Annotated in this window: 112 protein-coding genes and 1 riboswitch (2 of these 113 only partly in view); of the genes, 57 read left to right on the forward strand and 55 right to left on the reverse strand. The window is 72.1% G+C overall.

Annotation, left to right across the window (positions count from 1 at the left end; translation table 11 throughout):
- The 3 genes from ACWGO8_RS14060 to ACWGO8_RS14070 form a co-directional block, all read right to left on the reverse strand.
- On the reverse strand, positions 1-342 hold the start of the coding sequence (locus ACWGO8_RS14060) for a HupE/UreJ family protein (RefSeq protein WP_452043666.1). It extends 879 nt beyond the left edge of the window; the window shows 342 of its 1221 coding nt (coding positions 1-342); its start codon is at positions 340-342; the stop codon falls past the left edge of the window.
- Between the two features lie 95 nt (positions 343-437).
- Complete coding sequence (locus tag ACWGO8_RS14065) at positions 438-1811, reverse strand: sensor histidine kinase (protein ID WP_452044569.1); 1374 nt, start codon at positions 1809-1811, stop codon at positions 438-440.
- The gene (locus ACWGO8_RS14070; RefSeq protein WP_452043667.1) at positions 1811-2485 is read right to left on the reverse strand and encodes a response regulator transcription factor; all 675 of its coding nucleotides are present in this window, start codon (positions 2483-2485) and stop codon (positions 1811-1813) included. The genes ACWGO8_RS14065 and ACWGO8_RS14070 overlap by 1 nt, the downstream gene beginning before the upstream one ends.
- A 148-nt stretch (positions 2486-2633) precedes the next feature.
- On the opposite strand from ACWGO8_RS14070, the gene ACWGO8_RS14075 reads away from it, so the two are divergent.
- Genes ACWGO8_RS14075 through ACWGO8_RS14085 form a run of 3 tightly spaced genes read left to right on the forward strand, consistent with a single transcriptional unit; the run spans position 2634 to position 5562 of the window.
- Positions 2634-4298: a glycosyltransferase family 39 protein gene (locus ACWGO8_RS14075; protein ID WP_452043668.1), complete on the forward strand. Its 1665-nt coding sequence runs from the start codon at positions 2634-2636 to the stop codon at positions 4296-4298.
- A gap of 3 nt (positions 4299-4301) precedes the next feature.
- On the forward strand, positions 4302-5102 hold the full coding sequence (locus ACWGO8_RS14080) for a polyprenol monophosphomannose synthase (RefSeq protein WP_452043669.1): 801 nt from the start codon (positions 4302-4304) through the stop codon (positions 5100-5102).
- The gene (locus ACWGO8_RS14085) at positions 5095-5562 is read left to right on the forward strand and encodes a GtrA family protein (protein ID WP_452043670.1); all 468 of its coding nucleotides are present in this window, start codon (positions 5095-5097) and stop codon (positions 5560-5562) included. Before ACWGO8_RS14080 ends, ACWGO8_RS14085 begins: the two co-directional genes overlap by 8 nt.
- A 10-nt stretch (positions 5563-5572) precedes the next feature.
- On the opposite strand, the gene ACWGO8_RS14090 is transcribed toward ACWGO8_RS14085, so the two are convergent.
- A complete protein-coding gene (locus ACWGO8_RS14090; RefSeq protein WP_452043671.1) occupies positions 5573-7918 on the reverse strand; it encodes an arylsulfatase in 2346 nt (781 codons plus the stop codon).
- Between the two features lie 56 nt (positions 7919-7974).
- On the reverse strand, positions 7975-8358 hold the full coding sequence (locus ACWGO8_RS14095) for an SHOCT domain-containing protein (protein WP_452043672.1): 384 nt from the start codon (positions 8356-8358) through the stop codon (positions 7975-7977).
- Between the two features lie 206 nt (positions 8359-8564).
- Between ACWGO8_RS14095 and ACWGO8_RS14100 the strand changes: the two genes are divergently transcribed.
- Entirely contained in the window at positions 8565-8885 is a 321-nt protein-coding gene (locus ACWGO8_RS14100; RefSeq protein WP_452043673.1) for a carboxymuconolactone decarboxylase family protein, read from the forward strand.
- Positions 8886-8923: 38 nt separating this feature from the next.
- Here the strand turns inward: ACWGO8_RS14100 and ACWGO8_RS14105 are convergent, their stop codons facing one another.
- Positions 8924-11161, reverse strand: a complete 2238-nt coding sequence (locus ACWGO8_RS14105; protein ID WP_452043674.1) for a LuxR C-terminal-related transcriptional regulator — start codon at positions 11159-11161, stop codon at positions 8924-8926.
- Between the two features lie 145 nt (positions 11162-11306).
- On the opposite strand from ACWGO8_RS14105, the gene ACWGO8_RS14110 reads away from it, so the two are divergent.
- Entirely contained in the window at positions 11307-11648 is a 342-nt protein-coding gene (locus ACWGO8_RS14110; protein ID WP_452043675.1) for a three-helix bundle dimerization domain-containing protein, read from the forward strand.
- A 4-nt stretch (positions 11649-11652) separates the two neighbouring features.
- Here the strand turns inward: ACWGO8_RS14110 and ACWGO8_RS14115 are convergent, their stop codons facing one another.
- The 7 genes from ACWGO8_RS14115 to ACWGO8_RS14145 form a co-directional block, all read right to left on the reverse strand.
- A complete protein-coding gene (locus tag ACWGO8_RS14115; protein WP_452043676.1) occupies positions 11653-11850 on the reverse strand; it encodes a hypothetical protein in 198 nt (65 codons plus the stop codon).
- Positions 11851-12215: 365 nt separating this feature from the next.
- Positions 12216-12908, reverse strand: a complete 693-nt coding sequence (locus ACWGO8_RS14120) for a DUF3618 domain-containing protein (protein ID WP_452043677.1) — start codon at positions 12906-12908, stop codon at positions 12216-12218.
- Positions 12905-13354 (reverse strand): phage holin family protein, encoded by a 450-nt coding sequence (locus tag ACWGO8_RS14125; RefSeq protein ID WP_452043678.1) that lies wholly within the window; start codon positions 13352-13354, stop codon positions 12905-12907. The genes ACWGO8_RS14120 and ACWGO8_RS14125 overlap by 4 nt, the downstream gene beginning before the upstream one ends.
- Entirely contained in the window at positions 13354-14106 is a 753-nt protein-coding gene (locus ACWGO8_RS14130) for a hypothetical protein (protein ID WP_452043679.1), read from the reverse strand. The genes ACWGO8_RS14125 and ACWGO8_RS14130 overlap by 1 nt, the downstream gene beginning before the upstream one ends.
- 464 nt (positions 14107-14570) lie before the next feature.
- Complete coding sequence (locus ACWGO8_RS14135; protein ID WP_452043680.1) at positions 14571-15656, reverse strand: glycosyltransferase; 1086 nt, start codon at positions 15654-15656, stop codon at positions 14571-14573.
- A complete protein-coding gene (locus ACWGO8_RS14140) occupies positions 15653-17791 on the reverse strand; it encodes an amylo-alpha-1,6-glucosidase (protein ID WP_452043681.1) in 2139 nt (712 codons plus the stop codon). The genes ACWGO8_RS14135 and ACWGO8_RS14140 overlap by 4 nt, the downstream gene beginning before the upstream one ends.
- Before the next feature lie 233 nt (positions 17792-18024).
- Complete coding sequence (locus tag ACWGO8_RS14145; RefSeq protein WP_452043682.1) at positions 18025-18393, reverse strand: DUF7882 family protein; 369 nt, start codon at positions 18391-18393, stop codon at positions 18025-18027.
- 144 nt (positions 18394-18537) lie between these two features.
- Here ACWGO8_RS14145 and ACWGO8_RS14150 point away from each other — a divergent pair, with 144 nt between their 5' ends.
- Complete coding sequence (locus ACWGO8_RS14150; protein ID WP_452043683.1) at positions 18538-19524, forward strand: FUSC family protein; 987 nt, start codon at positions 18538-18540, stop codon at positions 19522-19524.
- A gap of 111 nt (positions 19525-19635) precedes the next feature.
- The gene (locus ACWGO8_RS14155) at positions 19636-20058 is read left to right on the forward strand and encodes a YybH family protein (protein ID WP_452043684.1); all 423 of its coding nucleotides are present in this window, start codon (positions 19636-19638) and stop codon (positions 20056-20058) included.
- 36 nt (positions 20059-20094) lie between these two features.
- On the opposite strand, the gene ACWGO8_RS14160 is transcribed toward ACWGO8_RS14155, so the two are convergent.
- Positions 20095-21021 carry a Ppx/GppA phosphatase family protein gene (locus ACWGO8_RS14160; RefSeq protein WP_452043685.1) on the reverse strand — a complete coding sequence of 309 codons (927 nt, stop codon included), beginning with the start codon at positions 21019-21021 and terminating at the stop codon, positions 20095-20097.
- Positions 21022-21129: 108 nt separating this feature from the next.
- On the opposite strand from ACWGO8_RS14160, the gene ACWGO8_RS14165 reads away from it, so the two are divergent.
- From ACWGO8_RS14165 to ACWGO8_RS14180, 4 genes are read left to right on the forward strand one after another with little or no spacing between them, the layout of a single operon-like run.
- The gene (locus ACWGO8_RS14165) at positions 21130-21726 is read left to right on the forward strand and encodes a TetR/AcrR family transcriptional regulator (RefSeq protein WP_452043686.1); all 597 of its coding nucleotides are present in this window, start codon (positions 21130-21132) and stop codon (positions 21724-21726) included.
- Positions 21723-23003, forward strand: coding sequence for an MFS transporter (locus ACWGO8_RS14170; protein WP_452043687.1), 1281 nt, complete (start codon positions 21723-21725; stop codon positions 23001-23003). Before ACWGO8_RS14165 ends, ACWGO8_RS14170 begins: the two co-directional genes overlap by 4 nt.
- Positions 23000-24250 (forward strand): alanine racemase, encoded by a 1251-nt coding sequence (locus ACWGO8_RS14175; protein ID WP_452043688.1) that lies wholly within the window; start codon positions 23000-23002, stop codon positions 24248-24250. Before ACWGO8_RS14170 ends, ACWGO8_RS14175 begins: the two co-directional genes overlap by 4 nt.
- Positions 24247-25650: a D-arabinono-1,4-lactone oxidase gene (locus tag ACWGO8_RS14180; RefSeq protein ID WP_452043689.1), complete on the forward strand. Its 1404-nt coding sequence runs from the start codon at positions 24247-24249 to the stop codon at positions 25648-25650. The genes ACWGO8_RS14175 and ACWGO8_RS14180 overlap by 4 nt, the downstream gene beginning before the upstream one ends.
- Here the strand turns inward: ACWGO8_RS14180 and ACWGO8_RS14185 are convergent.
- From ACWGO8_RS14185 to ACWGO8_RS14195, 3 genes are read right to left on the reverse strand one after another with little or no spacing between them, the layout of a single operon-like run.
- Positions 25625-26359 (reverse strand): ABC transporter permease, encoded by a 735-nt coding sequence (locus tag ACWGO8_RS14185; RefSeq protein WP_452043690.1) that lies wholly within the window; start codon positions 26357-26359, stop codon positions 25625-25627. The genes ACWGO8_RS14180 and ACWGO8_RS14185 overlap by 26 nt on opposite strands.
- On the reverse strand, positions 26356-27192 hold the full coding sequence (locus ACWGO8_RS14190; protein WP_452043691.1) for an ABC transporter ATP-binding protein: 837 nt from the start codon (positions 27190-27192) through the stop codon (positions 26356-26358). The genes ACWGO8_RS14185 and ACWGO8_RS14190 overlap by 4 nt, the downstream gene beginning before the upstream one ends.
- A complete protein-coding gene (locus tag ACWGO8_RS14195; protein ID WP_452043692.1) occupies positions 27182-27844 on the reverse strand; it encodes a TetR/AcrR family transcriptional regulator in 663 nt (220 codons plus the stop codon). Before ACWGO8_RS14195 ends, ACWGO8_RS14190 begins: the two co-directional genes overlap by 11 nt.
- A 132-nt stretch (positions 27845-27976) precedes the next feature.
- Here ACWGO8_RS14195 and ACWGO8_RS14200 point away from each other — a divergent pair, with 132 nt between their 5' ends.
- Positions 27977-28543 (forward strand): LemA family protein, encoded by a 567-nt coding sequence (locus tag ACWGO8_RS14200; protein ID WP_376955603.1) that lies wholly within the window; start codon positions 27977-27979, stop codon positions 28541-28543.
- A gap of 9 nt (positions 28544-28552) precedes the next feature.
- The gene (locus ACWGO8_RS14205) at positions 28553-29428 is read left to right on the forward strand and encodes a M48 family metalloprotease (protein ID WP_452043693.1); all 876 of its coding nucleotides are present in this window, start codon (positions 28553-28555) and stop codon (positions 29426-29428) included.
- Positions 29429-29444: 16 nt separating this feature from the next.
- Here the strand turns inward: ACWGO8_RS14205 and ACWGO8_RS14210 are convergent, their stop codons facing one another.
- Entirely contained in the window at positions 29445-30650 is a 1206-nt protein-coding gene (locus ACWGO8_RS14210) for a winged helix-turn-helix domain-containing protein (protein WP_452043694.1), read from the reverse strand.
- A 99-nt stretch (positions 30651-30749) separates the two neighbouring features.
- Here ACWGO8_RS14210 and ACWGO8_RS14215 point away from each other — a divergent pair, with 99 nt between their 5' ends.
- On the forward strand, positions 30750-31973 hold the full coding sequence (locus tag ACWGO8_RS14215) for an AI-2E family transporter (protein ID WP_452043695.1): 1224 nt from the start codon (positions 30750-30752) through the stop codon (positions 31971-31973).
- A gap of 4 nt (positions 31974-31977) precedes the next feature.
- Complete coding sequence (gene ilvA / locus ACWGO8_RS14220; protein WP_452043696.1) at positions 31978-33216, forward strand: threonine ammonia-lyase; 1239 nt, start codon at positions 31978-31980, stop codon at positions 33214-33216.
- A gap of 112 nt (positions 33217-33328) precedes the next feature.
- Here ilvA and greA read toward each other — a convergent pair whose 3' ends face one another.
- Positions 33329-33820, reverse strand: a complete 492-nt coding sequence (gene greA / locus ACWGO8_RS14225; protein WP_452043697.1) for a transcription elongation factor GreA — start codon at positions 33818-33820, stop codon at positions 33329-33331.
- 76 nt (positions 33821-33896) lie between these two features.
- On the reverse strand, positions 33897-34307 hold the full coding sequence (locus tag ACWGO8_RS14230) for a DUF4307 domain-containing protein (protein ID WP_452043698.1): 411 nt from the start codon (positions 34305-34307) through the stop codon (positions 33897-33899).
- 131 nt (positions 34308-34438) lie between these two features.
- Between ACWGO8_RS14230 and ACWGO8_RS14235 the strand changes: the two genes are divergently transcribed.
- Positions 34439-34795, forward strand: coding sequence for a hypothetical protein (locus tag ACWGO8_RS14235; RefSeq protein WP_452043699.1), 357 nt, complete (start codon positions 34439-34441; stop codon positions 34793-34795).
- Between the two features lie 54 nt (positions 34796-34849).
- On the opposite strand, the gene trhA is transcribed toward ACWGO8_RS14235, so the two are convergent.
- On the reverse strand, positions 34850-35653 hold the full coding sequence (gene trhA / locus ACWGO8_RS14240; protein WP_452043700.1) for a PAQR family membrane homeostasis protein TrhA: 804 nt from the start codon (positions 35651-35653) through the stop codon (positions 34850-34852).
- Between the two features lie 72 nt (positions 35654-35725).
- On the opposite strand from trhA, the gene ACWGO8_RS14245 reads away from it, so the two are divergent.
- The 3 genes from ACWGO8_RS14245 to ACWGO8_RS14255 all read left to right on the forward strand — a co-directional run bounded on the left by ACWGO8_RS14245 (position 35726) and on the right by ACWGO8_RS14255 (position 39292).
- The gene (locus ACWGO8_RS14245) at positions 35726-36511 is read left to right on the forward strand and encodes an isoprenyl transferase (protein WP_376955594.1); all 786 of its coding nucleotides are present in this window, start codon (positions 35726-35728) and stop codon (positions 36509-36511) included.
- Positions 36512-36569: 58 nt separating this feature from the next.
- The gene (locus ACWGO8_RS14250; protein ID WP_452043701.1) at positions 36570-37688 is read left to right on the forward strand and encodes an aminotransferase class V-fold PLP-dependent enzyme; all 1119 of its coding nucleotides are present in this window, start codon (positions 36570-36572) and stop codon (positions 37686-37688) included.
- 317 nt (positions 37689-38005) lie between these two features.
- The gene (locus ACWGO8_RS14255; RefSeq protein WP_452043702.1) at positions 38006-39292 is read left to right on the forward strand and encodes a PhoH family protein; all 1287 of its coding nucleotides are present in this window, start codon (positions 38006-38008) and stop codon (positions 39290-39292) included.
- 133 nt (positions 39293-39425) lie between these two features.
- Here ACWGO8_RS14255 and ACWGO8_RS14260 read toward each other — a convergent pair whose 3' ends face one another.
- From ACWGO8_RS14260 to xseA, 7 genes are all read right to left on the reverse strand, one after another.
- Positions 39426-40391, reverse strand: coding sequence for a hypothetical protein (locus tag ACWGO8_RS14260; protein WP_452043703.1), 966 nt, complete (start codon positions 40389-40391; stop codon positions 39426-39428).
- A gap of 67 nt (positions 40392-40458) precedes the next feature.
- Positions 40459-41085: an MSMEG_1061 family FMN-dependent PPOX-type flavoprotein gene (locus ACWGO8_RS14265; RefSeq protein ID WP_452043704.1), complete on the reverse strand. Its 627-nt coding sequence runs from the start codon at positions 41083-41085 to the stop codon at positions 40459-40461.
- A 125-nt stretch (positions 41086-41210) separates the two neighbouring features.
- Entirely contained in the window at positions 41211-42623 is a 1413-nt protein-coding gene (locus ACWGO8_RS14270) for a class II fumarate hydratase (RefSeq protein WP_452043705.1), read from the reverse strand.
- Positions 42624-42690: 67 nt separating this feature from the next.
- Positions 42691-43350 (reverse strand): carbonic anhydrase, encoded by a 660-nt coding sequence (locus ACWGO8_RS14275; RefSeq protein ID WP_452043706.1) that lies wholly within the window; start codon positions 43348-43350, stop codon positions 42691-42693.
- Positions 43351-43388: 38 nt separating this feature from the next.
- Entirely contained in the window at positions 43389-44030 is a 642-nt protein-coding gene (locus tag ACWGO8_RS14280) for a DUF4245 domain-containing protein (RefSeq protein WP_452043707.1), read from the reverse strand.
- Positions 44030-44278, reverse strand: a complete 249-nt coding sequence (locus ACWGO8_RS14285; RefSeq protein WP_376955587.1) for an exodeoxyribonuclease VII small subunit — start codon at positions 44276-44278, stop codon at positions 44030-44032. Before ACWGO8_RS14285 ends, ACWGO8_RS14280 begins: the two co-directional genes overlap by 1 nt.
- Positions 44279-44288: 10 nt before the next feature.
- A complete protein-coding gene (gene xseA / locus ACWGO8_RS14290; RefSeq protein WP_452043708.1) occupies positions 44289-45593 on the reverse strand; it encodes an exodeoxyribonuclease VII large subunit in 1305 nt (434 codons plus the stop codon).
- An 86-nt stretch (positions 45594-45679) separates the two neighbouring features.
- Between xseA and ACWGO8_RS14295 the strand changes: the two genes are divergently transcribed.
- The 4 genes from ACWGO8_RS14295 to ACWGO8_RS14310 all read left to right on the forward strand — a co-directional run bounded on the left by ACWGO8_RS14295 (position 45680) and on the right by ACWGO8_RS14310 (position 51145).
- The gene (locus ACWGO8_RS14295) at positions 45680-46726 is read left to right on the forward strand and encodes a 4-hydroxy-3-methylbut-2-enyl diphosphate reductase (RefSeq protein WP_452044570.1); all 1047 of its coding nucleotides are present in this window, start codon (positions 45680-45682) and stop codon (positions 46724-46726) included.
- Between the two features lie 89 nt (positions 46727-46815).
- Positions 46816-47406 (forward strand): TetR/AcrR family transcriptional regulator, encoded by a 591-nt coding sequence (locus ACWGO8_RS14300; protein WP_452043709.1) that lies wholly within the window; start codon positions 46816-46818, stop codon positions 47404-47406.
- On the forward strand, positions 47400-49136 hold the full coding sequence (locus ACWGO8_RS14305; protein ID WP_452043710.1) for an ABC transporter ATP-binding protein: 1737 nt from the start codon (positions 47400-47402) through the stop codon (positions 49134-49136). The genes ACWGO8_RS14300 and ACWGO8_RS14305 overlap by 7 nt, the downstream gene beginning before the upstream one ends.
- Positions 49133-51145 carry an ABC transporter ATP-binding protein gene (locus tag ACWGO8_RS14310; protein ID WP_452043711.1) on the forward strand — a complete coding sequence of 671 codons (2013 nt, stop codon included), beginning with the start codon at positions 49133-49135 and terminating at the stop codon, positions 51143-51145. Before ACWGO8_RS14305 ends, ACWGO8_RS14310 begins: the two co-directional genes overlap by 4 nt.
- Positions 51146-51169: 24 nt before the next feature.
- Here the strand turns inward: ACWGO8_RS14310 and ACWGO8_RS14315 are convergent, their stop codons facing one another.
- Entirely contained in the window at positions 51170-51790 is a 621-nt protein-coding gene (locus ACWGO8_RS14315) for a DUF6264 family protein (protein ID WP_452043712.1), read from the reverse strand.
- Positions 51791-51798: 8 nt separating this feature from the next.
- Positions 51799-52827, reverse strand: coding sequence for a class II fructose-bisphosphate aldolase (gene fbaA, locus ACWGO8_RS14320; protein WP_376955581.1), 1029 nt, complete (start codon positions 52825-52827; stop codon positions 51799-51801).
- 93 nt (positions 52828-52920) lie between these two features.
- On the opposite strand from fbaA, the gene ACWGO8_RS14325 reads away from it, so the two are divergent.
- From ACWGO8_RS14325 to ACWGO8_RS14340, 4 genes are all read left to right on the forward strand, one after another.
- Positions 52921-53913: a fructose-bisphosphatase class II gene (locus ACWGO8_RS14325; protein WP_452043713.1), complete on the forward strand. Its 993-nt coding sequence runs from the start codon at positions 52921-52923 to the stop codon at positions 53911-53913.
- 166 nt (positions 53914-54079) lie between these two features.
- Positions 54080-55084 carry a class II fructose-bisphosphatase gene (gene glpX, locus ACWGO8_RS14330; protein WP_452044571.1) on the forward strand — a complete coding sequence of 335 codons (1005 nt, stop codon included), beginning with the start codon at positions 54080-54082 and terminating at the stop codon, positions 55082-55084.
- A gap of 46 nt (positions 55085-55130) precedes the next feature.
- The gene (locus ACWGO8_RS14335; protein ID WP_452043714.1) at positions 55131-56519 is read left to right on the forward strand and encodes an MFS transporter; all 1389 of its coding nucleotides are present in this window, start codon (positions 55131-55133) and stop codon (positions 56517-56519) included.
- Between the two features lie 107 nt (positions 56520-56626).
- Positions 56627-57019, forward strand: coding sequence for a VOC family protein (locus tag ACWGO8_RS14340; RefSeq protein ID WP_452043715.1), 393 nt, complete (start codon positions 56627-56629; stop codon positions 57017-57019).
- 84 nt (positions 57020-57103) lie between these two features.
- Here ACWGO8_RS14340 and rmuC read toward each other — a convergent pair whose 3' ends face one another.
- Positions 57104-58465, reverse strand: coding sequence for a DNA recombination protein RmuC (gene rmuC, locus ACWGO8_RS14345; RefSeq protein WP_452043716.1), 1362 nt, complete (start codon positions 58463-58465; stop codon positions 57104-57106).
- A gap of 176 nt (positions 58466-58641) precedes the next feature.
- Entirely contained in the window at positions 58642-59259 is a 618-nt protein-coding gene (locus ACWGO8_RS14350) for a 3'-5' exonuclease (RefSeq protein WP_452043717.1), read from the reverse strand.
- A gap of 176 nt (positions 59260-59435) precedes the next feature.
- Between ACWGO8_RS14350 and ACWGO8_RS14355 the strand changes: the two genes are divergently transcribed.
- Positions 59436-59762, forward strand: a complete 327-nt coding sequence (locus ACWGO8_RS14355; protein ID WP_452043718.1) for a nuclear transport factor 2 family protein — start codon at positions 59436-59438, stop codon at positions 59760-59762.
- Positions 59763-59769: 7 nt separating this feature from the next.
- A complete protein-coding gene (locus ACWGO8_RS14360; RefSeq protein ID WP_452043719.1) occupies positions 59770-60567 on the forward strand; it encodes a class I SAM-dependent methyltransferase in 798 nt (265 codons plus the stop codon).
- A 37-nt stretch (positions 60568-60604) separates the two neighbouring features.
- Here the strand turns inward: ACWGO8_RS14360 and ACWGO8_RS14365 are convergent, their stop codons facing one another.
- Together ACWGO8_RS14365 and ACWGO8_RS14370 are read right to left on the reverse strand one after the other, a co-directional pair.
- Entirely contained in the window at positions 60605-62893 is a 2289-nt protein-coding gene (locus ACWGO8_RS14365; protein ID WP_452043720.1) for a caspase family protein, read from the reverse strand.
- Positions 62890-65355 (reverse strand): CHAT domain-containing protein, encoded by a 2466-nt coding sequence (locus tag ACWGO8_RS14370; RefSeq protein ID WP_452043721.1) that lies wholly within the window; start codon positions 65353-65355, stop codon positions 62890-62892. The genes ACWGO8_RS14365 and ACWGO8_RS14370 overlap by 4 nt, the downstream gene beginning before the upstream one ends.
- Positions 65356-65674: 319 nt before the next feature.
- Here ACWGO8_RS14370 and ACWGO8_RS14375 point away from each other — a divergent pair, with 319 nt between their 5' ends.
- Positions 65675-66712: a DMT family transporter gene (locus ACWGO8_RS14375; protein WP_452043722.1), complete on the forward strand. Its 1038-nt coding sequence runs from the start codon at positions 65675-65677 to the stop codon at positions 66710-66712.
- Here ACWGO8_RS14375 and ACWGO8_RS14380 read toward each other — a convergent pair.
- Positions 66653-67459: an alpha/beta fold hydrolase gene (locus ACWGO8_RS14380; protein WP_452043723.1), complete on the reverse strand. Its 807-nt coding sequence runs from the start codon at positions 67457-67459 to the stop codon at positions 66653-66655. The genes ACWGO8_RS14375 and ACWGO8_RS14380 overlap by 60 nt on opposite strands.
- 87 nt (positions 67460-67546) lie before the next feature.
- Here ACWGO8_RS14380 and ychF point away from each other — a divergent pair, with 87 nt between their 5' ends.
- From ychF to ACWGO8_RS14405, 5 genes are all read left to right on the forward strand, one after another.
- Entirely contained in the window at positions 67547-68620 is a 1074-nt protein-coding gene (gene ychF, locus ACWGO8_RS14385; RefSeq protein WP_452043724.1) for a redox-regulated ATPase YchF, read from the forward strand.
- Between the two features lie 132 nt (positions 68621-68752).
- Positions 68753-69115: a hypothetical protein gene (locus tag ACWGO8_RS14390; protein WP_452043725.1), complete on the forward strand. Its 363-nt coding sequence runs from the start codon at positions 68753-68755 to the stop codon at positions 69113-69115.
- 544 nt (positions 69116-69659) lie between these two features.
- Positions 69660-70496, forward strand: coding sequence for a nucleotidyltransferase domain-containing protein (locus ACWGO8_RS14395; RefSeq protein WP_452043726.1), 837 nt, complete (start codon positions 69660-69662; stop codon positions 70494-70496).
- Complete coding sequence (locus tag ACWGO8_RS14400) at positions 70493-70903, forward strand: hypothetical protein (protein WP_452043727.1); 411 nt, start codon at positions 70493-70495, stop codon at positions 70901-70903. The genes ACWGO8_RS14395 and ACWGO8_RS14400 overlap by 4 nt, the downstream gene beginning before the upstream one ends.
- A gap of 113 nt (positions 70904-71016) precedes the next feature.
- The gene (locus tag ACWGO8_RS14405; protein ID WP_452043728.1) at positions 71017-72498 is read left to right on the forward strand and encodes an FAD-dependent monooxygenase; all 1482 of its coding nucleotides are present in this window, start codon (positions 71017-71019) and stop codon (positions 72496-72498) included.
- A 5-nt stretch (positions 72499-72503) separates the two neighbouring features.
- Here the strand turns inward: ACWGO8_RS14405 and ACWGO8_RS14410 are convergent, their stop codons facing one another.
- Positions 72504-73094 carry a 1-acyl-sn-glycerol-3-phosphate acyltransferase gene (locus ACWGO8_RS14410; protein WP_452043729.1) on the reverse strand — a complete coding sequence of 197 codons (591 nt, stop codon included), beginning with the start codon at positions 73092-73094 and terminating at the stop codon, positions 72504-72506.
- A 337-nt stretch (positions 73095-73431) separates the two neighbouring features.
- Here ACWGO8_RS14410 and ACWGO8_RS14415 point away from each other — a divergent pair, with 337 nt between their 5' ends.
- From ACWGO8_RS14415 to ACWGO8_RS14435, 5 genes are all read left to right on the forward strand, one after another.
- Entirely contained in the window at positions 73432-73956 is a 525-nt protein-coding gene (locus ACWGO8_RS14415) for an RNA polymerase sigma factor (protein WP_452043730.1), read from the forward strand.
- A gap of 87 nt (positions 73957-74043) precedes the next feature.
- Positions 74044-75396, forward strand: coding sequence for a hypothetical protein (locus ACWGO8_RS14420; protein ID WP_452043731.1), 1353 nt, complete (start codon positions 74044-74046; stop codon positions 75394-75396).
- Between the two features lie 61 nt (positions 75397-75457).
- A complete protein-coding gene (locus tag ACWGO8_RS14425; protein ID WP_452043732.1) occupies positions 75458-75607 on the forward strand; it encodes a hypothetical protein in 150 nt (49 codons plus the stop codon).
- Between the two features lie 63 nt (positions 75608-75670).
- Positions 75671-76429, forward strand: coding sequence for an MBL fold metallo-hydrolase (locus ACWGO8_RS14430; protein ID WP_452043733.1), 759 nt, complete (start codon positions 75671-75673; stop codon positions 76427-76429).
- Positions 76430-76525: 96 nt separating this feature from the next.
- Positions 76526-76735: a dodecin gene (locus ACWGO8_RS14435; protein ID WP_452043734.1), complete on the forward strand. Its 210-nt coding sequence runs from the start codon at positions 76526-76528 to the stop codon at positions 76733-76735.
- Here ACWGO8_RS14435 and ACWGO8_RS14440 read toward each other — a convergent pair.
- Positions 76701-77264, reverse strand: a complete 564-nt coding sequence (locus ACWGO8_RS14440) for a hypothetical protein (RefSeq protein WP_452043735.1) — start codon at positions 77262-77264, stop codon at positions 76701-76703. The two genes, ACWGO8_RS14435 and ACWGO8_RS14440, sit on opposite strands and share 35 nt — an antisense overlap.
- A gap of 118 nt (positions 77265-77382) precedes the next feature.
- Here ACWGO8_RS14440 and ACWGO8_RS14445 point away from each other — a divergent pair, with 118 nt between their 5' ends.
- Complete coding sequence (locus tag ACWGO8_RS14445) at positions 77383-78246, forward strand: DNA-formamidopyrimidine glycosylase family protein (protein ID WP_452043736.1); 864 nt, start codon at positions 77383-77385, stop codon at positions 78244-78246.
- A gap of 47 nt (positions 78247-78293) precedes the next feature.
- On the opposite strand, the gene ACWGO8_RS14450 is transcribed toward ACWGO8_RS14445, so the two are convergent.
- Entirely contained in the window at positions 78294-78599 is a 306-nt protein-coding gene (locus ACWGO8_RS14450; RefSeq protein ID WP_452043737.1) for a DUF4190 domain-containing protein, read from the reverse strand.
- 45 nt (positions 78600-78644) lie between these two features.
- Here ACWGO8_RS14450 and ACWGO8_RS14455 point away from each other — a divergent pair, with 45 nt between their 5' ends.
- The gene (locus ACWGO8_RS14455) at positions 78645-79190 is read left to right on the forward strand and encodes a histidine phosphatase family protein (protein ID WP_452043738.1); all 546 of its coding nucleotides are present in this window, start codon (positions 78645-78647) and stop codon (positions 79188-79190) included.
- Positions 79191-79229: 39 nt separating this feature from the next.
- Here the strand turns inward: ACWGO8_RS14455 and ACWGO8_RS14460 are convergent, their stop codons facing one another.
- From ACWGO8_RS14460 to ACWGO8_RS14470, 3 genes are all read right to left on the reverse strand, one after another.
- The gene (locus ACWGO8_RS14460; protein ID WP_452043739.1) at positions 79230-80021 is read right to left on the reverse strand and encodes a hypothetical protein; all 792 of its coding nucleotides are present in this window, start codon (positions 80019-80021) and stop codon (positions 79230-79232) included.
- 106 nt (positions 80022-80127) lie between these two features.
- Positions 80128-80508 (reverse strand): DUF4180 domain-containing protein, encoded by a 381-nt coding sequence (locus tag ACWGO8_RS14465; protein WP_452043740.1) that lies wholly within the window; start codon positions 80506-80508, stop codon positions 80128-80130.
- A gap of 34 nt (positions 80509-80542) precedes the next feature.
- Positions 80543-81043, reverse strand: coding sequence for a MarR family winged helix-turn-helix transcriptional regulator (locus tag ACWGO8_RS14470; RefSeq protein WP_452043741.1), 501 nt, complete (start codon positions 81041-81043; stop codon positions 80543-80545).
- Between the two features lie 40 nt (positions 81044-81083).
- On the opposite strand from ACWGO8_RS14470, the gene ACWGO8_RS14475 reads away from it, so the two are divergent.
- Positions 81084-82043, forward strand: coding sequence for an EamA family transporter (locus ACWGO8_RS14475; protein ID WP_452043742.1), 960 nt, complete (start codon positions 81084-81086; stop codon positions 82041-82043).
- Here ACWGO8_RS14475 and ACWGO8_RS14480 read toward each other — a convergent pair.
- Positions 82021-82764 carry a hypothetical protein gene (locus ACWGO8_RS14480; protein ID WP_452043743.1) on the reverse strand — a complete coding sequence of 248 codons (744 nt, stop codon included), beginning with the start codon at positions 82762-82764 and terminating at the stop codon, positions 82021-82023. The two genes, ACWGO8_RS14475 and ACWGO8_RS14480, sit on opposite strands and share 23 nt — an antisense overlap.
- Positions 82765-82822: 58 nt before the next feature.
- Here ACWGO8_RS14480 and ACWGO8_RS14485 point away from each other — a divergent pair, with 58 nt between their 5' ends.
- The 3 genes from ACWGO8_RS14485 (at position 82823) to ACWGO8_RS14495 (ending at position 84841) form a co-directional block, all read left to right on the forward strand.
- Positions 82823-83683, forward strand: coding sequence for an Fpg/Nei family DNA glycosylase (locus ACWGO8_RS14485; RefSeq protein ID WP_452043744.1), 861 nt, complete (start codon positions 82823-82825; stop codon positions 83681-83683).
- A 63-nt stretch (positions 83684-83746) separates the two neighbouring features.
- Positions 83747-84331 carry a GNAT family N-acetyltransferase gene (locus tag ACWGO8_RS14490; protein ID WP_452043745.1) on the forward strand — a complete coding sequence of 195 codons (585 nt, stop codon included), beginning with the start codon at positions 83747-83749 and terminating at the stop codon, positions 84329-84331.
- A gap of 21 nt (positions 84332-84352) precedes the next feature.
- Entirely contained in the window at positions 84353-84841 is a 489-nt protein-coding gene (locus tag ACWGO8_RS14495) for a nucleoside deaminase (protein ID WP_452043746.1), read from the forward strand.
- A gap of 55 nt (positions 84842-84896) precedes the next feature.
- Here ACWGO8_RS14495 and ACWGO8_RS14500 read toward each other — a convergent pair whose 3' ends face one another.
- Together ACWGO8_RS14500 and ACWGO8_RS14505 are read right to left on the reverse strand one after the other, a co-directional pair.
- Positions 84897-85523 carry a hypothetical protein gene (locus ACWGO8_RS14500; RefSeq protein ID WP_452043747.1) on the reverse strand — a complete coding sequence of 209 codons (627 nt, stop codon included), beginning with the start codon at positions 85521-85523 and terminating at the stop codon, positions 84897-84899.
- A gap of 92 nt (positions 85524-85615) precedes the next feature.
- On the reverse strand, positions 85616-87484 hold the full coding sequence (locus ACWGO8_RS14505; RefSeq protein WP_452043748.1) for an anthranilate synthase family protein: 1869 nt from the start codon (positions 87482-87484) through the stop codon (positions 85616-85618).
- A 203-nt stretch (positions 87485-87687) separates the two neighbouring features.
- Between ACWGO8_RS14505 and ACWGO8_RS14510 the strand changes: the two genes are divergently transcribed.
- Positions 87688-88542, forward strand: coding sequence for a putative protein N(5)-glutamine methyltransferase (locus tag ACWGO8_RS14510; RefSeq protein ID WP_452043749.1), 855 nt, complete (start codon positions 87688-87690; stop codon positions 88540-88542).
- A gap of 30 nt (positions 88543-88572) precedes the next feature.
- Here the strand turns inward: ACWGO8_RS14510 and ACWGO8_RS14515 are convergent, their stop codons facing one another.
- Positions 88573-89235: a phosphoribosyltransferase gene (locus ACWGO8_RS14515; protein WP_452043750.1), complete on the reverse strand. Its 663-nt coding sequence runs from the start codon at positions 89233-89235 to the stop codon at positions 88573-88575.
- A gap of 54 nt (positions 89236-89289) precedes the next feature.
- Positions 89290-89856: a carboxymuconolactone decarboxylase family protein gene (locus ACWGO8_RS14520; protein WP_452043751.1), complete on the reverse strand. Its 567-nt coding sequence runs from the start codon at positions 89854-89856 to the stop codon at positions 89290-89292.
- A gap of 688 nt (positions 89857-90544) precedes the next feature.
- Here ACWGO8_RS14520 and ACWGO8_RS14525 point away from each other — a divergent pair.
- Positions 90545-92194 (forward strand): VWA domain-containing protein, encoded by a 1650-nt coding sequence (locus tag ACWGO8_RS14525; protein WP_452043752.1) that lies wholly within the window; start codon positions 90545-90547, stop codon positions 92192-92194.
- 112 nt (positions 92195-92306) lie between these two features.
- On the opposite strand, the gene ACWGO8_RS14530 is transcribed toward ACWGO8_RS14525, so the two are convergent.
- The 7 genes from ACWGO8_RS14530 to ACWGO8_RS14560 form a co-directional block, all read right to left on the reverse strand.
- Positions 92307-93860: an MDR family MFS transporter gene (locus ACWGO8_RS14530; protein WP_452043753.1), complete on the reverse strand. Its 1554-nt coding sequence runs from the start codon at positions 93858-93860 to the stop codon at positions 92307-92309.
- 219 nt (positions 93861-94079) lie between these two features.
- Positions 94080-94229, reverse strand: coding sequence for a hypothetical protein (locus ACWGO8_RS14535; protein WP_376955527.1), 150 nt, complete (start codon positions 94227-94229; stop codon positions 94080-94082).
- Positions 94226-95371, reverse strand: coding sequence for a cysteine desulfurase family protein (locus ACWGO8_RS14540; protein WP_452043754.1), 1146 nt, complete (start codon positions 95369-95371; stop codon positions 94226-94228). Before ACWGO8_RS14540 ends, ACWGO8_RS14535 begins: the two co-directional genes overlap by 4 nt.
- Positions 95368-96291 (reverse strand): carboxylating nicotinate-nucleotide diphosphorylase, encoded by a 924-nt coding sequence (gene nadC, locus ACWGO8_RS14545; RefSeq protein WP_452043755.1) that lies wholly within the window; start codon positions 96289-96291, stop codon positions 95368-95370. Before nadC ends, ACWGO8_RS14540 begins: the two co-directional genes overlap by 4 nt.
- Positions 96291-97946, reverse strand: a complete 1656-nt coding sequence (gene nadB, locus ACWGO8_RS14550) for an L-aspartate oxidase (protein ID WP_452043756.1) — start codon at positions 97944-97946, stop codon at positions 96291-96293. Before nadB ends, nadC begins: the two co-directional genes overlap by 1 nt.
- Positions 97947-97948: 2 nt before the next feature.
- The gene (gene nadA / locus ACWGO8_RS14555) at positions 97949-99343 is read right to left on the reverse strand and encodes a quinolinate synthase NadA (protein WP_452043757.1); all 1395 of its coding nucleotides are present in this window, start codon (positions 99341-99343) and stop codon (positions 97949-97951) included.
- A gap of 53 nt (positions 99344-99396) precedes the next feature.
- On the reverse strand, positions 99397-100092 hold the full coding sequence (locus ACWGO8_RS14560) for an NUDIX hydrolase (protein ID WP_452043758.1): 696 nt from the start codon (positions 100090-100092) through the stop codon (positions 99397-99399).
- Positions 100093-100293: 201 nt separating this feature from the next.
- Between ACWGO8_RS14560 and ACWGO8_RS14565 the strand changes: the two genes are divergently transcribed.
- The 7 genes from ACWGO8_RS14565 (at position 100294) to ACWGO8_RS14595 (ending at position 108959) form a co-directional block, all read left to right on the forward strand.
- Entirely contained in the window at positions 100294-100767 is a 474-nt protein-coding gene (locus tag ACWGO8_RS14565; RefSeq protein ID WP_452043759.1) for a DUF6220 domain-containing protein, read from the forward strand.
- A gap of 55 nt (positions 100768-100822) precedes the next feature.
- Positions 100823-102781 carry a multicopper oxidase family protein gene (locus tag ACWGO8_RS14570; RefSeq protein WP_452043760.1) on the forward strand — a complete coding sequence of 653 codons (1959 nt, stop codon included), beginning with the start codon at positions 100823-100825 and terminating at the stop codon, positions 102779-102781.
- A 55-nt stretch (positions 102782-102836) separates the two neighbouring features.
- Positions 102837-102943, forward strand: a riboswitch (glycine riboswitch).
- A gap of 142 nt (positions 102944-103085) precedes the next feature.
- Positions 103086-104261, forward strand: coding sequence for a glycine cleavage system aminomethyltransferase GcvT (gene gcvT, locus ACWGO8_RS14575; protein WP_452043761.1), 1176 nt, complete (start codon positions 103086-103088; stop codon positions 104259-104261).
- 48 nt (positions 104262-104309) lie between these two features.
- The gene (gene gcvH / locus ACWGO8_RS14580; RefSeq protein WP_452043762.1) at positions 104310-104681 is read left to right on the forward strand and encodes a glycine cleavage system protein GcvH; all 372 of its coding nucleotides are present in this window, start codon (positions 104310-104312) and stop codon (positions 104679-104681) included.
- A gap of 42 nt (positions 104682-104723) precedes the next feature.
- Positions 104724-107654: an aminomethyl-transferring glycine dehydrogenase gene (gcvP, locus tag ACWGO8_RS14585; RefSeq protein WP_452043763.1), complete on the forward strand. Its 2931-nt coding sequence runs from the start codon at positions 104724-104726 to the stop codon at positions 107652-107654.
- A gap of 103 nt (positions 107655-107757) precedes the next feature.
- On the forward strand, positions 107758-108264 hold the full coding sequence (locus tag ACWGO8_RS14590; protein WP_376955508.1) for a sigma-70 family RNA polymerase sigma factor: 507 nt from the start codon (positions 107758-107760) through the stop codon (positions 108262-108264).
- Complete coding sequence (locus ACWGO8_RS14595; RefSeq protein WP_452043764.1) at positions 108261-108959, forward strand: anti-sigma factor family protein; 699 nt, start codon at positions 108261-108263, stop codon at positions 108957-108959. The genes ACWGO8_RS14590 and ACWGO8_RS14595 overlap by 4 nt, the downstream gene beginning before the upstream one ends.
- Positions 108960-108984: 25 nt before the next feature.
- On the opposite strand, the gene ACWGO8_RS14600 is transcribed toward ACWGO8_RS14595, so the two are convergent.
- Positions 108985-109197, reverse strand: coding sequence for a hypothetical protein (locus ACWGO8_RS14600; RefSeq protein ID WP_452043765.1), 213 nt, complete (start codon positions 109195-109197; stop codon positions 108985-108987).
- Positions 109198-109338: 141 nt separating this feature from the next.
- Here ACWGO8_RS14600 and ACWGO8_RS14605 point away from each other — a divergent pair, with 141 nt between their 5' ends.
- A complete protein-coding gene (locus ACWGO8_RS14605) occupies positions 109339-109797 on the forward strand; it encodes a hypothetical protein (protein ID WP_452043766.1) in 459 nt (152 codons plus the stop codon).
- Here the strand turns inward: ACWGO8_RS14605 and ACWGO8_RS14610 are convergent.
- A complete protein-coding gene (locus ACWGO8_RS14610; RefSeq protein WP_452043767.1) occupies positions 109746-110510 on the reverse strand; it encodes a CPBP family intramembrane glutamic endopeptidase in 765 nt (254 codons plus the stop codon). The genes ACWGO8_RS14605 and ACWGO8_RS14610 overlap by 52 nt on opposite strands.
- 205 nt (positions 110511-110715) lie before the next feature.
- Between ACWGO8_RS14610 and ACWGO8_RS14615 the strand changes: the two genes are divergently transcribed.
- A protein-coding gene (locus tag ACWGO8_RS14615) for a peptide ABC transporter substrate-binding protein (RefSeq protein WP_452043768.1) crosses the window boundary here: on the forward strand, positions 110716-110824 show its 5' portion. Its footprint extends 1511 nt past the window's final position; the window shows 109 of its 1620 coding nt (coding positions 1-109); the start codon lies at positions 110716-110718; its stop codon lies off the right edge, out of view.

Below are 110824 nucleotides of genomic sequence, written 5' to 3' on the forward strand. Positions count from 1 at the left end.
GCTCACCTCGAAGCGGGCGTTCACGTAGTCGGCGATCTCGTCGGCGTGCGCATCGAGGGCGGACTTCTCGTCGCCCGTCTGGAAGACCGCCATGCCGTCGTCGAAGAACGCCGGGGCGTCCTCGTACTCCGCGACCGAGACGACGAGGAGGTCGTACTCGAGCTCGAGCTCGGTGCGCACCGTGTCGTCGGCCGACGCGGACGCGTTCGCGTAGACGACGGTCGAGAAGCCGTGGGCGTCGGCCGGCGAGGCCGAGAGCGCGACGAGCAACGCGGCGATGAGGGACGTGACGGCGAGGGCGAACGCGGCGACGGGACGGCGCGTGCCGGGGGTGGGGGACATCGGGCTCCTTCGTGGCACGCCGATGCTCCACGAGGCGGTTGAACGGGACCCGGCGGGGCGACGAACACCGGGCGAACCAGCGGTGCCCGAGGTGGTTACGCCGCCGGCGCGGGGACCGGGCGCAGCGGGATCGTCACGACGACGGTGAGTCCGACGTCGGGTTCGTTGTCGAGCCGGGCCGTGCCGCCGGCGACCGCGGCGATCCCCGAGACGATCGCCAGCCCGAGGCCCGACCCGCCGTCGGGTGCCCCGGGTCCGCGCGTGAACCGCTGGAACGCCGCGGGCACGAACGCCGGGTTCATGCCGCCCGCGTCGTCGCGGACCGTGAGCCGGGCCTCGGTGGGCGTCTGGGTCCACGCGAGGTCGACGTGGACGTCGTGGCCTCCGGCGGCCACGACCGCGTTCGCGATGAGGTTCTCGACGATGCGGTCGAGCTCCGAGGCGGACAGCTGCACGATGCGCTCGGCGTCGGCGGTCGTCGAGAGCTCGTAGTCGATCGTCGCCCGAGTGTCGCGGAATCGGCGGCGGCTCCGTTCGACGGCGTCGGCCAGTTCGTCGGCGAGCGCCGCCCACGTGGCGGTACCGGGCTCCGACCGGGCGTCGAGGCGCGAGAGCTCGAGCAGCGCGGTGGTCAGCGCACTGAGCCGGGCCAGGGTCGCGCGCGCCGCCTCGAGGTCCTCCTCGATCCGCTCGCGCGAGGCGTCGCCCGAACCGGCCAGCTCGAGCTGCGCCTGCAGGATCGCGAGCGGGGTCCGGATCTCGTGCGACGCGTTCGAGACCATCTGGCGCTCGCGATCGAGCGACTCGCGGAGCCGCGCGATGAGGGAGTTGAGCTCGCGGGCGAGCGCGGCGATCTCGTCGTCGGCACGGCCGACGGACAGCAGGTCGTCGCCCGGCCTGGCCGCGAGCTCCGCCGCGGACCGTCGCAGGCGGCCGACCGGCGCGAGCGCGACCGTGCTGATCGCCCACGACGCCGCGCCGAAGCCCAGGTTGATGAGCAGGAACGAGACGATGAGCACGACGGCGAGCTGGTCGAGCACGGCCGCCTGGGTCGCGGCGTGCCGGGCCGCGATGACGTGCCAGATGCCGTCGGCGCCCTGCACCGGCGTGATCCGCAGGAGGTAGTCGTCGCCGCCGGCGCCGACCGTGCTGAGGCCGTTCCCGCCGGCGATGAGGTCGTCGATCTTCACGCCGAGCGCGGGCGGCAGGCTGTCGATCACGATGGTGCCGTTCGGGTCGACGACCGCGGCGAGCTGGCCCGGTCCCGGCTCGTCCACCTGCACGGGCGGTTCGGCCGCGATCTCGGTCACGTACGGCGCCTCGATCGCGTGCAGCACCGAGGTCTCGCCGTGGAGCACGATCCGCTGCACCTGGTCGTAGATGACCACCCCGGCGATCGCGGTGAACACCAGTGCGATCAGCACGGTGCCGACCGTGATGCGCGTGCGGATCTTCAGCCGGCGCAGCATCACCCGGCCGCCACGAGACGGTATCCGACACCGCGAACGGTCTCGATCGCGGCATCCGAGCCGACCGCCGCGAGCTTGCGGCGGACGTAGCTCACGTACTGGTCGACGATGTTCTGGTCGATGTGCTCGGTGGACCCCCAGACGCCGTCGAGGATGGCGGGCCGCTCGACGACCTGCCCGGCCTGCGAGGCGAGCAGGTGGAGGACGTCGAACTCGGTGCGGCTCACCGTGAGCTCGCCGTCCTGCGACCCGATGCGGTGGCGCACGAGGTCGAGCTGCAGGTCGCCGACCTGAAGGCGATGCGAGCCGGATGCCTCGCGCCGCCGCAGCGCGCGGAGGCGGGCCGCGAGCTCGGGGAACGCGAACGGCTTCGTCAGGTAGTCGTCGGCGCCCGCGTCGAGTCCCCGGACGCGGTCGTCGACGGCATCGCGGGCGGTGAGCAGCAGGATGCCGATGCCGGCGTCGAGCTCGCGCATCCGACGGCACAGCTCGAAGCCGCTCATGCCGGGCAGGCCGACGTCGACCACGGCGATGTCGGGCACCGCCTGCATGGCCTCGAGTGCGGCGAGCCCGTCGCCGACGGCTGTCACCTCGTAGCCCTCGCCCGTGAGCCCCCGCACGAGGAGCGCGCCCATCGCCGCCTCGTCGTCGACCACCAGGATGCGACCAGCCACCGCCCCTCCCTTCGGGCCCGTGGGCCGATCCTACGACCGAGCATCGGATGCCGCCCATGTGCCACCCGAACGGTTCCTGAGAAGACTCTCAGTCGCCGGAACGGCCGCTCACAGGGCCCTGCCGACCCGTCGATGGAGCATCGGGCACATGACCGTCGAGCAGCTGATCGGCACCGTCGAGCGACCGGTCGTGTCGCCGGCCCCGATCACGCGCGCTTCGGCGTCGTCCACGGGCCGCGTTCGCCGCCGGCGGGTGCGATTCCCTCGCTCGCTCGCCGCCCATGCCACGATCGTCGGCATCGCCGCAGCCGCGCTCGGCTACGCCGGCGCCGGCGTCCCGTCGTACTGGGGCGACGAGGCCGCGAGCGTCATGTCGGCGCAGCGGTCGTGGTCGAGCCTCGCGCTCGAGCTGGGGAGGATCGACGCCGTGCACGGGCTCTACTACGCCCTGCTGCACGCGTGGATCGGCGTCTTCGGCGCGGGGGAGTGGTCGACCCGCGCGCCGAGCGCGATCGCGGTCGGCCTGCTCGCCGCCGGCACCGTCGTGCTCGCGACCCGCTGGTTCGACGCGCGCGTCGGGCTCATCGCGGGCATCGTCGTGGCCGTGCTGCCGCGCACGACCTCGATGGCCACCGAGGCCCGCTCGTATGCGCTCGGAGCCGCGCTCGCGGTGTGGCTGACCGTCGCGTGCACGGAGCTGATCCGCCGCCGGGTGCGGTCGCCATGGTGGTGGACGGCGTACGGCGTCGGCCTCGCGCTCTCGGCGACGCTGTTCGTGTACCTGCTCCTCCTCGTCCCGGTCCACCTCGCGGTGCTCGCCGTGTCACGGGCACCGCGAGGCACCTGGCTGCGGTGGACGCTCGGCGCCGCGGTCGCCGTCGTCGGGTCGTGGCCGATCCTCGCCGCGGCATCCGCGCAACGGCGGCAGCTGCACTTCCTCGCCGAGCGCGGCTACGCGTCGGTCGACGGCGTCGTCGTGCGCCAGTGGTTCGAGTCGGCGCCGATCGCGGTGGTGGCGTGGACGCTCGTGGTGGTCGGCGCCATCGCGACCGTCGCAGTCCGCCGCCGGGGCCGGCGGCTCCCGCTCGGATTCGTCCCGTCGCTCGCCTGGATCGTGGCGCCGACCGCCGCGCTCCTGCTCGTCGACGCCTTCGTCGCCCCCACCTACAGCCCCCGTTACCTCTCGTTCGCCGTGCCGGCCGTCGCGATGCTCATCGCTGTCGGCGTCGCGTCGGCGATCACGGCGCTGGAACGCATCGTCGGGCGGCGCGACCAGGGACCCGCCGACCCGGCAGGCGGCTCGCGCGGCGTCGGCGCTGCGGCATCCGCGCGGGTGCTCGCCGGGGTCGTGGCCGGCGCGCTCGCCCTCTCGGTGCTCGCGCCGGTGTACGTGCGGCAGCGCACGGAGTGGGCGAAGGACGGCGGGAGCGACCTGCGCGCCGTGGCCGAGTACGTGCAGCAGCACGCCCAGCCCGGCGACGGGATCGTGTTCGACCGCACGACCAAGCCCTCGCGCCGGCCCAGGCTGGCGCTGCGCCTCTATCCGCAGGCGTTCGCGGGGCTCCGCGACGTCGCACTGCGCACGCCGTACGAGCAGCGCTCCGGCATCTGGGACACGACCTGGCCGGTCGCGGTCGTCGCGCCCGACCTCGACGAGCACACCGTCTGGGCGCTCGAGCTGCCGAGCGGGTCGCCGGATGCCGCGAACGCCGCCGTCCCCGACGACGTGCAGGCGCTCGAGGCGAGCGGCTACCGCGTGGTCGACGCCCACCTGATCCATCGCACCGTCGTCTACCGACTCGAGAAGGGATGAGCCATGCAAGACCGCGTCATGGTCGTGATGCCGACCTACAACGAGGTGGAGTCCCTGCGCGGGGTGATCGCCCGGCTGCACGCCGCGGTGCCCGAGGCCGAGGTGCTCGTGGTCGATGACGGCTCGCCCGACGGCACCGGTGAGCTCGCCGACCGGCTCGCCGCCGCCGATCCGCGCATCCACGTGCTGCATCGGCCGGCCAAGGCGGGCCTCGGGTCCGCCTATCGAGCGGGGTTCGCGGCGGCGCTGGCGTCGGGATGCGACGTCGTCGTGGAGAGCGACGCCGACGGCTCCCACCGCCCCGAGGACCTGCCGCGCCTCCTCGCGGCGCTCGACGACCACGACGTCGCGGTCGGATCCCGCTGGGTCGCGGGCGGCGTCGTCCCCGACTGGCCCCTCGCGCGACGGATGCTGTCGCGCGGCGGCAGCGCCTACGCCCGGCGGCTCCTCGGGCTCCGCCTGCAGGACGTCACCGGCGGGTACCGCGCGTTCCGCGCCTCCGCGCTGCGCGCCGCGCGACCCGAGGCGGTCGAGGCGCGCGGGTACGCGTTCCAGATCGAGCTGATCGCCAGGGCGGCGGATGCCGCGTCCCGCATCGCCGAGGTCCCGATCACGTTCGACGACCGCACCCACGGGCGCTCGAAGATGTCGTCCGCGATCATCGCCGAGGCGCTCCTCCGGGTCACCGCCCTCGGGATCGCCCGACGCGTCGGACGCCGGGCACGCCCGGTGGCGGTGGCGGTGGCGGTGCCGGTCGCGACCACCGCGCTGACGGACGCAACCCCGGAGCTCGAGCATGCTTGACGCCGCCACCGCTCCGAGTGCCGTCGTCCGGCAGCGCACGGGCGCGTCCCTGGCCACGCAGGTGATGCGGTTCGCACTGGTCGGCGGTCTCGGGTTCGTGGTCGACGTCGGCCTGTTCAACGTGCTCCGCGCGCACGGCCCCGAGGGGGTCCACGGCTGGACGATCGCCGCGAAGACCATCGCACTCGTCGCCGCGATCGCCGTGAACTGGATCGGGAACCGCGTCTGGACGTTCCGCTCGCGGACGCGCCGGACCGACACCGCACGCGAGGCGGTCGAGTTCTTCATCGCGAGCGTCGTGGGCAGCCTCGTCGCGCTGGTGTGCCTCGGCGTCTCGCACTACGGCCTGCACCTGACCTCGGCGTTCGCCGACAACATCTCCGCGAACGTCGTCGGGCTCATCCTCGGGTCGCTGGTGCGGTTCGTCGCGTATCGGCAGTGGGTCTTCCGGGCCGCGTGAACCGAACTCGTCACGCCTGCGCGTAGGCGATGTGGACGCCGTCGATCGTGCCGTCGAACGCGAAGGGCATGCGGTCGGCGTAGTGCCGTGAGACGGCCCCGCCGTACGCCCGTCCGATGTCGAGGCAGTCGTTCGCCGAGAACAGCAACGGGGCGCTCACGGGCACGGTGCCCGAGCCGACCTCCGCGCCGTCGACCAGGAGCGTGACCCCGAGGGGGCCGCCCGGCCGTGGCTCCACGTACTCCGTCCGCACCTCGATCGTCACGTCGCCCGCCGGGATCGGCGACGCCGACGCGATGATCGTGCGCTGGATCAGGAAGAGGTTGTACTCGTAGGTGAGCACGCCGTCGGCGAGGTAGCAGGTGAGGCCTCCACCTGCTCCGCCGAGCTTGTAGAGCACGCCGTTCGCCTGGTCGCCGAGGTGCACCTGCATCGTGACGGTGTTCGGACGGTTGCCGAGGGCCGGCGCGCAGAACTCCGGGACGCGCACGGTGTCGCCGCTCAGCTCCCACTCGGTGTACGGCGGGCTGATCCGGTCCTCGGGGTGCAGCGCCGGCACCCAGAGGCCGCCGCCGATCGGCAGCGCGTCGTTCCGGGCCGCCTCGATCGCGAACAGCTCCTTCAGCTCGGCCAGCTTCTCGGGATGCTCCGCGGCGAGGTCGCGCGCCTGGCTCCAGTCGTGGTCGAGGTCGTAGAGCTCCCACGGGTCCTGGTCGGGGGTCCACGTCGCGATGCCGGGAGGTGCGCCGGGCACCCACGGCAGGCGCGGGCCGAGCGCCGACGCCATCCATCCATCGGAGTAGACGGCACGGCTGCCCATGATCTCGAAGTACTGCGTGCGACGGCGGCCCGCGGCATCCGCTTCGTCGATCGAGTACGCGAGGCTGATGCCGTCGATCGGGTCCTGCGGGATGCCGTTGACGGAGTCGGGGTGGGAGATGCCGATGATCTCGTAGATCGTGGGGACGACGTCGACGACGTGGTGGAACTGCGTCCTCGGCACGGGGTCGGGCTCGATGCGACCGTTCCACTGCACGAACATCGGGTTGCGCGTGCCGCCGAGGTGCGACGCGAGCAGCTTCATCCCCTGGTAGGGCGACGACCCCGCCCACGCCCACGCGGCGTGGTACTGGTTGTCGGTGGCCGGCGTGCCCAGGGCGTCGAGTCCACCCAGCTCCTCGAGCGCGGCGATGTGCTGGTCGACGGTCGACGGGATCATGTTCTGCGCGAGCAGCTCGCTGATCGTGCCGTTCTGGCCCTCGCCCGACGAGCCGTTGTCGCCCCAGATGTAGATGATGATCGTGTCGTCGCCGTAGCCGAGTCGCTCGAGCTCGTCGATGAGTCGCCCGGCCTGCACGTCCGCGTGCTCGCCGAAGCCCGCGGCGACCTCCATGAGGCGGCGCTGGAACGGCTTCTGGTGCTCGGGGATGTCGTCCCAGGCCGCGAGGCTCTCCGGCCGAGGGGTGAGCTCCGCGTCGGCGGGGATCCACCCGGCCGCTTTCGCGCCCTCGTGGGCGCGCTCCCGGTACACGTCCCAGCCGTCGTCGAAGGCGCCCGCGTAGCGGTCGGCCCACTCCTTCATGATGTGGTGCGGACCGTGCAGCGCGCCGGTCGCCCAGTACATGAAGAACGGCTGGTCGGGCTTCAGGGCCTTGTGGTTGCGCAGCCAGGCCATCGCGTCGTCGGCGATGTCCTCGCTGAGGTGGTAGCCCTCCTCGGGCGACTTCGGCGGCAGCACCGAGGTGGTGTTGCGCACGAGGTTCGGCTCGTACTGGGAGGCCTCGCCGGCGAGGAACCCGTAGAAGTACTCGAACCCGTAGCCGGTCGGCCAGCGATGGAACGGCCCGGCGACCGTGGTCTCCTCGGCGGGCGTGTTGTGCCACTTGCCCCAGGCTCCCGTGGCGTAGCCGTACTGACGCAGCACCTCCGCCATGGTCGCGCTGCTCTTCGGGATGTGGCCGGAGTAGCCGTCCCAGTCGTTCGCGAGCTCCGCGATCTGGCCGTTGCCGACGCGGTGGTGGTTGCGGCCGGTCAGGAGCGACGCCCGCGTCGGCGAGCACATGGCCGTCGTGTGGAACCGGTTGTATCCGACGCCCCGCGCGCGCACCCGATCGAGCGTCGGCGTTCGCACGGCGCCGCCGAGCGTCGTCGGCAGGGCGGGGCCCGCATCGTCGATCAGGATGACGAGGACGTTCGGGGCGTCGGCCGGCAGGTGATGCTCGGGCGGCTTCGGGCTGTAGGTGGACTCCTGCATGGTGCGCCCCGCGGTGCTGCCCGAGGCGGCCGGCGGGAACGGCAGCGTGCGTGCGGGTGGCAGCGGCGCTCCGATCACCGAATCGCGCGTCTCATCCGTCATGTCATGTCCGCCTTCCCCACGAACCCGAAACTGATGCTGCCGGCCGACCGCCGCGGTCAGGCGGCGAGTGCCTTCGCCTTGAGGGCGTCGAACTCGGCCTGCGTGATGGTTCCCGCGGCGAGCAGCTGCTGCGCCTTCTCGATCTCGGCCGTCGGCGAGGAGCCGGAGCCGCTCACGTTGCGGATGTAGTCCGCGTTGGCCTGCTGGGCGTCCCGGACGCGTGCCATGTTGCGCTCGCCCATCCCTCGACCGCGTGCGATCAGGTAGACCAGCGCCGCCAGGAACGGCAGGAAGACGAGGAAGATCAGCCACAGCGCCTTCCCCCACCCGTTCAGGGTGTGGTCGCGGAAGATGTCGATCACGATCGAGATGAAGATCCAGATGCACGCGAAGAGGATGTACACCCAGAAGAGCCAGACCAGGAAGTCCCAGAAGTTCATCGCGCTGCCTTTCGTCGTGCGGCGGGCCCAGGCGGAGCCGCCGTCGCCGGAACGGTACTGCGACGCTCGCCGGAACCACATCATGCGAATCGCGTGAAGCCACCGGGGGGCTGGATCATGCGATTCGCGTGATGCGGTCGCGGCATCCGTCGAATGGAATGTCGTCGTCCTCATGGGTGCCGGACGTCGACGGGGGAGGGACGCTGGTGGACTACACCGAACGGCTGCGTCGGCTGACGATCAACGACCATCGTCTCGGGGAGGATGCCGGAGCGGCGGATGAGCTCGACCGCAGGACGCTCGCGCTCATCCGCATCGCCGCGCTCGTCGCCGTGGGCGGCGCCCAGCCGTCGTTCGGCGCCGAGGCGGATGCCGCGGTGAGCGCCGGGGCGACGCCGGGCGAGATCGTGGACGTGCTGGCGGGCGTCGTGCCGGTGATCGGGCTCCCGCTCGTCGTCGCCGCCGCGCCGAAGCTCGCGCTGGCCCTCGGCTGCGATGTCGGACTCGCACCCGACGACACGTTCTGACTCGACCCGGGGCGGGCGATCCGGCGCCGGGCGGGGAGTCAGGCGCCGAGCAGTCCGATCGCGATGGCCCGCTCGACCGCCTCGCTCCGCGTGGTGACCTGGAGCTTGCGGTAGATCGAGCCGACCTCGGAGCTGACGGTGTTGCGGGAGATGAACAGGCGTCGGCCGATCTCGCTCAGCGTGAGATGCGTCTGCAGGTAGGGCAGGAGTCGCAGCTCGGCCGGGGTCAGCGGGGTGCTGCCGGCGTCGGCCGGTCGTTCGTGCGCCTCCCGCCGGAACGCGGCGATCTCGTCGGCGAGCGCGCCGAGGTCGCGGCAGCGGTCGAGGAGGTCGTCGATCTCGCGGAGCAGGTGGTTGGTCGTGACGCCGTCGCCCAGCGCCGTGGACGCGACGGCGAGCTGCAGCCGGACCCGTACGGACACGAATGGCATCGCGTACGTGCAGCCCACCCGCGCGCGCATGCCCCGGGCGAGCAGGCGTTCGGCCGCCGCGCGGTCGCCGCGATGCACGGCGACCGAGGCGCCGACGGCGAGCGCCAGCGCGGTCGTGGGGTAGCCCTCCATGTGGAACGCGTCGATCGCGTCGAGCGCGACGGCGACGTGCCGTTCTGCGTCCGCCCAGCGGTGCTCCCGTGCGGCGATGATCGTGAGCTCCGCCTCGCTCAGCAGCACCGCGTCGGTGATGCCGACCTGGGGCGCGAGGGCCGCCGCGGCCTCGAACGACGACCTCGCATCGTCGAGGTCGCCGCTCAGCAGGGAGACCTCGCCCGAGAGGTAGAGCGCGAGGTCGCGCCACGGGCTCCACGGCGGTTCGCTCGCCACCGCCAGGGCGGCGTCGGCGATCGCGCGCTCGCGGCCGTGCGCGAACATGGCGGTTCGCAGCATGGCGCGGGCGGACTCGAACATCGGCTGGTCGTCGACCGCATCGTCGTCGTAGCGGATGCGCTCGATCATCGAGGCCCAGCGTTCGGCCTCGGCGGGTGCGCCGGTGAGCACCGCCGCCCAGCCCGCCAGGATCGCCAGCGGCGGGTACGCCCGGATGGCCGCGTCGCCGAGTTCGGTGAGCCAGCGGCTGACGACGCTCACCTGGCCGACGAGGTAGGTCGGCCGGGCCAGCGCCGCCACGAGGTGGGCCGCATGTCCGTGGTCCCCGGCGGCCAGGAGGTGCTCGATCGCCTGCGCCGGGAGCCCGTGCTCCTCGTACCACGCGGCGGCGGAGAGGTGCAGTCGGACGGCCGAGCCGTTCTCGGATGCCCCGAGCTCCCCGAGCAGGAACTCCCGGAAGAGCGCGTGGTACCGGTACCAGCCGCGCCGACGGTCGAGGGGCACGAGGAACAGCCCGTGCACCTCGAGCTCGCGCAGGAGCGCGCCCGAGTCGGCCCGGTCGAGCACCGCGTCGCAGACCGGACCGGACAGCTGCTCGAGGATCGCCGTGCGACGGAGGAACCGCTGCGTGTCCTCAGGGAGGCTCCGCACGCACTCCCGATAGAGGTAGTCCGCGACGAACCGGTCGTCGCCCGTCACCGATGACGGGTCCCCGCCGTCGCGGGCGAGCAGCGCGGCGAGGAACAGGCCGGTCGGCCACCCTTCGCTGCGCGCCACGAGTGCGTCGAGCTCGGGCTCGTCGATGTCGACCCCGGCCCCGGCGAAGATCACGCGTGCCGCCGCGGCATCCGCTCGCAGCTCGTCGACCCCGATCTCGAACGCCCGGCCCTCGACGCGTCGCCGGGCGAGGTGGGACTGCTCGTGCCGGCCGGCCAGCACGACCTGGGACCCCTCGGGGACGCCGGCGAGCGCCACCTCGAGCACGTCCTGGCAGGCCGGTGAGTCGGCCTCGTGGAGGTCGTCGACGACCAGGAGGAACGGAGCCGGGGCGTCGGCCATCGCCGCGGCCAGCAGCGGCGCCGAGCGACCCAGCGACGCCGAGCCCTGGCCGCGCATCTCCGCGACCACGCCGGCGGCGTCGGGGAAGACCCGCGCGAACGCCATCGCCAGGAGCGTGAGCAGGGCGGCCGGGTCGTCGTCGAAGCGGTCGAGCGACACCCAGCCGACCGGGCGCGCATCCGTCGACGCCCACTCGGCGAGCAGCGTCGTCTTGCCGTAGCCCGCCGGGGCGGTGACGGCGACGACCCCCGCGCCGCTGTGCACGGCCCGCTCGACGAGCGATCGCCGACTCGCGAGTCCGGGTCGCGGCGGGGGCGGGCTGAACTTCGCGTCCAGCAGTTCGCGGTCGAGCGCAGGCGAAGCGGAGACGGACCCCCGGTTCTCGTCGACCACGCTCGCATCCTACGGTGGGCGGTTCCGCGCCTCAAGGATGCCGCGTCGGCTCGCGCGGGCCGTCCGTGCGGTGCGGCCCGGATGTTCACTCGCCGTTCACCTCGTCGGGGTTGGCCACGGATGCCGCGCGGCGGACACTGCACGAATGGACGATCCCGTCGAGCAGGCAGCCATCCGGAACGTCGTCGATCGCCTCGCCGAGCGGTTCCCCACCCTCGGCCGGGAGCGCGTCGAGGCCGTCGTCGGGGAGGAGTCGGCGCGGGTCGCCGACGGCAGGGTCCGCGAGTACATCCCCGCACTCGTCGAGCACGCGGCCGACGAGCGGCTCCGGCTGGAAGCCGATCCCGTCGACCTCGCCGCCGAGGATCCGGGCGGCCCGGTCCTGGCGGACGACGGATCGGACCTCGACCCGCTCGAGGTCGAGCGGAAGGCCCGCGAGCAGCGGGCGGGCTTCCTGTTCGGGGACCTCGGCGGCGGGTCCGTCTGAGCCGTCAGCTCGCCGCCGCGATGGCGCCGAGCGCGCCCACGGCTCGGGGCAGCGACTCGAACACGCCGACCTGGCGGTCCGCCCAGTCCCACGCGATGAAGCCCGCGCCCGTCCGCCAGACGTAGCCGACGACCGACAGGCTGTCACGCAGCTGGACGTCCCACCGTCCCTCGCCCGCGCCGATGATGTCGTACTGGTCCATGGAGTGCATCCCACACCTCCGTTCGGTTTCCGGCACGATATGCGGGCGAGATGACGAGCGTGTGACGGGCAGGAGGCCATTCCGTGTGCGCGCGTCGCCCGCGCATGCTCGGACGGCCTTGGCGCGGGTCGTGGTCGGCCAGTAAGGGAAACCGTCGCGCCCGGGCCGGGGTCCGGGTCGCCGTGGACCCCCTCGACGACCCGTCAGGCAAGCATGCGGTGCGACGGTGCGCGAAGCATCCCCTTGACAGGGCGGGTCGGATGCCGCAGCGCATGACGAAAGCCCCGGCACCGCCGGCGCACGACAAGGGGCGCGGCATCCGATCGGATGCCGCGCCCCGCGGTCGTGGCGCCTGAAGCGTCCGATCAGGGGCCGAACGGCTCCGACGACGACGGCGTCGCTCCCGAGGGCGACGGCCGGTGCGTCGACGGGTCGCCCGAGCTCGTGATCGGCGGCTGCGTCGGAGTCGTCGACGGCGTCGTCGAGTCCGCCGACGTGTGCCTCTCGGCCGTGTGCCTGGCCTCGCTGCTCACCTCGGATGCGGCCGCCTCACCTTCCTGGCGGACGGTTTCGACGGCTTCGGCGGCCCGGTCCTTGACGGCGTCAGCCGCCTCCTTGGCCGGATCGCGGAGGTGGTCGGCGGTCTCGGCGGCGATCTCCTTCACCTCGTCGACGAGGGGTGCCGCGGCATCCTTCGCCTGGTCGGCGGCCTGGCGTTCGACCTTTGACGGCGGCACCAGCGAAGCGGCCAGCCAGCCCACGCCGAAGGCGATGAGGCCGACGGCGATGGGGTTGCCGCGCGTCGTGGACGCGACCTTGTGCGGTGCGTCGGCCACGGCGTCGCCGACGTGGTCCGCCGCATCGTGGGCGGTGTCGCCGACGTCGGAGGCGACGCCCATGACGCGGTCCTTGACCGAGGTCAGGGCTCGACGCACCTTGCGCGTCTGCCGTTCCGCGATCTTCGAGGGCGTCACCTTGTCGGCGAGCGCGTCGACGTCCTGGCCGAGCTCGGCACGGGTGCGTTCGATGTCGGCGCGGATCTCATCGGGATTGCTCATCGGTTCTCCTCATTCCTCTTCAACGTCTCCGGGATCTCCTTCACGGTCTCGACCGTCTGCGGGACGCCCGCGATCTCCTCGATGTGCTTCTTGCCCGTGAGGGCCAGGACGAGCGCGACGACGCCCCACAGGACGGCCACGACCACGGCGGACCAGGCATTGCCCATGAGGTAGCCGAGGCCCCACCACAGCGCGATCGAGAGGAACACCAGGGCCAGCATGCCGGCCACGCCGGCACCGCCCAGGAGTCCGGCCCCGCGGCCTGCCCGCTTCGCGGACTCGCGGATCTCGGCCTTGGCGAGCTCGACCTCCTGGCGCATCAGCGTCGAGACGTCGCGAGACACCTCGGCGAGGAGGTCGCCGAGCGAGCTCGCCTCCGCCTGGCGTTCGGACGGCGTCACCGTCGGGTCGTACGACGAGTCGTACGAATGACGTGGGTCTCCCATCAGGCACCGCCCGTCCCCGGGGTGCCATACGTGGTGTCGCCGGCTCCGCCGCCGCCCGTGCCGGCCATGGTGCCGGCGCCGGTCGTCCCGGTTCCGGTGGTTCCGGTGCCGGTGTACCCGGTGCCGACCGTGGTCGTCGCGGGCGGCCGGACCTCGCGGACCGGAGGCGCTGGCGGCGCTGTGAAGTCGGCGCTTCCGGTGGTCATCGCCCGGCGGCCGGACGAGCCGTCCCCGTCGGGCGGCGACATGATCGCCCGTGTGACCCGGCCGGCGAGCACGCCCGCTCCGATGGCGATCGCGATGAAGACGCCCGGACGGCGCCGCGCGAAGCCCTTGACCTCCTCGAGCACCGAACGCGGGTCGCGCTGCTCGAGCCAGCGTCCGACGGCGTCGACGCGATCGCCGGCTCCACGCACGAGCTCGGACGCGTAGCCCGAGCCGGTCGAGGCCTTCGCCATCTCCGAGAGGTCGGAGCCCGCCGACCGCAGCCCGCCGGCCAGCCGCGTCTGCTGAGCGGCGGCCTGGCTGCTGAGTTCGTCGCCGACCTCGCCGAGGAACCGGCGAGCCTGGTCCTTGGTCTCCGACGCGACGGAGCGGGTCTCGTCCTTGGCCACGTCGACGACGTGACGGCCGGCGTCCCCGGCATCCGAAGCAAGCGTGGAGACGTCGTCGCGGAGATCGCCGGACCGGGCCGACGTCGTGTCGTCGGCGGTGACGCCGCCTGGCGTGTTCGACAGGTAACTGTTGGTCATCGTCTGCCCTCTTCTTGTATCTGGGCCGACGGGCTCGATGCCGCCATGGAGCAGCGACAGCCCGTCGGTTCGGGTTCGAACACGGTACGTAGCCGCGACGAAGACGATGAAGTCCCTTGCGATGCCCGACCTCGGCGCGTATAACCCGCGCGCGCAGTCGCGCGGATGGGGGAGGCTCGCCGACGTGGTCGTCGGGATCGGACTCGTCGGCGCGCTGATCGCCGCGGTCTTCGGCCTGCTCGATCTCTCGCACCTGGCACGTGGAACGCCCGCACGACGCATCGCGCTCGTCAACAAGGGCCTCTCGTCAAGCCCCTGTCCGTGCCGAGGCGGAGACCGCGACCATCGGCGGATGGAGCGCCCGCAGACGACCACCGAACCGGCGTCGTACCTCCACGATCGGGAGACGGTCGACGAGGAGCGCCGGCATCGCAGTCCGGCGCCGGCGCCACTGCCTCAACGCGCTATCCGGCGGGACTCGGCCCGTCGAGGGTCACCGCCGCCGGCCGGGCGGCTCCGGCGCGATCGACCGGGCGCGGGCGACGCACGAGGTCCTCGAACAGGTCCACGTAGTCCGCCGCCATTCGAGCTGCGGAGAAGCGCGTCTCCGCGGATTCCCGGCACGCCGCACGGTCGAGTTCGCCGACGCGCTGGAGCGCTTCAGCGAGGTCGCGGGGCGTCCCGCGGACGAAGCCCGTGCGACCCTCCTCCACGATCTCCTGGACCGATCCGCGCGGCGTCGCCACCACCGGGCTGCCGGTCGCGAGCGCCTCGATCATCACGAGGCCGAACGGCTCGTCCCACTGCACCGTGTTGAGCAGTGCGCAGGACTCCCCCATGAGCACGTACTTCTCCTCGGTCGTGAGCTCGCCGAGGTACTCCGCGTTCGAGCCGAGGGCCGGCCGCACGACCTCCTCGAAGTACTCCTCCTCGGCCGGCTCCTGCATCTTCGCGGCGATGCGCAACGGGATGCCCGCGATGGCCGCCGCCTCGATCGCCTCGGGGATGCCCTTCGACGGGTGCATCCGGCCCACGAAGCAGGCCGTCTCGCCACCGGGCCCGATCGGGACGTCCTCGACGCGGATGCCGTGGTGGATGACCCGGGCGATCGGCACCGGAGCGGCGAGCGAGGCCTGGTTGTGCGAGATGGCCACGTAGGCGACGTCGGATGCCGCGGCCAGGTACAGCTCCTGCTCGAGCGGGATGAGCGGCCCGTGCGCCACGGTGACGACCGGGACCCTCGTCGCCGACTTCGCGATGATCGGCCCGGCGAGCGTGTTGTCGAGGATGACGTCGACATCGTCCAGCCCCGCGAAGGCGCGCAGCAGGTGGCGCAGCTCGTGGGCGGTGACGCCCATCGTCTCGGGATCGGAGGGCTCGAAGCCCTCGAGCCGCGGCACGGGCGAGGTGCTGTCGGCGGATGCCGCGAGCACCACGTCGTGCCCCGCGTCCTGCAGTGCGCAGGCCAGTGTGTCGATGAAGGACTCGATTCCGCCGTACGCCGGAGGCGGGATCGGGATCCAGGGCGGCGCGATGATGCCGATTCTCATGTGGGTTCCCTTCGGGTCGGCACCACTGCCGACCGCATCGGCTCGTGGTGCAGGGTGACGCCGGCGGGCAGACCGGCGACGGTGGTGCCGGACCGCGAGGTGTCCAGCGAGATGCGGCGCCCGTCGAACGGCACGTTGCGCAGGTGGATGTCGCCGAAGGTGGCCGCCGACGTGGGGGAGACCCAGACCTCGCCCGTCGGGAGCGACGGGTCGAACCGGAGCGTGGTGCGCAGGAGCGAGAGCGGGGTGGCCGCTGCCCAGGCCTGCGGCGAGCACGATGCGGGATACGAGACGGGCTCGGGATACTGCTCCCGATCGAATCCGCAGAACAGCTCGGGAAGGCGTGCGCCGAAGTACGAGGCCGCTTCGAACAGGCCGGCGACGATGCGGTTCGCCTCCTCGACGAATCCGTACCGCATGAGACCCGCGGCGACGATCGCGTTGTCGTGCGGCCAGACCGAGCCGTTGTGGTAGCTCGCGGGGTTGTAGGCGCCCATGTCGGTGCCGAGCGTGCGCACGCCCCACCCGCTGAACATCTCGGGCGAGAGCAGGCGCTCGGCGACCGCTGCCGCCTTGTCGTCGTCGACGATGCCGCTCCACAGGCAGTGCCCCATGTTCGACGTGCTGGCGTCGACCGGTCGCTTGTCGCGGTCGAGCGCGACGGCGAACCAGCCGCGATCGGGAAGCCAGAACGCGTCGTTGAACGCGCGCTTCAGCCCGGCCGCGCGCTCCGCCCACCGCTCGGCGGCCTCGTCGTCGCCGCGGATCCCGGCCAGCATCCCGCGGGCGAGGAACGCGTCGTAGACGTACCCCTGCACCTCGCACAGCGCGATCGGCGCCTCGGCGAGGGTTCCGTCGGCGAAGTTGATGCCGTCCCACGAGTCCTTCCAGCCCTGGTTCACGAGGCCGTGGTCGTTGAGGCGGCCGTACTCGACGAACCCGTCGCCGTCGCGGTCGCCGAAGCGGTCCACCCAGTCGAGTGCGCGATCCGCGGCCTCGAGCAGGTCGTCGGCGTCGTCGGGCAGTCCGCCCCACCGGGCGAGCTCGCCGAGCACCACGACGAACAGCGGCGTGGCGTCGATCGTGCCGTAGTAGACCGATCGCCCGCCGAGCGCGAGGTTCGTCGTCGCTCCGAGTCGCACCTCGTGGAGGATGCGTCCCGGCTGCTCCTCGGAGGAAGCGTCCTCGCGCTGGCCCTGCAGGCCGGCCAGCGTCCGCAGGGTCCCCAGCGCCAGCGCCGGTTCGAGGGGCAGGGCCATCAGCGAGGTGAGCAGCGAGTCGCGTCCGAAGAGCGCCATGAACCACGGCACGCCGGCCGCGATCACCGGCCGATCAGGATGCTCCGGATCGAAGATCCGGAGCGCCCCGAGGTCCTGCTGGCTCTGGCGGATGACGCGTTCCATCGCGTCGTCCTCGAGCGACGAGACCGGGGAGCCGGACTGCCACGCGAGGAACCGCCGTGCCGGCTCGGTCAGCACGTCCTCCTCGACATCCGGCGCCGCGGCGCTGTCGGGCAGCTCGTCGGCGGGGACCACCCGCAGCGTGCGCGACCACACGCCACGTGCGTCGAGCACGACGTCGAACGAGAGCCGGTCGCCGACGAGCTCGGCGCCCTCCGCCAGCACGAGCAGCCCGTGGTTCACGGCGTGGGCGGATCGGATCCGGTAACGACCGGGCCCCTCCTCCTCGACGCGCTTCGGCCGTCGTGCGGCGCGGCCCTCCTTCACCTCGAAGATGTCGGCGAAGTCCGCCTCGATGACGACCTCGACGCGGAAGGCCATCGGGTCGCGCGAGAAGCTGCGCAGGGTGATCGACTCGAGGAGCCCGGCACCGACCCGTCGGTCGCGTTCGACGATCAACGGCGTGTCGGCGCGGCCCGGCACGTGCCCGGCGCGCCCGACCATGACGACGCGGTACGGATGCGGTGAGATGGAGGAGAGCGGCTCGACCGGTGCATCGTCGACGAGCAGCGTCAGCCGTGACACGACGCGCGTGTCCCGGTAGAACGCACCGTGCGGCAGCGACGGCTCCATGTCGCCGTTCGGGCCCGAGACGCAGAAGGAGGTCCCCTCCACGATCGTCACCGCGCCCGGTCCGGCCGTGTTCGCGAGCGTGTCCATGTTCCAACCGGTCATCATCACCGCCTTCGCGGCCGGATCCGGCGAACCCGTCGATCATCGGGCCACCGGGTCCTGCCGTGCTCCACGCTACGAAGCGGGCAGGCGAGCCGGCAGGGGATTGACCGCGCAGGAAGCGCTCGCTAGCCTCGGGAGCCGTTCGGCGGCGGATGTGGACCCCCTGACGGCCCCCGGCCGACCTCCGGTCGCGGCCCGACCGGGACGGGCCGCACGGGTGCGCGGCGCGGTTTTCAGGCCGCCGGCGAGGTCGCGACGCCGGTCCTCCCTGGACGGGGCGGCAGCGCCTCCGTCGGGATCCGGTCGGTGTCGCGGTCGGCGATGGCGGCGCTGAGCGACAGGCCGGCATTGCTGTTGACCGCGACCATCAGCCGGTCGAGCCAGTGCTTGTCGCGGGGCGTGCGCTCCGCCGTGTCGAACTCGGCCCGGATCGAGGTGATATGCGTGAGGAACACGCGCTGCTCCTGCCCGGTCTCGTCGATCCAGCTCAGGAGGACCGGTTCGTGGCGCCGCAGCTTGGTGGTGATGACGGTGAAGACGTGGTCGAGCAGTTCGTCGTCGATGACGATCGGCCCGACTCCTTCGAGATGGAGTGCTCCCATGGTGACATCTGGCCTTCCGTGAACGCGAAACCCGGGTTCGCAGCGACCTGCTGCCTCGCGGACGGCTCGTCCGCAGCAGACATTTTAAGCAACGACCGGCGCGATTCCAAGGGGCGGTGCCGACGAATGCGGCAGGGTGGTCCCATGGAATCCCGGCGCCCGATCGCCTGGTCGTGGCGGAACGTCGCGCACGGCGTGATGCTCGCCCTGCCGGCGGTCGTGGCATCCGCGTTCGACCCGTCGCTGGGGTTGCCGCTGGCGGTCGGCGTGCTGCCCGCGGCGGCCCTCGGCCTGCGCAGCTCCCGACGGGAGCGCGCTGTCGTCATCCTCGTCGGGGTGGTCGCGGGCGCATCCCTCTTCCTCGGGTCGCTGGTCGCGGACCGTGCCGTGCTCGCGGTCGTGATGGTGTTCGTGCTCTGCGTCGTCGTCGCCGCGATGACCGCCGATCCCTCGAGGCGCCTCGCTCCATTGATGCTCATGCTCGGGCTGCCGCTGTACGGCGCCGGACTCTCCGAATCATCGTGGACGACCGGACTCGCGGCGGGGGTCCTCATGGTGGCGGGATCCGTCTACAGCTGGCTCGTCTCGCTCGCGTGGCCCGAGGGAGCGCCGGCGGCCCGGCCTCCACGTGTCGCCGCACCACGGACGACGATGCTCGTCTACGGGGTGCAGATCGGGTTGGCGGGCGCCGCGGGCGCCGCGCTCGGATTCGCGTCCGGCGTGGACCACCCCGGCTGGGCGTGCACCGCCGCGCTGCTCGTGAGCCGCCCCGATCGGCGTCAGCTCGACGCCCGCGGCTGGGGGCGCGGGGCATCCGTCGTGCTCGGCGCGCTGGTCGCCTGCACCATCGCCGCGTTCTCCCCGTCGGACCCCGTGATCGCCGTGCTGGTGCTCGTGACGCTCGCCGTGGGCACGGGGACGTCGGGGAGCCGCTGGTACGTCTTCCCGTTCTTCTCGACGGTGCTCGTGCTGTCGATGCTGCTGCTCGACGAGACCGAGTCGGCCTCGCACTGGTTCCTCGAGCGGGTCGGGCTGACCCTCCTCGGCGTCGCGCTCGCGCTCCTCGCGGCGTGGGTCTTCACGCCGATCAGGCGGCGCGTGCGAGCGGCCTCGGTCGCACCGGGCCCGTGAGCGCCCGTTCGGGCCGGGCCCCGGGCGGTGGCGGATGCCGGAGCGAGCACCGATAATCGCATCGGATCCATCGCGGCGGGCGGAGCGTCACGCCGGAACCGGGGAGGCGACGTGGGGCAGACCGGCTTCGAGGACGCGCTCGCGCGGACGGCGGAGGGCCTGCGGGCGATGGGGCGCGGCGACCCCGCACCGTATCGCTCGTGCTGGGCGACCATCGACGACGTCACGCTGTTCGGCGCCTTCGGCACGATCGAGCGCGGGTACGACGACGTCATGGCGACGCTCGACTGGGTGGCGAGCCGGTTCAGCGAGGGTGCCCTGGTGCCCGAGTACGACCTGGTGCACGTCGGGGAGGACACGGCCCACACCGTCGGGTTCGAGCGGGGCGTCGTGCGCGTCGACGGGGGAGACCCCGGCGAGATCACGATCCGCGTGACGCACGTCTACCGCCGCCTCGGCGACGGGTGGCGCATCGTGCACCGGCACGGCGACCATCCGCCCGTGCTCGCCCGGCCGCCGCGACTCGACGCATAGCCGGCGCCGCAACGCGACGGATGCCGCGCGCTGCCCTCAGTTCATCCGGTCGAGCCGGCGCAGGATGAGCCCCTCGCGCAGTGCCCACGGCGACACGTCGAGCTCGGGCACGTCGAACGCCTTCATCGCCTCGGAGAGCACGACGGCGCCCGCGACGATCTGGAAGGTGCGGTCGGCGGTGATGCCGGGCAGCGCCGGGCGAGCGTCGGCGGGGATGCGTGCGAGCCGCGGGATCCAGTCGTCGAGGCCCTTCCGGCGCAGGATGCTCCGCTCCTCGGAGCCGACGCCCTCCTCCGTCCAGCCGGCGAGCCGCGCCAGCGACCGGATGGTCTTCGACGAGCCCACGACGTGGTCGGGCGAGGGCAGGTGGGCGAAGTCGGGCAGCGCGGATTCGAGCACGCCCGCCGCGTGCTCGCGCAGCGCCTGCACCTGCTCGGTGCTGGGCGGGTCGTCGGGCAGGAACGCGACCGTCGACCGGCCGGCGCCCAGGGGCAGCGACTCGGCGACGTCGGGCACCTCGTCGGCGCCGTTCGCGATCTCGAGCGAGCCGCCGCCGATGTCGAAGAGCAGGATCCGCTCGGCCGACCAGCCGTACCAGCGCCGCACCGCGAGGAACGTGAGGCGTGCCTCGTCGTCGCCCGACAGCACCTGCAGCTCGACGCCGGTCTCGCGCGCGACGCGGGCGAGCACCTCCTCGCCGTTCGCCGCCTCGCGGATGGCGGAGGTCGCGAACGGCAGCAGCTCCTCGATGCCGGCCTCGCGCGCGGCATCCGCTGCACCGCCCACCGCGTCGAGGATGGCGGCGACGCCCTCGTCGCTGATCGCGCCGTCGGGCTCGAGGTACCGCATGAGGCGCAGGACCGCCTTGTGCGAGGCCGTGGGGATGGGGCGGGCACCGGGATGGGCGTCGACGACCAGCAGGTGCACGGTGTTGGATCCGACATCGAGGACACCGAGGCGCATGGTGCGAGCGTAGCCGTGCGGGCGTGCACCGCGCGTCCGTTTCGTGCATACTGGTGCGACTGGGACGATCGTCCCACTTCAGTCGGCAACGGAGTCGAGAGGAGCCGCGTGGCCCGCATCCCCGCACCCGAGCGCCGTGCGGCGCTCATCGAGGCGGCCCTGCGCGTCGTGTCCCAGCACGGCATCGCGCAGGCGACCACGCGCGCGATCGTCGCCGAGGCCGACATGTCGCTCGCGAGCTTCCACTACGCGTTCGACTCGCGCGACGAGCTCATCGACGAGCTCATCGCCACGGTCGTCGCCCGCGAGCAGGCGGCGGTCATGCCCGAGGTGGTGCCCGGCCTGGGCCTCCGCGAGATCCTCGAGGCGGGCATCCTCCGCTACTTCGAGCACCTCAAGGCCGACCCCGAGCACGAGCAGGCGATGCTCGAGCTCACCCAGTACGCGCTGCGGTCGCCCGACCGGCATCCGCTCGCGCTCGCGCAGTACGCGCGGTACGTCGAGCTCGCCGAGCGGTCGCTCGAGCTCGCCGCGAGCGTGGCGGATGCCGCGTGGCGCGTGCCCGTCGCCCTGGCGGCGCGCGTGCTCGTCGCGTTCACCGACGGGCTCACGCTCACCTGGCTCGTCGACCGTGACGACGACGCCGCACGCGCGGTCGCAGCAGCGGCCGCCGACGCCCTCTCGAGAATGGCCGACCCCCGATGACCCACCTCGACGCGCCCGCCGGCCACGCGGCCACCGCGCCCGCCGCCCTCGGCGAACCCACGCGACGCGTCGGCGCCGGCTGGATCACCGCGTTCGCGACGGCCTGGTTCGGCATCTGGATGGCGCAGCTCACACCCGTGCAGCTGCTGCTGCCCGCCCAGGTCGACGAACGACTGCACCCCGAGGACTGGGTCGACAGCGTCGTCGCGTTCGGCGCGATCTCGGGCGTCGCCGCGCTCGCGACGATCATCGCGTATCCGCTGACGGGTGCGCTCTCCGACCGCACGACGTCGCGGTTCGGCCGCCGTCGCCCGTGGATCCTGATCGGCGCGCTCGTGTTCGCGGCCTCGCTCGTGCTGCTCGGCTTCCAGTCCGAGATGTGGGCGATCGGCGCCGCGTGGGTCGCGGCATCCGTCGGCTTCTGCATCATGACCGCCGCGCTCACCGCGACGATCTCCGACCAGGTGCCCGTGAACCAGCGCGGGTTCGTGTCGGGCTGGATGTCGGCGCCGCAGGCCGTCGGCATCATCGTGGGCCTGCTGCTCGTGACCGAGCTCGTCACCGACCGGGTGACGGGCTACGCGCTCCTCGCGGCGATCCTCGTAGTGCTCGCCGTGCCGTTCCTGTTCCGCCACGACGAGCCGCTCACGGCGACCGAACGCACGCGGGTGTCGGCGAAGCACATCATCGCGGGGTTCTGGATCAGCCCCCGCAAGCACCCCGACTTCGGCTGGACGCTGCTCAGCCGCGTCATGGTCTCGATCGGCAACGCGCTCGGCACGAGCCTGCTGCTCTACTTCCTCATGTTCCAGCTCGACGACGAGCACGCGGAGGACGACCTCATCATCCTCACGCTCATCTACATGGTGTTCGTGATCCTCGCCTCGCTCGGCCTCGGGAGGCTCTCCGACCGGCTCGGGCGACGCAAGGCCTTCGTGTTCCTCGCCTCGGGCCTGCAGGGCGTCGCCGCGCTCCTGCTCGCGATCGTGCCCGACCTCTCGGTCGCCATGGTCGCCGCCGGCCTCCTCGGGCTCGGCTACGGCTGCTTCCTCTCGGTCGACCAGGCGCTCGCCACCCAGGTGCTGCCCGATGCCGCGACGCGCGGCCAGGACCTCGGCATCATGAACATCGCCTCCGCCGTGCCGCAGGCGATCGCGCCGCTCATCGGCGCCGCCGCGGTGCTCATGACCGGATCGTTCGTGCTCGTCTTCGTGCTCTCGGCCGTGTTCGCCTTCGGCGGCGCGCTCGCCGTGGCCCGGGTGAGGAGCGTGCGATGACCGCCTCGCTCGACCTGCGCGTCGGCCCCGCGACGACGGATGCCGCGCCCTGGACCGACCCGTCCCGGTACTGGCCCGCCCTCACCGCCGCCACCGCGGACCTCGACGCACCCGTCGGCGCGATCCACCTCGGCGCGCTGCGGCACAACGCGGAGGACATGACCCGCCGCGCGGCGGGCACGCCCATCCGCATCGCGTCGAAGTCGGTGCGCGTGCGCAGCGTGATCGAGTCGCTCCTCGCGCAGCCGGGCTACCACGGGGTGCTGGCGTACACGCTCGCCGAGGCGCTCTGGCTCGCCGACACGATCGACGACCTCGTCGTGGGCTATCCCACGGCGGAGCGCGGAAGCATCCGCCGGCTCGCGACCGACGCCGGCCTCGCCGGCCGCATCACGCTCATGGTCGACTCGCCGCAGCAGCTCGACCTCGTCGACGACGTGCTGCCGCCCGGCCGCCGCGAGGAGGTGCGCGTGTGCCTCGAGCTCGACGCCTCGTGGAACGCGCCGGTGCTCGGGCACCTCGGCGTGCGGCGGTCGCCCGTGCACGACCCGTCCGACGCGGGCGGGCTCGCCGCGTACGTCGCCGAGCGGCCGGGCTTCCGCCTCGTCGGCGTCATGTCGTACGAGGCGCAGATCGCGGGCGTCACCAACCGGCCGAAGGGCAGGCCCGTGGACGGCGCGATCAACCGCTGGATGCAGGCCCGCTCGATGCCCGAGCTCGTCGAGCGACGGGCCCGCGCGGTGGCGGCGGTGCGCGAGCACGCCGACCTCGAGTTCGTGAACGGCGGCGGCACCGGCTCGCTCGAGGTCACCTCGGCCGACCCCTCGGTCACCGAGATCGCGGCCGGCTCCGGCCTGTTCGGCGGACACCTGTTCGACGGGTACGCCCACTTCACGCCCGCCCCGGCCGCGGCGTTCGCGCTCGAGGTGGTCCGCTCGCCGAGCCCCGAGCACGCCACCATCCTCGGCGGCGGCTGGATCGCGTCGGGCCCGCCCGCGGCCGACCGCGTGCCGCGGATCGTGTGGCCCGAGGGCCTCGAGCTGCTGGGGCGGGAGTCGGCGGGCGAGGTGCAGACGCCCGTGACGGGCGCGGCGGCCCGCGCGCTGCGCGCGGGGGACCGGGTCTGGTTCCGGCACACGAAGTCGGGCGAGCTGTCCGAGCACCTGAACGAATTCGCCGTCGTCGACGGCGACGAGGTGGTCGACACCGTGCCCACCTATCGAGGCGAGGGGAAGGCGTTCCTGTGACGGCGAGCGGAGCGACGTGGCGCAACTGGGCGCGCACCGAGTCGGTGCGGCCCCTGCGGGTGGAGCGGCCCGCCACGGCCGGCGCGGTGCAGCGGGCGGTGACCGCCGCCGCGGCATCCGGCCTGCGCGTCAAGCCCATCGGCGCGAGCCACAGCTTCACCGGCGTCGCCCTCGCGCCCGACGTGCAGCTCGACCTCACCGACCTGTCGGGCGTCATCGACGCGGATGTCGCGACCGGCCGGGTGACGCTCGCCGCCGGCACGCGGCTCCACGCGCTCCCCGAACTGCTCGCGCCGTACGGCCTCGCCCTGCAGAACATGGGCGACATCGACCGGCAGACCATCTCGGGCGCGACCTCGACAGGCACGCACGGCACCGGCCTCGGGTTCGGCGGCCTCGCGACCCAGATCGTCGCCGCCAAGCTCGTGACCGGCACGGGCGAGCTCATCACGATCAGCGAGACCGAGCGCCCCGAGCTGCTGCCGGCCGTGCGCGTCGGCCTGGGCGCGCTCGGCGTGCTCGTCGAGGTGACGCTGCAGCTCGTGCCGCGGTTCGTGCTGCACGCGGTCGAGCGCCAGGAGCCGTTCGGCCTCGTGCTCGACGAGTGGATCCACCGCGTGCGCGCGCACGACCACTTCGAGTTCTACTGGTTCCCGCACACCGACACCGCGCTCACCAAGACGAACACGCGCCTGCCGGGCGACGCGCCGCGCAAGCCCCTCGGCCGCGTGTCGCGCTGGATCGACGACGAGCTCCTCGCCAACGGCGCCTACCGGGCGATGTGCATGCACGGGCACCTGCAGCCCGGCGTGACCCCGAGGCTGGCCCGGCTCGTCGACACGTTCACCGGCGAGCGCGACTTCAGCGACTTCTCGCCGAAGGTGTTCACCACGAACCGCACCGTGCGATTCCGCGAGATGGAGTACGCGATCCCGCTCGAAGCGATCCCCGAGGCGGTGCGCGGGGTGCGCGAGCTCATCGAGCGGAACGGGTGGAGCGTCAGCTTCCCGATCGAGGTGCGCGCCGCGGCATCCGACGAGAACTGGCTCTCGACGGCGCACGGCCGCGAGACCGGCTACGTCGCCGTGCACCGCTACTACCGCGAGGACCCGACCGAGTACTTCGCCGCGGTCGAGCAGCTCATGCGCGGCTTCGGCGGGCGCCCGCACTGGGGCAAGATGCACACCCAGTCGGCCGAGACCCTGCGCGAGGTGTACCCGCGGTTCGACGACTTCCTGCGCGTGCGCGACGAGCTCGACCCCGAGCGCCGCTTCGCGAACCCCTACCTCGACCGCGTGCTCGGCACGGGCCGAGGGGATGCCGCGGCCGACGCGGGTGCGGCGCCCGAAGCCCGCGCCGCGACCGACGCCGGCGCTACGGCGTCCGCCGACGCAGCGTGATCGAGCCGACCACGATCGAGCCCACGATCCAGGCCGCGATCGCCAGGATGCGCGCCCAGATCCAGGCGGCATCCTCGGAGCCGTCGGCGACGGCCGTGAGCGCGTCGATCGCGTAGCTCAGGGGCAGCCAGTCGCTGATCGCCTCGAGCACCTCGGGCAGCTGGTCGCGCGGGATGAAGATGCCGCCGAGCAGGATCTGGGGGAACACCAGCAGCGGCATGAACTGCACGACCTGGAACTCCGTGCGGGCGAACGCGCTCGCGAGCAGCCCGAAGGCGGTGCCGAGCAGCGCGTCGGCGACGGTCACGGCGAACAGCAGCCAGATGGAGCCCTCGATCTCGAGGCCGCACACGAACACCGCGAACGACACCGCGATCGCCGTCTGGAAGACCGCGAGGAAGCCGAACGCGAGCGCGTAGCCGAGGATGAAGTCGCCCTTGCCGAGCGGCATCGAGAACAGCCGCTCGAGCGTGCCGCTGCGCCGCTCGCGGAGCGTCGAGATGCTCGTGACGAGGAACATGACGATGAACGGGAACAGCGCGATCATCGCGGGTCCGATGGTCTGGAACACGTCGGTGTCGGTGAAGATCCAGGCGACGAGCCCGATGAGCAGGCTCGGCACGACGAGCAGCAGGCCGACGGTGCGCGGATCGTGGCGGATCTGCGTGAGCACGCGGCCCGCGGTCGAGAACGTGCGGACGAGGGTCATCGCGTCGCCTCGCTTCCGGCGTCGTCGGCCGCCCTGGCGTGCTTCGCGACATGCACCGGCGCATCCCCCGATTCGCCGTCGTGCGGCTGGAGGTCGGGCTCGCCGCGGCCGATGAGGCGCAGGAACGCCTCCTCGACGTCGTCGGTACCGGTGAACGAGAGCACGCCCTGCACGGTGTCGTCGGCGAGCAGTTCGCCGTCGCGCATGAGCAGGAGCCGGTCGCAGCGCTTGGCCTCGTCCATGACGTGGCTCGAGACGAGGAGGGTCGCGCCCTCGGCGGCGAGCTCGTGGAAGAGCTGCCAGAGCTCGACGCGCAGCACGGGATCGAGTCCGACCGTGGGTTCGTCGAGCACGAGCACCTCGGGGTTGCCGAGGAGGGCGGCGGCCAGCGAGACCCGGCCGCGCTGCCCGCCCGAGAGCGAGCCGGCGAGCCGGCCGGCGACCGAGCCGAGGTCGGTGCGCTCGATGACCCGGTCGATGTCGGATGCCGGAGCGCCGAGCACCTTGCGGAAGTACGAGAGGTTCTGGCGCACGGTGAGGTCGTCGTACACGCTCGCCTGCTGCGTGTAGTACGCGACGCGGCGACGGAGCCCCCTCGAGCCGGCGGGGAGGCCGAGCACGTCGATGGTGCCCGACTGCACGACCTGGACGCCCACGATCGAGCGCATGAGCGTGGTCTTGCCGCTGCCGCTCGGGCCGAGCAGCCCGACGATGAGCCCCTTCGGCACGGCGAGCGACAGCCCCTGCAGCACGGGCGTCTTCGCCCGCTTCACGTGCAGGTCGTGCACGACGATGGCGGGCCCGCTCGTCGCGGCATCCGCGTTATTCATCATGTGCTGAATTGTGCGCCGGTGCCCCGGTGCTGTCAAGGATCCGCGCGTCGCCCGTGAGGTGGAACTGCACGACCGGCGCGACGCGTGCGACGAGCTCGTCGTCGGACATCGATGCGACCGGCTCGAACGCCAGCACGTAGCGCACCATGATGATGCCGACGACCTGCGAGGCGGCGAGCTCCGCGCGCAGCTCGGCGTCCTCGGCGTCGCCGAGCCGCGTGGCCAGGCGCAGCATGATCTCGCGCCGGAGGAACTCGCGCAGCATCCGCGAGACCGGCCCCTGGGCCATCACCGATCGCATCGCGGCGGCGGCCGCCGGCTGCACCTTCGGATTGCCCCACGCGGCGAGCACGGCCCGCAGCAGGCGGGCACCGAGCTCGTCCATCGGCCCGTCGAGCGCGCCCTGCACGATGCGGTCGGGTCGGAGCGGCACCGCCACGACCTCGGCCACGAGCGCGGACTTGTCGTCGAAGTAGTGGTGCACGAGGCGCGGGTCGACGTGCGCGCGCCGGGCGATGGAGCGGATCGACGCCGCCTCGTAGCCGCGCTCGCCGAACTCGGCGGCCGCCGCCGCGAGGATGCGCGCCTTCGTGTCGTCGGGGTTGGCGCCTCGCGGTCGCCCGCGCCGGCGCGGCCCCTCACGCTGATCCACACGCTGAGCCTACGCCCGGAGCCCGCCCCGGCTTCCCTTCGAGTCTCATGGGAAGCTCGCTGCCGCCGCCTGACCGATCGGTAGGATGAATTCCACACCCCGACAGTCGCCGCAGCGCTAGGAGTCCGTGCCATGGAATGGCTCATCCCCGTCATCATCGTCGTCGTACTCCTCCTCATCATCGGCATCTACCTGTGGGCCACCTACAACTCCCTCGTGACGCTGAACGTGCGCGTCGACGAGGCGTGGAGCGACATCACGGTGCAGCTCAAGCGGCGAGCCGACCTGATCCCCAACCTCATCGAGGCGGTCAAGGGCTACGCGGCGCACGAGAAGGCGGTCTTCGAGAACGTCACCAGGGCGCGTGCCGAGACGCTGCAGGCACAGGGTCCGGCCGAGGCGGGTGCCGCCGAGAACCACATGCAGCAGGCGCTGAAGTCGATCTTCGCGGTCGCCGAAGCGTACCCGCAGCTGCAGGCCAGCCAGAACTTCCTGCAGCTGCAGTCCGAGCTGGTCGACACCGAGGACAAGATCCAGGCCTCGCGGCGCTTCTACAACGGCGGCGTGCGCGAGCTCAACACGAAGATCAAGGTCTTCCCGAACACGCTGTTCGTGCGCGGCCTCGGCTTCCACGAGCGCGAGTTCTTCGAGGTCACGGAGCCGGCCGCCATCGCCGAGCCGCCGCGCGTGCAGTTCTAAGGGACGTCGTTGTACCGAGCGATCGCCAGGAACAAACGCAACACCGTCTTCATCATCCTGTTCTTCCTCGCCATCATCGGCGGATTGGGCTGGCTCGCCGCGTGGGTCTACAACGACCTCACGATCGTGATCGTCACGCTGGTGATCGCGACGGCGTACGCGGTGTTCCAGTACTTCACCGCTGACCGGCAGGCGCTCGCCATGTCGGGCGCCGTCGAGCTGCACAGCAAGGCCGACCACCCGCGGCTCTGGCGCACGGTCGAGAACCTCTCCATCACGACCGGCACGCCCATGCCGCGCGTGTTCGTGATCTCCGACCCGGCGCCCAACGCGTTCGCGACCGGACGCGACCCCGAGCACGCCGTCGTCGCAGCGACCACCGGCCTGCTCGAGCTCATGGACGACGCCGAGCTCGAGGGCGTCATGGCGCACGAGCTCGGCCACGTGCGCAACTACGACATCCGGCTCTCGATGATCGTGTTCGGCCTCGTCGTGGCGGTGGGCTTCGTCTCCGACATGCTCGTGCGCATGACCTTCTTCGGGCGCGGCAACAACAACCAGAACCCGATCGTGCTGGTCTTCGGCCTCATCGCGCTCCTCATCGCGCCGCTCGTCGCGAGCCTCGTGCAGCTCGCGGTCTCGCGACAGCGCGAGTACCTCGCGGATGCCACGGGCGCGATGACCACCCGACACCCCGACGCCCTGGCGAGCGCCCTCGAGAAGCTCGAGACCTACGGGCGGCCGATGCAGCGCCAGAACTCGTCGATGGCCCACCTCTGGATCGCCGACCCGCTGAAGCCCGGCGTCATCGACCGCCTCTTCGCGACGCACCCGCCGATCGCCGAGCGCGTCAAGCGGCTCGAGCAGATGGGCGGCGCGTTCTAGTACGTAGGCCCCAGCCCTACGCCGCCAGCTCCGCGCGCAGCGCGGGCGCGAGGTCGCCACGGCCCACGACGTGCACCTCGTCGAGGCCCTGCCACGCCGCCGCCTGCCACAGCACGGGCAGCAGCCGCGCCGCCGTCTCGTCGGGGGCGCCGTGCTCGATCCACGCCGACTGCACGCGCAGCACCTTGGCCTTGCGGTCGCTCTTGAGGTCGACGCGACCGACCACGTCGTCGTCGATGAGCACCGGCAGCGAGTAGTACCCGAACTTGCGCTCGGGCTCGGGCGTGTAGATCTCGATGCGGTAGTGGAAGTCGAACAGCCGCTCGGTGCGCGGTCGGAACCACACCACCGGGTCGAACGGCGAGAGCACCGCGGCCGCCTCCATGCGGCGAGGTCGACGGGCGTCGCGATGCACCCACGCGGGCGTGGCGCGGCTGCCGGTGGTCCAGCCGGGGACCTCGACGGGCAGCAGCTCGCCGGCCTCCTCGAGGTCGCGCACGGCGACGCGCACGGGCGCGCGCAGCATGCGCCAGTAGTCGGCGAGATCGGCCTCGGTCGCGATGCCGAGCGCGATCGACGCACGGCGCACGAGCTCGCGCACCGCGTCGGCCTCGGACGGCGCCGCGTCGAGCAGCTCGGGGGCGAGCGCCTGCTCGGGCAGGGCGTAGACGCGCTCGAACCGCACGCGCTCGACGCACACGACCTCGCCGACCCGGAACATCCACTCGAGCGTGCGCTTGACGTCGGACCAGCCCCACCACGGGCCGCGCCGCTCGTTCGCGTCGTGCTCGATCTCGCTCGCCCGCATCGGGCCGTTGGCCGCGAGCTCGCCGCGGAGCCAGTCGGCGAGCGTGCGGTTCTCGACGAGCCAGCCGCCCCACTCGCTACCCTTCTGCCGGTACTCCTCGCGGCGGAACTCGAACAGCGGCCACAGCTCGCGCGGGATGAACGCCGCCTGGTGCGCCCAGGCCTCGACCATGCGCCCCCGCCGGCCCGTGGTGAGCCGGTCGAGCAGGTCGCGGTCGTACGCGCCGAGGCGGCTGAACGCGGGCAGGTAGTGGCTGCGCTCGAAGACGTTGACGGAGTCGATCTGCAGCACGCCGAGCCGGTCGACGAGCCCGGCGACCTGCCGCAGGCCCGGCTCGGCGGCAGCCGGGCGCCCGAAGCCCTGGGCCCCGAGCGCGATGCGTCGCGCGAGCGCGGGACTGACGGTGTCGACCATGATCCTCAGACCCTATCCGGAGCCACCGACAGGCACCGACCGCCGCAGGCGCCCCCGGCGCATGCCGTGCCCGGAATGCGGCCCGCCTAGACTGGAGCGATGACGGGGTCGAGCGACCAGGGGCGGGGCAGGTTCGTCAAGCGGTGGCGCACCGCCGAACGCGACACGCCGCCCGCACCGACGCATCGCGACGCCTCCGACTCCGTCCCGTTCGGCATGCGCATCGCCGCGGCCTGGTCGTGGCGGCTCCTGCTCGTCGGCGGCGTCATCGCGGTCGTCATCTTCCTGATCATCCAGCTCCGACTCATCGTCATCCCACTCCTCGTCGCGGTGCTGCTCGGCGCCCTGCTCGTGCCCTTCTCCCAGATGCTGCAGCGCCATCGCTGGTCGAAGTGGCTCGCGGTCACCGTCGCCATGCTCTCCGCGCTGATCATCGTCGGCGGGCTGCTGGCCGTCGGGATCACGTTCATCGCGCGCGGCTCCGACGAGCTCGCCGCGCAGAGCATCATCGCGTGGGACGACTTCCGCGCCTGGCTGCTCGAAGGTCCGTTCCACATCACCGAGCAGCAGCTCAACGACTGGGTGGCCCAGATCGTGGACTCCGCCCAGCAGGACGGCAGCTTCCTCGTGAGCGGTGCGCTGTCGCTCGGCTCGACCCTCGGCCACTTCCTGGCGGGCACGCTCCTCGCGCTCTTCGCGACCCTGTTCATCCTCATCGACGGCCGCGGCATCTGGCGCTGGATCGTCGGCGTCTTCCCGCGCCGCGCGCGCGCCGCGGTCGACGGTGCCGGGATGGCCGGATGGAACACGCTCCAGAACTTCGTGAAGGTGCAGATCCTCGTCGCGACCATCGACGCCATCGGCATCGGGCTCGGCGCCTTCCTCCTCGGCGTGCCGCTCGCCGTGCCGATCGCGATCCTCGTCTTCCTCGGCTCGTTCATCCCCATCGTCGGCGCCGTGGTCACCGGCGCCCTCGCCGTGTTCGTGGCCCTGGTCTACAACGGGCCGGTGATCGCCCTCATCATGCTCGGCGTCGTGCTGCTGGTGCAGCAGGTCGAGGGCCACGTGCTGCAGCCGCTCATCATGGGCACGGCCGTGAAGGTGCACCCGCTCGGCGTCGTCGTCGCGGTCGCGACCGGCTCGCTCCTGGCGGGCATCCCGGGCGCGCTCTTCGCCGTGCCGGTCGCTGCGGTGGTCAACGTCATGATCGTCTACATCTCGGGCGGCTCCTGGAAGGGCGACCCGGGCCCGCCCGCGACCGAGGTGAAGTCGCCGCTCTGGCGTACCGTGCCGCAGCGACCGGGCTATCAGCGAGGAGAATGAACGAGTGATCACGACCATCCCGGGTCCGGGTCTCGCCGAGTTCGAACGCGCGCGCGAGGTCGTGTCGCGCGTCGCCCGACGCACGCCCATGGAGTCCTCCCGATTCCTCGCCGAGCGGCTCGGGCTGCCCGTCTACCTCAAGTGCGAGAACCTGCAGCGCACTGGCTCCTACAAGCTCCGCGGCGCCTCCAACCGCATCGCCGCGCTGAGCGACGCCGAGCGCGCCCGTGGCGTCGTGGCGGCGTCGGCCGGCAACCACGCGCAGGGCGTCGCGTACGCGGCCCGCGAGCTCGGCATCCGCGCGACCATCTTCATGCCCGTCGGGGTCGCGCTGCCGAAGCTCGACGCGACGCGGGCGTACGGCGCCGACATCGTGCTCGTCGGCGATTCGATCGGCGAGACCATCGAGGCCGCCGAGGCGTTCGCCGCCGAGTCGGGTGCCGTCATGATCCCGCCGTTCGACCACCCCGACGTCATCGCCGGCCAGGGCACGCTCGGCCTCGAGATCCTCGAGCAGGCCCCCGATGCCACGACGATCGTCGTGCCCATCGGCGGCGGCGGCCTCGCCGCGGGCATCGCCAGCGCCGCGAAGCAGCAGGCCGCGAAGGAGGGCCGTCCGCTGCGCATCGTGGGCGTGCAGGCAGAGAACGCCGCGCCCTACATCGCGTCGCTCGCGGCGGGGGAGCCGCGCCAGGTGCCCGTCGTGCCGACCATCGCCGACGGCATCGCAGTCTACCGACCGGGCGAGCTGAACTTCGCGATCATCCGCGACACCATCGACGAGGTCGTGACCGTCACCGAAGACGACATCGCGCGCGCGCTGCTCGTGCTCCTCGAGCGCGCCAAGCTCGTGGTCGAGCCGGCGGGCGCGGTCGCCGTGGCGGCCATGATGACGGGCGCAGTGCAGTCCGACGGGCCCGTGGTCGCCGTGCTCTCCGGCGGCAACATCGATCCGCTGCTCATGCAGCGCGTGGTCGCACACGGCCTCGCGGCATCCGACCGGTACCTCACCATCAGCGTCGGGCTGCCCGACCGCCCCGGTCAACTCGCGCGCGTCGCCGCACTCCTCGCCGAGGCGAACGCGAACGTCGTCGAGGTGCTGCACACCCGCCACGGCTCGGGCATGCAGATCACCGAGGTCGAGCTGCGGCTCTCCGTCGAGACCCGGGGCCCCGAGCATCGGGCCGCGGTCGTCGAGGTGCTGCGCCGCGCCGGCTACGAGCCGCGCGTCGAGACCGACTGAGCAGCGGCACGGATGCCGCGGCGTCGCGTCGCGGCATCCGCTCGCACCGTGCCGACGACGACGGCCCCCGCGCATCGCGCAGGGGCCGTCGGACGTTTCGGGATGGGGAAGCCTACTGGCCGCCCCAGGTGTCGACGCCGGTGACCTGCACCGCGATCTCGCGGCCGTTCGGCGCGGTGTAGCTCGTCGAGTCGCCGACCTTGAGGCCGAGGATGGCGGCGCCGAGCGGCGAGGACTCGCTGAAGACGTCGAGCTCGGAGTCGCCGGCGATCTCGCGGCTGCCGATGAGGAACCGCTCCTCATCGCCGGCGATGACCGCGGTGATGACGGTGCCGGGCTCGACGACGCCCGACGACTCGGGCGCCTCGCCGACCTGCGCCGTGCGGAGCAGCTGCGTCAACTGGCGGATGCGGGCCTCCTGCTTGCCCTGCTCGTCCTTCGCGGCGTGGTACCCGCCGTTCTCCTTGAGGTCACCCTCCTCACGCGCGGCCTCGATGCGCTTGGCGATCTCCTCGCGGCCGTGCGTCGAGAGCTGCTCGAGCTCGCCGGCGAGTCGGTCGAAGGCCTCCTGCGTGAGCCAGGTGACGGTGGCGTCCTGCGCCATGGTGCACTCTCCCGTGTATCGGATACACACTGTATAGACGTGACGCCCCGACGTCTGCCGGGGCGAATGACCCATATTAGGTGAGCCAGCAGGTCGAAATCAAACCCGTGTTCGCCTCCCGGGCGACCCGCACGCGCTCCGTGAACGTGCGCAGGTGCCGGTCGGATGCCGGGATGTCGACGACCTTCCAGCCGACGATGGTGAAGTCCTCGTCGTAGGCCTGGACGATGCACGCCGTGGGGTTGCCGGGCGGCACCGAGAGGGTCCAGCTGACCTCGACCGCGCGCTCGTCGTTGAGCAGCCGGTGGCCCGTGTCGGTGGCCTGCACCGTCGGCTTCTGGCCGTCGAGTCCGGCCCAGACCACCCACGCGACGAGCACGACCGCGAACGCGATCGCGGCGCCGATGATGAGCCACCGATCGCGGCTGCGGTTGGTACGCGTTCGGCCGTAGCGCGCGGCGAGCGCGTCGGTCTCAGGCTCGGCCACCGCCCGGCTCCTTCCAACCTCGATCGTCTAGGCTTGGAACCAGCCTAACCCCGCCCCGCGAAGCCGAGATCCTCGGTGAAAGTGAGTCCGATGCTCGCCGTGCCCGCCTGTTCCACCGTCGGAGCACGCTCGTGATCGCTGCCGTCCTGCCCGCCCTCGTGCGCGCCGCGACGCAGGAGCCGAGCGACGAGTTCGACCCCGACACCGTCACCCCCGGCATCTGGGGCTTCGTGCTCACGTTCGTCATCATGGTCGTCGTCGTACTCCTCGTGCTCGACATGGTGCGTCGCATCCGCCGGGTGAACTACCGGGCGGAGGTGCGCGAGCAGCTCGAGTCCGAGCGGCTCGAGCAGGAGCTGATCGAGAGCGGGCTCGAGCGCGACCCGCTCGACGACCTCGACGACCTCGACGGCACGGATGCCACGGGCCGCCCCGCGCGCGACGGCCGCCCCGCGGCATCCGACGACGACGAGCCGCCGGCCCGCTAGGTCACCGGCCGCACCGCACCGGCTGGGCCGCGGCGGAACGCCCGGCGCGCCCGCTCAGGCCGCGTGGTACGCGGGCGCCATCGCGATGAGCAGCGTCGCGGTCCAGTGGCACATGAACGCGAGCACCGTGCACGTGTGGAAGATCTCGTGGAAGCCGAACACACCGGGCCAGGGGTTGGGCTTCTTCAGGCCGTAGACGATCGCGCCGGCCGTGTAGAGCAGGCCGCCGACGATGACGAGGATCATCATCGCGACGCTCGCGGCGAGCAGGTCGCCGAGGTACATGACCGCGGCCCAGCCGAGCAGCAGGTAGATCGGCACGTAGAGCCAGCGCGGGGCGGTGATCCAGAACACGCGGAACCCGATGCCGAGCAGCGCTCCCGCCCAGACGACCGCGAGCAGCACGAAGCCCTTCTCGGGCGGCAGCGCGAGGAGCGCCAACGGCGTGTACGTGCCCGCGATGAGCAGGAAGATGTTGGCGTGGTCGATGCGCTTCAGCACGACCTTGGTGCGCGGCTTCCAATTGAAGCGGTGGTAGAGCGCCGAGTTGCCGAAGAGCAGCATCGACGTGAGCATGAACACCGCGCTCGCCCACTTCGCCCATGGTCCCTCGGCGAGCACGATGAGCACGATGCCCGCCGCGATCGTCACCGGGAACGTGCCCGCGTGGATCCAGCCGCGCCATTTCGGCTTGACCTCGGCGGTGTAGCTCAGCGAGTCGTCGAGGAGGGGGATGTTCGGCAGGTCGGGGCCGTGCGCCTCGCGGCTGATCGCGACATCCGCCGTGTCGTCGGGCGCGACCGGGCTGCTGAGGTCGTCCGCGAGGGTGGGTGCCTCGCGGTGGCGCTTCGGGGTCATGGACACACTGTAGGGCCGACAGCATCACGATCCGCTGTGAGCACGGGAGCCGCGTCGGGGTAGCGTAGTGCCGTGCAGACGAGCGATCAGCCCCTCGGTCGCGGCATCCTCTACCGCCTCTACCAGAACCGGCTCCGCCGCGGCCTCGACTCCGCGGCCCTGCCGCAGCACGTCGCGATGATCATCGACGGCAATCGGCGCTGGGCCAAGCAGCTCGGCTACGACTCCGCAGCGCACGGTCATCGGGCAGGCGCCGCGAAGATGCGCGAGTTCCTCGAGTGGTGCGACGACCTCGGCATCAAGGTCGTCACGCTCTACCTGCTCTCGAGCGACAACCTCGGCAACCGGCCGAGCGCCGAGCTGTCGGACCTGTTCGAGATCATCGCCGAGCTCGCCGAGGAGCTCTCGCACTACCGCGACTGGCGGGTGCAGCATGTCGGGTCGGATGCCGGCCTGCCCGAGCCGCTCGTCGCCGCGCTCGACGCCGCCGAGCACCGCACCGCCGACAAGCGCGGCCTGCACGTGAACCTCGCCGTCGGCTACGGCGGCCGCAAGGAGATCACCGACGCGATGCGCTCGATCGTGGCCTCGCACCACGCCGAGGGCCGCAGCCTGGAAGACCTGGCCGAGCGACTGACCCCCGACCTCATCGGGGAGCACCTCTACACCGTCGGGCAGCCCGATCCCGACCTCGTCATCCGCACGTCGGGCGAGCAGCGGCTCAGCGACTTCATGCTCTGGCAGGCCGCGCACAGCGAGTTCTACTTCGTCGAGGCGCTCGGGCCCGACCTGCGCCAGGTCGACTTCCTGCGCGCGCTGCGCGACTACGAGAAGCGCCACCGCAGATTCGGCGGCTGACCCCGTTCTTTCCCGGCCTCCGGTTCTGCCATGATGAGGCTCGGAGAAGGGGGCGTACGTGACGATCGACGCATTCATCGCGGGCTTCACCGAGGAGCCCGGCTACCTCGACTACGGTCGGTTCGGTCCGCTCGCGACCCCGGCCGCCGAGGAGGCGTTCGCGCTCACCCAGGTGCTCGAGCGCGCGCGCCACGGCAGCGTCGACGTGTTCGCCGAGCAGGACGCGCGGGTGCGCGCCGCGGCATCCGCCCTCACCGACTTCCCGACCGACCAGATCGTGTTCCAGCCGAACACGTCGCAGGGGATCATGCACGCGATGTTCGGGCTCACCGGCAGCGTGCTGCTCTCGCCCGGGGAGTTCCCGAGCCTGCCGATCGCCGCCGTGCGCGCGCAGGAGGCGCTGCACTCGGTGCAGCCCCTGTGGCTCGAGACCGACCACGGCAAGGTCACGCCGGGGCAGATCCGCGAGCAGCTCGAGACCAACGTGGCCGCGGTCGCGGTGAGCCTCGTCGACTCGCGCACGGGCTACCTGTGCGACATCGAGGGCATCCGCCAGGTCATCGGCGACCGACTGCTCATCGTCGACGCGATCCAGGGCTTCGGCGTCGTCGACGCGCCGTGGACGGCGGCCGACGTGGTGCTGACCGGCGGGCAGAAGTGGTGCCGCGCCGGTTGGGGCACGGGCATCATGGCGCTCTCCGATCGCGCGCTCGAGCGGCTCACGCCCGTCTTCTCGGGCTTCACCGGCACCGAGGAGGACGAGCCCTGGGGGCACGTGCCCCCGCCCGCGCCCGACGCTCGCGCGTACCGCGTGTCGAATCCCGACCCGATCGCCGAGGCGCGGTTCGCGGCCGCGCTCGAGGACATCGCCGCGGCGGGCGTGCCCGCGATCAACGCGGCGATCGCCGGCTGGGTGAGCCGCGTCATCGAGCTGGCCGACGAGTTCGCGCTCGCGGTCGTGAGCTCGCGCGACGAGCAGGAGCGCGCGGGCATCGTCGTGCTCGAGCCGCCCGCCGGACAGGTCACGTACCTCACGGCCTCGCTGCACAACCACGGCGTCACCGCCACGACCCGCAACGGGCAGGTCCGGCTCAGCGTGCACGCGGCGACGAACGAGGAGACGCTCGACATGCTGCGGGCCGCGTTCGTGTCGTACGGCACGGCCGCGTCGTACTGAGCGTCGCACCGGTCCGAGCGGATGCCGCGGCATCCGCTCGGGCACCCCACCCGTTTGTGAACACGGTGTGAACGTTTCGCGTGTCGGAACCATGGGTGTCGGCACCCCGACGTACGCTCGACGCATCGGGCAACGTGCCTGATCGAGTCGGCTTCGTGAAGCGCTCGTGGAGGGATTCGCCGGCCGGCGCGAGAGCCGAGCGGAAGCTCGGGGCGGGAGCGGTTGTGGCCTCACTCGATACCTCCAAGTCCGTCGGTCGGAACACCGGTCGCGCATCGCGGCCCGACAGCGCGGCACCCACGGGTGCCGCGCAATCCGTGCGGACGTACGTGCTCGACACCTCGGTGCTCCTCTCGGATCCCCGGGCGATGTTCCGCTTCGCCGAGCACGCGGTGGTCCTTCCTGTCGTCGTCATCACGGAGCTCGAGGCGAAGCGCAACGACCCCGAGATCGGGTACTTCGCGCGCCAGTCGCTGCGGATCCTCGACGAGCTGCGCGTCGAGCACGAGCGGCTCGACTTCCCGATCCCGGTCGGCGAGGGCGGCTCGCTGCGGGTGGAGCTCAACCACTCGAGCCCGTCGGTGCTGCCGAGCGGACTGCAGCTCGGCGACAACGACTCGCGCATCCTCGCCTGCGCGGCCAACCTCGCGAATGACGGCGTCGCCGTCACGGTGGTCTCGAAGGACCTGCCGCTGCGCGTGAAGGCCGCGTCGATCGGCCTCGACGCCCAGGAGTACCGTGCCGAGCTCGCGCCCGACTCCGGCTGGACCGGAATGGCCGAGCTCTCGCTCGGCTCCAACGACATGGCGAAGCTCTACGAGCACGAGCGCCTCGAGACGCGCGAGGTCGAGGAGCTGCCCGTCAACACGGGCCTCGTGATCCACTCCGAGCGCGGTTCGGCGCTCGGCCGCGTCGTCGGCGAGCACGAGGTGCGCCTCGTGCGCGGCGATCGCGACATCTTCGGCGTGCACGGCCGCTCGGCCGAGCAGCGACTCGCGATCGACCTGCTGCTCGACCCCGAGATCGGCATCCTCTCGCTCGGCGGCCGCGCCGGCACCGGCAAGTCGGCGCTCGCGCTGTGCGCCGGCCTCGAGATGGTGCTCGAGCGGCAGCAGCACAAGAAGATCATGGTGTTCCGCCCGCTCTACGCGGTCGGCGGGCAGGAGCTCGGCTACCTGCCGGGCGACCAGGGCGAGAAGATGAACCCCTGGGGCCAGGCCGTGTTCGACACGCTCGGCTCGGTCGTGTCCGACAACGTGCTCGAGGAGGTCGTCGACCGGGGCATCCTCGAGGTGCTGCCGCTCACGCACATCCGCGGGCGCTCGTTGCACGACGCGTTCGTGATCGTCGACGAGGCGCAGTCCCTCGAGCGCAACGTGCTCCTCACGGTCCTGAGCCGCATCGGCCAGAACTCGCGGGTCGTGCTCACCCACGACGTCGCCCAGCGCGACAACCTGCGCGTCGGCCGCCACGACGGCGTCGCGAGCGTGATCGAGACGCTGAAGGGGCATCCGCTGTTCGCGCACGTCACGCTCACCCGCTCGGAGCGCTCGGCGATCGCCGCGCTCGTCTCGGAGATGCTCGACGGGGCCGAGCTCACCTGACCCTTCCTGAGCACTCGCGGGGCGGTCGGGGGGCCGTCCCGCGAGTGGAAGTCGGTTTCCGGCTGAGGCGACGCGTTGCCGATCGATCCTTGGTCTCTTGGGTGGCATCGTCCGATGAACGACCTGGCTCCGTTCATGATGGGATCAACGAGGTGAAGAACCCCGTCAAGAACGGGGCGAGCACGCCGAGGAGGGTGACGGGTCGCAAGATGCCAGGGCGATCGATTCCTACCCGCGCGCGCAGTCGAGATCGCGCCGCATCCTGTGACTCGCTCGGCACTCCCGTCCGCGGCTCGCCGACCGCGCGCTCGACCAGACGCATCCCGTCATTGCGCCATCTGACGAGGACGGGCGTGAGGATTAGGACGAGGATGATTGCGAAGAAGGCGCCGTAGCCCACAACGGTCCAGGGCGGGAATTCGTCCTCGGATGCCCCCGATGCGATTCGCGCACTGCGAAGAAACGCAGTGTCGATCACGGCCGTCGAGAGTAGAAGCCCGATCGCCAAGCTCGATCGTTCTATCGCCTGCCAGACGTTGTCCAGCTCTGAGATCGCCGGACGCACGCCCCCAGCGTCGACGGCTCTGGGATCGTAGTCATCGGCCAAGGGAGGCGGCGTGATCTCGGAGATCCTGTCGCCGAGAACACCCAGTCGCCCATGGGTCGTCCAGATCAAGACGAACCAGGGACTTGCAGCAGCGGCCGCAAGCAAAGTCACACCGAGGACGAGGCGCCGGAACTCCTGGCTCCAGTTCGGGCCTCCATCGTCCGAACCCAACAAAAGGAGGAACATGACGGCTGACCCCGCGATGGCGAAGAAGAGCACGTACGACGCGACGACCTGCCGAACACTTCGCCGGTCGAGGTTCCCTGGCCCGCGATTCGAGAGCAGCCCCGCGTAGAAGATGTACGCCCACACGACGATCGAAATGGCGATTGCACCCACCCATAGCGGGAAGCCAGTGTCGAGGTTTCGGTCTGCTCCCCACTGTTGGGCGACCCAGAGCAGTATGGCAAGAATAGCCAGCGCGACGATCACCGTCACGAATGCCCGGATCGCGGGCTTCAACGGCTGAACGGATCGGCGTGATTCGTCCATATGCTCCCCCAACCGGGGAGCATACTCCGCTTCCTTCGCACTCGTCGACCTGTGCTCGTAGAGTCGGTCAGCCGTAGATCCTGTCGGCGTACGCGGGGCCGTAGTACTGCTCGAGCACCTCGAGGGAGTCGTCGGGGCGCTCGAGCGTGCGCGCGATGACGGGGCGGCGGGGCGCGGCATCCGGCGTCCAGGTGGTCGGGTCCCAGGTCTTCGAGCGCAGGAACGCCTTCGAGCAGTGGAAGAACACCTCGTCGATCGCGACCTCGAGCACGAGCGTCGGCACATGGGTGCGCACGCGCATCCGCTCGGCGTAGGGCACGTCGCGCAGGAGCCGGGCGCGGCCGTTGACGCGCAGCGTGTCGCCGCGGCCGGGAATCACGAAGTCGAGTCCGACGTGCGGGTTCGCGAGCACGTTGTGGAAGCCGTCGGCGCGCCGGTTGCCCGGCCGCTCGGGGAGCGCGATCGTCGTGTCGTCGAGCACGAGCGCGAAGCCGGGCGGGTCGCCCTTCGGCGAGGCGTCGGCATTGCCCGCGGCGTCGGCGGTCGCGATGAAGCACAGCGGCGAGGCGGCGAGCCAGGCGCGGTCGAGCTCGTGCAGCCGGTCGCGCACCTTGTTCCGCGCGGCGGGCAGCGGCTGCCCGACGAGCTCCTCGAGCTCGGCGACCGAGGTGACCGGGGTTCCTCCGTGATCCATGGTTCCCACGCTACGCCCGGCGAAGGAGCGGAGGAGGAACGCACGAGGGGAGGACGGATCACGCGGATCCGTCCTCCCCTCGTGAGGATCTCCTCCGGAGTCGCAGCTCCGGGCGGCAGCGCGCGCTACGCCTTCGGCGGCCGCGTCATCGACAGCAGGTCGAGGGCCGCGTCGAGCTGCTCCTCGGTGAGCTCGCCGCGGTCGACGAAGCCGAGGTCGACGACGGCGTCGCGTACGGTGATGCCGTTCTTCACCGAGTGCTTCGCGATCTTCGCGGCGTTCTCGTAGCCGATGTGCTTGTTGAGCGGCGTCACGATCGACGGCGACATGCCGGCGAGGGCGCTCGTGCGCTCGACGTTCGCCTCGAGACCATCGACGGTCTTGTCGGCGAGCGCGCGCGTCGAGTTCGCGAGCAGGCGGATCGACTCGAGCAGCGCGGTGCCCATGACTGGGATCTGCACGTTGAGCTCGAACGAGCCGGATGCCCCGGCCCACGCGATCGTCGCGTCGTTCCCGATGACGCGCGAGGCGACCATGAGCACGGCCTCGGGGATGACCGGGTTCACCTTGCCGGGCATGATCGACGAGCCGGGCTGCAGGTCGGGGATGCTGAGCTCGCCGAGGCCGGTGTTCGGGCCGGAGCCCATCCAGCGCAGGTCGTTGCAGATCTTCGTGAGGCTCACCGCGATGGTGCGCAGGGCGCCGGATGCGTCGACGAGGCCGTCGCGGTTGGCCTGCGCCTCGAAATGGTCGACCGCCTCGGTGATCGGCAGCTCGGTCTCCTGCTGGAGGAGCTCGATGACGAGCTGCGGGAAGCCCGCGGGCGTGTTGATGCCGGTGCCGACGGCGGTGCCGCCGAGCGGGACCTCCGCGACGCGGGGGAGTGCCGTGCGCACGCGCTCGATGCCGAGGCGGACCTGGCGGGCGTAGCCGCCGAACTCCTGGCCGAGGGTGACGGGCGTCGCGTCCATGAGGTGCGTGCGGCCGGCCTTCACGACGTCGGCCCACAGCTCGGCCTTCGCCTCGAGCGCGACCGCGAGGTGGTCGAGCGCCGGGACGAGGTCGTCGATGAGCGCGGCGGTCACGGCGATGTGCACCGACGTCGGGAACACGTCGTTCGACGACTGCGACGCGTTGACGTGGTCGTTCGGGTGCACCGGCGAACCGAGCTTCTCGGTCGCGAGCGTGGCGAGCACCTCGTTCATGTTCATGTTCGACGACGTGCCGGAGCCGGTCTGGTAGACGTCGACGGGGAAGTGCGCGACGACGTCGTGGCGGCCGGCGATGACCTCGTCGGCGGCGTCCTCGATCGCTCGCGCGATCGCCGGGTCGAGCACGCCGAGGCGGGCGTTCGCCTGCGCGGCGGCCTTCTTGATTCGCGCGAGCGCCTGGATCTGCTGGACCTCGAGGCCCGAGCCCGAGATGGGGAAGTTCTCGACGGCGCGCTGCGTCTGCGCCCGGTAGAGCGCCGAGGCCGGCACCCTCACCTCGCCCATCGTGTCGTGCTCGATGCGGTACTCGGCGGCGTTGTCCACCACGGTTCGTTCCCCTTCGGTTCGCATGCCGGATGCCCCGGCCGGACGCCGCTCGCGCGGCTTGGCGGCGCTAGATGCGGCCGACGACGACGTCGGTCTCGGCGCGGCCCTCGACGAGCCGGTAATTCGCGCCCACGACAGCCAGCGTACCCGCTGCGACGGCGTCGCTGATGACCTCCGAGCGCTCGAGGAGCTCGGCCACGGTGTTGCGCAGGTGCTCTCGGCCGACGTAGGCCGCGTCGATGTGGTCGACCTCGACGGGGGCGCCGGCCTCGACGCCGGCGACGCGTCGCACGGCGGGGACGATCTTCTCGACGAGCGACGAGATGTGCGGCGGCAGCGGCGCCGCTTCGGGTCCCTGCGACTCGATCGCGGCGCGCACCGCGCCGCAGTGGTCGTGCGCCAGCACGAGGATGAGCGGCACGCCCAGCACGCCGACGGCGTACTCGAGCGAGCCCAGCGCCGAGTCGGAGACGACCTGCCCGGCGTTGCGCACGACGAAGGCGTCGCCGAGCCCGATGTCGAAGATGATCTCCGCCGACAGTCGCGAGTCGGAGCATCCGAAGATCGCGACCGACGGACGTTGGGAGAGGGCGAGCTCGCGCCGGCGATCGACGTCTTGACGCGGATGCCGCGGCTCGCCCGCGATGAACCGCTGGTTGCCGGCGCGCAGCTCGCGCCAGGCCTCTGCGGGGGACTCGGGGCGGCGTTCGGTCGGCTGCTCGCTCACGGCGGCTCCTCTCGGGGCGGGTCGGGCTCGGCTTCGGGTCAGCGCAGTGCGTCGATGGTGGGGGTGAGGGCGGTGGCCAGCGTCTCGAACTCCTCGGGCGTGCCCGTGCCGAGCAGGACGAACGTGCTGTCGCCCGCCTCGGTGGTGAGTCCGTACTTCGCGTTGCCCACGTCGTCGCCCGTGTCGCGGTTGTCGTACACGGTCCACTCGACGCCGTCGATCGTGGTCGTGCCCGTGGCCAGCGTGCGGGCGAGCAGGCCCGCCACCCACGTGGGGTTGGCGTCGAAGCCCTGGTACATGCCGATGTACTCGTCGCTCGGCGTGAGGTAGCCCACGTACCAGGCGGTGACCTTGTCGACCTGCGACGTGCGCAGCTCGGCGGCGTTCGCACGCCAGCCCTCGGGAAGCTCGGGCACGGCGAGCTGGTCGTCGCTCGCCACCTGCGCCTGCTCGGCGATGGGCGCCACGTCGACGTCGCGCGTCATCGCCGTGTCGGAGCGCGGCACGAGCAGCACGATCACGAGCACGACCAGCAGGCTCGCGCCGAGCGACAGCACGAGGTTGAGCACGGTCTGCCGCTGGCGGTGCAGGCGCGAATTCTGCGCCTTGCGGGCGACCGTCTCCTCAGGCGTCTCGGGGCGGCCGAGCTCGGCCACCACCCGCTGCGGTCGCTGCGCCATCAGCGGGCGCCGGGGTCGTCGGATGCCGCGGGCGTGCCGCGCCCGGCTCCGGCGCGCGCCGCGTCGAGGCGCGCCCGCGCGCCGATGAGCCACTCCTCGCACCGTGCCGCGAGCGCCTCGCCGCGCTCCCACAGCGCGAGCGACTGCTCGAGGGTCGCCGAGCCCTGCTCGAGCTCGGCGACGACCTGCACGAGTTCGTCGCGCGCCTGCTCGTACGTCAGCTCGGCGACATCCGTGGTGGGGGGCATGCCACCCATTCTATTCGGCGTCGCCGACCCCGCCGTCGCGGCCCGACGCCCCCGTGGAGCGCCCCGCGCCCCCTGTGGACGGTGCGGGCTCGCGGAGGTCGTGCGACGCGGCGCCGGTGGAGACGGCCCCGATCACGCCCTCGGCGAGCGTGAGCGTGAGGGTCGCGCCCTCGGGGGCGGCCGCCGGCGCCCGCAGCACGTGCCCGTCGGGGCCCTGCGCGATGGCGTAGCCGCGGTCGAGCGTCGCCTGCGGCGACAGCGCGCGCAGGTGGCCGCGGAGCTCGCCGATCCGCGCCGTCTGCTTCTCGATGCAGCGCTCGATGAGCTCGGTGCCGCGCGCGACCCAGCGCGTGAGGTCCTCGGCGCGACGGTCGACGATCCAGCCGGCCTCGGCGAGGGCCGGCCGGGCGCGCAGGTGGCCGATCCGATCGATCTCGCGCGAGAGCAGCCCGGAGAGCCGCATGCCGAGGCGGGCGCGGGCCTGCTCGACCCGCATGAGCTCTTCGGCGACATCGGGCACGACGCGCTTCGCGGCATCCGTCGGCGTCGAGGCCCTGAGGTCGGCGACGTCGTCGAGCAGCGGCCGGTCGGCCTCGTGGCCGATCGCCGAGACGATCGGCGTGGATGCCGCGGCCGCCGCGCGCACGACCCGCTCGTCGCTGAAGCCCAGCAGGTTCTGGAAGTCGCCGCCGCCGCGCGCGACGATGATGACCTCGACGGCCGGGTCGGCGTCGAGGCGCCGGATCGCGTTGACGACCTCGGGCGCCGTGCGGTCGCCCTGCACCGACGCATACGCCGTGCGGAACTCGACCGCGGGCCAGCGCAGGCGGGCGTTGCGCAGCACGTCCTGCTCGGCGTCGCTGTCGCGCGCCGTGACGAGGCCCACCACGGCCGGGAGGAAGGGGAGGCGCTTCTTGCGGTCGGCGTCGAAGAGGCCCTCGGCGGCGAGCTGCCGGCGCAGGCGCTCGAGGCGCTCGAGCAGGTCGCCGAGGCCGACGTGCTTCATGTCGTAGACCTGCATCGAGAGCGTGCCGCCCTTGACCCACCAGCTCGGCTTCGCGAGCAGCACCGCGTGGTCGCCCTGCTTGAACTGCTCGGACAGGCGTGCGCGCACCGACGACCACATCGTGAACGAGACCGTGGCGTCGGTCTCGAGATCCTTCAGCTTGCCGTAGACGTTGCCGCCCGAGACGCCCCACTGCGTGATCTCGCCCTCGACCCAGACCGTGCCGAGGCGGTCGAGGTAGTCCTTGAGCTTCGCGGAGAGCAGCGCCACGGGCCACGGATGCTCGCGCGTCGCCGGTGCGTCCGTCATGGGTCCTCCCGCCGCTCGCCCAGCATCGCCCGCGTAGGATGGACACCGTGACGAGCACGACGGATGCCCCGCGAATCGGCCTTGGGATGCCCAGGATGCCGGGCGTTCGCGGCCGGCTCAAGGATATCCCCGCCCCCGGACGCAAGCGGGTGCTGCTCGCGGCGCCCCGCGGCTACTGCGCCGGCGTCGACCGCGCCGTGATCGCCGTCGAGAAGGCGCTCGAGCACTACGGCGCGCCCGTCTACGTGCGCAAGCAGATCGTGCACAACATCCACGTGGTGACCGAGCTCGAGAAGCAGGGCGCCATCTTCGTCGACGAGGTCGACGAGGTGCCCGAGGGCGCCCACGTGGTGTTCAGTGCGCACGGGGTCTCGCCGGCCGTCGTGAACGCGGCATCCGATCGGGGCCTGCACGCCATCGACGCCACGTGCCCGCTCGTCACGAAGGTGCACCGCGAGGCAGTGCGCTTCGCGCGCGACGACTACGAGATCCTGCTCATCGGCCACGAGGGCCACGAGGAGGTCGAGGGCACCGCAGGCGAGGCACCCGACCACGTCACGCTCGTGAACAGCCCCGACGACGTGCCGAACATCGAGGTGCGCGACCCCGAGAAGGTCGTGTGGCTCTCGCAGACCACGCTGTCGGTCGACGAGACCATGGAGACCGTGCGGCGGCTGCGCGAGCGGTTCCCCGCCCTGCAGGACCCGCCCTCCGACGACATCTGCTACGCCACGCAGAACCGCCAGGTCGCGATCAAGAAGGTCGCGCAGGAGGCCGAGCTCGTCATCGTGGTCGGCTCCGCGAACTCGTCGAACAGCGTGCGCCTCGTCGAGGTCGCGCTCGAGAACGGCGCCAAGGCCGCGTACCGGGTCGACTACTCGACCGAGATCAGGCAGGAGTGGCTCGACGGCGTCACGACGGTCGGCGTGACGAGCGGGGCATCCGTGCCCGAGGGGCTCGTCAAGGAGGTGCTCCTCGAGCTCGAGGACGCCGGCTACGGCGACGTCGCCGAGGTGAAGACGGCCGAGGAGGACCTCATGTTCTCGCTGCCGAAGGAGCTGCGCCGCGACCTCAGCGGCAACCGCGACGCCCGTGCCCTGGGTGGGCGCTCGCGCGCGAACGCCGACGCCTGACACCCGCGTTCGGCGAGGGCCGGGCGCGTTCGCTGTGAGCGTGCGTCCGGGGGAGTGAGTGAGCGCTCACTCCGAGGTACGATCGCCGCATGCAACGCACCGTCGAGCGCCCCGGCCGCGCGAGCCCGCTTCCCGTCGAGGAACGCCGCCGCGCCATCGCCCGCGCCACCGTGCCGCTCATCGTCGCGTACGGCCGCGACGTGACGACGCGCCAGATCGCCGAGGCGGCCGGCGTCGCCGAAGGCACCCTCTTCCGGGTGTTCGACGACAAGGAGGCGATCATCGACGCCGCCGTCGAGGAGTTCCTCGACCCCGAGCCGTTCCGGGCCGCGCTCCGGTCGATCGACGCGTCGCTGCCGCTCGAGCTCAAGGTCCGGCTCATCATCGACCGCTTCCACGACCGGTTCACGGGCATCTTCGGGGTCTTCGCCTCGCTGGGCGGTCGTCCGCGGCCCCCGGCGTCCGCGGACCCGGCGGTGATCGTGTCGATCTTCGAGCAGTTGCTCGCACCCGAGCTCGACCGCCTGCGAGTGCCGCCCGCCGGCGTGTTCGCGTTCGTCCGGCTCGTCGCCTTCGCGTCGGCGATGCCGCACCTCAACGACCTGCCCGGCAGCCTCGACTCCGCCGAGCTCGCGCACCTCGTCGTCCACGGCATCGAGAAGGGATCCGACCCATGCTGATGCGACTCCTCGTCCAGCACCTGCGGCCGTACTGGGGCCTGTTGATCGGGGTGGTGGTGTTCCAGTTCGCCCAGTCGATGGCCTCGCTCTACCTGCCGACCCTGAACGCCGACATCATCGACGACGGCGTCGCCAAGGGCGACATGGGCGTCATCCTCTCGATCGGCGGTGTCATGCTCGGGGTGACGCTGGTGCAGATCGCCTGCGCGATCGCGGCGGTCTGGTTCGGCGCCAAGGCGGCCATGGCGTTCGGCCGCGACGTGCGCCGCTCGGTGTTCCGCCGCGTCGGCGACTTCTCGGAGCAGGAGGTGTCGCGCTTCGGCGCGCCGAGCCTCATCACCCGGTCGACGAACGACGTGCAGCAGGTGCAGATGCTCGTGCTCATGTCGTGCACGGTGCTCGTGTCGGCGCCGATCCTCGCCATCGGCGGCGTCATCTTCGCGCTCCGCGAGGACCTCACGCTGTCGTGGATCATGGTGGTCGCCGTGCCGGTGCTGCTCCTCGTCCTGGGCATCATCCTCAGCCGCATGGTGCCGCTGTTCCAGTCGATGCAGAAGCGGATCGACGGCGTGAACCGGGTGCTGCGCGAGCAGCTCACCGGCATCCGCGTCATCCGTGCCTTCGTGCGCGAGCAGGTCGAGGACGACCGGTTCGAGCAGGCGAACGACGCGCTCACCGACACCGCGCTGCGCGCCGGCCGGCTCTTCGCGCTCGTCTTCCCGATCGTGCTGCTCGTGCTCAACGTGTCGAGCGTCGCGGTGCTCTGGTTCGGTGCCTTCCGCGTCGAGGACGGCTCGCTGCAGATCGGCTCGCTCATCGCGTTCCTCAGCTACCTGATCCAGATCCTCATCGCGGTCATGATGGCGACGATGATCGCGTTCCTGCTGCCGCGCGCCGTGGTCTCGGCGGGCCGGATCGGCGAGGTGCTGGGGACCGAGCCGTCGGTCGTCGAGCCGATCGGCGGCACGACCGAGCTGACGGAGCCGGGCACGCTCGAGTTCCGGAACGTGACGTTCGCCTACCCCGGCGCGGAGGATCCGGTGCTGAAGGACGTCAGCTTCGTCGCCGAACCCGGCAGGGTCACGGCGGTGATCGGCGCGACAGGCGCCGGCAAGACCACGATCGTCAACCTCGCTGCACGCCTCTTCGACGTGACGAGCGGCAGCGTGCTGGTCGGCGGCGTCGACGTGCGCGAGCTCGACTCCGACGTGCTCAACGCCCAGTTCGGGCTCGTGCCGCAGAAGCCCTACCTCTTCGCCGGCACCGTCGCGTCCACGCTCCGCTACGGCGATCCCGACGCGACCGACGACGAGCTCTGGGCCGTGCTCGAGACCGCGCAGGCGCGCGACTTCGTCGAGGCCATGCCCGAGGGGCTCGAGGCATCCGTCGCACAGGGCGGCACCAACGTGTCGGGCGGCCAGCGGCAGCGCCTCTCGATCGCGCGGGCGCTCGTGCGCAGGCCGCCGATCCTGCTGTTCGACGACTCGTTCTCGGCGCTCGACACGGCGACCGATGCGCGATTGCGGTCCGCGCTCGCACGAGCCGAGGCCGGCGCCACGATGCTCGTCGTCGCCCAGCGCGTCGCGACCATCGTCGGCGCCGACCAGATCCTCGTCGTCGACGACGGACGCATCGTCGCACGCGGCACGCACGAGGAGCTGCTGGAGACCTCGCCGACCTATGCCGAGATCGTGGAGAGCCAGCTGAGCGCGGAGGAGGCGGCGGCATGACCGACGAGCGACAGGAGACGCAGGCTCCGCCGCGGCCGCCCATGCGGCGCGGGCCGATGGGCGGCGGCCCGATGGGCATGATGGCGATGCCCGGCGAGAAGTCGATGGACTTCTGGCCGAGCGCCAAGCGACTGCTCGGGCGGCTCCGTCCCGAGCGCGCGCTCGTCGTGCTCGTGATCCTGCTCGGCGTCGTGAGCGTCACGTTCTCGGTGCTCGGGCCGAAGATCCTCGGCGAGGGCACGAACCTCATCTTCGAGGGCTTCATCTCGTCGCAGATGCCCGCCGGCGCCACGCAGGAGCAGGTCGTGGCCGCGCTCCGCGCGCAGGGGAACGACCAGCAGGCGGACATGGTCGCCTCGATGAACCTGGTGCCCGGACAGGGCATCGACTTCACCGCGCTCGCCACGGTGCTCGCGTGGGTGCTCCTGCTCTACGTGCTCGCGGCGCTGTTCGCGTGGGCCCAGGGCTACGTGCTGAACGGCGTCACCCAGCGCACCGTCTACCGGCTGCGCCAGGACGTCGAGGCGAAGATCCATCGCCTCCCGCTGTCGTACTTCGATCGGATGCCGCGAGGCGAGCTGCTCTCGCGGGTGACGAACGACATCGACAACATCTCGCAGACGCTGCAGCAGACCATGAGCCAGCTGCTCACCTCGCTCCTCACGGTGGTCGGCGTGCTCGTCATGATGTTCATCATCTCGCCGTTGCTCGCCCTCATCGCGCTCGTCACGATCCCGCTGACGCTGGTGATCACGGCGCTCATCGCGAAGCGCTCGCAGGGGCTGTTCGTGAAGCAGTGGCGGCACACCGGCGAGCTCAACGCGCAGGTCGAGGAGGCCTACTCGGGCCACGCCCTCGTGCGCGTGTTCGGCCGCCGTCCCGAGGTCGGCCGCCGGTTCGACGAGAAGAACGAGGAGCTCTACCAGCAGAGCTTCGGCGCCCAGTTCGTGAGCGGCCTGATCATGCCCGCGATGACGTTCGTCGGCAACCTCGTCTACGTGGGCATCGCCGTCGTGGGCGGCCTGATGGTCGCGGCGGGCAGCATCTCGCTCGGCGACGTGCAGGCGTTCATCCAGTACTCGCGCCAGTTCACGCAGCCGCTCGCGCAGCTCGGGTCGATGGCCAACCTGCTGCAGTCGGGCGTCGCGAGCGCGGAGCGCGTGTTCGAGCTGCTCGACGCCGACGAGCAGTCGGCCGATCCGGCGAAGCCCGAACGGCCGGCCGCGACGAGCGGGCGCCTCGTCTTCGACGACGTGTCGTTCCGCTACGACCCCGAGAAGCCGCTCATCGACCACCTCTCGCTCACGGCGGAGCCCGGCATGTCGATCGCCATCGTCGGACCCACGGGCGCGGGCAAGACCACGCTCGTGAACCTGCTCATGCGCTTCTACGAGCTCGACTCCGGCCGGATCACGCTCGACGGACTCGACGTCACGCGGATGACGCGCGACGAGCTCCGCTCGCGGATGGGCATGGTGCTGCAGGACACGTGGCTGTTCGCCGGCACGATCCGCGAGAACATCGCCTACGGGCGCCCGGGCGCGACGGAGGGGGAGATCCTCGAGGCCGCCCGCGCGACGTACGTGGACCGGTTCGTGCGGAGCCTGCCCGACGGCTACGACACACGGCTCGACGACGAGGCGTCGAACCTGTCGGCCGGCGAGAAGCAGCTCATCACGATCGCGCGCGCATTCCTCGCGAGCCCGTCGGTGCTCATCCTCGACGAGGCGACGAGCTCGGTCGACACCCGCACCGAGCTGCTGCTGCAGCACGCGATGAACGCGCTCCGCGCCGACCGCACGAGCTTCGTGATCGCGCACCGGCTCTCGACGATCCGCGACGCCGACCTCATCATCGTGATGGAGGAGGGGCGGATCGTGGAGCAGGGCTCCCACCAGGAGCTGCTCGCCGCAGGCGGCGCGTACGCGCGGCTGTACGAGGCGCAGTTCGCGGCGCCGCTCGAGGAGGCCACGGACGCGGGGGAGGGCGCTCCGGCGCTGGCGCGGTGACGCGCGTCGCGCCGGGGCGCGGCGCTACGGCGTCGGTGCCGTCGTGCCCGCCATGCGCTCGATGTACGCGACGAACGCCGGGTCGTTGAGGAACACGATCGACACGATCACCATCATGAGCACGAGCGACAGCACGCCGCCGAGGATCGGCACCCAGAACGCGGTCTTGTGCGCACGCAGGCGCAGGATCGACCAGCCCAGCGTCCCCGCGTAGAGCGCGAGCTGCAGCACCGTGCCCACCATGGTGAGGGTGGGCAGCCACTCGGGCGCTGTGAAGTCGCCAATGCCCTGCTGCTCGTAGACGAGGGAGAACTGCTGCGGGAGCACCTGCAGGCTCGCCGCGGTGTTGATCGCGCCGAACGCGCCGAGCACGAGCAGCGCGATGGTCACGACGCGGTCGACGGCGCCGGGTCGGCGCTCGCCGGGGAGCGCGACGGGAGCGGGCGGAGGCGGCGCGGCCGGCTGGGCGGGGTGTGCGGGCTGCGCGGGCTGCGCGGGCTGCGCGGGCGCCGCCGACTCGTCGGCGGGCGGCTGCCAGGTCCAGCCCTCCGGTGCGTACTCGCCGTAGCGCGGACGAGGCCGCTCGTCGGCAGCGCCACCCTGACCGGGGGCGTCGGGCGTGCGAGCGGCCTCGTCCTGGGGCATCGGTCTGCCTACGCGCTGATCGAGTTGCCGGCCGAACCGAGCTGGCGGGTCGACTCGCCCACGCGGACGGCCATCGCCGACTCGGCGACCTTGCCCCAGGCGCGCGGGTCGTACAGCTTCTTGTTGCCGACCGACCCGTCGACTTTGAGCACGCCGTCGTAGTTTTCGAACATGTAGCCGGCGATCGAGCGCGTGAACGCGTACTGCGTGTCGGTGTCGATGTTCATCTTCACGACGCCGTTGCGCACGGCCTCGGCGATCTCCTCGTCGGTCGAGCCCGAGCCGCCGTGGAAGACGAGGTCGAGGGGCTTCGGGCCGGTGCCGTACTTCGCGGCGAGGCCGTCCTGGATGTCCTTCAGGAGCTCGGGGCGGAGCTTCACGTTGCCGGGCGCGTAGACGCCGTGCACGTTGCCGAACGTGAGCGCGGCCATGTAGCGGCCCTGCTCGCCGAGGCCGAGCGCCTCGACCGTCTTGATCGCGTCGTCGAGCGTCGTGTAGAGGTGCTCGTTGATCTCGTGGCTGACGCCGTCCTCCTCGCCGCCGACGACGCCGATCTCGACCTCGAGCACGGCGTTGATGGCCTTCATGCGGGGGAGGATCTCCTTGGCGATCTCGAGGTTCTCATCGAGCGGAACCGCCGAGCCGTCCCACATGTGGGACTGGAAGATCGGGTTGCGGCCGGCCTTGACCTCCTCCTCGGAGGCGGCGATGAGCGGGAACACGAAGTCGTCGAGCGCGTTCTTCGGGCAGTGGTCGGTGTGCAGCGCGACCGTGATCGGGTAGGACTTCGCGACCTCGTGCGCGAACCTCGCGAAGGCGAGGGCGCCGGTCGAGCGAGCCTTCACCGTGTGGCCCGCGAAGTAGTCGGCGCCCCCCGTCGTCACCTGGATGATGCCGTCGGAGCCCGACTCGGTGAGACCCTGCAGCACCGCGTTGAGCGTCTGCGAGGAGGAGACGTTGAACGCCGGGAAGGCGAAGCCCTTCGCCTTGGCGGTGTCGAGCATCTCGGCGTACTGCTCCGGGGTTGCGATGGGCATGGTGCTCCTTCGAAGGTGACGTTGGGGTTCGTCGACGAGTCTAGCGAGGTGGCGAGGAGTGCTCAGGTCGCCGGCGACGGGCAGGATGAACGGGTGACCTCCCCGGCCCCCACGCCCCTCGACGAGCTCGGCGACGCGCTGGCGCATGCGCTGCGGGATGCCACGGCGACGGCCGCGGCATCCGTCGTGCCGCTCGTCGGCTCGGGCGACGGCATGGCGGTCGACGGCACCGCGGTGGACGCGCTGCGCGCTGCACTCGCCCTGATCGCCGTCGACGGGCACGTCGTCGCGGGGGAGGGCGAGAAGGACGAGGCGCCGATGCTCGCACCGGGCGAGCGGTTCGGCACGGGCGGGCCGACGCTCGACCTCGCGGTCGACCCGGTCGACGGCACGAGGCTCGCGGCATCCGGTCGCGACGGGGCGATGGCGGTGCTCGCGGTCAGCGGCCGCGACGGCTTCGCCGACCTCGGCCCGGCGCACTACCTCGCCAAGCAGGTCACCTGGTTGCCGGATGCCGCGGGGCTCCCGATCGAACGGCTCGTGCGACGCCTCGCCGACGTGCGCGGCGTCGCGACGGCGGACGTGCGCGTCGCGGTGCAGGACCGGCCGCGGAACGCCGACGTCGCCGCGCGCGCCCGAGCCGCCGGCGCGACCGTGGTGCCGTTCGAGCACGGCGACATCGAGCGATCGCTGCGGGCCGCGCAGCGCGGCACCGACCTCGACGTGGTGACCGGCATCGGGGGAGCGCCCGAGGGGCTGCTCACGGCCGCCGCGGTGCGGGCGCTCGGCGCCGACATGGTCGCGTCGTACGCGCCGCAGTCCGCCGGCGAGGCGGAGCGGCTCGCGGCGTCGGGGCGCTCGGCAGCGACCTCGCTCGCGCTCGACGACCTCTGCCGTGGTCCGGCGTGGTTGTTCCTCAGCGCGGTCACGGCGTGCCGGCCGGGCGCCGACGGCGTGCTCGAGGCGGCGCGGCGCGAGGCCCGGGGCATCCGGGTCGCGTCGTGGCACGTCGGGCCGCGGAGCTCGCCGCGGTGGTCCGAGCTGATCGTGGGAGATGACGGAGTGGTCGTGGGCGTCGTCTCGTGAGGCGGTTCCCGCTGATCGTTAAGAACGCACGAACTTTCACGTCACAGACGCTACGGAATGCGTTTTCCCGACCTCGGAATCGTTAAGCTCGAAAGCAGGCTCGGCACCGGTTCGCGGATGCCACTCAGGCCCGACCTCCGACCGACCACTCCGGGAAGGACCTCCGATCGTGAGCACCGACACCGAAAGCAGCCTCTACCTGCACCCCGACCGCAACATCGCGCTCGAGCTCGTGCGCGCGACCGAGGCGGCTGCGATCCGCTCGTACCCGTGGATCGGGCGCGGCGACAAGCTCGCCGCCGACGGCGCCGCGGTCGACGCGATGCGGGCCTTCCTCGGCACGGTCAACTTCGACGGCGTCGTGGTCATCGGCGAGGGCGAGAAGGACGAGGCGCCCATGCTCTTCAACGGCGAGCGCGTCGGCAACGGCCGCGGCCCCGCCTGCGACATCGCGGTCGACCCGATCGACGGCACCTCGCTCACCGCAGCCGGGCGTCAGAACGCGCTGTCGGTCATCGCCGTCGCCGACCGCGGCACGATGCTCGACGCGTCCTCCGTCTTCTACATGGACAAGATCGTCACGGATGCCTCGGGCATCGGCGTCGTCGACATCCGCAAGCCCATCGGCGAGAACCTGCGTGCGCTCGCGGCCGCCAAGGGCAAGGAGGTCGGCGAGCTCCGGGTCGCGGTGCTGAACCGCCCGCGGCACGAGCAGCTCATCGCCGACATCCGTGCGGTCGGCGCCGGCACGCGCCTCATCAGCGACGGCGACGTGGCCGGCGGCATCAACGCGGCTCGCTACGAGTCGCGCATCGACATGTGCGTCGGCATCGGCGGCAGCCCCGAGGGCATCACCACCGCGTGCGCGATCAAGGCGCTCGGCGGGTTCATGCAGGGCCGGCTCGCGCCGAAGGACGACGCCGAGCGCGCCCGCGGCGAGGCGGCCGGACTCGACTGCGACCAGGTCTACGAGCTCGACGACCTCGTTCGCAGCGACAACACCTTCTTCGTGGCCACCGGCGTGACCGACGGCGAGCTCGTCGACGGCGTGCGCAAGAAGGGCCCGATCATCCGCACCGAGTCGATCGTGCTGCGCGGCAAGTCGGGGACCATCCGCCGCGTCGTGGCCGACCACCTCGTGGAGAAGTGGCTCGACGAAGCCGACCGATGACGTGATTCCACGGGCGGATGTCCGTGGAATTCGCGAGAATGGCCGGATGAGCGACGGGACGAGGCTGCCGCGCGCGCTGCGCCCGTTCACCTCGGGCCAGTACCGGCTGCTCACCGTCGCGCTGGCGGCATCGCTGCTGTCGGCGGGCGCATGGATCGTGGCGGCCGTGTGGCAGGTCGTCGAGCTCGGCGGCTCGCCCGTCGACCTGTCGTTCGTCGCGGTCGGGTCGAGCCTCGGCCTCGTCATCGCCGTGCTGTTCGGCGGGGTCGCCGCCGACCGCATCCCGCAGCGACGCATCCTGCTCACGGTCGAGGTCGTGCGCGGCGTCGGGTTCGCGACCGCCGCGGTGCTCGCCGCGACCGGGGCCATCGAGGTCTGGCACGTCGCCGTCATCTCGTTCGTGCTCGGCCTCGCCGATGGGTTCTTCTATCCCGCGTACTCGGCGTGGCTGCCCGCGATCCTGCCGGCCGACCGGCTGCTCGCGGCGAACGGCATCGAGGGCGTGCTGCGTCCGGCCGTGATGCAGGCGGCCGGGCCGGCGCTCGCGAGCGCGTGCATCGCGCTGCAGGGCCCGTGGCTCGCGTTCGCGGTGGTGGCTGTGCTGCAGGTCGCGGCCGCCGCCGTGCTCGGGTTCATGCGCACGACGCCCGTGCGACGCGACCTCGACTCGCTCGACGTGCACCCCGTGCGGCAGTCGTTGATCGACCTCCGCGACGGCTTCGCCTACCTGCTGCGCACGCGCTGGCTGTTCGCGACGCTCGCGTTCTCGATCATCCTCGTGTTCCTCATCATGGGCCCGATCGAGGTGCTGCTGCCGTTCGCCGTCAAGGACCAGACCGGCGGCGGCGCGGGGGCGTACGCCCTCGCGCTCGCGGGCTTCGGCGTGGGCGGCGCGGTCGGGTCGCTCGCCGTCGCCTCGATGAAGCTGCCGCGGCGGTACCTGACGCTCATGATCCTGGCCTGGGGCTTCGGATGCCTCCCGCTCGCCATCATCGGGTACACGTCGTGGCTCTGGGTGATGGTCGTGGCCGTATTCATCTGCGGCGTGCTCTTCGACGGCGCGCAGGTGGTGTGGGGCACGTTGCTGCAGCGGCGCGTGCCGCCCTCGATGCTCGGCCGCGTCTCGAGCCTGGACTTCTTCGTGTCGCTCGCGCTCATGCCGATCTCGATGGCCGTGGCGGGCCCGGTCGGCGAATGGATCGGCCTCGCCCCGGCGTTCCTCATCGCGGGCGTGGTGCCGCCGCTGCTCGCCCTTGCGACCCTCGCGTTCGCCCGGCTGGGCCGTGACGAGCTCGCGCACCCGCTCGACGGGCACCCCGACGAGGACGTCGTGACGGGCGCCGAGGCGGCCGCCGGCTTCGCGCCGCCCGTCGATGAGCCGCACCACCGGCACGAGCCGACCCGACGCCCCGACCCCGACCTCGAACCGGGCTGAGCCGCCCGCTGCCCGCCGCGCGCCGGGACAACCCCTCGACGCCGATGCGGTCGTGTGGAAGCGTGGCTCGTGCCGACCCGGCATCACGAGTACGGAGGAGGACCCAGGTGGTCACGATCAAGGATGCATTCCCGGGATTCAGCGTCGACGACCTCGGCGCGGCGCGCGAGTTCTACGGGACGAAGCTCGGGCTGCGCGTCGAAGACGGGCAGATGGGCTCCCTGAACCTCACGCTCCCGTCGGGCCAGACCGTCTTCGTCTACCCGAAGGACAACCACGAGCCGGCGACGTTCACGATCCTGAACCTCATCGTCGAGGACATCGACCGTGCGGTCGACGAGCTCAACGCGGCCGGCGTCGTGACGAAGATCTACTCGGGCGACCAGGACTTCGGCACCGACGAACGCGGGATCTCCCGCAGCTCGGACGAGAACCCCGGCCCGAACATCGCGTGGTTCACGGACCCCGCCGGGAACGTCATCAGCGTCATCGAGGGCTGAGGACGCCGACGTCGGCGCGTCGGCGCGCGCCGGCCGCCGGCGCCGACCTGACGCCCTCGCCTTCGGGCAGCGACGGCGCCCGCGTCACCCCTTGCGCGATGCGTCGCCCGACTCGATCTGGCGACGCAGCTCGGGGTCGAGGTCGGCGCCGGTGCCCGCGACCAGCTCGTAGGCGGTGAGTTCGCGCGGCGCCTCCTCGATGCCCTGCAGCGGCGCGAGGATCTTCGACTCGTCGAGGGCTCCGAGCTTGCGCGCGGTCGGCAGCACCTGGCGCTCGAGGGAGCCGACGAACGCGTTGTAGTCCTTCACGCTGCGCTCGATGGTGCGGCCGAGCTTCTCGATGTGGGACGCCGTGGTGGCGAGGCGCGAGTACAGTTCGCGGCTGAGGTCGAAGAGCGTCTTCGCCTCGTTCGTCAGCACGTCCTGCTGCCACGAGAACGCCACGGTCTTCAGGACCGACCACAGCGTCACGGGCGACGCCAGCGCCACGCGCTTCGCGAACGCGAACTCCATGATGCTCGGGTCGGCCTCGAGCGCGGCCGAGACGAGCGACTCGCTCGGGATGAACGCGATGACGAGCTCGGGCGAGGCGTCGAGGCCGTTCCAGTAGCCCTTCGAGCCGAGCGCCGTGATGTGCGCGCGCACGGCCTGCACGTGCTGCTTCATGAACTCGGCGCGCCGGGCCGCGTCGGCGCCGACGGCCGTGGCCGGGATCTGGCTCGCCTCGAGGTAGGCGGAGAACGGCACCTTCGCGTCGACGGCGATCGACTTGCCGCCGGGCAGGCGCACCACCATGTCGGGACGGCCGGCGCCGGAGTCGCTCGAGATGCTCGACTGCAGGTCGAAGTCGACGCGCTCGATGAGGCCGGCGGCCTCGACCACGCTGCGCAGCTGGGTCTCGCCCCAGACGCCGCGGGTGCTGTTGGAGCGGAGCGCGGACGCGAGCGCCTCGGCGGTGGAGCGCAGCCGCTCCTCGGACTCGGCCGCGGACTTGAACTGCTGGGCGAGCTCGCCGTGCTGCTGGTGGCGCTGGGTCTCGAGCTGCGTCACCTTCGACTGCATCTCGGTGAGCGACTGCTTGACGGGCGCGAGCGCCGTCAGCACGCGGCTCTCGGCCTGCTCGCGCGCCTCGCGGGCCTGCTGCTCGGCGCGGTGCTGCTCGACGAGCTCGCGGTGCTGGCGCTGGGCCGTGAGGATCTGCTCGCGGAGCGCCTCGGCCGTGGCCGCGGTCGCGGCGAGCTCCTCGCGGAGGAGGGACTTGGCCGCCTCCTCGCCGGCGCGGACCTCGGCGAGCTGCGCCTGGTGACGCGCCTCGACGAGCGCCGGGTCGTCGACGACGACCGGGTCGCCGGCCCCCGCGATTCGGCGCGCGGCCACGAACCACGCACCGAGCGCACCGAGCGCGACGCCGAGGACGAGGCCGATGACGAGCAGCAGGATCTCCATGTCCCCGAGTGTGGCAGCGGCGTCCGACATCGCCCGCGAGGCGGCTCGGCCGGGCGGGGCATCCGCAGCGCGCTTTCAGGCAAACGGTCGCGATTCAGGCGGATTCCGCGCAACGGCGCCTGAATCGCGGCCGATCGCCTGAATCACGATCGCCGTCGCACCGGCGACGACCGCACCTACTGCAGCGCCATCGGCCCCTGCGCCGACTGCTGCGCCTGCGTGGCGGCCGACCCGATCGCGCCGAGCGGCACGCGCGTGATGTGCGCCAGCCGCTCGACGTCGTCGGCCTCGTGGCGCTTCGCCGCGTGCACGATGATCGCCGCGCACGCCTCGGCGTCGGCCAGCGCGTCGTGGTGCGAGAAGTCCTCGAACCCGGCGGCCATCGCCGCCGACGGCAGGCGGTACGACTCGAGGTGGTAGGTGCGGCGCGCCACCTGCAGGCTGCAGAGGTAGCGGAAGTCGGGAACCTCGAGACCGAACGCGGTCGAGGTCTTGGCGATGACGCCCATGTCGAACCCGGCGTTGTGGGCGACGAGCACGTCGCTCCCGGCGAACTCCCGCAACGCGGGCAGGTGCACGGGCCAGCCGGGCGCGTCGTCGACCATGTCGCGCGTGATGCCGTGGATGCGCACGTTCCACTCCGAGAACTCGTCGTGCGGGAACGGCGGCCGGATGTACCAGTGCACGCGGTCGACGACCCGCCCGTCGCGGACCTTCACGAGGCCGACCGAGCAGGCCGACGCGCTCGACGGATTGGCGGTTTCGAAGTCGATCGCGGTGAAGTCCACTGGCACGCGTGCATCGTCGCACGCGGTTCCGACACGGCCGGGCGCGTCGTGTGGCGCGTCGGCGATCGGGCTGCGGATGCCGAGTCGGCGCGGCATCCGACGGTTGACGGATGCCGCGGGCAGGGCGTGGAATGGCTGCGGGAGCGCCGAGCCGACGGGCGCCGCGAGCGTGAGGAGACCGGATGACCGAGCTGCCCGCACCGGTCGCCGAGGCGTTCGACGCCACCAACGCCGGCGACCTCGACCGGTTCGTCGCCGCGTTCGCCGACGACGGCGTCATCGACGACTGGGGGCGCGAGTTCCGCGGCCGCGAGGAGATCGCGGGCTGGAGCCGTCGCGAGTCGATCGGCGTGCACCAGACCTTCGACGTCACCGACGTCCGCGAGGCCGGCGACGAGGTGATCGTCGCGGCCGACGTGGGCGGCGACGGGTTCAACGGGCCGTCGACGTTCACCTTCCGGATCGCGCCCGGCGGCGCGGCGATCGAGCGAATGGTCATCACGGGGTGAGCGAGCCGTGAGCGACGTCCCCGAATCCACCGGTCCCGATCGCCCCGACGGCCTCGTCGTCGACCCGAACGACCCCGCGACCGTGCGCTCGGCGCGCTCGTTCGGCGCCGCGGCATCCGTGTACCACGCGTCGCGCCCGGGCTACCCGGTCGACGCGGTCGCCTGGCTCATCGGCGACGCGCAGCGCGTGCTCGACCTCGGCGCCGGAACGGGAAAGCTCACCGAGGCGCTCATCGAGCTCGACCGCGACGTCATCGCCGTCGACCCCGTCGAGGAGATGCTCGAGGAGCTCGAGGTCGCGGTGCCGGGAGTGCCGCGCATCCTCGGCACCGCCGAGGACATCCCGATCGAGGACGGCTCGGTCGACGCCGTCGTGGCCGGGCAGGCGTGGCACTGGTTCGTGCCCGAGCGCGCGGTGCCCGAGATCGCGCGGGTGCTGCGTCCGGGCGGCGTGCTCGGACTGGTCTGGAACAGCCGCGACACGAGCGCGGACTGGCTGCGTGAGGCCGGCGAGATCATGCACGAGCGGCACGACGCGAGCGCCACGTTCGAGAGCTACGTGCGCATCGGGTCGCCGTTCGGTCCGATCGAGGAGCACACGGTCGAGTGGCGCGAGCCGATGTCGCGAGCGCGCTTCCTCGACCTCGTGCGCTCGCGCAGCTACTTCATCACGGCGTCGCCCGAGGAGCAGGCGTCGACCATCGCCGCGCTCGAGACGCTGCTCGACACGCATCCCGACCTCGCGGGCGCCGAGGAGCTCGCCGTGCCCTACGTGACGCGCTGCTTCCGCGCGCGGCTGCGCTGACCTCCCGCGGCCGGCGCGCCGCCGCCCGTCTGCCGCCTCACGCCTCCAGCAGGTCGGCCGTCGCGCGCAGGATCGCGACGACGGCGTCGCGCTGGCGATCGGATGCCGCGCCGTCGTCGGTGCGCGTGCCGGGTCCCACCGGCGTGACCGCACCGGTCCCGACCGTCCCCGCGCCGTCCCCCGCGACGGCCGACGCGCTCGCCGTGCCGAGCAGGATCCGCCCGCCGAGCACCTCCTCACCGTGGAACTCGGGCGTCTGCCGGCGGTTCGGCCCGAACTGCTCGACGACCTGCCGCACGAAGTCCCGGTTCGAGACCGAGCCGACGCCGGTCGTCAGCAGCGGGATGGCCGTGCGCGTGAAGTCGCCGTGACCGCCCGACTCCCACGCCACCTCGGTGGCCTTGCAGGCGCTGAACAGCACCTCGCGGCGCACCCCCGCGGCCCTCGGAGCGGCCGGCGCGACCACCTCGGACGCGAGCACGCTCGCGATCGCGGCATCCCGCACCGGGTCGGGCTCGTCGGACACCGGCGCGACCCCGCGGTCGGCCCGGTACGCCTCCTCGTCCTCGCGCGTGAGCACCACGGCGCGCGGCAACGAGTCGCCGACGGGCGTGAGATCGACGCGCGGCGCGCGGTTCGCAGAGCCCGAATGGCAGCTGTCGAAGAACGCCGTGAGCGCGACGCCCTCGGGGATGACGTCCCAGATGCGGGCGAGGTCGTCGTCGATGATGAGCCGGCCCTGCTTGCGGAAGTCCACGGGGCAGAGCGCCTCGTCCTTCGCGACGTCGCCGTCGTCCTCGTCGGCGTCGAGGTCGGGCACGAACGTGCCGTGTCCCGAGTACTGCACCGCGAGCACGTCGCCCGGCGCGGCCTGGCTGACGAGCTCGAGGATGCCGCGCAGGATCGCGTCGCGGGTGGCCGCGGCATCCGTCAGCTCGGTGACCTCGAACTGTGCGGCGCGCAGTGCGTCGGCCCAGGCGCGCTCGTCGGCGACGCAGCCCTTCAGGCGGTCGCCCTCATCGGGGTAGGCGTCGACGCCGATGCAGAGCGCCCGGCGCGTGCCGGCGCCCGGCGCGGCATCCGCGGCCCCTGCGGCCGCTGCGGCCGCGCCCGCTGCGGATCGCGAGCCCGCCGCCGCGGGCACGTCCTCGTACTCGGGCCACGGCGCCACCTCGCGCGACTTCCTCGGGAACGACGTGACCGTCGCCACGCCCGCCACGCGCCGGGCGACGCTCTCCATCGTGGGCCCGTCATTGTCGAAGTCGCCGTGCGAGGTCGCGGCGCTCGCCGTGCGCACGCCCACCGCGTTCGGGGCGAGCACGAGGTCGCCGTCGGCAGCGGCACCCGTGAAGAAGTCGGCGAGCTCGGCGTCGCGCGTGAGGAACTTCGCCATGCCGAGGATCGGCGTCGCCTTCTGCGGCTCGAACGACGCGGACACGAGGTAGAGCAGCGACTTGTTGTAGATCCGCAGGCACGTGTCGGCACGCTCGGCCTCGTCGTCCATCGTGAAGATCGCGACGCGCGCGATCTTGCCGCTGCGCGCGTGCGGCATCACGAGCTTCGAGAACGTGTCGACGCGCACGGCCGGCGCGAGCAGGTTGAGCGACGCGATCTCGGGGACGTCCGCCGCGAGCGCCGCGTCGAGCAGGTGCGAGTGGAAGATCGAACCCGCGCTGTGGCCGACCGCGTGCACCTCGATCTCGTTGGGGTGGTCGGCCATGAACTTCGCGAGGGCGCGCACGAAGTAGTGCCCGCCGCCGCCCTTCACGGATGCCGCGGCGGCATCGATCTTCATGTCGTTCCAGATCCCGCCGCCGCCGAGCAGCCGCGCCGCGACCTCGAGGAACGTGTCCTTCGCCTCGTCGACCCAGCCGCGGCGGCCGCCCGACGCCCAGCGCCGCAGCGCGTCCCAGAGCGCCGTGCCGAGGCCGGTCTCCCACACGAAGTGGATCGGGTAGACGCCGTTATCCTTCCACCAGACCACCTGCTGCTGCGCGATGCCGAAGCCCGACGCCTTGTCGACGAGCCCGCCGTGCGCGTAGAGCACGACCGGCACCGGGCCGGGCGCGTGCGCCGCGACGAAGGCCGGCAGGTGCGTCTCGAAGAGCGCGTCGATGTCGCCCGTCGTGGTGCGGTAGGCGCCCACGTCCCGCGGCTCGGACGGCGCGCCGGTGGCGAGCTTCCCGTCCTCGAGGGTGATCACATGCGGCCGGAGGTCGGCGAGCTCGGCCGCCGAGAGGTCGGGTCCGCCGCGCGGGGCGGCCGGTGCCGCGGCGATGGGCGGCGACGGGGGAGCGGACGGGCTCGGCGGGCGTACGGCGTTCATGGCTGCGGTCCTTCCGGGATGGGCTGGTCGGGCGGGTCGGGCGGTGCAGGCGGTGCGGGCTGGTCGGTTGCTGCGGATGCTGCGGGCTGGTCGGTTGCTTCGGGCGACGCGGGCTGGTCGACGTGCATGCGGGCGCGCGGGTGGGCGTACACGGCGTACGCGAGCTCCGAGAGGTCGGCGTCCTCGTGCGCGGCGCGACGTGCTTCGCGCGCCGCCTCGGCGATCGTGAGCTCTCCGTCGGCGAGCCCCACGTAGAACGCCTCGACGAAGGTCGAGGCCGGCTCGTCGCCGACGGCCCAGGAGCATCCGACGAACGCGGCGGCGCCGCCGCGGAGGAACGCCTCGGGGAATCCGCCGAGGGCCGCCGGACCCGCCGGCAGGCGGCCGATGTCGCACGCGTTGAGGAACACGAACGGTCCGGTGTCGGCGTCGTCGATGCGTCCGCGGTCGGGCAGGTCGCGTCGCAGCTCGCCGTCGGAGTACCGCGCGAGCGGAACGTCCTCGTCCTCGCTGAACGCCGCCAGCAGGAGCTCCTGCACCTGCGGCGATGCCGCGCTCCAGCGTCCGTGCCCGGCGAAGTGCAGCAGGTCGAAGCCCTGCTGCATGAGCCCGGTGATGCCGTCGGCGTCGTCGGGGTCGATGGTCGTCGCCGCGAACCGGTCCTCGAGGAACCGCCGCTCCTCAGCGGTGTGCGTCAGGCGCAGGTGCTGGTCGGCGTACTCGGGGCAGACGAAGCGCACGCCCGCGGGCGTCACGGTGAGGTCGATCGGGTGCGCGGTGTCGTACACCCAACGGGTCAGTCCGTAGGTGCTGAGGAACCGGGGGATCAGGTCGTCCTCCGGTGGCTTCCCCGTGGCCGGGTCCCTCGGCGGGACCAGGTGCACGATCTCCCACGGGATGTCGAGCTCGCCCGCGGTCTGCACGATGAGGCCGTCGAGCTGGTCCTGGGAGTTCCAGAGGAGCTCCCGTACCTGTCCGCTGAAGAGGCGATCCGCGAGTCCCATGCCCAGCTTGCGCAGGCGCTCGAGGCCTCGGCGGGCGCGCTTGTCACGATCGGTGATCTCGGCGAGCTCGGCGCGGATGCCGCCGACCTTGTCGTACGTGCGCGAGATGAACGCGGCCTTGTCGTCGAGCGGCGTCGTGCATTCCGCGGAGTCCGAGCCGACGGTCACGCGGATCCGCAGCACCGACTCGGTGCCGACGATCGACTCGTCGATGCGGATGCTCGGCAGCACCAGGAGCTCGGGATCCGGCTCGATGACGTCGGCCGTCACCCGCGTCGGCTCGACGGCGGCGCGCGCGCCGACGGCGACGATCTCCGCGGTGAGGCGGAGCGTGGCGAGCGGCAGGTCGGCGTCCTGGCGAACGACGAGCGACACCTCGCCGCTGCCCGGGATCGGCCCGACGACGTGGAACACGTGCTCCGCGACCTCCGTGTCGGACTCCGGCAGTCGTGCGGCGACGGTCTCGGGCTCGCCCGCCACCAGCCGGAACCCGCGCAACGCGATGGTCACGGTGACGTCGCGTCGTGGGTCGACCATGATCCCCTGCTCGGCGTGCGTCGTGCCGGCGGATGCCTCGAGCCGCTGCCGGCTCAGCCGGAACCGCACCTCGGTGACCTCGTCGACCACGACGCGGCGGGGCATCTCGGCGTGCACGTGCGCGAGGACCCGGCGCTCGACGGGCTCATCGCCGGCGCCGCCGACGCCGAGCGAATCCTCGGGTCCGAGCTCGGGGCCGGCGCCGCGGCCGTCCTCCGGCGAGACCGGGGAGGGGACCGGCGTGACCGGCCCGGGCGCGGGCGCGCCGCGCATGGGCGGCGGCTCGGCGGCGGGGGGCGGCGGCGCACCGGGTGCGGGCATGGAAGGCGGCGGCGGGGGAGGCGGTGCCGGGGGTGGCGGGGGCGCATTCGGCGCAGGCATCGAGGCCGGTGGCGGCGCCGTCGGCAGCGGGAACGACGGTGCCGGCGGGGGCGGCGCGGAGCGTGTGGGTGGCGGCGCGGAGGGAGTCGGTGGCGGCGGCGCCTCCGCGCCGGGCTCGGCCGCCTCCTCGGGCGGCTCGGCGCTGCGCGGCGCCTCGGGCGCGGCGGCCTCGAGCCGCTCGGCCGCGTACGTGCGGGCGAGTTCCTCGGCCTCCGCCTCGGTCTCGCACTCCACGACCACGACGATCCCGCGTCGCGGACCGATGCCGAACGGCAGCACGACCTCGAGCGCGTCGGGGTCGTCGCCCGTCGGCCGGAAGGTGCAGAGCAGGTCCTCGACCTGCACGAACACGATGACGCGCCGCGGGTCGACGTCGTCGGCGAGCGAGAGCACGATGGCCGGCGACCCGCCGCCGGTGCCGACGAGGTCGGCGCGGGCGAGCACGCGTCCCGACGAGGGCGGCGTCCAGTCGACGGCGTCCACCGCGGCCACGACGCGGATCGCGCCGCGCGCACCGAGCACCGCCGACGGCGGCATCATGGCCCGGGCCTCCGCCCGCGGCATCCGACGATCTCGGTCGGCTGGACCGTGTGCAACTCAGGTGCGGAGGCGTGTCGCGGCGCAAGAGTCCGGCGTGTCGCACCGACACGCGCCGTCGGGACCTGAACTGCGCACTCTCCGACCCGCCTGCACGTGGCGTACATGGCCGATTCCCCCTCGACTCGTCGCACCGCCGACGAACATGAGCGGTGCTCGACTTCACCCTCAGGCGCAGCATACGACCGCGGGGACTCCGCCCACCAGCGTCTGCGGGCACGTTCAGTGGCACCCCGGATGCCGCGGAGGGACCGCCCTGAGCGTGCGCCTCGTCTCGGGGCATCCGGCCGCGGCATCCGTGCACCCGACCGCGGTCGGAACCACCCCCGACCCGACGTACGCTGTTCGGGTGAAACGCGGGCGGATGTACCTCTTCCTGGCGCTCGCGAACCTCTTCTGGGCCGGCAACTACGTGTTCGGCGAGATGGTCACGCGGGAGATCTCGCCGATCTCGCTGACGTTCTTCCGGTGGGCGTTCGCGGTGCTGCCGCTGCTCGCGCTGGCGTGGCTCATCGAGCGTCCGAACTGGCGCGAGGCGTGGCGCGAATGGAAGCTGCACCTGCTGCAGTCGGTGCTCGGCCTGACCGGTTACACGCTGCTGCTCTACGCCGCGCTGGGCCTCACGGGGGCCGTGAACGCCGCGGTCATCAGCGCCATCAACCCGGCCACGATCGCGCTCGCCGCGGCGATCTTCCTGCACGAGCGGCTGAACCGCGTGCAGGTGCTCGGCATCGTCGTCGCCTTCGTCGGCGTGACCGTCGTGCTCACCGGCGGCGACGTCGTCCAACTCGTCGAGCAGGGCTTCGGCGTCGGCGACCTGCTCGTCATCGGCTCGGTGCTCGCGTGGACGGTGTACTCGCTCATCTCGCGGCGCCTCGTGACGCCGCCCATCACCGCGACCTCGGTGCAGGCGGTCTTCGCCGTCGTGACGATGCTGCCGCTCATCGCGTTCACGGGCGTCTCGTTGCCGTCGTCGCCCGGCGGCGCGCTCGGGCTGGCGTACATCGTGGTGTTCCCCTCGATGGCCGGCTACGCGCTCTGGAACATCGGTGCGTCGAAGGTCGGTCCGTCACGGGCGGGCATCTTCCTCAACCTGCTCCCGGTGTTCACCGTGGTCATCGCGCTCGCGTTCGGCGCCACGCTCGAGCTGCCCGCCGTGATCGGCGGCGCGATCGTGATCGCGGGCGTGTACCTCACGCTGCACCAGCGGAAGCCGCGCCCGGCGGTCGGGCTCGACAGGTCAGCTCGGGGGCTCTCCGGCGACCCGATCGAGCCAATCGCGAAGGAGCGCCCCGAATAGCTCGGGCCGCTCGAACTGCAGGTTGTGGCCGGCGACGTCGAGCACGGCGAAGGTCGCAGAGGGGTAGCGCTCCACGAGCCGCCACTGGTCGCGATATCCCACGATCCAGTCCTGACGGCCGGCGATGATCAACGTGGGCGCCGCGAACGGATCGCCGCGCTCGATCGGCTCCTCGAGCCCGTAGTCGGCGCGGATGCGGGCGATCGCGTCGGCGTCGCCGGCCGCCAGGCCTGGTGCGACCTCGGTGCGGAAGCGCTCGAGCGCCTCGGCCGACTCGACCACCGCGATGTCGGTGAACTCGACGGCTTCCACGGGATCGAGGCGCGCGATCAGCTCGGGGTCGGGGCGGCGCACCGCGCGCGCCGGGATGCGCCGGGCGGACGCGTCGGCGACGACCATCGGGCAGATGAGCGCGAGCCCGAGCACCTGCGCCCGCCGCCGCTGCACGAGCGCGCGCGAGAGGTAGCCGCCGTACGACTCGCCGACGAGCAGGAACGGCTCGTCGCCGATCGCCTCGTCGATGAACGCGTCGACCCGGTCGAGCACGTCGCGCGTGCTGGAGACGCCGTCGCCCGGGGAGGCGCCGAGCCCGGGAAGGTCGGGGTAGATGCGCCGGATCGGCTCGTCGGGGCCGAACAGCGGCTCGAGGCATCCGCTCATCAGGCGATGGTCGACGGGGAAGCCGTGCAGGGCGAGCAGGGGCAGCCCCGCGCCGTGCTCGAGGACGTTGAGGGCCGGAACGGTCACGCTCGAACCCTATGGGGAGGGCCCGACATCCGTTCCGCATCGGTCGCACGGCATCGCCTCGGCCGCCGCCCGGTACGATGGACGCCCGTGGCACTCACCATCGGAATCGTCGGTCTCCCGAACGTCGGCAAGTCGACCCTCTTCAACGCCCTCACCAAGAACCAGGTGCTCGCGGCGAACTACCCGTTCGCGACCATCGAGCCGAACATCGGCGTGGTGAACCTGCCCGACCCGCGGCTCGAGACCCTCGCGGGCATCTTCGGCTCCGAGCGCATCCTGCCCGCGACCGTGTCGTTCGTCGACATCGCCGGCATCGTGCGCGGTGCTTCGGAGGGCGAGGGTCTCGGCAACAAGTTCCTCGCGAACATCCGCGAGGCCGACGCGATCGCGCAGGTCGTGCGCGGCTTCGACGACTCCGACGTCGTGCACGTCGAAGGCACGATCGACCCCAAGGCCGACATGGAGACGATCAACACCGAGCTGATCCTCGCCGACCTCGAGACGCTCGAGCGCGCCATCACGCGCTTCGAGAAGGAGGTCAAGGGCAAGAAGCTCGACCCCTCCGTGCTCGCGGCCGCGAACGAGGCGCTCGAGGTGCTGCAGAAGGGCACGCCACTCAGCGCGGCATCCGTCGACCTCGCGCCCATCGCCGAGCTCGGCCTGCTCACCGCGAAGCCCTTCATCTACGTCTTCAACGTCGACGAGGCCACGCTCACGGATGCCGCGCGCAAGGCCGAGCTCGCCGCGCTCGTCGCGCCCGCCGAGGCCGTCTTCCTCGACGCCAAGATCGAGTCCGAGCTCATCGACCTCGACCCCGCGGATGCCGCGGAGCTGCTCGCGTCGACGGGTCAGGACGAGTCGGGCCTCGACCAACTCGCCCGAGTCGGGTTCGACACGCTCGGCCTGCAGACGTACCTCACGGCCGGCCCGAAGGAGTCGCGCGCGTGGACGATCCGCAAGGGCTGGAAGGCCCCGCAGGCGGCGGGCGTCATCCATACCGACTTCGAGCGCGGCTTCATCAAGGCGGAGGTCATCTCGTTCGCCGACCTCGTCGAGACCGGCTCGGTCGTCGAGGCCCGCGCCAAGGGCAAGGCCCGCATGGAGGGCAAGGACTACGTCATGCAGGACGGCGACGTGGTCGAGTTCCGCTTCAACGTGTGACATCTCGGGCGACATGACGGGTCGCATCGAATGAGCCGTCGAACCGGCGGAAGTCGGTACGAGCCTGATGCAGACTGGCGATTCGGCAATCGAGCCGGCGCTGCAACGCTCGTCGCAGCAGGCATCGCATGCATGGTGGCGTCTGCCGAGAGCTGGAGTGCGGGTATCGCGGTGCTCGGCGTTCTGTTCGTGGCCGTCGGCGCACGGTGGTGCACCAGGGTGAAGCGCGCCGCCGTGGAGTACGACACGGTCGGCGTGACGATCGTCGGACTCCTCTGGACCCGCCGTATCGCTCGCTCATCGATCCGCGACGTCCACGCGGACCACCGTTGGGCCGCCGTCGTCTGGTGCGACCAACGCGGCCGGTGGAGGTGGACACCGCTCAGTCCGATAGCCACCGGAGGCGGGTGGCGCGGCATCCTGCTCATTCCCGAGGCGACGCTCGAAGCGCGGCAACGCTACCTGAAGCGCCTCGCGAAATGGGCTCGGCTGTGAGGCGAGCAGCGAAGGCGCCGCACTCGAGGGAGTCGTGAACCGACCGAACCGGCTGCAGCGTGTCGGCCGGATCGCCTTCTACGCATTGGCGTCGCTCCTGCTCTGCATACTCGCCGGGCTGGGTGTCACGGGTGCGATCGACTCGACGCAACCCGTGCGGTGGGGGACGTTCACCGAGGAATCCTGTGAGTCCCGGGCACGAGGAGGGTGCAGGAGTCTCGGAACATGGGTGAGCGACGACGGGACGATCACGAGGCGCGAGGTCTACCTCGACGGGCGGACCGAGCCAGGCGGCATCGTCCGAGCTGGATATCGACCTGCGGGGATCATCGATCACGACAATGACATCGTGCACACCGAGGTGGGGATCGGTGGCGGGGTCTGGATGCCATGGGTATTCGCAGCCGGATTCCTCGGCTGCACGGTCGCGAAGGCGTACGAATGGGGGCACCTCAGGCCGGCGAGTCTCTACGCGCGCGGGCGTGGCCGGCACGTGCGTCCTCCGGACTGACCCCCGCTGTCGCGGGCGCGATATGGTCAGCGGATGCGCGCGATCCCGGACTCCCTCGACCCCGCCGTTGTCGCTGAGATCGATGCACGCCTGGCCGGCATCGAGCTGGACCACGGCGTGCGGATCCCGTGGGCGATCGAAAGTGGGAGTCGAGCCTGGGGGTTCCCTTCGCCTGACAGCGACTACGACTGCCGATTCATCTACGTACGGCCCCACACCGAGTACCTCACGCTGTGGCCGGCGCGGGACGTGATCGAGACGCCCGTGGACCGTGTCTTCGATGTGAACGGCTGGGATCTCGCCAAGGCCGTCCGCTTGGTCGTGAAGGGCAATGCCGCAGCGATCGAATGGCTCCGCTCGCCGATCGTGTACTCGGGTGACGAGGGCTTCCGCGATCGCCTGCTGGGTTTCGCGGACGAGGTCGTCGAGCGAGTGCTGATCGCACGTCACTACCTGCACGTGGCGCGACAGCAGCAGACGGGAACTCCGTCGCTCAAGCGCTTCTTCTACGTGCTTCGGCCGGCGGCGGCGTTGCGTTGGCTCGCTGACAATCCGGAGGCGGCCCTTCCCCCCATGGATCTCCCGACCCTGCTCCGGGAGACCGACGTTCCGTCGAACGTTCGGGATGCAGCATCCGAGCTGATCGCGACGAAGGCGGTGACCCGCGAGCTCGGCAGTGCCGCTCCGCACGATGCGCTCGTCCGGTTCGTGGCCGAGGAACTCGACCGGGCGGAGGCCTTCGAGGTCGCCTCGACGACCCGGGATGCCACGGAGGTGCGAGAGCAGGCGGACGCGTTCTTCCAGGCGGAGATCGCTGTTCGTGCATACTCCGGGCCCGCCGCGCTGCAGCTCGATCAGGTCGCGCGATGATCGCAGACTTCTTCGGTGATGTCCTCGCCTGGTTCGTGGGGGACACGGTCACCGACGGCGTCCTCGGTGGGAAGCGCTCGGGAGCGCGACGCAAGGTATTCCCGGGCGGGATACGTGTGGTGTCCGGCCGTCAGTCCGGCCTCAGTCCGGAATGGCTCATCGGGGAGTGGACGATCCGCACCGGTCGCCTGAGCAAGGACACCGTGGTCGTCCCGATCATCGAAACCGTCGCGGGCTCGCGTCGATCGGCCGGAATCGATGAACGGCTCATGAGGAGTGAGACGATTATCGTCACCGCTCGCACGGAGACCGCGACGCTCGAATGGGCGATGCCGCGTCGATCCGACGGGCTCGCACTGAGGGCGTTGGGCGTCCCGGACTCCGCCGAGCGCCGTTCCCTCGGCTGAATTGTCGAGAGGACGCAAGGTGCGGCTTCCGACGCGGGACAGCAGCACTTTGCGTCCTCTCGCGGTGCGGTCGATGCTGTGGGCGCGTCCTCCTGACGAGGAAGATGATCACCATGACTGACGTGATCGTGGTCGGGGCCGGCCCCGCCGGCATGATGCTCGCCGGCGAGCTGGCGCTGGCAGGCGTCGCCGTCGCCGTCGTCGAGCGCCGCACGACCTCCGAGCTGGTCGGCTCGCGCGCGGGCGGCTTCCACTCGCGCACGATCGAGATCCTCGACCAGCGCGGGATCGCCGACCGGTTCCTCGCGGCGGGGCAGACAGCGCAGACGGCGAGGTTCGGGACATCCGTGCTCGACATCGGCGACATCCCGACGCGGCATCCGTATGGCCTGGCGCTGTGGCAGAACCAGATCGAGCCGATTCTTCGCGGCTGGATCGAGGAGCTGGGCGTTCGCGTCGAGCACGGCCGCGAGGTGACCGGCTTCGTGCAGGACGACGACGGCGTCGACGTCGAGTTCGCCGACGGCGAGACGAGGCGCGCGAGCTACCTCGTCGGGGCCGACGGCGGCCGCAGCGTGATCCGCAAGGCCGCAGGCATCGACTTCCCGGGCTGGGAGGCCACGCGGAGCAACCTCATCGCCGAGGTCGAGGTGACGGAGGAGCCGCCGCCGGGAATGCGACAGGACGAGTCGGGAACGCACGGACTCCTGCCGATGCCGGGCGGACCGACGTACCGGGTCGTCACGACCGAGCGACGGCTCGTCACGGCCGCGGAGCCGACGCTCGCCGACCTCAGCGACGCGCTCACGGCGGTCTACGGCACGGACTTCGGCGTGCACGACCCGACCTGGATCTCGCGGTTCACGGATGCCACGCGCCAGGCCGCGACGTACCGGAACGGGCGCGTCCTGCTGGTCGGCGATGCCGCCCACATCCACTACCCCGCCGGTGGGCAGGGGATCGGGCTAGGCGTCCAGGACGCCGTCAACCTGGGATGGAAACTCGCGCAGGTCGTGCAGGGCGTCTCGTCGGAGGCGCTGCTCGACACCTACACCGCCGAGCGGCATCCCGCCGACGCGCGGGCGCTCCAGCTCTCGATGGCGCAGACGGTCCTCCAGCGGGCCGACCCGCGCACCGGAGCGCTCAACGAGATCATCGACGACCTCCTGATGACGGATGCCGCGCGCACGCAGCTCGCGGCACGAATCCACGGTCTCGACGTCGCGTACGACCTCGGCCCGGGGCATCCGCTGCTGGGCCGACGGATGCCCGACCTCGACCTCGAGGCCGCGGAGGGCCCGACGCGGGTCTCCGAGCTCCTGCACGATGCGCGGCCGCTGCTGCTCGACCTCGCCGGCCCACGCCAGTTCGAGGTCTTACCGTGGGCGGACCGCGTGCGCACGGTGGACGCGCGATTCGAGGGCGCCTTGGAGCTGCCCGTTCTCGGGGAGGTCGCACGGCCGACCGCCGTGCTCGTGCGGCCCGACGGCCACGTCGCGTGGGTCGACGACGGGTCGGCGGAGCCCCTCGCCGACGCGCTCACGCGCTGGTTCGGCGACGCATCGTCGCCCGCCGCGGCCCCAGGCGAGCGCTGACCGTCTCAGTCGATCTCCGACCCGTCCACCGCGTCCTCCGACCGGAGCCGCGGCTCGGTGCGCAGGTGCGGTCGCAGGCCGGCCTTGTCGGCGTAGAACGCGCGGATCCGATCCATGTCGGCGGGCACGTCGCCGGTGAGCTCGATCGTCGGGCCGAGGCCCGTCGTCATCGTCGTGCGATCGACGTAGCCCAGCGTGACGGGCATGCCCGTCTCCCGGGCGATGCGATAGAAGCCCGACTTCCAGTACTGGTTCGCGCCGCGAGTGCCGTCGGGCGTCACCACGAGGCCGAACACCTCGCCCGAGTGCACGCGATCCACGACCTCGCCGACCACGCGGCCGGGGTCGGAGCGATCGACCGGGATGCCGCCGAGTGCGCGCATGATCGGGCCGCGCCATCCGGCGAACAGGCTCTTCTTGCCGAGCCAGCGCACGTCGATGCCCAGCCGCCAGGCGATGCCGAGCATGAGCACGAAGTCCCAGTTCGACGTGTGCGGCGCGCCGATGAGCACGGTCGGGCGGTCGGGCGCCGGTTCGCTGACGAGACGCCAACGACTCACGGCCCAGTAGACGCGGGACACGAGTCGTCGGAGCATCCGGCAACCGTATGCCACGCCGCATGTCCGCCGCGGCATGCGACCCGGCCGCGGGGTTCAGTCGCTCGCGCCCGCCTTCCGCGCGAACCCCGCGAACCGCTCGTGCACCTCGACGCCGCTGCCGCCCAGCATCGACGGCTCCGCCGTTCGTCGAGATGACGCGAATCCACCTTCCGAACGGCCTCGAGGTGTATTCGCGTCATCTCGATGTGCCCGCGCATGCGCGGGGCGCCCGATCCGAGACCGGCACGTGCAAGACTCACCGCAGTGGCGACACATCCTCTACGTGAGGACTCCGAACGCCGCAGTGGAAGCCGACCTGAGCGAGGGGGTGGCGATGGCCGACGGTGCCGACGCGACATCCGATCGCCCCGACGACCTCGCGTGGTTCACCGACGTCGTGCGCGAGCACTCGACCGCGCTCGTGCGGTACTTCGCCCGTCGCGGCCCGCGGCAGGACGCGGAGGACCTCGCCGCCGACGTGTTCGCCACCGCGTGGCGCCGCCGCGACGACGTGCCGCGCGACGCCGTGCTGCCCTGGCTGTACCGCACCGCCGGCTTCACGCTCGCGAACCACCGGCGCAAGATCGTCGACCTCCCCGTCGACGAGGTGCCCGAGGCCGGCACGGCACGCGTCGCCGACGACCCCGAGCTCAGCGCGCTCTTCGACGCCGAGCTCCGCGGCGCGCTCGCGAGCGTCGGCGAACGCGATCGGCAGATCCTGCTGCTGCATGCGTGGGAGGGCCTCGACGGCGAGGAGCTCGCCGCGGTGCTCGGCATCTCGCGATCGGGGGCGGATGCCGCGCTGTCCCGCGCCCGCAGGCGCCTCCGCGAGGCGTGGGGCGAGCGACTCTCGTTCTAATCCCCGCATGCGGTCACGGCTCCGTGCAAGGTCGGGGCCGCTCGCGACACATCCATCAGTGAACGGATGTCACGGAGGGTGATCGACATGAACGACCGACACGACGACGAACTCGACCCCGTCGAGCGCCTCCGGGCCGCCGACCCCGCCGCGAACGTCGAGCCCAGCGCGGGCTTCACCGACGGGGTCGTCGCACGAGCCGCAGCGGATGCCGCGGGCGAAGGCGCCCAGGCGGGCGAGGCGACGCCGTCCGAGACGCCGCCCGTCGCCGACCTCGCGGCCGAACGCGCACGCCGCCGCAACCGCTGGCTGACGGCCGCGGCCGTCGCGGCATCCGTGCTGATCATCGGCGGCGGTGGCTACGCGATCGGCGCGACCACCACCGGAACGAGCACGATCGCCGGCGGCGCAGCGCCTCCCATCTCGCTGCAGTCGGGCGTCGGCGCGGCGACCGATCAGGGCGTGCCCCAGCCCGACGCGACATCCGGCGCGCCCGAGAGCAGCAAGATGTCGGCGGGTTCGGGTGCTACCGATCGCATGCTGCCCTACGGCTACGGCCGGAACGTCTTCAGCGCCTCGGGCCTCTCGACCGACGAGGGCACGGCGACCGCGTTCGCCTACGATGCGCGCTCGGCGTCGAACGCCGAGACCGTCGGCGCGCTCGCCGCGGCGCTCGGCCTGTCGGGCACGCCCGAGCTCAAGGACGGCGGCTGGGTCGTCGGCCCGCAGGACGGCACGGCGCCGTCCCTCTGGGTCGGCCTCGACGGCACCCTCTCCTTCTCCTACTGGGACCCGCAGCTCAACCCCTGGCAGTGCGCGCCCGACGCGACCGTCTGCGAGCCTACCGGGACGGCACCCGGCGAGGCTGCGGCCATCGACGCCCTGCGCTCGCTCATCTCGTCCACCGGGCGCGACGCCGGGTCCTTCGAGTACGCCTCCCAGGTCTACGAGGGCTCGCCGACGCGCACCGCGCAGGCGTGGCCGCTCGTCGACGGGCAGCGCACCGACCAGGGCTGGTACCTCGAGCTCGCCGAGGGCGGCATCGTCAACGCATCGGGTTCGCTCGCCGAGCCCGTGCAGCTCGGCGACTACCCGATCGTGAGCGAGCAGGAGGCCTTCGAGCGCCTCTCCGACCCCCGCTTCGGCGCTCAGGTGATGGCCATGCCGTTCGCGGCGCAGGAGGCGAAGTCGGCCGAGGCGACCGCGCCCACCGAATGGGTTCCGCCGACCGAGCCGCCCGCGATCCCGGCCGACGGCACCGCCATCTCGTGGCCGGTCAACGAGGTCGAGATCGTCGAGGCCCGCCTCGGGCTCGCGACCCAGTGGCAGCCCGACGGCAGCGTCCTCCTCGTGCCGGCCTACGAGTTCACGGATGCTGCGGGCGGCACCTGGTCGGTCATCGCCGTCGCCGACTCGAAGCTCGATTTCGCGACCGAATAGCCCTCGACCGGGGGTCCCGGCATCTGTAGCGCCGGAGCCGACGGATGCGTACCCTTGGCAGATGCTCGCATGCCCGGAACACGACCTGCCGGTCGAGCGCCACGAGGACGTGGACGCCCTGGACACACGACTCGGCCGACGCGCGCCGGAGGTCTGGTACACCTGCAACGAGGGGTGCCACCTCTCGGGGCAGGAACTGGTCGACGACTAGCGGTCGCCGGCCACGACGTGATCGCGTCCGACTCGCACCGGACGGGCGGACAGGGGTGAAGCGATGATGAAGCAGGTGGCCGACGGCGTCTGGGTTCGCCAGAGCGAGTGGGTGTGGTCCAACTCCACCGTGGTGCGCGTCGACGACGGGTTGATCCTCGTCGATCCCGGCATCGACGGTGCCGACCTGAACGCCCTGGCCGATGAGATCGATCGACTCGGCCTCCCGGTGATCGCCGGGTTCTCCACGCACCTGCACTGGGACCACCTCCTCTGGCGCGAGCGCTTCGGCGACGTCCCGCGCTACGCCACGGCTCCGTCCGCACAGGCGGTCGACGCGGTGCGCGATCGAGCGCAGGCGATGGCGGAGGAGAGCGCCGAGGGCGTGCCGCTCGAGCTGATCGGGCGTCTCACCGCGCTGCCCGCCGACGGTGGGCCGATACCCGGCGAGCTCATCGAGCACGAGGCCCACGCCATCGGCCACGCCGCGGTCCTGCTCGCGGACCGTGGGGTGCTCATCGCCGGCGACATGCTCTCCGACGTGCTCATCCCGCTGCTCGACTTCCGTCGCGACGGTCAGGTCGACGCTTACGAGGTCGCCCTCGACCGGCTCGGCGCGGCCGCCGCGAACGTCGACGTCGTGATCCCCGGCCACGGCGCCGTCGCGGAGGGTCCCGAGGTGGCTTCTCGCCTCGCCGCCGATCGTGCGTACATCGACGCGCTGCGGCGCGGGGTGGAACCCGACGACGCCCGCCTGGAGCAGGAGTGGCTCGCCGGTCCGCACCAGGGCAACGTGGAGCAGGCGCGACGCCCGTCGGAGTGATCGTCGGAGGCATCACGAGCCCGCCTCTACCGGCGTCGGCGCGGCGAGGGCTAGGGTCGAGGCATCCCGCGACGGCGCGGGGGTGGGGAGCCGGCCATGAGCAATCACGTCTACCGCGTCACCGAGATCGTCGGGACCTCTCCCGAGGGCATCGACACCGCGATCCGCAATGCGATCTCCCGCGCGACCAACACGCTGCGGCACGTCGACTGGTTCGAGGTCGTGTCGGTGCGCGGCGAGGTCGAGGGCAACGACGTCGCGCACTACCAGGTCACGCTGAAGGTGGGGTTCCGGCTCGAGGACTGACCTCGCCGACGAGGGGTCCCGACACCTCACGCCGCAGGTGCGCGTCGATCGGAAGCCGCAGCCCGAGGCGCTGCAGCTCCGCGGCCATCCAGGTGCGTCGACGTCCCGTGCGGAACCGGTGCACGAGCCAGCCGACGAGGATGTCGGCGACGCCGCCGATGTAGACCAGCCAGAACCACCACTGGTGACCGGGCGCTGCGAGCAGGTACACGACGCCCACGATCAGCACCACGATCCCCGCCGCGTACGCGACCGAGCCGACCGCGCGCATCGTCGGGAGCAGCGGCGCCGCCTGGCGGAGCGCCCACACGGTCGCATGGTCGTCGCGCAGCTGCTCGAGGAGCCGGCGCTGCGTCGACGGCGGCATCGCGTCGAGCACCGAGGTGAGGCTCTCGGCCCGCCGGAGGTCGTCGGCGTTCGAGTGCAGTCGCGGCACGATGATGGCTCCGGCGAGCGTGATCAGCGTCACGATGATCGGGATCACCATCGCGTCCACGGTCGACGGACCAGCGACTTGGACCTGAAGCATCCTCGTCTTCCCCCTGGGCACAGGCTAGCAGCGCGTCGGATCCCGCCGACAGTCGGGGCGACTCCCGGATCGCCGCTGGGGCGTGGCGGTTGTCATCGGCCCGTGCGAGGCTGGGCGCATGCCCGAGTCACCTGAGGTGCAGGCGCTCGCCGACGATCTCGGCCGCCGGCTCGCCGGTCACGAGATCCGCGGCGTCGACGTGCTCGAGTTCCGGGTCACGAAGACGCGCGCGCGTCCGCTCGAGTCCTTGATCGGCCGCCGCGTCGCGGGCGTCACCAGGCGCGGCAAGCTGCTCGACTTCGCGCTCGACGACGACGCGCACTTCGTCGTGTCGCTCGGGCGGCACGGCTGGGCGCGCTACGGCGGTGCCGAGGCATCGGTCACCGAAGCGCCGACCGGCGAGGCCGAGCCGCCGCCGCCCGCCCTGATCGTGCTCGAGTTCGACGACGGCACGACGCTCGAGCTGACGGATGCCGGTGACTGGATCTCACTCGGCGGCTGGGTGGTCGACGACCCCTTCGAGGTGCCCGCCGTGGCGAAGCTCGGCCCCGACCCCGCCGATCCGGCATTCAGCCGGGCGGACTTCGACGCGGGCGTCGTCGGCCGTCGCAAGCAGGTCAAGGCCGTCCTGCAGGAGCAGGAGTCGCTCGCGGGCATCGGCAACGCGTACTCCGACGAGATCCTCCACGCGGCGCAGGTGTCGCCTGTCGCGCACGCCGCGTCGCTCGACGGCGATGAGCTCGACCGCCTGTTCGAGGCGACGGTCGGCGTCATCTCCGAGGCCGTCACGGCCCGCAGCGGCGTCCCGATCGACCAGCTCAAGGCCGCCAAGGTCGCGGCGATGCGCGTGCACGGGCGAACGGGGGAGCCGTGCCCGCGGTGCGGCGACGAGATCCGGGACTTCTCGTTCGCGAGCACGACGGCGCAGTACTCGGCGACGTGCCAGACGGGCGGCGACGTGCTGCCGCTGCGCGAGTCGTAGTGCCGCCCGTCGCGGCGCGAACCTCGAGCGAGTCGGCGGGCGCGACCTCAGCCGGCCGAGGCGAAGCCCGTCGACAGGATGGTCACCATCATCGTGAGCCAGATGATGAAGAAGATCACGCTGAAGGCCGTGAGCACATAGCCGGCGGTGAGCCCCGTGAGCGCGAGCACACGGCCCTCCTCGCCGGTCCGTGCGATCTGGCGGAGGGCGAGATGTCCGGTGATGATGCCCGCGATGGGGGCGATGAATCCGGCGATGATCGCCACGATCGACAGCACGTTGGTTCGGGGGACGGCAGGGACCGGCGGCTTGGAGGGATACTCCGTCGCGGGGGCAGCGGGGGGCAGGGTCATGGTTGGGATCCTATGGTGCGTCGGCGTCGGACGTAGGGTCGAACCGTGGACGCCCGCATCCTGCTCGTGCGGCACGGCGAGACCGACTGGAACACCGACGGACTGGTGCAGGGCCGCAGCGACCTGCCACTCAACGCGCGCGGTCTCGTGCAGGCCGCCGAGGCGGCTGCGGCGCTCGTGGGTCGCGGCATCCGTCGTGTGGTCAGCAGCCCGCTGCAGCGGGCGACGCAGACCGCCGAGGTCATCGCGGAGGCGCTCGGCCTCGACGGCTTCGACGTCGACGACGACCTCGTCGAGCAGGCGTTCGGTCGCGCGGAGGGGTTGCGGTGGGCTGATGCGACCGCGCGCTATCCCGAGGGCGTGCCCGGCATGGAGGAACGCCCGTCCGTCGTCGCGCGGGCCGCGGCGGCGCTCGAGCGCTGGGCCGTGCCGGGGGAGACGATCGCGGTGGTCACGCATCGCGGCGTCATCAACGCGCTGCGCCTCTCGGTCGGCGATCCCGACACCGTCACGCCCGCGTTCGGGAATGCCGCGATCCACGAGCTCGTGCTCGCCGACGGGCGACTGCGCGCCGTCGACGAGCCCGGATGACGTCCCGATGGCGACCCGATGGCGACCGGGTGAGCGCGCTCAGTCCGGCGACCCGAGCGGGCCCGTGCCGGTCCCGTCGGGCACGTTCCGCACCTCGAGGAGTTCCTCGCGGCCGCTGCCGCCCGACGACGTGAGCGTGAGCACCGGCCCGACGCCCGTCGCATAGAACTTCAGCTCCTCGAGCGTCGGCTCGAGCGGCGTGGTGTCGCGGGTCAGCAGAGCGCCTTCGAACGCCCCGTAGGGCACCTCCACGAGCTCGGAGACGCCGAGCACGGCGCCCTCGTCCTCGGCCTCGCCCGCGAGGTACTCCTGCCGGTACGACATGCCGGGTTGCGGATCGCCCGGCAGCGCGATGCCCGGCAGTGCGCCGTCGACGCCCGCCTCGAAGCTGCCCTCGCGCGACACGACCTGGCCGCCCTCGAACTCGGCGGTGTCCTCGCCGAGGTACCAGATGGCGCCGTCGGCGTCCTGGGCGTACCAGTCGAACGTGTCCTCGACGAGCTCGTCGCCTCGCGTCACGCTGTCCCGCACCACGCGCGCCTCGATGCCGTTCGCGATGCGCTTCGTCTGGGAGGTCACGGTGACGTGCACCGTGAGGTCGCCGTCGGGATCGGTCTCGCGGTACACCCACTGCGTGCCCGGCTTCATCGGCCAGTACGGATTGTCGATGTCGGTGGTGAAGTCGGCCGGGTCGAGCGCGACCGGCTCATCGCTCCGGGGGAGCGACGACGGCGCGGCCGCGTGCTGCGGGGAACCGGTGCAGGCGGTGAGCAGCGCTGCGGCGACGGCGGCGATCGCGACCGGTGCGGTCCTCGTCCTCTTGGCGTTCATGGGATGCCTCGATTCCGACGCGATGGATCCTCACTCCAAGGATGCGCCGCGACGCCGACCGCCGCGATCGGCGTTCAGGCGAGGTTCAGCCGGGTTCAGCGTCCCTTCAGCGGGAGCGCACTCCCGCTCGATCCGAGAGCCGGCGCTCGAGGTCGGCCTCCGACTCGACGAACCACACGTGGTCGGCCCGGTTCGACTCGCGCACGAAGTCGCGCAGCGCGTCGCTCTTCGCGACTACGTCGCTGATGTCGCCCACCACGGCCAGGCGGATGCGGTAGTTGACGAGCTTCTGCGTGATCTCCCCGGCGATGCCGGTCTTCAGGCGGAAGAACTTCGGATCGAGGCGCTCGACGGGCACGGCGACGAGCTCGGCCTGGTGCGACCAGGCCGATCCCACGAGGTCGGCGGCGTCGTCGGGCGTCGAGATGGGCTCCCCCTCGGAATCGAGGAGGAGCACGCGGACGCCATGCTGTTCGTCGATGCGCATGAGACGACCATAGCCCCCGGATGGGGGTGGCGGGTCATGTTTCGTAGTGCGCCAGCCACGTGGCGAGGAGACGCTCGAGGGCCGCGGCATCCGTCGTCGACAGCCCGTCGTCGAGCAGCCGACGCTCGTTCGCGACATGGGCCGTGAACGCGCGATCGATGAGCTCGCGCCCGGCGTCGGTGAGCGCGATGACCCGACCCCGCCCGTCGTCGGCGCTCTGCCGGCGGCTCACGAGCCCGCGGGTCTCGAGCCGGTCCAGCCGCTTGGTCATCGCGCCCGTCGTGACCATGGTCGTCGCCGCGAGCTCGCCCGGCGTGCGCTCGAACGGAGCGCCCGCCCGTCGCAGGGTCGCGAGCACGTCGAACTCGCCCTCGGCGAGATCGAACGTGCGGTAGACGGCCACCAGGTCTTCCGTGAGGTGGTTCGCGAGGCGATGCAGGCGGCCGAAGACGGCCTGCGGCGCGAGGTCGAGGTCGGGTCGTTCGCGCTCCCACTCGGCCATGATGCGGGCCACGCGATCGGAATGCTGCTCCATGGCTTACATAGTAGCTTCCATGGAAGCTATAATAGCTTCCATGGAAGTTAGTTGGCGGTGGACCCTCGTCGCGATGATCGCGCCGATCGCGTGGGGAAGCACCTACTTCGTGACGCGGCAGTTCCTCCCGGCCGACATCCCGCTGTGGGGTGCGGTGCTGCGCGCCCTGCCGGCGGGCCTGCTCCTTTTCATCGTGCGCCCGCGGATGCCGCGTGGGGGGTGGTGGTGGCGCGCCCCCGTGCTCGGGGCGTTGAACATGGGCGCCTTCTTCGTGCTCGTCTACCTGGCCGCGCAGCTGCTGCCCACGAGCATCGCCTCGATGATCATGGCCACCTCGCCGATCGTGATGATGCTGTTCGCGTGGCTCCTCGTGTCCGAGCGGCTGCGGGTGCTCTCGCTCGTGGGAGCCGGCGTCGGCGTGGCCGGCGTCGTGCTGATGCTCATCGGCGGCGCGGCATCCGTCGACCCTTGGGGGGTGGTCGCCGCGGTGGCCGCGATGACCATGGCGTCGTTCGGCTACACGCTCGCGAAGCGCTGGGGCGGCGACGTCGACGCGATCTCGCTCTCGTCGTGGCAGCTCATCGCCGGCGGCGTCCTGCTCGTGCCGTTCGCCCTCGTATGGGAGGGCGCGCCGCCCGCGCTCGACGCGCCGGCGATCGCCGCCTTCGCCTACGTCGGCGTGGTCGCGACGGCGATCGCGTTCGTCGCCTGGTTCAGCGCCCTCCGCCGTCTCGATGCCGGCGCGGTCGGCCTGATCGGCCTGCTCAACCCCGTGACGGGCGTGCTGCTCGGCACGCTCGTGGCCGGCGAGGCGCTGTCGGCGAACCAAGCGGGCGGCATGGCGCTCGTGCTGGTCGGCATCGTGGTCGGGCAGCCCGTCGCCGCGCGCGTGCTGGCCGCCAGGCGGCGTCGGCGGCCGTCGGATGCCGCGGCGCCGGCGTCGACGCCGAACCCGACGCCGCCCCGCCGCGAGCTCGCTACGGCGAGCCGAGGCACGTGACCTGGTTGATCCAGCCGTAGGCGTAGTCGTCGTTGCCGTAGACGACGGGCGTCGCCTCGCCGGCCACGACGTCCTCGATCTCGATCGTGTCGGTGACGTCGGGCACGAGGGCGTCGGCGTCGTTCGAGAACCCGAGCTGCACCTGCAGCGTCGCGCAGTCCGACTCGGTGAAGAGCGCCGCCTCCCAGCAGCCCTGCTCGTGCTCCGTCGAGCACTGGTCGTCGTAGCGTCCGTCCGTGTAGAACTCGAGTGCGGCCGGGAAGGCGAAGTACGTCTCGCTGGATTCGTAGCGCTCGACGCCGTCCTCGTCCGAGCCGCTCGAGCCGTTCGACTCCTGTGCCTCCTCGATCGCCTCCTGCGCGGTCGTCGCCGCCTGCGTCACGAGGCTGACGGCGCCGATGACCCCGAACGTGACGAGGGCCAGGAGCGCGACCCCGCCGGCGACGATGCCGGCGATCGCGCCGCCCGAGAGGCCGCGCTTCCGCGGCGGCGCGGCCGCGGCATCCGCCGCTGTCGCCGTGCCGGCCTCCTGCAGCAGCACCTGCCGCGCGGTCGCGAGCGTTCCCGCCCACTGCTCGGCCTCCCGTCGCTGCGTCGAGTCCTGGTACCGCGACGGATGCCGCGCCCAGTACTCCTCGGAATAGGCGCGCTCGACGAGCTCGACGGTGAGGGGTGCGTCGGGGAAGATGCGCAGCACCTGCCGCGCCGTGATGGGGTCCACAGGGTGATCGTAGGGCGAGAACGGCCGTGATGTGGCCCGAGGGTGAGACGATGTCATGGTGCCCGAGCTGCCCGAGGTGGATGCGCTCGTGGGATTCCTCCGCGAACGCGCCGTCGGCCATGTCGTCACGGGGGCGACGGTCGCGGCCATCTCAGCGCTGAAGACCTTCGATCCGCCCTTGCAGGCGCTCACCGGGCGCACGATCGACGGTGCGCAGCGGCACGGCAAGTTCGTCGACCTCGAGCTCGGCGACCTGCACCTCGTCTTCCACCTCGCTCGCGCCGGCTGGCTGCGCTGGTACGAGGAGCTGCCGAAGACCGTGCTCCGACCGGGCAAGTCGCCCATCGCCCTGCGTGTCCGACTCGACGACGGCTCGGGGTTCGACCTCACCGAGGCGGGCACCAAGAAGTCGCTCGCGGTCTACGTCGTGCGCGATCCCGCCGAGGTGCCGGGCATCGCGCGGCTCGGTCCCGACCCCACGGCGCCCGACTTCACCCTCGACGACTTCACCGGGATCCTGAAGGGGCGCCGCACGCAGATCAAGGGGCTGCTTCGCGACCAGTCCGTCTTCGCCGGCGTCGGCAACGCGTACTCCGACGAGATCCTGCACAACGCGCACATGTCGCCCTACGCGCTCGCCGCGAACCTCAAGCCCGACGACGTCGAGCGCCTCTACCGGGCGCTGCGCGACACGCTCGCCGAGGCCGTCGCCGGCGCAGCGGGCCGGCCCCCCGAGGAGTTGAAGGACGGCAAGCGCAGCCGCATGCAGGTGCACGGCCGCACCGGGCAGACGTGCCCCGTCTGCGGTGACACCGTGCGCGAGGTCATCTTCGCCGACTCCACGTTCCAGTACTGCCCCACCTGCCAGACCGGCGGCAAGCCGCTCGCCGACCGCGTGCTCTCGCGGCTGCTGAAGTAGCGCGCCGCCCGCCGTCTGGAGCGGCGCGCTCCGATGTCGGATGCCGCTGCGAGACTGTGAGCGATGACGTACCTGCACACCCCTCGCCTCCTGCTCACGTCCCTCACGCTCGACCACCTCGACGACTACCACCGCGTCTACGGCGACCCGCGCACGTGGGAGCACCTCCCGGGCGGTCGGCACGCCGATCGCGCGCAGTCCGCCCGTGCCATCGAGCGCTCGATGGAGAGTCGGCGCGCGCACGGGTTCGGACACCTGGCGGTCACGCTGCGCGAACCCGTCGGCGACCTTCCGCCGGGCGGATTCATCGGCACGGCCGGCGCAGCGATGCTGCCGTTCGGCGCGTGGAACCTCGGCTACCGGTTCCTGCCCGAGGCGTGGGGGCGCGGGCTTGCGGGCGAGGCCGCCGCCGCGTCGATCGAGGCCGCCAGGGCGACCGCGCCCGACGTGCCGGTCACGGCGCGCGTCCTGGCCAACAACCCCGCGTCGATCCGCGTGCTCGAGCGGCTCGACCTCGAGCTCGTGTGGCAGGGCGCGTCGACGACCGAGCCGAGTGGACCCGACGACACGACCCACCTCGAGCGGCTCGTGTTCGCCGATCGTCCGCTCGACGACGCCATGCTCGCCGAGGTCATCGCCCTCGGCTGATTCCGGGGGCAGACTGCATCCATGGCCATCTCCGAGACCGACCTCGTCCACCTCCGCCGTGCCGTCGCACTCGCCGAGGAGGCGGCCGACGCCGGCGACGGCCCGTTCGGCTCCGTGCTCGTCGACGCCGACGGGGTCGAGCGCTTCGCCGACCGCAACCGCGAGCAGAGCACCGGCGACCCGACGCGGCATCCCGAGATCGAGATCGCCCGCTGGGCCGTCACGCACCTGACTCCCGAAGGGCGCGCGGCCGCGACCGTGTACACCTCGGGGGAGCACTGCCCGATGTGCTCGGCGGCGCACGCATGGGTGGGCCTCGGCCGGATCGTGTTCGCTGCGTCGTCGGCGCAGATCACCGAGTGGCGCGCGGCGGCCGGCGCCGGTCCGTCGGCCGTGGCTGCCCTGCCGATCGCGGTCGTCGCGCCCGGCCTCGACGCCGAGGGTCCGGTCGACGGCCTCGCCGACGAGGTGCGTGTGCTCATCGAGCGCGAAGCAGCGGCCGGGGCGTGACGCGCCGACGGGCGACGGAGCGTCCTGCTCCGCCGCCCGCCGAGGTCCGTTCCGCCTAGATGTGGCGCCCGCTCTCCGTGTTGCGCGGCTCCGGGGACGCCGCCTGGGCGTCGAGCGTGGTCCGCTCGTCGCGCGCGGCCTGCTCGCGCTCGGCGGCCGCGCGCTCGTCGGAGCCCGCGTCGCGGTCGTCCGCAGCGGCCATGCGGTCGTCGTGCAGTGCCGTACGGTCGTCGCGGGCCGCGACGTGCTCGTCGGTCATCGCGGTGCCGTCGTCGGCGCGTGCCTCCGCCGTCTCCGCCCGTGCGGCGTCCTCGTCGCGCACGACATCGGGGTCGACCTCGTCGGCCTTGCGCATGCGCTCGTCGGTCTGGGCGCGCAGCTGCTGTGCATCCGCCTGGTGCGCCGCGCTCTCGCGCTCGAGCCGCTCGGCCTCGAGCTTCGCCTGCATCGCGTCGGCCTCGGCCTGCTTCGCCGCAGCCGCCGCGGTCGCGGCATCCGCTTCGCGTTCACGGCGCGAGACATCGGTCTCGTAGGCGTCTCGGCGGAGCTCCTCGGCCTTGCGGCGCTCGGATTCGAGGTGCGCCTCTCGGCGGCGCCGGCTGGTCATGAGCACGACGACCACGATGATCGCGATGACGACGACGATGCCGACGATGATCCAGATGATGGTGCTGGTGTCCACAGGGAACCGCCTCCTCGGGGTCGGGTCACGTCCAGCACATCCCGTGCCACCGCATGTCCGCAACGCCTTGCCAAACACCGCGGAGTGCGGGATCATCCGCGCGCGCCGGCCGCAGTGGTCGGCTCCCGAAACTCCTCCTGACCTGCGAGGACGCCGTCCAGCAGTCGCTCCAGCACCGCGAGCCCGTCGGGCGAGGTGACCGATTCGAGGTGCCCCTGCACGGATGCCACGCCGGACCCGCGCAGGGCATCGACGACGCCCGTCGTGGCATCCGCGGCCACCTCGAGCCCGAGCCTCGGCGTCGTCGAGCCCGCTGGCGCGACGGTCGAGAACGTGTTGTAGTAGCCGATCGCCGCGCGCTGTCCGAAGACGTCGACCTCGAGCTGCACGCCCTGGCGCGGTGCGGGCAGGGGCGCGATCCCGAGTCCGGCGAGGTCGGCCAGCAGCTGATGGCTGAGGCAGACTGCGAGCAGCGGTCGCTGCGTCTCGAGGCGCGCCGCGATGAGCTCGCGCAGGCGGGCGATCCGCGGGTCGGAGCGGTCGCGCGGATCGCCGGGACCGGGTCCGAAGACGACGAGGTCCTCGGTCGGATCGTCGTCCACCGCGTGCCATGACACGACCCGGGCGTCGAGGCCGAGATGGCGCAGCTGGTGGGCGAGCATGGTCGTGAAGTCGTCGCCGGCGTCGATGACGAGGGCGCTCGTCGCCCGCGACGGCCGCGCCGCCTGCGGTGAACGCCAGAACGCCGCGAGCCGGTCGTTGCGCGCCGCGAGCAGCGTGTCGAGGTGGTCGGCCTCGAGACCCCGTTCCGGTGCCGACGCGCGCGGTAGCGCACCCAACGCCGTGAGCACGCCCGCCGCCTTCGCGCGGGTCTCGGCGACCTCGCCGTCGGGGTCGGAGTGTCGCACGAGCGTCGCGCCGACGGGCACGCGCACGCGGCCGGCGCCATCGAGGTAGGCGGTGCGGATGAGGATCGGCGCGTCCAGGTCGTAGCCGCCCGGTCGGGGCGCGAAGCGGGCGAGCACGCCGGCGTAGTAGCCGCGCGGAGTGGGCTCGTGCCGTGCGATAACCGCGCAGGCGTTGCCCATGGGCGAACCCGTGACCGTCGGCGCGAACATCGTGCGCCGGAGCACCTCGCGCGGGTCGAGCGCGGAGCGGCCCTCGAGCAGGTACTCGGTGTGCGTGAGCCGCGACATCCGCTTGAGGAACGGACCGCGGATGCGCCCGCCTTCAGGGCACACCGCGCTCATCATCTTGAGCTCCTCGTCGACCACCATGACGAGCTCCTCGCGTTCCTTCACGTCGTCGAGGAAGGCGAGCAGGGCGTCGTCGTCGCGTGCCGCATCGCCGTGCCGGAACGTGCCGCTGATCGGGTTCATCGAGACGACGCCGTCGATCGAGGAGACGTGCCGCTCGGGCGTGGCGCCCACGGCGGCGAGTCCGGGCGTGCTGAGCGCGAACGTCCAGTGGGCGCCGGTCTCGTGCTCGAGGAGCTGCCGCAGCCAGCCCAACACCGCCTCGGCGGGCGCGGCATCCGTCGAGCCGGTGAACTCGCGCCGGATGACGAAGTTCGCGCCCTCGCCCCGGCCGATCTCGTCGTCGATGACGCGACGCACGACGGCCGCGTAGTCCGCGTCGCTCACGTCGACCTCGAGGTCGCCGACGACCACCGGATGCCTCGGCAGCAGCGCGATCGCCTCGTCGACGCCGAGCGAGTCGCGGTCGCGCACGACGAGGCAGCGGATCGGCGCGCCGTCGTCGTGCGCCGCGAATCCGCGCTCGCGCACCTGCCGGAAGGGCACGAGCGCGAGCACCTCCGCTCCGTCGAGCGGGATGTCGGCGAGGCGGTCGACGTCGACGACGTCGCCGACGAGCACGTCGAGCACCGGTTCGTGCTCGCGGTGGATCACCGCGAACGACGGCGCGTCGGGGGCGAGGAGCGTGTGGAGCAGGCGGGTCATGTCGGTCTCCGGTCGGGCCCTCGGCCGGAAACGTCCCCGCACATGCGAGACGACCGCCCTCGGGCGGTCGTCGTGCGTCGGTGTACGCGTGGAGGCCGCCTAGGAGGCGGGCCACCAGGTGCGGATCGACGCGGTCATGACGAGCACTCTATGGCATGCGCATCTCGGGCGCATCATGCGGGACCCGCCGTTACGATGCGAGGGTGCTGCCCCTCCCCAACTCCGACGACCGGCCGACCGCGCCGTCGACGCCCGAGCCCGATCCCGTGGTCGTGGCGCGCCTGCGCGCCGCCGGCTGCGTCTTCGCCGAGGACGAGGCGGCGTTGCTCGCGGCCGAGGTCGACGGTCGAGCGGATGCCGCGAGCGAGCTCGAGCACCTCGTCGCGCGCCGCGTGGCGGGCGAGCCCCTCGAGCAGGTGCTCGGTTGGGCCGAGTTCGCCGGCCTGCGGATCGTGGTGGAGCCCGGCGTGTTCGTGCCGCGGCGCCGCACCGAGCTCCTCGTCGCCGAGGCCGCGCGGCTCGCGTCCGCCGTCTCGGGGCGACCGGCCGTCGTGATCGACCTCTGCTGCGGTGCCGGCGCGATCGGTGCGGCCGTGGCTTCCGGGGTCGCTGCCGACGGAGGTCGCGTCGAGCTGGTCGCCGCCGACGTCGACCCCGCCGCGGTGCGCGCCGCCCGACGCAACCTCGAGCCGATCGGCGGCCGGGTCGTCGAGGGCGACCTCTTCGACCCGCTGCCTCCTGAACTCCGCGGGCGGGTCGACGTGCTCGCCGTGAACGCGCCGTACGTCCCCACGGCCGAGATCGGCATGATGCCGCCCGAGGCGCGCGACCACGAGGCGCACGTCGCGCTCGACGGCGGGGACGACGGCCTCGACGTGCACCGGCGCGTCGCGGCATCCGCTGCGCAGTGGCTGGCGCCGGGCGGTCACCTGCTCATCGAGACGAGCCGCGGACAGGCGGCGCGCACGACCGCGCTGGTCGAGGCCGGCGGACTCGAGGCGCGCGTGCTGCGCGACGACGAGCTCGCGGCGACCGTGGTCGTCGGCCGCCGCCGCTGACGGCTCGGGCGCGGCGGTTCCACGACCGGCTCAGGCGCCGCCCGGCTCCTCCCGGCGCGCATCCTCGAGGATCCGTTGCACCTCGGCGTCGGATGTCTGCCGGAAGTCGAGGTAGTGCATGCCCACCGCCATGAATCCCGGCGGGGTCGACAGGCACACGACCTCGTCGACCTCGGGCATGGCTGCGAGCTCGGCCATGCTGTCGGGCGCGCCCACGGGCATGGCCAGCACGACGGATGCCGCGCCGAGCTCCTTCGCGACGACCGCGGCGACCCGCGCGGTCGCACCGGTTGCGACCCCGTCGTCGACGATCACCGCGGTGCGTCCCGTGAGCTCGACGGGTTCGGCGGTGCCGCGGAAGCGCACGACCCGCGCCTCGAGCTCCGCGCGCTCCTTCCGTTCCACGGCGGCGAGATCGGCGTCGCGCACCCCGCCGTATCGCAGGACGTCGTCGTTGAGCACGCGGGCGCCGCGCTCGCCGATGGCGCCCATGGCGACCTCGGGTTGTCGCGGAAGGCCGAGCTTGCGCACCACGAGCACGTCGAGCGGCGCGTCGAGCGCCGTGGCGAGCTCGGCCGCGACCGGGACGCCGCCCCGCGGCAGCCCGAGCACGACCGGACGGTGCAACGCACGACCCGCGAAGGCCCGCGCCAGACGCCGGCCCGCGTCACGTCGATCGGTGAAGTGCTCCATGTCGTGGCATCCGTCCGCCCGCCGCCGTGTCGCCGTTCCCGGTCGGCTCCCCGTTCAGATCCCGGAGACGAGCGCCGCGCGGAGCGGTTCGCTCAGCGACGGCGCCTCGTCGACGTCGACCGCCAGCGCCTGCAGCATCCGTCCGAGGTAGACGCGGGCGGAGGCCGCGATCGCGATGTCGACGATCTCCTGGTCGCTGAAGCCCGCCGCGCGCAGGCGCAGCGAATCGGCATCCGTCATCGCTGGGGCATCCGTCGCCACCCGCTCGGCGAACGCCATCATCTCGACCTCGGCGTCGGTCAGGCCCGCGTCGCGATAGTCGCGGGCGATGCGCTCGAGCTGGGCCTCGTCGAAGACCGAGAGCGACTTCACGCCGTGCGCCAGCCGGCAGTGCCGGGAGCCCGTGGCATGGGCGGCTGCGAGCGTGACGAGCTCGTAGCGGCGGATGCCGAGTGGTCTCGCGACCGAGCGGGTGAGCGCGACGAACGCGCGGTCGGCCGCGGGGTTCAGCGCCATCGCGCGGGCGTGCGTCGGGATGTACCCCGACGACGCGCGTTCCTCGTCGTAGATCGCGGCCACCTCGCCGGTGGCCTCCTCCTCGGGCACGGTCGGCACGATCATCGCTGCACCTCGGTTCGCGTCGCTGGGATGGCCTCATGCTCGCACGCGACTGCGTCGGACGCCACCCCTCCGGGATGCCCCGATTCCCGCCCCGAAACCCCGCCGAACCGCTCGCGCGAATAGCCTGCGGCACCCCCTCCGTCAAGCCCTGTCTTCGGGTCGACCCGTCCGCCTAGCGTTGGAGATCCGACGGCGGGGGGACGCGGGCTCACGGAGCACCGGAGCCGCGTGTTCGTCGGGACGGGAGAACACCGAAGACGCCTGTGTGACGACTGAGGGGTCGCACCCAGGGCGGGGGAGCGGGTCGGATGACTGGGGGTCATCCGACCCGCGTGTTCCCACTCCGCGTGCTTCGCACGACCCTCGGCACGCCCGTCGGGTGATCCGATCACGAGCCGCTCGCCATCCACGACCGCGTCCCCCGACCGCGTCGAGGACGGCGCGGACGGCAAGCGCTCTCCCACGCGTTCGTCAAGGGCACCGATCGGGACCGCCGTCGGATCCCGAGCGAAGTTCGCGTATCGGGATGCGTCGCCTATGCTGATGGGCATCCTTCCCCCGGACGGGGGAACCCGTCCAGTGAGGGAATCGGCGGCGCCACGGCACCGTCCAGCTTGGAGTGTCCGTGGGGCGTCACAGTGTGAAGGCTCCGGCGAAGAGGCCGGGCCGTGCACTCATCCTTTCCATCGTGGCCGCCGTCGCGGTCGTCGGCGTCATCGCGTCGGGGGTCTTCCTCTGGGTCGGCGGGTACCTCAACCCGCTGTTCGCCGCGGCCGACGCCGGCTGCGCCGACAGCGAGCGGATCGTCATCGTGGCCGACACCACGATCGCGCCGGCGCTGACCGACATCGCCGAGGACTTCGACGCCGCGTCGGAGACCTGCGTGCAGACGAAGATCACGTCGCAGGACTCGGCCGACACGTCGGCGGTGCTCGCGTCGGGCGGCCTCGACGCCGACGCGTGGATCCCCGAGTCCGACGTGTGGGTCGACCGCATGGCCGCCACGGCCGCCTCGCTCGGGCAGACGCCGCCCGAGGTCGAGGTCGGCGAGGCGGTCGCGACGACGCCCGTCGTGTTCGCCGCGCCCGCCACGAAGGCGGCCGAGATCGCGAGCGAGCCGGTGACGTGGACCCGCGTGCTCGGCGGCGGCATGCCCACGATCCTGCCCGACCCCGAGGCGTCGTCGACCAGCCTCGCGGGCCTGCTCGCCCTGCGCGGGCACTCGTCGCCCGATGACCCGCGACAGTTCGCGGGCGCCATGATCGAGCTCGGCAAGTCCATCCCCGCCTCGACGGGAGCGGCCTTCGCGGCGCTCGCCGCGGTGCAGCAGCCGAGCGTCGTGATCACGAGCGAGGCCCAGGTGGCGGCGTACAACCTCGAGGACCCGTCGGAGACGCTCGTCGCGGCCTACCCGGCCGACGGCACGGTGCTCGTCGACTACCCGTTCGTGCGCCTCCCGGCGCGCGCCGACGCGGGCAAGGCGTCCACCGCCGACGGCGCCGCGAGCGCGACCCAGACCCGGGCCGAGCTGCTCACCGCCTTCGCTGCGGCGGCCCGCGACGCCACCGATCGCCTCGCCGCCGACGGCTTCCGCGCGCCCGACGGCGCGGGCACGATCGACGTGGCCGGCCTGGCCGCCGAGGGACCCGTGGGTGCGGCGACCGAGCTCGACGCTGCAGCGCAGCTCGAGATCCTGCGGGCCTGGGCGGTGCTGACGCTCCGCTCGCGCATGCTCGCCGTCATCGACGTGTCGGGCTCCATGGAGGAGCCCGCCGAGAGCGGCCTGCGGCGCATCGACATCTTCCAGCAGGCCGCGATCGGGGCCATGGAGAAGTTCTCGGGCGAGGTCGAGATGGGCGTCTGGGTCTTCTCGACCGCGCGCAACGGCGACCTCGACTGGGAGGACCTCTCGCCCATCGCGCCGCTCGCCGACCAGGCGCACAAGGCCGAGATCGCCGGCATCATCCAATCGCTGCCGGCGCGACTGGGCGGCGCCACCGGTCTCTACGACACGACCCTCGCGGCTGTGCAGCGCGTGCGGGAGTCGTACGACCCCGAGAAGGTCAACTCGGTGCTGCTCATCACCGACGGTCGCAACGAGGACGAGAACGGCATCGACCTCGACACCCTGCTTGCGGAGCTCGCCAAGATCGACGACCCGACGAAGCCGGTGCCGGTCATCATGATCGGATTCGGTCCCGACACCGACCTCGCGGCGATGCAGCAGATCGCGCAGGCGACCAAGGGAGCGGCGTATTCCGCCTCGCGACCCGAGGACCTCGGGACCGTGCTGGTCGACGCGCTCTCGCAGCGCACCTGCCGCCCGAACTGCGGCTGACGCGAACGCACCGCGCACCGCGCAAGCCGCAGGGCGCACGGCGCGCCGCGCATGACGAAGGGCCCGGCATCGTGCCGGGCCCTTCGTCATGCAGCGGTCGGATGCCGCGTCGTCACGCCTCGGTGGAGGCCGCCTCGAGTGCGGCGTCGCCGTGCGCGCCCGTCTCCATGTCGGCCGGCTTCCGCACGAAGTAGGCGCCGACGACGGCCGCGACCGAGATGATCGCGCCGACCATGAACGCCGTGCGCAGGCCGGCCGCTTGGGCCGCCTCGGCCGTCGCGCCCGTCGCGGCGACGGAGGCGGTGACCGCCGCCATGACCGTGACGAAGAGCGCGGTGCCGGCGGCGCCCGCGACCTGCTGCACGGTGCCGACGATCGCCGAACCGTGCGAGTAGAAGCGCGGCTCGACCGACCCGAGGGCCGACGTGAACAGCGGGGTGAACATGAAGGCGAGACCTGCGGAGAGCGCGACGTGCGCGATCAGGAGCATCCACGGGGACGTGGTCTCGGTCACCATGGTGAGCGACCAGAGCACTGCGCTCACCACGATGCTGCCGGGGACCAGCAGCGGCGTCGGCCCGAACCGGTCGAAGAGGCGTCCGACGGTGGGGCCGAGCAGACCCATGAGCAGGCCGCCGGGGAGCAGGAGCAGGCCGGTGATGGCGGGCTCGAGGTGCAGCACGTCCTGGAGGTAGATCGGCAGCAGGATGATCGTGCCGAACAGGGCGGCCATCACGATGACCATGAGCACGACCGAGATCGCGAAGTTGCGCGACCGGAACGTGCGCAGGTCGAGCAGCGCGCGGTCGCGTCGCTGCAGCAGCAGCTGGCGGAGGATGAACGTCGCGATGCCGATCGCGCCCACGGCGAGCGAGATCCACATGCCGGCGGGCGAGCCCGTGCCCGAGACGACGCCGCCCACGAGGCTCAGTCCGTAGACCAGGCCGCCGAAGCCGAACGCCGACAGGATCACCGAGAACACGTCGATGGGGATGACGCGCGGCTCGCTGACGTTCTCGACGCGGCGGATGCCGATGATCAGCATCACCAGGGCGATCGGCAGCACGAGCCAGAACATGTACCGCCACGACAGGTACGTGAGGATGAGTCCCGAGATCGTCGGTCCGATCGCGGGCGCGACCGAGATCACGGTCGAGACGCGACCCATGAAGCGGCCGCGGTCGGCGGGCGCGACGAGCGTCATGAGCGTGGTCATGAGCAGCGGCATCATGATGGCCGTGCCGCTCGCCTGCACGACGCGCGCGACCAGCAGCACCTCGAAGCCGGGCGCGAGCGCGGCGATCAGGGTGCCCGCGGAGAAGAGGGTCATCGCGGCGATGAAGATCGGGCGGGTGGCGAACCGCTGCAGCAGGAAGCCCGTGATGGGGATGACGACCGCCATCGTCAGCATGAACGCCGTGGTGAGCCACTGCGCGGCCTCGATGGTGATGCCGAGGTCGGTGACGAGGTGGGGGATGGCGACGCCCATGATCGTCTCGTTGAGGATGACGACGAAGGCGGAGGCGAGGAGCAGCCAGATCACGCGCGAGTTGCGCTTGCCGTGGAGGGCCTCGGCGTCGGTGTGGTGCTGGGCGTGCTCGGAAGCCGCATCGCCGGCGGCGACGGGCTGGTTCTGGGTCAGGTCGGGAACGGCGCGTTCGGTCAAGGAAAAGGCATCCAATCGATCTCGGCGCAGAGCGGCGCCGGAGGAGTTGCGTCGAATGTGAGAGACAACCCGCGTCGGAGGAGTCGCTATTCCCGATTCGAGGGATCGATCGGAACGTATGGAATCCAGCCACGCGAACGCGCGGAAGCGCGTGCAGGTTGCATATGCGGAGTGCGGTTCAGCCGCGCACGACGAAATCGCGTGCACGGAAGGCGCGGACTACGGAGCGGGTGCAGGCCCGTCGGTCGGCGTGGCGTCGGGAAGCCACCCCTCGAGGAGCTCCTCTTCGGGAGCGACCTCGTCTTCGACCCGCGTCTCGGCGTCGCGCTCGGCGTCGTCGTCGGCGGGGATGGTGGTGGGATCGGTCATGGCTTCACGATACTGCGCACCACCGACACCGCCCGGGCGACCGCGGCCGCGGCATCCGCCACGTCGTGCTCGGTCGTCTCGGCACCGAGCGTGAATCGCACGGCGGTCTGCGCGAGCTCCGCGGGAAGCCCGATCGCCGTGAGCACGTGCGACGGCTCGTCGCTGCCCGCCGCGCACGCCGATCCGCTCGAGCAGATCACGCCGTCGCGCTCCAGCTCGAGCAGCACCGCCTCGCCGCTCGTGCCCGGGAAGACGTACGACACCGTCCCGGGCAGCCGGTGCACGGGATCGCCCGTGAGCACGGCATCGGGCACCGAGGCGGCGATGCGGGCCATGAGCTCGCCGGCGAGCGCGCCGACGCGGGTCGCGGCATCCGCCCGCTCGGCCTCGGCGAGTCGCAGGGCGGTTGCGAAGGCCACTGCGCCCGCCACGTTCTCGGTGCCCGAGCGGCGCCCGCGCTCCTGGCCGCCGCCGTGCACGACGGGCTCGAGCGGGATCCGGCCGCGAACGATCAGCGCGCCCGTGCCCTTGGGCGCGCCGACCTTGTGGCCCGCGAGCGAGAGCGCGTCGACGCCGAGCCCGTCGAGCGAGAGTGGCAGCCAGCCGGCCGCCTGCACGGCATCCGTGTGGAACCGGGCTCCCGACGCGTGCGCGACCTCGGCGAGCTCCGCGACGGGCTGCACCGTGCCGATCTCGTTGTTCGCGAGCTGCACCGACACGAGTGCGGTATCGGGTCGGATGACACGCGCCAGCGCGTCGGGATGCACCAGGCCGCCCGCGTCGACCTCGACCTCGTCGACGGTGAAGCCGTGCACGCGCGCGAGGTACGCCGCGGACTCCAGCACCGCCTCGTGCTCGATCGGGGAGACCACGAGGTGGCGGCCGCGCGGGTTCGCGAGCGCGATGCCCTTGATCGCGAGGTTGTCGGCCTCGGTGCCGCCGCTCGTGAACACGACGTCGCCGGGACGGGATCCGACCACGGCGGCCACCTCGGCGCGTGCCGCCGCGAGCGCTCGGGATGCCTCGTCGCCGAGTCCGTGGTGGCTCGACGGGTTGCCGAACGAGCCCGTGAGGTAGGGCCACATCGCCTCGAGCGCCTCGCGGCGCACGGGCGTGGTGGCGGCGTGGTCGAGGAAGATCACGGGGACACCTCGGGGGCGGGGGCGGGGGTTGCAGGCGCGGCCGAGACGGCCGTCGCGGCATCCGTCGCCGGCTCGATCACGACGTCGAGCCCCAGGTCGAGCGCCCGCGCCGAGTGCGTGAGCGCGCCGACCGAGATCACGTCGACGCCGGTCGCGGCGATCGCGGCGACCGTGTCGAGCGAGACGCCGCCGGATGCCTCGACGACGGCCCGTCCGCCGATGCGCGTGACGCCCGCGCGCAGGTCGTCGAGCGTGAAGTTGTCGAGCATGATCGTGTCGGCGCCGCCCGCGAGCACGGCGTCGAGCTGGTCGAGCCGGTCGACCTCGACCTCGAGGTGGGCGGTGTGCGGCATCCGCTCACGCGCCTCGCGCAGCGCCGTGGCGAGGCCGCGGCCGCCCGCGGTGAGCACGGCGAGGTGGTTGTCCTTCGCCATGATCGCGTCGGACAGCGAGCGGCGGTGGTTGCGCCCGCCGCCGTCGCGCACGGCCTGGCGCTCGAGGCTGCGCAGCCCCGGCGTCGTCTTGCGGGTGTCCACGATGCGCGCGCCGGTGCCTGCGACCGCGGCGACGTAGGTCGCGGTCAGCGTCGCGACGCCCGACATGCGCTGCACGAGGTTGAGGCCGACGCGCTCGGCGGTGAGGAGGCCCCGGGCCGGTCCCTGCACGCGGGCGAGCACCGCGCCCGCCTCGAAGGGGTCGCCGTCGGCCGCGAGGCGCTCCACGACGATCCGCGGATCGGTGAGGCGGAACGCCGCCGCGAACACCTCGACGCCGCTCAGCACGCCGGGCTCGCGCGCGACGAGCTCGGCTGCCGCCGTCGCCGACGCGGGGATGAGCGTCTCGGACGTGAGGTCGCCCCACGGCGCGTCCTCGTCGAGCGCGGCGGTGACGATGCGGTCGATCTCGCGGACGTCGGTCATCAGGCGGCCTCCTCGAGGGCGTGGGCAGCGGGGGTCGGGGTCGGAGTCGTGGTCGTGGTCGCCGGAGTCGCCACGAGCGGCTCGGCCGTCGTGGCACGCGGGTCGTCCGTGCGGAAGTGCGCGCCGACGCTCTCGGTTCGCGCTATCGCGGCGGCGACGGTCAGGCGCGCGAGCTCGAGCAGGTTGCGGTCCTCCGCTGTGCGGCGGTCGACGACCTCGGGCGCGCGCCACGCGTCGAGCGCAGCGGATGCCGCGGCGAGCCCCTCGCCCGATCGCTCGAGCCCGGCGTGCTCCCACATGAGCGCCTGCAGCTCGCGTCGCTCGACCTCCACGTCACCCGCCGCAGCTCCCGCTCTATCACCGGATTCGGTGTCGAGGGGCGACACGCCGTCGGTCGCGCCGGCGCCTGCGGCGTGTCGGGCCGGAACACCGAATCGCGTGACAGCGTCGGCGGGTGCGGGCACGGCGGATGCCGCGGGTGCAGGACTCAGCCACGGCGCGCCGAGCGCCCGCGCCGCCCGGTCCGCGAACACGGCCGCCTCGAGCAGTGAGTTCGACGCCAGCCGGTTCGCGCCGTGGACGCCGGTGCGCGCGCACTCGCCGACCGCGTAGAGCCCGGGCAGGCTCGTGCGCCCGTCGAGGTCGGTGCGCACGCCGCCCATGGCGTAGTGCGCCGCAGGCGTGATCGGAACGGGCTGCGTGCCCCACTCGAAGCCGGCGTCGCGGCACGCCGCGTCGATGCCGGGGAATCGGGCGGCGAGGAAGTCCGCGCCGAGCGCCGTCGCGTCGAGGAAGACGGGTCGTCCGTCCTGCTCGGCCATGCGCTTCCACACGGCGCGGGCGACGACGTCGCGCGGGGCGAGCTCGGCGCGCGGGTCCACCGCGGGCATGAAGCGCTCGCCCTGCTCGTCGACGATCACGGCACCCTCGCCGCGCACCGCCTCGGAGATGAGGGGCGTGCCGGGCGCAGCCAGTGCCGTCGGGTGGAACTGCACGAACTCGAGGTCGGCGACCTCGGCTCCGGCGCGCCACGCGGCCGCGACGCCGTCGCCGGTCGCCACGTCGGGGTTCGTCGTATGCCGGTAGAGGCATCCGCTGCCGCCGGTGGCGAGCACGACGGCGTCGGCCCGCACCTCGGTGAAGCCGGATGCCGCGAGCAGCCGAGCTCCCACGACGCATCCGTGCTCGACCAGCAGTTCGACGAGCATCGTGTGCTCGTGTGCGCGGACCGCGCGACGACGTACCGTGGCGACCAGCGCGGACTCGATCGCCGCACCCGTCCCATCACCGCCCGCGTGCAGGATGCGCGCACGGGAATGCGCCGCCTCGAGCCCGCGCGCGAGGCCCGAGTCGCCGCGGTCGAACGCGACGCCGAAGCGGATGAGGTCGCGCACGCGGGCCGGTCCCTCGTCGCAGAGCACACGGACCGCCGCCGGGTCGGAGAGGCCCGCTCCGGCCGCGATCGTGTCGGCGTAGTGCCGCTCGGCCGAGTCGTCGGGGAACAGCGCCGCGGCGATGCCGCCCTGCGCGTGGCGGGTGCTGCCCTCGACGAGCGCCGCCTTCGTGACGACCTCGACCTCGTGGCCGGCGTCCGCGGCCTTCACCGCGGTCCACAGGCCGGCGATGCCGCCGCCGATCACGAGCACGCGAGCCATGGTCAGGCTTCCGCCGGGGCCTCGAGACGCGTCGCCTTCGGCGTCGCTCCTCGACCAGCGGTGTCGGCCTGCGTCGCGGCCGGCGGCTTCGCCGCGAGCATCCGCTCGAGGGCGAGCCGCGCCGGGTCGGCGACGCTGTCGGGCACCGTGATGCGGTTGACGACACGGCCGGCGACGAGCTCCTCGAGCACCCACGCCAGGTAGCCCGGGTGGATGCGGTACATCGTCGAGCACGGGCACACGACCGGGTCGAGGCAGAAGATCGTGTGCTCGGGGTACTCCGCGGCGAGGCGCTGCACGAGGTTGATCTCGGTGCCGATCGCGAAGGTCGAGCCGGCGGGGGCTGCCTTGATGGCCTTCACGATGAAGTCGGTCGAGCCCGCGGCATCCGCTGCGTCGACGACCGGCATGGGGCACTCGGGGTGCACGATGACCTGCACTCCGGGGTGCTCGCGCCGCGCCTGCTCGATCTGGTCGACCGTGAAGCGCCGGTGCACCGAGCAGAAGCCGTGCCAGAGGATGACGCGGGCGTCGGCGAGCTCCTCGGCGGTGCTGCCGCCGAGCGCCTTGCGCGGGTTCCACATCGGCATCTGCTCGAGCGGCACGCCCATGGACTTCGCGGTGTTGCGGCCGAGGTGCTGGTCGGGGAAGAACAGCACGCGCTGCCCACGCTCGAACGCCCACTCGAGCACCGTGCGCGCGTTCGACGAGGTGCAGACGATGCCGCCGTTGCGGCCGACGAAGCCCTTGAGGGCCGCCGACGAGTTCATGTAGGTGACCGGGATGACCGGCACCCGCCCGTCGGCGCCGGGGGTCGCCAGGTCGCCGTAGACCTCCTCGAGCTGCTCCCAGCACTCCTCGACGCTCGACTCGTCGGCCATGTCGGCCATCGAGCAGCCCGCGGCGAGGTTCGGCAGGATGACCGCCTGATCGGGCGTCGAGAGCAGGTCGGCCGTCTCGGCCATGAAGTGCACGCCGCAGAACACGATCGCCTCGGCGTCGGGCTTCGTGAGCGCCGCGTTCGCGAGCTGGAAGGAGTCGCCCACGAAGTCGGCGTGCTCGACGACCTCGTCGCGCTGGTAGAAGTGCCCGAGCACGACGACGCGGTCGCCGAGCGTGGCCTTCGCGGCGCGGATGCGGTCGTGCAGCTCCGCGTCGGAGGCGCGGCGGTACTCGTCGGGCAGCGCGCCCTGGCGCGGCGAGCCGGTGGGGATCACGTCGCCCATCGACGCGCCGGGCCCGTAGCCTGCCGGGCCGCGGTCGAACTCCCACGGCCCCTCGGCGAGCTCGGGCGCGCAGGTGGAGCCGGCCGACGAGCCCGTCGAGATGAGCCGGATCGAGCGGTCGACGGATGCCGCGAGCCGGACGTCGCGGGCGGGAGGCTGGACGATGGTCATGATCGGCTCCTCGTCAGGGGTGGGGTCAGTGGGATGGGGTCGGTGAGGGTGGGTCAGCGGGCCGGGTCGGACGCGGGCGCCATCGCGGACGCCGTGTCGAAGCGGTAGAGGGCGGGCGGACGGTGCCGCGTGCCGGAGAGGCGCTCGCCCGTGTCGACGAGGGTGCCGGAGGCCTCCATGGTGCGGCGGAAGTTCGCGGGGTCGAGGCGCTTGCGGAGCACGACCTCGTGCACGGCGCGGAGCTCGGCCAGGGTGAACGTCTCGCCGAGGAAGGCGTGCGCGATGCGCGAGTACTCGAGCTTCGTGCGCAGCCGCAGCAGCGCGTAGTCGATGATCGCGCGGTGGTCGAACGCGAGGTCGGGCAGCTCGTCCTCGTCGAACCACTGCACGTTCTCGTCGGAGACCGCGCGCTCGACCTCGTCGGAGTGCACGAGCGCCCAGTAGACGACCGAGACGACGCGCTCGTCGGGGGAGCGGTCGACGGCCCCGAACGTGTAGAGCTGCTCGAGGTACTTCGGCGTGAGCCCGGTGGTCTCGGCGAGCGTGCGCGCCGCTGCACCCTCGAGCGCCTCACCGACCGGCAGCCAGCCGCCGGGCAGCGCCCAGCGCCCGAGACCCGGCTCGCGGAGCCGGCGCACGAGGGGCAGGCGCAGGCTCGGACGTTCGGCGCCCTCGTCGGGGCTCAGCGCGAAGATCACCGTCGAGACGGCGAGGCGCGCCTGCGCGGCCGGGTCGTGCTGCTGCGGCATCCGTGGCCCCTCGCTCGTTCGGATCGGTCTTAAAGTCATGATGACCCTAAGTGCTGGGAATCAGCTTACAGTCAACGTGACACGAACGCGAATTCCGTGACGTCACCGAGGTGCAGGCCGGTGCTGGCCCGGATGCCGCGGCTCATGCCGGGCGGGCACTATCGACGAAGCCCGATTCCACTCCTGAAAGCGAGCCTGCACATGCGCAAGCTGTTCCTCGTCGTCACGATCCTGTTCACGGCCTCCGTGGTCCTGCAGCTCTACTTCGCCGCCGTCGGCGTGTTCTCGAACCCCGAGGACGAGCTGTTCGCCTGGCACGGCACCAATGGCCGCATCGTGCTGCCGATCCTCGCGCTGCTGCTCATCGTCACCGCGGCCCTCGCGCGGGCCGGGAAGCGCACGATCTGGCTGAGCGTGCTGCCGCTCGTGCTGATCCTGTTCCAGACCGTGCTCTTCATCCTCACGGGCGTGATCTTCGGACTCGACGAGTCGAGCCACGCCGACCCGCCCCTCGCCGCGACGCTCTTCCTCGGGCTCCACGCCGTGAACGGCGCCGCGATCCTGCTGCTCGGCGTGCTGCTCGTGGTGCGTGCCCGCAGGCTGGTCCGCGAGGGCACGCCGACGAAGCCCGCCGTGGCGGCCGACGACGCGCCGGCCCCCGTGCCGAGCGCCTGAGCCGGGGACGCGCGATCCCGCACACCGCATCCCGACCCGCAGCGAGGAGGGCCCGATGACCACCGCGGCCCTCCTCCTGCTGCAGTCGGCCGCCGCCATCGCCGGCGCGGGCCTCTGGCTCGCCGCAGGCTTCACCACGGGCTCGTCGACCACGCGGGCCGATCGACGCGAACGACTGATCGTCACGGCGCTCGCCGCGGGCGGGACCCTCCTGCTCGTCGTCGCCGCCGTCGGGGCGTTCATCCTCGCCGGTCGCGGCTGGTGGTTCGTCGGCGAGAAGCTCGTCGTCGGGCTGCCGTTCCAGGTCGTGGGGCTCGCCGCGGGCGCCGTCGGCCTCGCGTGGTGGCTGCGCGGCCTCCGGATGCCCCTTGCCCGCACGCTCGTGCTCGGCGGCGGGTACGCGATGGCCGCCGCGGCCGTCGCGACCTGGCTCGTCGGCTACCCGCCGCAGGCCGTGGCGACCCTCCTGCTCGGCGTCGCGGTGCTGCTCGGGACCGGGCTCACGTGGGCGCTCCTCACCCATCGCGGGCGTCGCGCCGTCGCGGGCTTCGCGGGCCTGCTCGCGGTGCTGCTCGCCGGCGGGGTCGGCTGGTCGTGGCTGTCCGACACCGCGGCGCCGCGCATCGAGGCATCCACCGCCCATGGTCACGACGGCCCGGCGACGGATGCCGCGACGGCGACGGCCTCGTCGACCTCGTCCACCTCGGTGAGCGACCTCCGCACGCCCGCAGAGGCGCCCGGCGACGTGCACCGGTTCGAGCTCACCGCCGCACGACACGACGTGGAGCTGGCATCGGGCGACACCGTCGAGGCGTGGGGCTTCGGCGGCGACACCGTCGTCGGCCCGGAGTTGCGCGTCACCGAGGGCGAGCTCGTCGAGGTCGACCTCGCGAACCGCGACATCGACGACGGCGTGACCCTGCACTGGCACGGCTACGACGTGCCGAACGGCGAGGACGGCGTCGCGGGCGTGACGCAGGACGCGGTGCTGCCGGGCGAGCGGTTCACGTCCCGGTTCGTCGCCGACACGCCCGGCACGTACTGGTACCACACGCACCAGGCCGCGTCCGAGGGCGTGCGCCGCGGCCTCTACGGCATGCTCGTCGTCGAGCCGGCCGCGGGAATCGCGGAGTCGCTCGACCTCGCACTGCCGGTGCACCGGATCGGCGGCGAGGTCGTCGTCGGCGCGACTGACGGGCCGCAGTCGTTCGAGGCCGCAGAGGGCGACACGGTGCGGCTCAGGGTCGCGAACACCGAGCAGGCGCCCATGCGGGTCACGGTCGTGGGCGCGCCGTTCCGGGTCGCCGCGGTGGACGGTCGCGAGCTGTCCGCGGGCGACGAGGTGGAGCACCGGTCGGTGCGGCTCGGCGCCGGGGCGCGGGCCGACCTCGTGTTCACGGTGCCCGACGACGGCGTGCGGTTCGAGACCGACTTCTCCGCGGCATCCGTCGTCGTGGTCGCCCCGCCCGCGTCGGAGGGACCCGACCTCGCGCGCGAGGTGTCGGACGTGCCCGAGCTCGACCTGCTCGCGTATGGCGCCGGGGACCAGACCGTCGCCGAGATCCTCGCCGGCCTCGGACCCTTCACGGCCGAGGGCGAGCTCGTGCTCGACCGGATGCCGCGCTTCGTCGGCGGCGCCCCGACCTACGCGTACACCGTGAACGGGCAGGTGTTCCCGCACATCGACCCGATCGGGGTGCGCGAGGGCGACGTCGTGAAGCTCACGGTCGTCAACCGCGGCTTCGACGTGCACCCGATGCACGTGCACGGCCACCACGTGCTGGTGCTCGCACGGGACGGGGTGCCCGCCACGGGCGCACCGCTGTGGCTCGACACGGTGGACGTGCGGCCCGGCGAGGTCTGGGAGCTCGCGCTCGTGGCCGACAACCCGGGCATCTGGATGGACCACTGCCACGACCTCTCGCACGCGGCCGCGGGAATGATGATGACGCTCGCCTACGAGGGCGTCACCACGCCGTTCGAGCACGACGCGCACGGCAACCGGCCGGAGTAGGGCTGCGCGCGCCTGCGTCGGCTAGGATCGGCGGTACAACCTCACACCGGGCCATCGACGCGTCGCGGGAGAGCCGGCCAGTTCCACCAGGAGCACCACTGGCCGGCACCGAAGGAGCAAGCCTCCCCGCCAATCTCTCAGGTCTCACACCGCGACGACGAGGCCGCTCTGAAAAGCGGATCGGGCATTCCCGCCACATCCCGCCGACGGTGAAAGCGCGAACTCGCGTGAAGCTCTCAGGCCCATGACAGAGGGGGAGTTCCCAGCGGCATCCGCCGACCGCCCACGCGACTCTGGAGAACTCGTGACCGACCCCGGCACCACCCCCGGCACCACCGAACGTCGAAGCCCGCTCGATGCGGTGCACCGCGCCGCCGGCGCGTCGTTCACCGACTTCGCGGGCTGGCAGATGCCCGTGCGCTACTCGAGCGACCTCGCCGAGCACCACGCCGTGCGCACGCACGCCGGCATCTTCGACCTCTCGCACATGGGCGAGATCATCCTGCTCGGCCCGGGCTCCGCCGCAGCGCTCGACTTCGCGCTCGCCGGCAAGCTGTCGGCCATCGAGATCGGCCAGGCGAAGTACTCGCTGCTGCTCGACGAGGACGGCGGCATCATCGACGACCTCGTCGTCTACCGCACCGGGGACGACCGCTACATGGTGGTCGCGAACGCCGCCAACCGCGAGGTGGTCGCGGCGGAGCTCGTCGCACGAGCCGAGGGCTTCGACACGTTCGTCTCCGACGAGAGCGACGACGTCGCCCTGGTGGCCCTGCAGGGCCCCGACGCGCGCGCCGTGCTCGAGGAGACGCCGGGCTTCGGCGTCGACGACGGCCCGGGCAACGACGTCGAGGAGTTCGACGTGCAGCTCGCTGCGCTCAAGTACTATCGTGCGTTCCCGGCGACCTTCGAGGGCGAGCCCGTGCTCGTCGCCCGCACCGGCTACACCGGTGAGGACGGCTTCGAGCTCTACGTCGCCCCCGACCGCGCAGCGCGCCTCTGGGAGGCCCTCACCGAGACCGGCGGCCCCCGCGTCGTCCCGGCCGGACTCGCGAGCCGGGACACGCTGCGCCTCGAGGCGGGCATGCCCCTCTACGGCCATGAGCTGAACCGCGACACCTTCCCCGTGCAGGCTGGCCTCGGCCGCGTCGTCGCGCTCGCGAAGGAGGGCGACTTCGTCGGTCGCGCGGCCATCGAGGCGGGCCCTCCGACGGATGCCCCGGTGCTCGTCGGCCTCGCCGCCGAGGGTCGCCGCGCCGCGCGCGCCGACTACGAGGTCTACGACGGCGAGGGCGCGGATGCCGCGCGCGTCGGCGTCGTGACGAGCGGCGCGCTGTCGCCCACGCTCGGCCACCCCGTGGCGATGGCGTTCGTCGCGCCCGATGCCGCGGAGCCCGGCCGCGAGCTGTACGTCGACGTCCGGGGCACGCGCGTCCCGGCATCCGTCGTGCCGCTTCCCTTCTACAAGCGCCCCGCCTGACGCAACCACCACCGAACCCACCGCACCGCCCACCGCGAGGAGAACCCCATGACCGACCTGACCGCGCTGCAGTACACCGAGGAGCACGAATGGGTGCTCGTCGACGGCGACACCCTGACGATCGGCATCACCGACTACGCGGCCGAGAAGCTGGGCGACGTCGTCTACGTCGACCTGCCCAAGGCCGGCACGCAGATCACGTCGGGCAACGTCGTCGGCGAGATCGAGTCGACGAAGTCGGTCGGCGAGCTGTTCGCGCCCGTCGACGGCGAGGTCGTCGAGGCCAACCAGGCCGTGATCGACGCGCCCGAGCTCGTGAACAGCGACCCGTTCGGCGAGGGCTGGCTCATCAAGGTCACCGCGCCGACCCTCCCGAAGCTGCTCACCCACGACGAGTACCGGGCGCTCACCGGCGAGTAGCCGGACGCCCCACCAGCACCAGACACGACACGAAGGATCCCCATGCCCACCTCCCCGGCCTTCGACCTCGACGCGTTCGGGCGCCGCCACATCGGCACGACCCCGCGCGACCACGAGTGGATGCTCGCCGCGCTCGGCTACGACTCGCTCGATGCGCTCATGACGGCGGCGGTGCCGACGGCCATCCGCATGGGGGAGGTGGTCGACTCGGTGATCCCGCCGGCCGCCACCGAGCGTGAGGCGATCGCGGAGCTCGCCGCGCTCGCCGAGCAGAACACCGTGCGCACCTCGATGATCGGCCTGGGCTACTCCGGCACGATCACGCCTGCCGTGATCCAGCGCAACGTGCTCGAGAACCCGAGCTGGTACACCGCCTACACGCCGTACCAGCCCGAGATCTCGCAGGGCCGCCTCGAGGCGCTCATCAACTTCCAGACGATGGTGTCCGACCTCACGGGACTCGACACCGCGAACGCGTCGATGCTCGACGAGGGCACCGCGGTCGTCGAGGGCATGCTCCTCGCCCGCCGCGGCTCGAAGTCCGCCTCGAACCGCTTCGTCGTCGACGCCGACGCGCTGCCGCAGACGCACGCGCTGCTCGTCTCGCGCGCCGAGGCCGTGGGCATCGAGCTCGTCGTACTGCCGCTCGCCGAGCTCGTCGACGCGACCGAGCCCGACGGCGATGCTCATCTCGACCGGCTCACCGAGCGGTTGGGGGAGCACTTCGGCATCTTCGTGCAGTACCCGGGCGCCTCGGGCCGCGTGTGGAACCCGGCATCCGTCATCGCCGCATCGAAGGAACAGGGTGCGCTCGCGGTCGTCGCGGCCGACCTGCTCGCGATGTCGCTGTTGACGAGCCCGGGCGAGCTGGGGGCGGACGTCGCGGTGGGCACCTCGCAGCGGTTCGGCGTGCCCATGGGCTTCGGCGGCCCGCACGCCGGCTACATGGCCGTGCGCAAGGGCCTCGAGCGCCAGCTCCCGGGTCGCCTCGTCGGCGTCTCGCAGGATGCCGCGGGCCACCCGGCGTACCGGCTGAGCCTCCAGGCGCGCGAGCAGCACATCCGTCGCGAGAAGGCGACCTCGAACATCTGCACCGCCCAGGTGCTCCTCGCCGTCATGGCGTCGATGTACGCCGTGTACCACGGGCCGCGAGGCATCCGGCACATCGCGACGACGACGGCGGCGAAGGCCAAGGCGCTCGCCGACGTGCTCACCTCGTACGAGCTGACCCTCGCGAACGACGCGTACTTCGACACGATCCGCGTGCACGTGCCCGGACTCGCGAGGAACGTCGTCGCCCGCGGCCGAGAGCTCGGCCTCAACCTCTGGGAGGCGGACGACGCGACCGTGCACGTCGCCGTCGACGAGACGACGACCGCCGACGAGCTCTCGCGCGTCGTCGAGGCGTTCGGCTTCGACCCGCGCATCGACGTGCCGGTATCGCTGCGCGAGCTCCCCGGGAGCCTGCCCGAGTCGCTGCGTCGCACGAGCACCTACCTCGAGCACCCCGTCTTCAACACGCACCAGTCCGAGACGCAGATGATGCGGTACCTGAAGTCGCTCGCCGACCGCGACTACGCGCTCGACCGCGGCATGATCCCGCTCGGCTCGTGCACCATGAAGCTCAACGCCGCCACCGAGATGCAGTCGGTCACGTGGCCCGAGTTCGCGAACCTGCACCCGTTCGCTCCCGAGGCCGACGTCGTCGGCACGCTCGGCCTCATCGAGCAGCTCGAGAACTGGCTGGCCGAGGTCACGGGCTACGACACGGTCTCCCTGCAGCCCAACGCGGGCAGCCAGGGCGAGCTCGCGGGCCTCCTCGCGATCCGCGGCTACCACCGCGCGAACGGCGACCTCGACCGCGACCTGTGCCTCATCCCGTCGAGCGCCCACGGCACGAACGCGGCATCCGCGGTGCTCGCCGGCATGCGCGTCGTGGTCGTCGCCTGCGACGAGCTCGGCAACGTCGACCTCGACGACCTGCGCGCGAAGATCGCGGAGCACGCCGACCGGATCGCCGCGCTCATGATCACGTACCCGTCGACGCACGGCGTCTACGAGCACGAGGTCACGCAGATCACCCGGGCCGTGCACGACGCCGGCGGCCAGGTCTACGTCGACGGCGCGAACCTCAACGCGCTGCTCGGCTTCGCCCGCTTCGGCGACTTCGGCGGCGACGTCTCGCACCTCAACCTGCACAAGACGTTCTGTATCCCGCACGGCGGCGGCGGGCCGGGCGTCGGACCGGTGGCGGCGAAGGCGCACCTCGCGCCGTACCTGCCCGGCCACCCGCTCGCGCAGCGCGCCGACCACTCGGGCGGCGTCACGCACGACGGCGGGCCCGTCTCGGCGGCGCCGTACGGCAGCCCGTCGATCCTGCCGATCTCGTGGGCGTACGTGCGCATGATGGGCTCGGAGGGCCTCAAGCAGGCGACCGCGACCGCGGTGCTCGCGGCGAACTACGTCGCGGCGCGACTGCGCGACCACTTCCCGGTGCTCTACACGGGCGACAACGGGCTCGTCGCGCACGAGTGCATCCTCGACCTGCGCCCGCTCACCGCGGCCACCGGCGTCACGGTCGACGACGTCGCGAAGCGGCTCATCGACTACGGCTTCCACGCGCCGACCATGTCGTTCCCCGTGGCGGGCACGCTCATGGTCGAGCCGACGGAGTCGGAGGACCTCGCCGAGCTCGATCGCTTCATCGAGGCGATGATCGCGATCAAGGCCGAGGCCGACGCGGTGGGCCGCGGCGAATGGCCGGCCGACGACAACCCGCTGCGCAACGCGCCGCACACGGCGGAGTCGGTCATCGCAGGGGAGTGGACGCATCCGTACACCCGCGAGCAGGCCGTGTACCCCGTGCACTCGCTCGTGCGCAACAAGTACTGGGCGCCGGTGCGCCGCATCGACCAGGCATTCGGCGACCGCAACCTCGTCTGCGCCTGCCCGCCGGTGGAGGCGTTCGCGTAGCCGACCGATGAACGATGCGGATGCTTCGGCGCGATGGTGTCGAAGCATCCGCGAGACTGAACCCCACGGGGCTCCTTCTCGTTGTCACCGCAGGAGGTGACCGATGTCGCAGGACGACGATCGTCGGCTCGTCGCGCTGTACGACGCGCACGGGCCGTCGTTGTGGCGGTACGTCGTGCACCTCACGGGCGACCCCGCGGGCGCCGACGACATCGTGCAGGAGACGCTCCTGCGCGCGTGGCGGAGCCCGCGCATCCTCGAGCAGGAGCCCGCGTCGACGCGGTCGTGGATGTTCACCGTCGCGCGGAACCTCGTCATCGACGAGGCGCGCAGCGCCCGCCGCCGGCACGAGATCGGCGTCGGCGAACTGCCCGACCCCGGACGCGAGGACGGCACCGACCAGCTCTTCGAGAGCCTCATCATCGAGGAGGCGCTCGCCGGCCTGGACTTCGAGCACCGTGCGGTGATCGTGCACGCCTACTACGGCGGATGCAGCATCGCGGAGGTCGCGCGGCGGCTCTCGATCCCCGAGGGCACCGTCAAGTCGCGGCTGCACTACGGATTGCGGGCCCTGCGCCTCGCATTGCAGGAGAAGGGGGTGACGCGATGAACCCGAATCACTCGCGCTACGCCGACTGGGACTCCGCCTACGTGCTCGGCGCGCTCTCGCCGGCCGAGCGCCGGGAATACGAGGAGCACCTCGAGACCTGCGACGCCTGCCGCCGGTCGGTGGCCGAGCTCTCGCCGATGCCGGGCCTGCTCGCACGGCTGTCCGCCGACCGCGCCGAGGCGCTCCTCGAGGAGCCCGAGGGCGCGATGTCGTCGCCCCATCCCGCGCTGCTCGACGCCGTGCGTCGTGAAGGCCGACGACGTCGGCTCCGTCGCACACGCATGCGCATCGTGCTGGCGGCTGCGGCGGCGGTCGTCGTGATCGCCGCGGTCGCCGTGCCGCTCTCGCTCATGCGGCCGGCGACGGATCGGCAGCTCGTCGCGTTCGAGACCGTTGCCGATCGCCCGGTCACCGCGAGCGCGGTGCTCACGCCGGTGGAGTGGGGCACGCGGATCGAGCTCGACTGCACCTACGAGACGACGCCCGGCGAGGACCACGCCGAGGAGAGCTGGCCGTACGCGCTCGTCGTGATCGGCCATGACGGCACGACCACGGAGGTGTCGACCTGGCGGGCGACCCCCGGAGCGACCGCGCGACTCGAGGCGGGCAGCGCCCTGCCCGTCGACCAGATCGCGTCGCTCGAGATCCGGGCGGTCGCGACCGGCGACGTGCTCATGCGCAGCGTCGCCGGCTGAGCGGCATCGGCCGGGTCGGGCGGCGTCAGGCCGTCGCGGGCCGCTGGGGTGCTGGGCGCGGCGCGACGTGCCGTCCGCGCTCGGTGTAGACGCGCGCGGCGGATGCCGCGACGGCGGCCCTGCGGCGCTCCACGACGCGGCGCTCCGCGTCGTGGATCTCGTCCTCGGTCGCCCGGAACCGGCGGTCGGTGGTGCGTGCGGAGAGGCCGCCCGCGGCGAAGGCGTGTGCGAGGTCCATGGTCCTTCGTTCCCTTCGGCGCGAGGGGAGTCGGTTCGCGCCCAGACCATGCTCGCGATGCGCGCGACGCGACGGATCCGGGCGGTCCCGACGGTCGCCTCCGGGAGTACACTGAGGTTCTCTCGAAGAGGGGGTTGCGCAATGATCTCCGCCGATCTCATCGCAGTGCTGGGCACGCTCGCGTTCACGGGCCTCTTCGTCGGGAGCTCGATGCTCGCCGGCCGGGGCTTCGGGCTCGAACAGCGAGCCGGACTCCTCGAGCGACGCGACCCGGGCACGGCCGAGGCGCTGCGCCGAGCCCAGTCGTTCACCGACTACTCGAGCAGCACCGTCTTCGGCGGCGAGGGGTTCTCGGCCGTCTGCTCGCCGAGCCGGCGCAGCTGGCACGACATGGCGCGCGTGCGCGCGACCGACTCCGACCTCCGCGTCGAGGTGCCCGAGGAGTCGCTGCCGCCCATGCCCGCGACGGTCGTGGCGCTCGCGCGCAGCGAGCACGTGCCGCAGGCGCCGCGCACGCGGCATCCGTCGCCCGTCGCGACCCAGGCCGCTCAGGCCGGGGGAGCGAAGAGCTCGGGCCACCAGCCCACCGCGAGCGGATAGCCCACGAACGACACGATGTCGAGGATCCAGTGCGCGATGACGAGCGGCATCGTGCGACCCCATCGCGAGTAGACCCACCCGAACACGACGCCCATCGCGACGTTGCCGACGAACGGCCCGAAGCCCTGGTAGAGGTGGTACGTGCCGCGCAGCACGGCGCTCGAGAGGATCGTCGCCCAGCGGCCCACGCCGAGCTCGCGGAACCGCGTGAACAGGTAGCCGACGACGATGATCTCCTCGGTGAGCGCGGCCTCCAGCGCGCGGAACACGAGCATGGGCACCGTCCACCAGAACCAGTCGACCGGTGAGGTCTGCACCGCGACCGTGACGCCGAGCGCCCGGCCGATCGCGTAGAGCGCGAGCCCGGGGACGCCGATGACGGCGACGAGCAGCAGGCCGGATGCCGCGTCGCGCCCCGGCCGGGTCAGGTCGAAGCCGATGCGGCGGAACGGGCTCAGGCCCGGCTGCCACAGCAGGTAGAGCACGAGCGCGACCGCGAACAGCCCGAAGAAGACGTCGAGGAACTGGTACGTGAAGTCGAGCCACTCCCGGCTCGAGCGCGACGGATTCAGCGCGACGGACTGGTCGCCGAGCGCCCGTTCCTCGGTCAGCTTGGCGACCAGGGAGACGATCGAGTACACCGCCGACGCGCCCAAGCTGAGTCCGAGGACGATCACGACCTCGATCCGGAGGCGGCGCCGGGGGCTTGACATGCGGTTATCCTCGCATGTCAAGCCCCCATGCAATATTCGTGCGCGGTGACAGCGGTTTCCGCTTCCGGATCGGGCGCAACATTGCGCGTCGGTAACGGTTTCCTCTGGAGTTTGATTCCACAGGAAGCGATACATAACCTCGATCTATCCCAGCGCACCACGCGGCCATAAGTCGTGCGTCTGCGCTCATCTCACAGGAGGAACATTGAAGATCAAGAGAATCGGCGTCGCCGCCATTGCTCTTGCTGCAGCCGGCGCACTCGCGCTCACTGGCTGCACGAGCGGCTCGCCCGAGTCGACCGGCGGTGCCGGCA

The organism is Agromyces sp. NPDC055661, assembly GCF_053618135.1.

Excerpts from the sequence above, each read along its gene's own strand:
- ACWGO8_RS14065 (WP_452044569.1), bottom strand. The coding sequence starts at position 1,811 with ATGCTGCGCCGGCTGAAGATCCGCACGCGCATCACGGTCGGCACCGTG.
- ACWGO8_RS14075 (WP_452043668.1), top strand. The coding sequence starts at position 2,634 with ATGACCGTCGAGCAGCTGATCGGCACCGTCGAGCGACCGGTCGTGTCG.
- ACWGO8_RS14080 (WP_452043669.1), top strand. The coding sequence starts at position 4,302 with ATGCAAGACCGCGTCATGGTCGTGATGCCGACCTACAACGAGGTGGAG.
- ACWGO8_RS14085 (WP_452043670.1), top strand. The coding sequence starts at position 5,095 with ATGCTTGACGCCGCCACCGCTCCGAGTGCCGTCGTCCGGCAGCGCACG.
- ACWGO8_RS14090 (WP_452043671.1), bottom strand. The coding sequence starts at position 7,918 with ATGACGGATGAGACGCGCGATTCGGTGATCGGAGCGCCGCTGCCACCC.
- ACWGO8_RS14095 (WP_452043672.1), bottom strand. The coding sequence starts at position 8,358 with ATGAACTTCTGGGACTTCCTGGTCTGGCTCTTCTGGGTGTACATCCTC.
- ACWGO8_RS14110 (WP_452043675.1), top strand. The coding sequence starts at position 11,307 with ATGGACGATCCCGTCGAGCAGGCAGCCATCCGGAACGTCGTCGATCGC.
- ACWGO8_RS14115 (WP_452043676.1), bottom strand. The coding sequence starts at position 11,850 with ATGGACCAGTACGACATCATCGGCGCGGGCGAGGGACGGTGGGACGTC.
- ACWGO8_RS14120 (WP_452043677.1), bottom strand. The coding sequence starts at position 12,908 with ATGAGCAATCCCGATGAGATCCGCGCCGACATCGAACGCACCCGTGCC.
- ACWGO8_RS14125 (WP_452043678.1), bottom strand. The coding sequence starts at position 13,354 with ATGGGAGACCCACGTCATTCGTACGACTCGTCGTACGACCCGACGGTG.
- ACWGO8_RS14130 (WP_452043679.1), bottom strand. The coding sequence starts at position 14,106 with ATGACCAACAGTTACCTGTCGAACACGCCAGGCGGCGTCACCGCCGAC.
- ACWGO8_RS14135 (WP_452043680.1), bottom strand. The coding sequence starts at position 15,656 with ATGAGAATCGGCATCATCGCGCCGCCCTGGATCCCGATCCCGCCTCCG.
- ACWGO8_RS14140 (WP_452043681.1), bottom strand. The coding sequence starts at position 17,791 with ATGACCGGTTGGAACATGGACACGCTCGCGAACACGGCCGGACCGGGC.
- ACWGO8_RS14145 (WP_452043682.1), bottom strand. The coding sequence starts at position 18,393 with ATGGGAGCACTCCATCTCGAAGGAGTCGGGCCGATCGTCATCGACGAC.
- ACWGO8_RS14150 (WP_452043683.1), top strand. The coding sequence starts at position 18,538 with ATGGAATCCCGGCGCCCGATCGCCTGGTCGTGGCGGAACGTCGCGCAC.
- ACWGO8_RS14160 (WP_452043685.1), bottom strand. The coding sequence starts at position 21,021 with ATGCGCCTCGGTGTCCTCGATGTCGGATCCAACACCGTGCACCTGCTG.
- ACWGO8_RS14170 (WP_452043687.1), top strand. The coding sequence starts at position 21,723 with ATGACCCACCTCGACGCGCCCGCCGGCCACGCGGCCACCGCGCCCGCC.
- ACWGO8_RS14175 (WP_452043688.1), top strand. The coding sequence starts at position 23,000 with ATGACCGCCTCGCTCGACCTGCGCGTCGGCCCCGCGACGACGGATGCC.
- ACWGO8_RS14185 (WP_452043690.1), bottom strand. The coding sequence starts at position 26,359 with ATGACCCTCGTCCGCACGTTCTCGACCGCGGGCCGCGTGCTCACGCAG.
- ACWGO8_RS14190 (WP_452043691.1), bottom strand. The coding sequence starts at position 27,192 with ATGATGAATAACGCGGATGCCGCGACGAGCGGGCCCGCCATCGTCGTG.
- ACWGO8_RS14200 (WP_376955603.1), top strand. The coding sequence starts at position 27,977 with ATGGAATGGCTCATCCCCGTCATCATCGTCGTCGTACTCCTCCTCATC.
- ACWGO8_RS14210 (WP_452043694.1), bottom strand. The coding sequence starts at position 30,650 with ATGGTCGACACCGTCAGTCCCGCGCTCGCGCGACGCATCGCGCTCGGG.
- ACWGO8_RS14215 (WP_452043695.1), top strand. The coding sequence starts at position 30,750 with ATGACGGGGTCGAGCGACCAGGGGCGGGGCAGGTTCGTCAAGCGGTGG.
- greA (WP_452043697.1), bottom strand. The coding sequence starts at position 33,820 with ATGGCGCAGGACGCCACCGTCACCTGGCTCACGCAGGAGGCCTTCGAC.
- trhA (WP_452043700.1), bottom strand. The coding sequence starts at position 35,653 with ATGACCCCGAAGCGCCACCGCGAGGCACCCACCCTCGCGGACGACCTC.
- ACWGO8_RS14260 (WP_452043703.1), bottom strand. The coding sequence starts at position 40,391 with ATGGACGAATCACGCCGATCCGTTCAGCCGTTGAAGCCCGCGATCCGG.
- ACWGO8_RS14265 (WP_452043704.1), bottom strand. The coding sequence starts at position 41,085 with ATGGATCACGGAGGAACCCCGGTCACCTCGGTCGCCGAGCTCGAGGAG.
- ACWGO8_RS14280 (WP_452043707.1), bottom strand. The coding sequence starts at position 44,030 with ATGGCGCAGCGACCGCAGCGGGTGGTGGCCGAGCTCGGCCGCCCCGAG.
- ACWGO8_RS14285 (WP_376955587.1), bottom strand. The coding sequence starts at position 44,278 with ATGCCCCCCACCACGGATGTCGCCGAGCTGACGTACGAGCAGGCGCGC.
- xseA (WP_452043708.1), bottom strand. The coding sequence starts at position 45,593 with ATGACGGACGCACCGGCGACGCGCGAGCATCCGTGGCCCGTGGCGCTG.
- ACWGO8_RS14295 (WP_452044570.1), top strand. The coding sequence starts at position 45,680 with ATGCCCAGGATGCCGGGCGTTCGCGGCCGGCTCAAGGATATCCCCGCC.
- ACWGO8_RS14300 (WP_452043709.1), top strand. The coding sequence starts at position 46,816 with ATGCAACGCACCGTCGAGCGCCCCGGCCGCGCGAGCCCGCTTCCCGTC.
- ACWGO8_RS14305 (WP_452043710.1), top strand. The coding sequence starts at position 47,400 with ATGCTGATGCGACTCCTCGTCCAGCACCTGCGGCCGTACTGGGGCCTG.
- ACWGO8_RS14310 (WP_452043711.1), top strand. The coding sequence starts at position 49,133 with ATGACCGACGAGCGACAGGAGACGCAGGCTCCGCCGCGGCCGCCCATG.
- ACWGO8_RS14315 (WP_452043712.1), bottom strand. The coding sequence starts at position 51,790 with ATGCCCCAGGACGAGGCCGCTCGCACGCCCGACGCCCCCGGTCAGGGT.
- fbaA (WP_376955581.1), bottom strand. The coding sequence starts at position 52,827 with ATGCCCATCGCAACCCCGGAGCAGTACGCCGAGATGCTCGACACCGCC.
- ACWGO8_RS14335 (WP_452043714.1), top strand. The coding sequence starts at position 55,131 with ATGAGCGACGGGACGAGGCTGCCGCGCGCGCTGCGCCCGTTCACCTCG.
- rmuC (WP_452043716.1), bottom strand. The coding sequence starts at position 58,465 with ATGGAGATCCTGCTGCTCGTCATCGGCCTCGTCCTCGGCGTCGCGCTC.
- ACWGO8_RS14355 (WP_452043718.1), top strand. The coding sequence starts at position 59,436 with ATGACCGAGCTGCCCGCACCGGTCGCCGAGGCGTTCGACGCCACCAAC.
- ACWGO8_RS14365 (WP_452043720.1), bottom strand. The coding sequence starts at position 62,893 with ATGAACGCCGTACGCCCGCCGAGCCCGTCCGCTCCCCCGTCGCCGCCC.
- ACWGO8_RS14370 (WP_452043721.1), bottom strand. The coding sequence starts at position 65,355 with ATGATGCCGCCGTCGGCGGTGCTCGGTGCGCGCGGCGCGATCCGCGTC.
- ACWGO8_RS14390 (WP_452043725.1), top strand. The coding sequence starts at position 68,753 with ATGGTGGCGTCTGCCGAGAGCTGGAGTGCGGGTATCGCGGTGCTCGGC.
- ACWGO8_RS14395 (WP_452043726.1), top strand. The coding sequence starts at position 69,660 with ATGCGCGCGATCCCGGACTCCCTCGACCCCGCCGTTGTCGCTGAGATC.
- ACWGO8_RS14400 (WP_452043727.1), top strand. The coding sequence starts at position 70,493 with ATGATCGCAGACTTCTTCGGTGATGTCCTCGCCTGGTTCGTGGGGGAC.
- ACWGO8_RS14405 (WP_452043728.1), top strand. The coding sequence starts at position 71,017 with ATGACTGACGTGATCGTGGTCGGGGCCGGCCCCGCCGGCATGATGCTC.
- ACWGO8_RS14410 (WP_452043729.1), bottom strand. The coding sequence starts at position 73,094 with ATGCTCCGACGACTCGTGTCCCGCGTCTACTGGGCCGTGAGTCGTTGG.
- ACWGO8_RS14415 (WP_452043730.1), top strand. The coding sequence starts at position 73,432 with ATGGCCGACGGTGCCGACGCGACATCCGATCGCCCCGACGACCTCGCG.
- ACWGO8_RS14420 (WP_452043731.1), top strand. The coding sequence starts at position 74,044 with ATGAACGACCGACACGACGACGAACTCGACCCCGTCGAGCGCCTCCGG.
- ACWGO8_RS14425 (WP_452043732.1), top strand. The coding sequence starts at position 75,458 with ATGCTCGCATGCCCGGAACACGACCTGCCGGTCGAGCGCCACGAGGAC.
- ACWGO8_RS14430 (WP_452043733.1), top strand. The coding sequence starts at position 75,671 with ATGATGAAGCAGGTGGCCGACGGCGTCTGGGTTCGCCAGAGCGAGTGG.
- ACWGO8_RS14435 (WP_452043734.1), top strand. The coding sequence starts at position 76,526 with ATGAGCAATCACGTCTACCGCGTCACCGAGATCGTCGGGACCTCTCCC.
- ACWGO8_RS14440 (WP_452043735.1), bottom strand. The coding sequence starts at position 77,264 with ATGCTTCAGGTCCAAGTCGCTGGTCCGTCGACCGTGGACGCGATGGTG.
- ACWGO8_RS14445 (WP_452043736.1), top strand. The coding sequence starts at position 77,383 with ATGCCCGAGTCACCTGAGGTGCAGGCGCTCGCCGACGATCTCGGCCGC.
- ACWGO8_RS14450 (WP_452043737.1), bottom strand. The coding sequence starts at position 78,599 with ATGACCCTGCCCCCCGCTGCCCCCGCGACGGAGTATCCCTCCAAGCCG.
- ACWGO8_RS14460 (WP_452043739.1), bottom strand. The coding sequence starts at position 80,021 with ATGAACGCCAAGAGGACGAGGACCGCACCGGTCGCGATCGCCGCCGTC.
- ACWGO8_RS14465 (WP_452043740.1), bottom strand. The coding sequence starts at position 80,508 with ATGCGCATCGACGAACAGCATGGCGTCCGCGTGCTCCTCCTCGATTCC.
- ACWGO8_RS14470 (WP_452043741.1), bottom strand. The coding sequence starts at position 81,043 with ATGGAGCAGCATTCCGATCGCGTGGCCCGCATCATGGCCGAGTGGGAG.
- ACWGO8_RS14475 (WP_452043742.1), top strand. The coding sequence starts at position 81,084 with ATGGAAGTTAGTTGGCGGTGGACCCTCGTCGCGATGATCGCGCCGATC.
- ACWGO8_RS14490 (WP_452043745.1), top strand. The coding sequence starts at position 83,747 with ATGACGTACCTGCACACCCCTCGCCTCCTGCTCACGTCCCTCACGCTC.
- ACWGO8_RS14495 (WP_452043746.1), top strand. The coding sequence starts at position 84,353 with ATGGCCATCTCCGAGACCGACCTCGTCCACCTCCGCCGTGCCGTCGCA.
- ACWGO8_RS14505 (WP_452043748.1), bottom strand. The coding sequence starts at position 87,484 with ATGACCCGCCTGCTCCACACGCTCCTCGCCCCCGACGCGCCGTCGTTC.
- ACWGO8_RS14515 (WP_452043750.1), bottom strand. The coding sequence starts at position 89,235 with ATGGAGCACTTCACCGATCGACGTGACGCGGGCCGGCGTCTGGCGCGG.
- ACWGO8_RS14520 (WP_452043751.1), bottom strand. The coding sequence starts at position 89,856 with ATGATCGTGCCGACCGTGCCCGAGGAGGAGGCCACCGGCGAGGTGGCC.
- ACWGO8_RS14535 (WP_376955527.1), bottom strand. The coding sequence starts at position 94,229 with ATGACCGATCCCACCACCATCCCCGCCGACGACGACGCCGAGCGCGAC.
- nadC (WP_452043755.1), bottom strand. The coding sequence starts at position 96,291 with ATGACCGACGTCCGCGAGATCGACCGCATCGTCACCGCCGCGCTCGAC.
- nadB (WP_452043756.1), bottom strand. The coding sequence starts at position 97,946 with ATGGCTCGCGTGCTCGTGATCGGCGGCGGCATCGCCGGCCTGTGGACC.
- nadA (WP_452043757.1), bottom strand. The coding sequence starts at position 99,343 with ATGACCATCGTCCAGCCTCCCGCCCGCGACGTCCGGCTCGCGGCATCC.
- ACWGO8_RS14560 (WP_452043758.1), bottom strand. The coding sequence starts at position 100,092 with ATGCCGCAGCAGCACGACCCGGCCGCGCAGGCGCGCCTCGCCGTCTCG.
- ACWGO8_RS14565 (WP_452043759.1), top strand. The coding sequence starts at position 100,294 with ATGCGCAAGCTGTTCCTCGTCGTCACGATCCTGTTCACGGCCTCCGTG.
- ACWGO8_RS14570 (WP_452043760.1), top strand. The coding sequence starts at position 100,823 with ATGACCACCGCGGCCCTCCTCCTGCTGCAGTCGGCCGCCGCCATCGCC.
- gcvH (WP_452043762.1), top strand. The coding sequence starts at position 104,310 with ATGACCGACCTGACCGCGCTGCAGTACACCGAGGAGCACGAATGGGTG.
- gcvP (WP_452043763.1), top strand. The coding sequence starts at position 104,724 with ATGCCCACCTCCCCGGCCTTCGACCTCGACGCGTTCGGGCGCCGCCAC.
- ACWGO8_RS14590 (WP_376955508.1), top strand. The coding sequence starts at position 107,758 with ATGTCGCAGGACGACGATCGTCGGCTCGTCGCGCTGTACGACGCGCAC.
- ACWGO8_RS14595 (WP_452043764.1), top strand. The coding sequence starts at position 108,261 with ATGAACCCGAATCACTCGCGCTACGCCGACTGGGACTCCGCCTACGTG.
- ACWGO8_RS14600 (WP_452043765.1), bottom strand. The coding sequence starts at position 109,197 with ATGGACCTCGCACACGCCTTCGCCGCGGGCGGCCTCTCCGCACGCACC.
- ACWGO8_RS14605 (WP_452043766.1), top strand. The coding sequence starts at position 109,339 with ATGATCTCCGCCGATCTCATCGCAGTGCTGGGCACGCTCGCGTTCACG.
- ACWGO8_RS14610 (WP_452043767.1), bottom strand. The coding sequence starts at position 110,510 with ATGTCAAGCCCCCGGCGCCGCCTCCGGATCGAGGTCGTGATCGTCCTC.